The 111,137-nt window shown below is 66.7% G+C and carries 109 protein-coding genes (2 of these 109 only partly in view); 54 read left to right on the top strand and 55 right to left on the bottom strand.

The window, feature by feature from the left end:
• The 4 genes in view from VCS63_RS25760 to VCS63_RS25745 are tightly spaced (at most 2 nt apart) and all read left to right on the top strand, a layout consistent with a single transcriptional unit that may run on beyond the window.
• Window positions 1–385, top strand: partial view of an ABC transporter permease gene (locus tag VCS63_RS25760; protein ID WP_323881428.1) — the end only. The gene continues 533 nt to the left of window position 1, outside the view; 385 of the gene's 918 nt are visible here — the last part of the coding sequence; its start codon lies off the left edge, out of view; it ends in the stop codon at window positions 383–385.
• A gap of 2 nt (window positions 386–387) precedes the next feature.
• A complete protein-coding gene (locus VCS63_RS25755) occupies window positions 388–1,377 on the top strand; it encodes an ABC transporter ATP-binding protein (RefSeq protein WP_042793831.1) in 990 nt (329 codons plus the stop codon).
• The gene (locus tag VCS63_RS25750; protein ID WP_313379970.1) at window positions 1,374–2,345 is read left to right on the top strand and encodes an oligopeptide/dipeptide ABC transporter ATP-binding protein; all 972 of its coding nucleotides are present in this window, start codon (window positions 1,374–1,376) and stop codon (window positions 2,343–2,345) included. The genes VCS63_RS25755 and VCS63_RS25750 overlap by 4 nt, the downstream gene beginning before the upstream one ends.
• Entirely contained in the window at window positions 2,342–3,736 is a 1,395-nt protein-coding gene (locus tag VCS63_RS25745; RefSeq protein WP_104653541.1) for a M20 family metallopeptidase, read from the top strand. Before VCS63_RS25750 ends, VCS63_RS25745 begins: the two co-directional genes overlap by 4 nt.
• A 43-nt stretch (window positions 3,737–3,779) precedes the next feature.
• On the opposite strand, the gene VCS63_RS25740 is transcribed toward VCS63_RS25745, so the two are convergent.
• Window positions 3,780–4,400 (bottom strand): TetR/AcrR family transcriptional regulator, encoded by a 621-nt coding sequence (locus VCS63_RS25740; protein ID WP_063639847.1) that lies wholly within the window; start codon window positions 4,398–4,400, stop codon window positions 3,780–3,782.
• Window positions 4,401–4,477: 77 nt separating this feature from the next.
• Between VCS63_RS25740 and VCS63_RS25735 the strand changes: the two genes are divergently transcribed.
• The 3 genes from VCS63_RS25735 to VCS63_RS25725 all read left to right on the top strand — a co-directional run bounded on the left by VCS63_RS25735 (window position 4,478) and on the right by VCS63_RS25725 (window position 6,734).
• Complete coding sequence (locus VCS63_RS25735; protein WP_164794933.1) at window positions 4,478–4,915, top strand: carboxypeptidase regulatory-like domain-containing protein; 438 nt, start codon at window positions 4,478–4,480, stop codon at window positions 4,913–4,915.
• Between the two features lie 140 nt (window positions 4,916–5,055).
• On the top strand, window positions 5,056–5,631 hold the full coding sequence (locus VCS63_RS25730; RefSeq protein WP_082900715.1) for a hypothetical protein: 576 nt from the start codon (window positions 5,056–5,058) through the stop codon (window positions 5,629–5,631).
• A 125-nt stretch (window positions 5,632–5,756) separates the two neighbouring features.
• Entirely contained in the window at window positions 5,757–6,734 is a 978-nt protein-coding gene (locus VCS63_RS25725; RefSeq protein WP_063962384.1) for a Bug family tripartite tricarboxylate transporter substrate binding protein, read from the top strand.
• Between the two features lie 51 nt (window positions 6,735–6,785).
• Here the strand turns inward: VCS63_RS25725 and VCS63_RS25720 are convergent, their stop codons facing one another.
• The 3 genes from VCS63_RS25720 to VCS63_RS25710 all read right to left on the bottom strand — a co-directional run bounded on the left by VCS63_RS25720 (window position 6,786) and on the right by VCS63_RS25710 (window position 7,957).
• Window positions 6,786–7,103, bottom strand: a complete 318-nt coding sequence (locus VCS63_RS25720) for a hypothetical protein (RefSeq protein ID WP_323881426.1) — start codon at window positions 7,101–7,103, stop codon at window positions 6,786–6,788.
• Window positions 7,093–7,599 (bottom strand): DUF523 domain-containing protein, encoded by a 507-nt coding sequence (locus tag VCS63_RS25715; protein ID WP_323881424.1) that lies wholly within the window; start codon window positions 7,597–7,599, stop codon window positions 7,093–7,095. Before VCS63_RS25715 ends, VCS63_RS25720 begins: the two co-directional genes overlap by 11 nt.
• A gap of 91 nt (window positions 7,600–7,690) precedes the next feature.
• The gene (locus VCS63_RS25710; protein WP_042793837.1) at window positions 7,691–7,957 is read right to left on the bottom strand and encodes a hypothetical protein; all 267 of its coding nucleotides are present in this window, start codon (window positions 7,955–7,957) and stop codon (window positions 7,691–7,693) included.
• 94 nt (window positions 7,958–8,051) lie between these two features.
• Between VCS63_RS25710 and VCS63_RS25705 the strand changes: the two genes are divergently transcribed.
• Entirely contained in the window at window positions 8,052–8,846 is a 795-nt protein-coding gene (locus VCS63_RS25705; protein ID WP_323881422.1) for a helix-turn-helix transcriptional regulator, read from the top strand.
• Between the two features lie 32 nt (window positions 8,847–8,878).
• Here the strand turns inward: VCS63_RS25705 and VCS63_RS25700 are convergent, their stop codons facing one another.
• Complete coding sequence (locus tag VCS63_RS25700) at window positions 8,879–10,588, bottom strand: NYN domain-containing protein (protein WP_323881420.1); 1,710 nt, start codon at window positions 10,586–10,588, stop codon at window positions 8,879–8,881.
• 98 nt (window positions 10,589–10,686) lie between these two features.
• On the opposite strand from VCS63_RS25700, the gene VCS63_RS25695 reads away from it, so the two are divergent.
• From VCS63_RS25695 to VCS63_RS25685, 3 genes are all read left to right on the top strand, one after another.
• A complete protein-coding gene (locus VCS63_RS25695) occupies window positions 10,687–11,271 on the top strand; it encodes a GNAT family N-acetyltransferase (protein ID WP_112965669.1) in 585 nt (194 codons plus the stop codon).
• 204 nt (window positions 11,272–11,475) lie between these two features.
• The gene (locus tag VCS63_RS25690) at window positions 11,476–12,351 is read left to right on the top strand and encodes a motility protein A (protein ID WP_063639858.1); all 876 of its coding nucleotides are present in this window, start codon (window positions 11,476–11,478) and stop codon (window positions 12,349–12,351) included.
• Window positions 12,348–13,313: an OmpA/MotB family protein gene (locus VCS63_RS25685; RefSeq protein WP_323881419.1), complete on the top strand. Its 966-nt coding sequence runs from the start codon at window positions 12,348–12,350 to the stop codon at window positions 13,311–13,313. The genes VCS63_RS25690 and VCS63_RS25685 overlap by 4 nt, the downstream gene beginning before the upstream one ends.
• Window positions 13,314–13,355: 42 nt before the next feature.
• Here the strand turns inward: VCS63_RS25685 and VCS63_RS25680 are convergent, their stop codons facing one another.
• A complete protein-coding gene (locus VCS63_RS25680; protein ID WP_323881417.1) occupies window positions 13,356–13,808 on the bottom strand; it encodes an Lrp/AsnC family transcriptional regulator in 453 nt (150 codons plus the stop codon).
• Between the two features lie 100 nt (window positions 13,809–13,908).
• On the opposite strand from VCS63_RS25680, the gene VCS63_RS25675 reads away from it, so the two are divergent.
• Window positions 13,909–14,541: a LysE family translocator gene (locus VCS63_RS25675; RefSeq protein WP_082884527.1), complete on the top strand. Its 633-nt coding sequence runs from the start codon at window positions 13,909–13,911 to the stop codon at window positions 14,539–14,541.
• Window positions 14,542–14,556: 15 nt separating this feature from the next.
• On the opposite strand, the gene VCS63_RS25670 is transcribed toward VCS63_RS25675, so the two are convergent.
• On the bottom strand, window positions 14,557–16,293 hold the full coding sequence (locus tag VCS63_RS25670) for a SulP family inorganic anion transporter (protein WP_063962378.1): 1,737 nt from the start codon (window positions 16,291–16,293) through the stop codon (window positions 14,557–14,559).
• A 322-nt stretch (window positions 16,294–16,615) separates the two neighbouring features.
• Between VCS63_RS25670 and VCS63_RS25665 the strand changes: the two genes are divergently transcribed.
• The 6 genes from VCS63_RS25665 (at window position 16,616) to VCS63_RS25640 (ending at window position 21,488) form a co-directional block, all read left to right on the top strand.
• Window positions 16,616–16,969 (top strand): YciI family protein, encoded by a 354-nt coding sequence (locus VCS63_RS25665; RefSeq protein WP_063639859.1) that lies wholly within the window; start codon window positions 16,616–16,618, stop codon window positions 16,967–16,969.
• A 409-nt stretch (window positions 16,970–17,378) separates the two neighbouring features.
• Window positions 17,379–17,789, top strand: a complete 411-nt coding sequence (locus tag VCS63_RS25660) for a YciI family protein (protein WP_042793847.1) — start codon at window positions 17,379–17,381, stop codon at window positions 17,787–17,789.
• A gap of 82 nt (window positions 17,790–17,871) precedes the next feature.
• Entirely contained in the window at window positions 17,872–18,279 is a 408-nt protein-coding gene (locus tag VCS63_RS25655; protein ID WP_042793848.1) for a VOC family protein, read from the top strand.
• Complete coding sequence (locus VCS63_RS25650; RefSeq protein WP_042793849.1) at window positions 18,276–19,553, top strand: RNA polymerase sigma factor; 1,278 nt, start codon at window positions 18,276–18,278, stop codon at window positions 19,551–19,553. The genes VCS63_RS25655 and VCS63_RS25650 overlap by 4 nt, the downstream gene beginning before the upstream one ends.
• A 23-nt stretch (window positions 19,554–19,576) precedes the next feature.
• The gene (locus tag VCS63_RS25645; RefSeq protein ID WP_063639861.1) at window positions 19,577–20,446 is read left to right on the top strand and encodes an AraC family transcriptional regulator; all 870 of its coding nucleotides are present in this window, start codon (window positions 19,577–19,579) and stop codon (window positions 20,444–20,446) included.
• 82 nt (window positions 20,447–20,528) lie between these two features.
• The gene (locus VCS63_RS25640) at window positions 20,529–21,488 is read left to right on the top strand and encodes a DMT family transporter (protein ID WP_042793850.1); all 960 of its coding nucleotides are present in this window, start codon (window positions 20,529–20,531) and stop codon (window positions 21,486–21,488) included.
• Between the two features lie 23 nt (window positions 21,489–21,511).
• Here VCS63_RS25640 and VCS63_RS25635 read toward each other — a convergent pair whose 3' ends face one another.
• On the bottom strand, window positions 21,512–22,186 hold the full coding sequence (locus VCS63_RS25635; RefSeq protein WP_063962377.1) for an HAD family hydrolase: 675 nt from the start codon (window positions 22,184–22,186) through the stop codon (window positions 21,512–21,514).
• Window positions 22,187–22,255: 69 nt separating this feature from the next.
• Entirely contained in the window at window positions 22,256–23,434 is a 1,179-nt protein-coding gene (locus tag VCS63_RS25630) for an MFS transporter (protein WP_323881414.1), read from the bottom strand.
• Window positions 23,435–23,540: 106 nt separating this feature from the next.
• Between VCS63_RS25630 and VCS63_RS25625 the strand changes: the two genes are divergently transcribed.
• A complete protein-coding gene (locus tag VCS63_RS25625; RefSeq protein WP_042793852.1) occupies window positions 23,541–24,485 on the top strand; it encodes a LysR family transcriptional regulator in 945 nt (314 codons plus the stop codon).
• On the opposite strand, the gene VCS63_RS25620 is transcribed toward VCS63_RS25625, so the two are convergent.
• Window positions 24,446–25,243: a DUF169 domain-containing protein gene (locus tag VCS63_RS25620; RefSeq protein ID WP_042793853.1), complete on the bottom strand. Its 798-nt coding sequence runs from the start codon at window positions 25,241–25,243 to the stop codon at window positions 24,446–24,448. The two genes, VCS63_RS25625 and VCS63_RS25620, sit on opposite strands and share 40 nt — an antisense overlap.
• A gap of 175 nt (window positions 25,244–25,418) precedes the next feature.
• On the opposite strand from VCS63_RS25620, the gene VCS63_RS25615 reads away from it, so the two are divergent.
• Window positions 25,419–26,168: an SDR family oxidoreductase gene (locus VCS63_RS25615; protein WP_063962375.1), complete on the top strand. Its 750-nt coding sequence runs from the start codon at window positions 25,419–25,421 to the stop codon at window positions 26,166–26,168.
• Window position 26,169: 1 nt separating this feature from the next.
• Here the strand turns inward: VCS63_RS25615 and VCS63_RS25610 are convergent, their stop codons facing one another.
• Complete coding sequence (locus tag VCS63_RS25610; protein ID WP_323881412.1) at window positions 26,170–26,955, bottom strand: DNA alkylation repair protein; 786 nt, start codon at window positions 26,953–26,955, stop codon at window positions 26,170–26,172.
• Complete coding sequence (locus VCS63_RS25605; protein WP_323881410.1) at window positions 26,952–27,482, bottom strand: MarR family transcriptional regulator; 531 nt, start codon at window positions 27,480–27,482, stop codon at window positions 26,952–26,954. Before VCS63_RS25605 ends, VCS63_RS25610 begins: the two co-directional genes overlap by 4 nt.
• Before the next feature lie 126 nt (window positions 27,483–27,608).
• Here VCS63_RS25605 and VCS63_RS25600 point away from each other — a divergent pair, with 126 nt between their 5' ends.
• The gene (locus VCS63_RS25600) at window positions 27,609–28,151 is read left to right on the top strand and encodes a GNAT family N-acetyltransferase (protein ID WP_323881409.1); all 543 of its coding nucleotides are present in this window, start codon (window positions 27,609–27,611) and stop codon (window positions 28,149–28,151) included.
• Window positions 28,152–28,162: 11 nt separating this feature from the next.
• Window positions 28,163–28,621, top strand: a complete 459-nt coding sequence (locus VCS63_RS25595; RefSeq protein WP_063639881.1) for a bleomycin resistance protein — start codon at window positions 28,163–28,165, stop codon at window positions 28,619–28,621.
• A 48-nt stretch (window positions 28,622–28,669) separates the two neighbouring features.
• On the opposite strand, the gene VCS63_RS25590 is transcribed toward VCS63_RS25595, so the two are convergent.
• The 4 genes from VCS63_RS25590 to tetR all read right to left on the bottom strand — a co-directional run bounded on the left by VCS63_RS25590 (window position 28,670) and on the right by tetR (window position 33,390).
• Complete coding sequence (locus VCS63_RS25590) at window positions 28,670–30,616, bottom strand: TRAP transporter large permease (protein WP_063639883.1); 1,947 nt, start codon at window positions 30,614–30,616, stop codon at window positions 28,670–28,672.
• Entirely contained in the window at window positions 30,613–31,236 is a 624-nt protein-coding gene (locus VCS63_RS25585) for a TRAP transporter small permease subunit (RefSeq protein WP_042793856.1), read from the bottom strand. Before VCS63_RS25585 ends, VCS63_RS25590 begins: the two co-directional genes overlap by 4 nt.
• A gap of 182 nt (window positions 31,237–31,418) precedes the next feature.
• The gene (locus VCS63_RS25580; protein WP_063639885.1) at window positions 31,419–32,543 is read right to left on the bottom strand and encodes a TRAP transporter substrate-binding protein; all 1,125 of its coding nucleotides are present in this window, start codon (window positions 32,541–32,543) and stop codon (window positions 31,419–31,421) included.
• Window positions 32,544–32,754: 211 nt separating this feature from the next.
• The gene (tetR, locus tag VCS63_RS25575; protein WP_164794919.1) at window positions 32,755–33,390 is read right to left on the bottom strand and encodes a tetracycline resistance transcriptional repressor TetR; all 636 of its coding nucleotides are present in this window, start codon (window positions 33,388–33,390) and stop codon (window positions 32,755–32,757) included.
• Window positions 33,391–33,505: 115 nt separating this feature from the next.
• Here tetR and tet point away from each other — a divergent pair, with 115 nt between their 5' ends.
• Entirely contained in the window at window positions 33,506–34,741 is a 1,236-nt protein-coding gene (tet, locus tag VCS63_RS25570) for a Tet(A)/Tet(B)/Tet(C) family tetracycline efflux MFS transporter (RefSeq protein ID WP_164794918.1), read from the top strand.
• Window positions 34,738–35,475: a hypothetical protein gene (locus VCS63_RS25565; RefSeq protein ID WP_323881405.1), complete on the top strand. Its 738-nt coding sequence runs from the start codon at window positions 34,738–34,740 to the stop codon at window positions 35,473–35,475. The genes tet and VCS63_RS25565 overlap by 4 nt, the downstream gene beginning before the upstream one ends.
• Here VCS63_RS25565 and VCS63_RS25560 read toward each other — a convergent pair.
• The 4 genes from VCS63_RS25560 to VCS63_RS25545 form a co-directional block, all read right to left on the bottom strand.
• On the bottom strand, window positions 35,462–36,127 hold the full coding sequence (locus VCS63_RS25560) for a glutaminyl-peptide cyclotransferase (protein WP_063639887.1): 666 nt from the start codon (window positions 36,125–36,127) through the stop codon (window positions 35,462–35,464). The two genes, VCS63_RS25565 and VCS63_RS25560, sit on opposite strands and share 14 nt — an antisense overlap.
• A 35-nt stretch (window positions 36,128–36,162) precedes the next feature.
• Window positions 36,163–37,392, bottom strand: coding sequence for a helix-turn-helix domain-containing protein (locus VCS63_RS25555; protein ID WP_323881403.1), 1,230 nt, complete (start codon window positions 37,390–37,392; stop codon window positions 36,163–36,165).
• A gap of 126 nt (window positions 37,393–37,518) precedes the next feature.
• Window positions 37,519–38,889, bottom strand: coding sequence for an ATP-binding protein (locus tag VCS63_RS25550; protein WP_042793861.1), 1,371 nt, complete (start codon window positions 38,887–38,889; stop codon window positions 37,519–37,521).
• Window positions 38,886–39,548, bottom strand: a complete 663-nt coding sequence (locus VCS63_RS25545; RefSeq protein ID WP_042793862.1) for a response regulator transcription factor — start codon at window positions 39,546–39,548, stop codon at window positions 38,886–38,888. Before VCS63_RS25545 ends, VCS63_RS25550 begins: the two co-directional genes overlap by 4 nt.
• Window positions 39,549–40,054: 506 nt before the next feature.
• Between VCS63_RS25545 and VCS63_RS25540 the strand changes: the two genes are divergently transcribed.
• From VCS63_RS25540 to VCS63_RS25480, 13 genes are all read left to right on the top strand, one after another.
• Window positions 40,055–41,707 carry an HAL/PAL/TAL family ammonia-lyase gene (locus tag VCS63_RS25540; RefSeq protein ID WP_063639891.1) on the top strand — a complete coding sequence of 551 codons (1,653 nt, stop codon included), beginning with the start codon at window positions 40,055–40,057 and terminating at the stop codon, window positions 41,705–41,707.
• Window positions 41,708–41,746: 39 nt separating this feature from the next.
• Window positions 41,747–42,730 carry a Bug family tripartite tricarboxylate transporter substrate binding protein gene (locus VCS63_RS25535; RefSeq protein ID WP_063639893.1) on the top strand — a complete coding sequence of 328 codons (984 nt, stop codon included), beginning with the start codon at window positions 41,747–41,749 and terminating at the stop codon, window positions 42,728–42,730.
• 13 nt (window positions 42,731–42,743) lie between these two features.
• Window positions 42,744–43,748, top strand: coding sequence for an ornithine cyclodeaminase family protein (locus VCS63_RS25530; protein ID WP_149064430.1), 1,005 nt, complete (start codon window positions 42,744–42,746; stop codon window positions 43,746–43,748).
• Between the two features lie 10 nt (window positions 43,749–43,758).
• Window positions 43,759–44,577 carry a phosphate/phosphite/phosphonate ABC transporter substrate-binding protein gene (locus VCS63_RS25525; protein ID WP_323881401.1) on the top strand — a complete coding sequence of 273 codons (819 nt, stop codon included), beginning with the start codon at window positions 43,759–43,761 and terminating at the stop codon, window positions 44,575–44,577.
• Between the two features lie 186 nt (window positions 44,578–44,763).
• A complete protein-coding gene (locus VCS63_RS25520; protein ID WP_042793866.1) occupies window positions 44,764–45,693 on the top strand; it encodes a LysR family transcriptional regulator in 930 nt (309 codons plus the stop codon).
• Window positions 45,694–45,823: 130 nt separating this feature from the next.
• Window positions 45,824–46,633: a DUF3348 domain-containing protein gene (locus VCS63_RS25515; RefSeq protein ID WP_063639901.1), complete on the top strand. Its 810-nt coding sequence runs from the start codon at window positions 45,824–45,826 to the stop codon at window positions 46,631–46,633.
• Between the two features lie 10 nt (window positions 46,634–46,643).
• The gene (locus VCS63_RS25510; protein ID WP_323881398.1) at window positions 46,644–50,333 is read left to right on the top strand and encodes a DUF802 domain-containing protein; all 3,690 of its coding nucleotides are present in this window, start codon (window positions 46,644–46,646) and stop codon (window positions 50,331–50,333) included.
• Entirely contained in the window at window positions 50,330–50,980 is a 651-nt protein-coding gene (locus tag VCS63_RS25505; protein ID WP_063639905.1) for an OmpA family protein, read from the top strand. The genes VCS63_RS25510 and VCS63_RS25505 overlap by 4 nt, the downstream gene beginning before the upstream one ends.
• Window positions 50,970–51,617 carry a DUF2894 domain-containing protein gene (locus tag VCS63_RS25500; protein ID WP_063639907.1) on the top strand — a complete coding sequence of 216 codons (648 nt, stop codon included), beginning with the start codon at window positions 50,970–50,972 and terminating at the stop codon, window positions 51,615–51,617. Before VCS63_RS25505 ends, VCS63_RS25500 begins: the two co-directional genes overlap by 11 nt.
• Window positions 51,618–51,718: 101 nt before the next feature.
• Window positions 51,719–51,964, top strand: coding sequence for a ParD-like family protein (locus VCS63_RS25495; RefSeq protein ID WP_042793868.1), 246 nt, complete (start codon window positions 51,719–51,721; stop codon window positions 51,962–51,964).
• On the top strand, window positions 51,965–52,756 hold the full coding sequence (gene map, locus VCS63_RS25490; protein WP_063639909.1) for a type I methionyl aminopeptidase: 792 nt from the start codon (window positions 51,965–51,967) through the stop codon (window positions 52,754–52,756).
• A gap of 109 nt (window positions 52,757–52,865) precedes the next feature.
• Window positions 52,866–54,086: an MFS transporter gene (locus VCS63_RS25485; RefSeq protein WP_323881394.1), complete on the top strand. Its 1,221-nt coding sequence runs from the start codon at window positions 52,866–52,868 to the stop codon at window positions 54,084–54,086.
• Between the two features lie 94 nt (window positions 54,087–54,180).
• Complete coding sequence (locus VCS63_RS25480) at window positions 54,181–54,804, top strand: glutathione S-transferase family protein (protein WP_042793870.1); 624 nt, start codon at window positions 54,181–54,183, stop codon at window positions 54,802–54,804.
• A gap of 58 nt (window positions 54,805–54,862) precedes the next feature.
• Here VCS63_RS25480 and sodC read toward each other — a convergent pair whose 3' ends face one another.
• The 4 genes from sodC to VCS63_RS25460 form a co-directional block, all read right to left on the bottom strand.
• A complete protein-coding gene (gene sodC / locus VCS63_RS25475; RefSeq protein ID WP_063639914.1) occupies window positions 54,863–55,387 on the bottom strand; it encodes a superoxide dismutase family protein in 525 nt (174 codons plus the stop codon).
• Window positions 55,388–55,536: 149 nt separating this feature from the next.
• Window positions 55,537–56,856 (bottom strand): DUF445 domain-containing protein, encoded by a 1,320-nt coding sequence (locus VCS63_RS25470; RefSeq protein ID WP_076813925.1) that lies wholly within the window; start codon window positions 56,854–56,856, stop codon window positions 55,537–55,539.
• Window positions 56,857–56,917: 61 nt separating this feature from the next.
• A complete protein-coding gene (locus VCS63_RS25465; RefSeq protein ID WP_323881391.1) occupies window positions 56,918–58,306 on the bottom strand; it encodes a gluconate:H+ symporter in 1,389 nt (462 codons plus the stop codon).
• A gap of 124 nt (window positions 58,307–58,430) precedes the next feature.
• Entirely contained in the window at window positions 58,431–59,360 is a 930-nt protein-coding gene (locus VCS63_RS25460) for a LysR family transcriptional regulator (RefSeq protein WP_042793873.1), read from the bottom strand.
• A gap of 203 nt (window positions 59,361–59,563) precedes the next feature.
• Here VCS63_RS25460 and VCS63_RS25455 point away from each other — a divergent pair, with 203 nt between their 5' ends.
• From VCS63_RS25455 to VCS63_RS25430, 6 genes are read left to right on the top strand one after another with little or no spacing between them, the layout of a single operon-like run.
• Window positions 59,564–61,681, top strand: a complete 2,118-nt coding sequence (locus VCS63_RS25455) for a 3-hydroxyacyl-CoA dehydrogenase NAD-binding domain-containing protein (RefSeq protein ID WP_323881389.1) — start codon at window positions 59,564–59,566, stop codon at window positions 61,679–61,681.
• Between the two features lie 26 nt (window positions 61,682–61,707).
• Window positions 61,708–62,889, top strand: coding sequence for an acetyl-CoA C-acyltransferase (locus tag VCS63_RS25450; protein WP_042793874.1), 1,182 nt, complete (start codon window positions 61,708–61,710; stop codon window positions 62,887–62,889).
• A gap of 8 nt (window positions 62,890–62,897) precedes the next feature.
• Window positions 62,898–64,094: an acyl-CoA dehydrogenase family protein gene (locus VCS63_RS25445; RefSeq protein WP_323881386.1), complete on the top strand. Its 1,197-nt coding sequence runs from the start codon at window positions 62,898–62,900 to the stop codon at window positions 64,092–64,094.
• A gap of 9 nt (window positions 64,095–64,103) precedes the next feature.
• Window positions 64,104–65,237, top strand: coding sequence for an acyl-CoA dehydrogenase family protein (locus VCS63_RS25440; protein WP_238914317.1), 1,134 nt, complete (start codon window positions 64,104–64,106; stop codon window positions 65,235–65,237).
• Window positions 65,238–65,252: 15 nt separating this feature from the next.
• A complete protein-coding gene (locus VCS63_RS25435) occupies window positions 65,253–67,184 on the top strand; it encodes an acyl-CoA synthetase (RefSeq protein ID WP_323881384.1) in 1,932 nt (643 codons plus the stop codon).
• A 40-nt stretch (window positions 67,185–67,224) separates the two neighbouring features.
• Window positions 67,225–68,211, top strand: a complete 987-nt coding sequence (locus tag VCS63_RS25430) for a tripartite tricarboxylate transporter substrate binding protein (protein WP_042793878.1) — start codon at window positions 67,225–67,227, stop codon at window positions 68,209–68,211.
• Window positions 68,212–68,230: 19 nt separating this feature from the next.
• Here the strand turns inward: VCS63_RS25430 and VCS63_RS25425 are convergent, their stop codons facing one another.
• Both VCS63_RS25425 and VCS63_RS25420 read right to left on the bottom strand, forming a co-directional pair.
• Complete coding sequence (locus VCS63_RS25425; protein WP_042793879.1) at window positions 68,231–68,845, bottom strand: ABC transporter ATP-binding protein; 615 nt, start codon at window positions 68,843–68,845, stop codon at window positions 68,231–68,233.
• Window positions 68,846–68,915: 70 nt separating this feature from the next.
• Window positions 68,916–69,512: a short chain dehydrogenase gene (locus VCS63_RS25420; RefSeq protein WP_042793881.1), complete on the bottom strand. Its 597-nt coding sequence runs from the start codon at window positions 69,510–69,512 to the stop codon at window positions 68,916–68,918.
• A 133-nt stretch (window positions 69,513–69,645) separates the two neighbouring features.
• Here VCS63_RS25420 and VCS63_RS25415 point away from each other — a divergent pair, with 133 nt between their 5' ends.
• Both VCS63_RS25415 and VCS63_RS25410 read left to right on the top strand, forming a co-directional pair.
• On the top strand, window positions 69,646–70,557 hold the full coding sequence (locus tag VCS63_RS25415) for a LysR family transcriptional regulator (protein WP_280134053.1): 912 nt from the start codon (window positions 69,646–69,648) through the stop codon (window positions 70,555–70,557).
• A gap of 31 nt (window positions 70,558–70,588) precedes the next feature.
• Window positions 70,589–71,275 carry a GntR family transcriptional regulator gene (locus VCS63_RS25410; RefSeq protein ID WP_042793883.1) on the top strand — a complete coding sequence of 229 codons (687 nt, stop codon included), beginning with the start codon at window positions 70,589–70,591 and terminating at the stop codon, window positions 71,273–71,275.
• Window positions 71,276–71,327: 52 nt separating this feature from the next.
• Here VCS63_RS25410 and VCS63_RS25405 read toward each other — a convergent pair whose 3' ends face one another.
• Complete coding sequence (locus VCS63_RS25405) at window positions 71,328–72,200, bottom strand: LysR family transcriptional regulator (protein WP_063639930.1); 873 nt, start codon at window positions 72,198–72,200, stop codon at window positions 71,328–71,330.
• Between the two features lie 153 nt (window positions 72,201–72,353).
• Here VCS63_RS25405 and VCS63_RS25400 point away from each other — a divergent pair, with 153 nt between their 5' ends.
• Window positions 72,354–73,865 (top strand): MFS transporter, encoded by a 1,512-nt coding sequence (locus tag VCS63_RS25400; RefSeq protein WP_323881381.1) that lies wholly within the window; start codon window positions 72,354–72,356, stop codon window positions 73,863–73,865.
• A 26-nt stretch (window positions 73,866–73,891) separates the two neighbouring features.
• Here the strand turns inward: VCS63_RS25400 and VCS63_RS25395 are convergent, their stop codons facing one another.
• A complete protein-coding gene (locus VCS63_RS25395) occupies window positions 73,892–75,175 on the bottom strand; it encodes a cystathionine gamma-synthase family protein (RefSeq protein WP_063962351.1) in 1,284 nt (427 codons plus the stop codon).
• A 190-nt stretch (window positions 75,176–75,365) separates the two neighbouring features.
• Here VCS63_RS25395 and VCS63_RS25390 point away from each other — a divergent pair, with 190 nt between their 5' ends.
• The gene (locus tag VCS63_RS25390) at window positions 75,366–75,845 is read left to right on the top strand and encodes an Lrp/AsnC family transcriptional regulator (RefSeq protein ID WP_082884530.1); all 480 of its coding nucleotides are present in this window, start codon (window positions 75,366–75,368) and stop codon (window positions 75,843–75,845) included.
• Between the two features lie 33 nt (window positions 75,846–75,878).
• On the opposite strand, the gene VCS63_RS25385 is transcribed toward VCS63_RS25390, so the two are convergent.
• From VCS63_RS25385 to VCS63_RS25350, 8 genes are all read right to left on the bottom strand, one after another.
• Window positions 75,879–76,892 (bottom strand): response regulator, encoded by a 1,014-nt coding sequence (locus VCS63_RS25385; RefSeq protein WP_042793887.1) that lies wholly within the window; start codon window positions 76,890–76,892, stop codon window positions 75,879–75,881.
• A 34-nt stretch (window positions 76,893–76,926) separates the two neighbouring features.
• Entirely contained in the window at window positions 76,927–77,937 is a 1,011-nt protein-coding gene (locus VCS63_RS25380) for a chemotaxis response regulator protein-glutamate methylesterase (RefSeq protein WP_042793888.1), read from the bottom strand.
• Window positions 77,934–80,183: a hybrid sensor histidine kinase/response regulator gene (locus VCS63_RS25375; RefSeq protein WP_301884001.1), complete on the bottom strand. Its 2,250-nt coding sequence runs from the start codon at window positions 80,181–80,183 to the stop codon at window positions 77,934–77,936. Before VCS63_RS25375 ends, VCS63_RS25380 begins: the two co-directional genes overlap by 4 nt.
• Entirely contained in the window at window positions 80,180–80,842 is a 663-nt protein-coding gene (locus VCS63_RS25370) for a chemotaxis protein CheW (protein WP_323881378.1), read from the bottom strand. The genes VCS63_RS25375 and VCS63_RS25370 overlap by 4 nt, the downstream gene beginning before the upstream one ends.
• Window positions 80,835–82,112: a CheR family methyltransferase gene (locus VCS63_RS25365; protein ID WP_112965697.1), complete on the bottom strand. Its 1,278-nt coding sequence runs from the start codon at window positions 82,110–82,112 to the stop codon at window positions 80,835–80,837. Before VCS63_RS25365 ends, VCS63_RS25370 begins: the two co-directional genes overlap by 8 nt.
• On the bottom strand, window positions 82,109–82,639 hold the full coding sequence (locus VCS63_RS25360) for a chemotaxis protein CheW (protein WP_063962349.1): 531 nt from the start codon (window positions 82,637–82,639) through the stop codon (window positions 82,109–82,111). The genes VCS63_RS25365 and VCS63_RS25360 overlap by 4 nt, the downstream gene beginning before the upstream one ends.
• On the bottom strand, window positions 82,639–84,258 hold the full coding sequence (locus VCS63_RS25355) for a methyl-accepting chemotaxis protein (protein WP_323881375.1): 1,620 nt from the start codon (window positions 84,256–84,258) through the stop codon (window positions 82,639–82,641). Before VCS63_RS25355 ends, VCS63_RS25360 begins: the two co-directional genes overlap by 1 nt.
• 248 nt (window positions 84,259–84,506) lie before the next feature.
• Window positions 84,507–85,988: an amidase gene (locus VCS63_RS25350; RefSeq protein ID WP_323881373.1), complete on the bottom strand. Its 1,482-nt coding sequence runs from the start codon at window positions 85,986–85,988 to the stop codon at window positions 84,507–84,509.
• Between the two features lie 214 nt (window positions 85,989–86,202).
• Here VCS63_RS25350 and VCS63_RS25345 point away from each other — a divergent pair, with 214 nt between their 5' ends.
• Window positions 86,203–86,610, top strand: a complete 408-nt coding sequence (locus VCS63_RS25345; protein ID WP_042793891.1) for a group III truncated hemoglobin — start codon at window positions 86,203–86,205, stop codon at window positions 86,608–86,610.
• On the opposite strand, the gene VCS63_RS25340 is transcribed toward VCS63_RS25345, so the two are convergent.
• The 11 genes from VCS63_RS25340 to VCS63_RS25290 all read right to left on the bottom strand — a co-directional run bounded on the left by VCS63_RS25340 (window position 86,611) and on the right by VCS63_RS25290 (window position 97,958).
• Window positions 86,611–88,881, bottom strand: a complete 2,271-nt coding sequence (locus VCS63_RS25340) for an ATP-dependent DNA helicase (protein ID WP_175200070.1) — start codon at window positions 88,879–88,881, stop codon at window positions 86,611–86,613.
• On the bottom strand, window positions 88,878–90,521 hold the full coding sequence (locus tag VCS63_RS25335) for a VRR-NUC domain-containing protein (protein ID WP_063639946.1): 1,644 nt from the start codon (window positions 90,519–90,521) through the stop codon (window positions 88,878–88,880). Before VCS63_RS25335 ends, VCS63_RS25340 begins: the two co-directional genes overlap by 4 nt.
• A 67-nt stretch (window positions 90,522–90,588) precedes the next feature.
• Entirely contained in the window at window positions 90,589–91,101 is a 513-nt protein-coding gene (locus VCS63_RS25330) for an ATP-binding protein (RefSeq protein WP_323881436.1), read from the bottom strand.
• Window positions 91,102–91,290: 189 nt separating this feature from the next.
• The gene (locus tag VCS63_RS25325; RefSeq protein ID WP_042793894.1) at window positions 91,291–91,641 is read right to left on the bottom strand and encodes a phenolic acid decarboxylase; all 351 of its coding nucleotides are present in this window, start codon (window positions 91,639–91,641) and stop codon (window positions 91,291–91,293) included.
• Window positions 91,642–91,713: 72 nt separating this feature from the next.
• Entirely contained in the window at window positions 91,714–92,739 is a 1,026-nt protein-coding gene (locus tag VCS63_RS25320) for an aldo/keto reductase (protein ID WP_323881371.1), read from the bottom strand.
• A 3-nt stretch (window positions 92,740–92,742) separates the two neighbouring features.
• Complete coding sequence (locus tag VCS63_RS25315) at window positions 92,743–93,861, bottom strand: alkene reductase (protein WP_042793895.1); 1,119 nt, start codon at window positions 93,859–93,861, stop codon at window positions 92,743–92,745.
• Window positions 93,854–94,831, bottom strand: a complete 978-nt coding sequence (locus VCS63_RS25310; RefSeq protein WP_323881369.1) for a TIGR03571 family LLM class oxidoreductase — start codon at window positions 94,829–94,831, stop codon at window positions 93,854–93,856. Before VCS63_RS25310 ends, VCS63_RS25315 begins: the two co-directional genes overlap by 8 nt.
• Window positions 94,832–94,843: 12 nt before the next feature.
• Window positions 94,844–95,650: a 2,5-didehydrogluconate reductase DkgB gene (gene dkgB / locus VCS63_RS25305; RefSeq protein WP_063639950.1), complete on the bottom strand. Its 807-nt coding sequence runs from the start codon at window positions 95,648–95,650 to the stop codon at window positions 94,844–94,846.
• 169 nt (window positions 95,651–95,819) lie between these two features.
• Window positions 95,820–96,245, bottom strand: a complete 426-nt coding sequence (locus tag VCS63_RS25300; protein ID WP_063962341.1) for a PPC domain-containing DNA-binding protein — start codon at window positions 96,243–96,245, stop codon at window positions 95,820–95,822.
• Between the two features lie 18 nt (window positions 96,246–96,263).
• Window positions 96,264–96,671, bottom strand: a complete 408-nt coding sequence (locus VCS63_RS25295) for a GlcG/HbpS family heme-binding protein (RefSeq protein ID WP_042793899.1) — start codon at window positions 96,669–96,671, stop codon at window positions 96,264–96,266.
• 102 nt (window positions 96,672–96,773) lie between these two features.
• Entirely contained in the window at window positions 96,774–97,958 is a 1,185-nt protein-coding gene (locus VCS63_RS25290) for an MFS transporter (RefSeq protein WP_063962340.1), read from the bottom strand.
• Between the two features lie 102 nt (window positions 97,959–98,060).
• Between VCS63_RS25290 and VCS63_RS25285 the strand changes: the two genes are divergently transcribed.
• Complete coding sequence (locus VCS63_RS25285) at window positions 98,061–98,963, top strand: LysR family transcriptional regulator (protein ID WP_063639954.1); 903 nt, start codon at window positions 98,061–98,063, stop codon at window positions 98,961–98,963.
• A gap of 121 nt (window positions 98,964–99,084) precedes the next feature.
• On the opposite strand, the gene VCS63_RS25280 is transcribed toward VCS63_RS25285, so the two are convergent.
• The 6 genes from VCS63_RS25280 to VCS63_RS25255 all read right to left on the bottom strand — a co-directional run bounded on the left by VCS63_RS25280 (window position 99,085) and on the right by VCS63_RS25255 (window position 105,809).
• Entirely contained in the window at window positions 99,085–100,398 is a 1,314-nt protein-coding gene (locus VCS63_RS25280; RefSeq protein ID WP_323881367.1) for a cytochrome c, read from the bottom strand.
• Window positions 100,399–100,410: 12 nt separating this feature from the next.
• Complete coding sequence (locus VCS63_RS25275) at window positions 100,411–102,186, bottom strand: GMC family oxidoreductase (RefSeq protein WP_063639958.1); 1,776 nt, start codon at window positions 102,184–102,186, stop codon at window positions 100,411–100,413.
• 3 nt (window positions 102,187–102,189) lie between these two features.
• Window positions 102,190–102,903, bottom strand: a complete 714-nt coding sequence (locus VCS63_RS25270) for a gluconate 2-dehydrogenase subunit 3 family protein (RefSeq protein ID WP_323881365.1) — start codon at window positions 102,901–102,903, stop codon at window positions 102,190–102,192.
• A 323-nt stretch (window positions 102,904–103,226) separates the two neighbouring features.
• Window positions 103,227–103,949, bottom strand: a complete 723-nt coding sequence (locus VCS63_RS25265) for an aspartate/glutamate racemase family protein (protein ID WP_323881363.1) — start codon at window positions 103,947–103,949, stop codon at window positions 103,227–103,229.
• 32 nt (window positions 103,950–103,981) lie between these two features.
• Window positions 103,982–104,941 (bottom strand): Bug family tripartite tricarboxylate transporter substrate binding protein, encoded by a 960-nt coding sequence (locus VCS63_RS25260; protein ID WP_165611712.1) that lies wholly within the window; start codon window positions 104,939–104,941, stop codon window positions 103,982–103,984.
• Window positions 104,942–105,032: 91 nt separating this feature from the next.
• A complete protein-coding gene (locus tag VCS63_RS25255) occupies window positions 105,033–105,809 on the bottom strand; it encodes a GntR family transcriptional regulator (RefSeq protein ID WP_063962337.1) in 777 nt (258 codons plus the stop codon).
• 180 nt (window positions 105,810–105,989) lie between these two features.
• On the opposite strand from VCS63_RS25255, the gene VCS63_RS25250 reads away from it, so the two are divergent.
• The 4 genes from VCS63_RS25250 to VCS63_RS25235 all read left to right on the top strand — a co-directional run bounded on the left by VCS63_RS25250 (window position 105,990) and on the right by VCS63_RS25235 (window position 108,475).
• Window positions 105,990–106,571: a hypothetical protein gene (locus VCS63_RS25250; protein ID WP_323881361.1), complete on the top strand. Its 582-nt coding sequence runs from the start codon at window positions 105,990–105,992 to the stop codon at window positions 106,569–106,571.
• Between the two features lie 169 nt (window positions 106,572–106,740).
• Complete coding sequence (locus VCS63_RS25245) at window positions 106,741–107,337, top strand: hypothetical protein (protein WP_076813998.1); 597 nt, start codon at window positions 106,741–106,743, stop codon at window positions 107,335–107,337.
• Window positions 107,334–107,912 carry a hypothetical protein gene (locus VCS63_RS25240; protein ID WP_112965712.1) on the top strand — a complete coding sequence of 193 codons (579 nt, stop codon included), beginning with the start codon at window positions 107,334–107,336 and terminating at the stop codon, window positions 107,910–107,912. Before VCS63_RS25245 ends, VCS63_RS25240 begins: the two co-directional genes overlap by 4 nt.
• A complete protein-coding gene (locus tag VCS63_RS25235; RefSeq protein WP_042793907.1) occupies window positions 107,909–108,475 on the top strand; it encodes a hypothetical protein in 567 nt (188 codons plus the stop codon). Before VCS63_RS25240 ends, VCS63_RS25235 begins: the two co-directional genes overlap by 4 nt.
• Window position 108,476: 1 nt before the next feature.
• Here VCS63_RS25235 and VCS63_RS25230 read toward each other — a convergent pair whose 3' ends face one another.
• The gene (locus tag VCS63_RS25230; RefSeq protein ID WP_238914336.1) at window positions 108,477–109,751 is read right to left on the bottom strand and encodes a hypothetical protein; all 1,275 of its coding nucleotides are present in this window, start codon (window positions 109,749–109,751) and stop codon (window positions 108,477–108,479) included.
• A 107-nt stretch (window positions 109,752–109,858) separates the two neighbouring features.
• Between VCS63_RS25230 and VCS63_RS25225 the strand changes: the two genes are divergently transcribed.
• The gene (locus VCS63_RS25225; RefSeq protein WP_063639972.1) at window positions 109,859–110,314 is read left to right on the top strand and encodes a GNAT family N-acetyltransferase; all 456 of its coding nucleotides are present in this window, start codon (window positions 109,859–109,861) and stop codon (window positions 110,312–110,314) included.
• Here VCS63_RS25225 and VCS63_RS25220 read toward each other — a convergent pair.
• Window positions 110,307–111,137: the 3' portion of an ABC-F family ATP-binding cassette domain-containing protein gene (locus tag VCS63_RS25220; RefSeq protein ID WP_238914337.1), read on the bottom strand. The gene runs 783 nt beyond the window's last position; the window shows 831 of its 1,614 coding nt (coding positions 784–1,614); its start codon lies beyond the right edge, outside the window — the gene reads right to left on this strand; its stop codon occupies window positions 110,307–110,309. The genes VCS63_RS25225 and VCS63_RS25220 overlap by 8 nt on opposite strands.

Here is a 111,137-nt window from a genome sequence, read left to right as displayed (position 1 = left end):
GGACCGGTACGCGGTAGTCATGCGCAGCGCCACGCAACAGGTGCGCTCCCTGGAGTACGTGGCCGCGGCGCAAGCGGCGGGCGCGTCCACCTGGCGCATCGTCTGGGGCGAGGTGCTGCCCAACGTGGTGCCGCAGCTGATCGTGATCGCCACGCTGGAGGCTGCCAGCGCGATCCTGCTGGAAGCCTCTCTCTCTTTCCTGGGCCTGGGCGTGCAACCGCCGCTGCCCTCCTGGGGCCTGATGATCTCCGAGGCCAAGGCCTACATGTTCTTTTCATTCTGGTTGATCGCCATTCCCGGATCGGCGCTGGCCTTGTTGATCTTCGCGATCAACCTGGCCGGCGACGGGCTGCATCAGCTGCTGACGCCCGAGGAGAGAGCGTGACCATGATCGACAACGAAATCGTCCTGGACGTGGATGGACTCACCGTCGACATCGCCACGCCGCGCGGCACGCTGCACGCCGTGCGCGACGTCTCCTTCCAGGTCAGGCGCGGCGAAACGCTCTGCCTGGTGGGGGAATCGGGTTGCGGCAAGTCCATGACCTCGCTGGCCATCATGGACCTGTTGCCCAAAGCGGCGCGGCGCGCCACGCGCCGGCTCTCGGTGTTGGGCGAGGACCTGTCGTCCGCGCGCGGGCGGCGCGTCAATGCGTTGCGCGGCAGGAAGATGGCGATGATCTTCCAGGAACCCATGACGGCGCTCAATCCCGCCTACGCCATCGGCGAACAATTGACCGAGCACTATATCCATCACTGCAAGGCGAGCGCGCAACAGGCGCGCGACCGCGCGGTAGAGCTGCTGGAAAAGGTCGGCATTGCTTCGGCCGCGCAGCGGCTCTCGCAGTATCCGCACCAGCTGTCCGGCGGCCTGCGCCAACGGGTAATGATCGCCATGGCGCTGATGTGCGGCCCGGAACTGCTGATTGCCGATGAACCCAGCACCGCGCTGGACGTCACCATCCAGGCGCAGATCCTGCGGCTGCTGGCCGATCTGCAGGCCGAGCTCGGCATCGCCATGGTGCTGATCACACACGATCTGGGCGTGGTGGCGCGCATCGCGCGCCAGGTTGCCGTGATGTATGCCGGCCAGATCGTGGAGGAAGGGCCGGTCGCGGAGCTCTTCGCGTCGCCCCGCCATCCCTACACGCAGGGCTTGCTGGCCTGTATCCCCGTGCCAGGGCGCACGGCCCCCGGCGCAGCGCTGGGCACCATACCGGGCGTCGTGCCCGCGCTGGTCGGCCAACTGCAGGGCTGCGCCTTCTTCGACCGCTGCCCCCATGCGCAAGCGCAATGCCGCAACGAGGTGCCCGTGCATGACGCGGCCTCAGGACAGCGGTGGCGCTGCATCCTCCATCCAGAAGGAGTCCTGGCATGAACCCCTTGCTGCAAGCCGACGCCGTCAGCAGGCAGTTCTCGATCCGCTCGGGCATGTTCCGGCCTCGCAGCACGCTGCATGCCGTCAATGGCGTGGACCTGGCGGTGGAGCGTGGCTCGGTGCTGGGTATCGTGGGCGAATCAGGCTGCGGCAAGTCCACGCTGGCCCGCATGCTGCTGGGGCTGACGCCGCCAAGCGCAGGGGCGATCCGCCTGGACGGACAGGACATCCGCACCCTGGGCCGGCGAGCCCTGGCCCGCCGCGTGCAGCCGATCTTCCAGGATCCTTATTCGTCGCTGAATCCGCGACGCTCGATCGCCTCCATCGTGTCGCTGCCGCTGGAAGTGCACGGCATCGCCAATCCGAAGCAGCAGAAAGCCATCGAGATGCTGGAACGCGTCGGGCTGCCGCCGCGGCTGGCCCACAACACGCCGGGCCAGTTGTCCGGCGGGCAGCGCCAGCGCGTGGCCATCGCGCGGGCGTTGGTGATGCATCCGGAGATCGTCATCTGCGACGAGCCCACCTCGGCGCTGGACGTATCGGTGCAGGCCCAGATCATGAATCTGCTGATGGACCTGCGCCGCGACTTCAACCTGACCTATGTATTCATCAGCCACAACCTGGCCGTGGTCGAGCACATCGCCACCCACGTGGCAGTGATGTACCTGGGGCGCGTGGTCGAGTCCGCCGCCACCGCGCAACTGTTCCATGATCCGCGCCACCCGTACACCCAAGCCCTGCTGGCGTCGGTACTGACGCCCGAACCCGGCCTGGGCATTCCCGATATGGGCCTGGGCCTGTCTTTCCCCGACCCGCTGCGTCCGCCTTCGGGCTGCCCCTTCCATCCCCGTTGCCAGCAGGCCATGGCGCTATGCAAGACTGAACGCCCGGCGCTGACGCTGCGCGCGCAAGCCGTGGTGGCCTGCCACCTCTACCCCTCTTCCTCCGACGGAGCCCAGCCATCATGACCCGTGCACAAGCCATCGCCCAGGCCGAGCAGTGTTTCGATTCCGGCGCATTCCGCGCCCTGCTTGCGCGCCGCCTGGCGCAACCCACGGAAAGCCAGAATCCGGACCGCGCCCCTGAACTCGCCGCCTATCTGGAAGCCGATATCCGGCCCGCCTTCGAAGCCATGGGTTTCACCTGCCGCACGCTTACCCATCCCAAGGCGCTGGCGCCCTTTTTGTATGCGGAGCGCATCGAAGACCCTGCCTTGCCCACCGTGCTGGGCTATGGCCACGGAGACGTGATCCGCGGCCTGGAAAAGGAATGGAAGCAAGGGCTGTCACCCTGGACGCTCACCGAGTCGGAAGGCCGCTGGTACGGGCGCGGCATTGCCGACAACAAGGGCCAGCACACCGTCAACATGGAAGCGTTGAGGCTGGTGCTGGAAACACGCGGAAAGCTGGGGTTCAACACCAAATACTTGATCGAGATGGGCGAGGAAACGGGCTCCATGGGACTGCGCGAACTGTGCGAGGAACATCGCGCGCTGCTGGCGGCGGACCTCTTGATCGCCTCGGACGGGCCGCGGCTGAGCGCCGAGCGGCCCACCCTCTTCCTGGGCGCGCGCGGCAGCCTGAACTTCGACCTCAGCATCGAAGCCCGCGCAGGCGGCCACCATTCCGGCAACTGGGGCGGCCTGATCTCCAACCCCGGCATCCAGCTGGCCCACGCCATCGCCACCCTGGTCTCGCCCACCGGCCAGATCCGCATCCCGGAATGGGTGCCGCGCGAGCTGCCCGATGCGGTGCGGCGCGCCCTGGCCGACTGCCAGGTGGACGGCGGCGCCGATGGCCCCGACATCGAGCCGTGGTGGGGCGAGCCCGGCCTGTCGCCGGCCGAACGCGTATTCGGCTGGTGTTCGTTCGAGGTGCTGGCTTACAAAACCGGCAATCCGGACACCCCCGTCAATGCCATCCCACCCCGAGCCTGGGCGCGCTGCCAATTGCGCTTCGTGGTGGGTGTGGACCCCGACGATCTGGTGCCCGCCCTGCGCCGCCACCTGGACCGCCAGGGGTTTCCCATGGTGAAGATCGCGCTCACGCGTGAAAACATGTTCCGCGCCACGCGCATCGACCCCGACGACGCCTGGGTGCGCTGGGCGGTGGACTCGCTGGAGCGCACGTCCGGCGCCAAGACCGCCGTGCTGCCCAACCTGGGCGGCTCCCTGCCCAACGACATCTTCACCGACGTGCTGGGCCTGCGCACGATCTGGGTGCCGCACTCCTATCCCGGCTGCTCCCAGCACGCGCCAAACGAACACCTGCCGCCAGCGCTGCTGCGCCAGGGGCTGAGCCTGATGACCGGACTGTACTGGGACCTGGGCGCGGGCGGTACGCCGGCGCTGGAGCGTTAAGACCAGCGGCTGTAGCGGGCAACGGCCAAAAAAAAGCCTCCGGCTAGGAGGCTTGTCGTTGTCGTTTCCGTATCCCGTCCAAGAGCAGATCGGTGATGAATTCCGCCAGCACCAAGCGCCGGCCCGCATCCGGCGTTTGCCTTGTGAAGCGTTCGATGATGCCCATCAGCGATTGCGCGAACCAATCGGACGGAATGTCTTCGCGGAACAGGCCGGCCTGCTGTTCGGCGGCCACGTTGCCGGCGATCAACGCCACCAGCTCGTCCTTCAATGCCTCCGCCTCGGCGGCCTGGAAGAAGCCGATGCGGGTCAGGTTGGGATCTTCCTGCAGGATGGCGAGCAAGCCGCTCACGCCCTGGCGGATGCGCCCGGCCAGTTCAGCCCCCTGCAGGTCGTCCGGCAGGCGCGCCTGGCCGATGGCCTGGCGCAGGCGCTGGGCGAACATGCCCACCAGCTCGTCGTAGGCTGCCTGCTTGCTGGGGAAGTACTGATAGAAGACAGGTTGGGTCACGCCGGCCCGGGCGACGATGTCGCTGATCCGGGTATGCTGGAATCCGCGCTCCGCGAATTCCGCCGCCGCGACCTCCAGGAGCTGTAGCCGTGTGCGTTCACCCTTGGTGAGACGCTTGTCTTGCGGTAAAGAAGTGGGTCGTGCCGTAATCATCGCGAGAAAATACTACCCTTCGGCGCTTTTAGCCACTGCTTTCAATGACTGTTTCCAGCGCAGATACATCCATTGCAATGTCATCCCTATGGCGCTTGCCTACTGTGGCTGTCCTGATTCTTGGCAGCCTGATATCGGGCTGCGTGCCCTACCCCGTCTACAAGACCATGCAGCCGGACGCCCAGGCCACCGTGCTGGATGAACATTCCCAGCCCCTGGCGGATGCGCGGGTCGTTCTGATCAGCAGCACTTACCCGTACGGCCGGGAACAATTCCGCAATGAAACCCGCAGCGCTGCCGATGGCAGCGCCACGTTCAAGGCCCTGAAAGAGTGGCGCGCCGAATCGATGATGATCCACGGGGCGCAGGTGTATTTCTGGAACTGGTGCGTGGAAAAGGCGGGTTACGAAACCTACCAGACCCTGGACCGCGATGCCTCGCTCTTCAACGACAAACCGCAGATCCCATTGCGCCCAGGCGAGTCGCGTTCCTGCAACAACTGGCCAGACCGTTAGAACCTGCCCGCCCACGCTGAAATCAGTTGAAATCTCCGTAGCGCTTGAGACACTTTATGGAGGCGGCCAGGCGGTAAAGTAGGACTATCGGCCCGGACCTGGCGTTACGCCGGCTCCCGGGACGGATCAGGAGCAAGATCATGAAGCGGTTTTCTGGCCGTATGGCCATCGTCGCGGCGCTGGCGCTGGCCGTGGCAAGCGCGCCCGCCATGGCCGGCGGGCGTGGCGGCGGTTACTGGGGCGGCGGCCACGGCGGGTATCACGGCGGTGGCTATCACGGCGGATATCACAATTACCATGGCGGCAGCAGCAGTTCCGACGGCTGGTGGATAGGCGGCGCCTTCGCGCTGGCCACCATAGGCCTGCTGCTGGCGGCCGACTCCGGGCCCACTTATACCCAGGCCGGCGTCTACTCGTCGGGCGTGGGCTACACCAGCCCGCCAGTCTACACAGCCCCCGTATACAACGCCCCGGTATACGAGGCGGCTCCCGTTTACAGCGCGCCGCAGCCTCAGTACGAGCCGGTGCAATATGAGTCCACGGCGCCCGTCAACAGCGCCCAGGCCAGCGCCACCCTGGACTGCCAGCGCTGGGCCATGAACCAAAGCGGTTACGACCCGGCCACCATCACGCAATGGACCACCCAAGTCATGGTGGATTCCTATAACCGCGCGCTCGATTCCTGCATGACCAGCCGCGGCTACCGCGCCCACTGAAAGCGCATACCGGGTATTCCCGCTTGCCCTGCCGCGCCGGCCTGCACACACTGCATGCCGGCGCGCCTCATTGAAGGGCCGCCGCGTCCTGGCGGATCGGCCGCCGGGCATATAAAGGGGAAAGCATGTTGAATTTCAAGCGGATCGCGGGGGTGTGCGCCATCGGCGCAGCCTGCGCATTCTCTGCCGCCAGCTACGCGCAGTCCGACGCCAAGTCCCAGGCCATGACCATCGTCGTGCCCTACGGCGCGGGTGGCATCGTCGACAACACTGCGCGGGCCTTCGCGCAGAAGCTTGCGGCGGAACTGGGCCGGCCCGTGGTGGTGGAGAACCGCGGCGGCGCCGGCGGCATGATAGGCATGAACACGGTTGCCCGGGCGCATGACGAGAACACCCTGGCCTTTACGGCCGTCAGCCCGGTCACGCTGTCGCCGCACGTGATGAAGACACTGTACGACCCCTTGAAGGACCTGGCGCCCGTGGCCGCCGTCATGTATTCGCCAGTCTATCTGGTGGGTGGCCCGAAGTTCACCGGCAAGACATTCCAGGACATGCTCTCCCAGGCCAAGGCCGACCCCGGCGGCCTGTCGCTGGCGACCGCGGGCGTGGGTTCGCTGGGGCACCTGATGCTGGAGCAGATCAATGGGCAGGCCGACGTGCGCATTACCCACGTGCCGTACAAAGGCATGGCGCAGATGGTGCCCGATGCCCTGGGCGGCCAGTTCACCCTGATGCTGGTCAATGCGTCGGGCCCCATCAATGCGCTGATCGATGAAGGCAAGCTCACCCTGCTGGCCGTGGGCTCGCCGGCCCGCCTGCCAGCGAGACCAGGCACGCCCACGCTGGCCGAATTGGGCTATCCCATGGCCAACATGACCTCTACCTTTGGGTTTTTTGCGCCCGCGACCACCAGTCCGGACTTCCGCAAGCGCATGAACGGCCTGATCAACCGCATCGCCGCCATGCCGGACATCAGCAAACCGCTGACGGACGCGCTGAATATCATGTCGCCCGGCACCGTCGAGCAGTTCAGCGCCCAGGTGCAGAAGGAGTACGCGGACAACGGTCAGATCGTAAAGCGGGCCAATATCCGCAGTGAATAGACGGCGGTGAATCGGAGGCGCCCAGTCAAACGCGCCCAGGTGGCAGGCGGCTCAGCGCCGCCAGCCACGCCAGGCGCACAGCAGGCCAAAGACCAGCAAAGCGCCGGCCGGCAGCACCCAGACGAACCCCGAATCCGTGTAGACCACCTGATCTACCGGGTCGTAATAGCGGCCCAGTTCGTTGAAATCCCACTTCAGGTACTGCGCATGCCAGATATAGAAAAAAAAGGCCGACAACGCGAGGCTCATCCCGGCAGCCAAACGCAACAGGCCCGTGCTGCGTCCGGCGCGCGCCGCAATCTTCCATGTCAGGACTGCGCATCCCGCCACGCCCAGCAGCATGAGCAGGTCGCCGGCATCAAGGCCCATCGGCGGCCTCCAGGCGGGCCAGACAGTCCTGGGCTTCCTGCCATTGCTTTTCACTGAAGACGCGCAAGCCCGCCCGCGCCAGGAGCTCTGCCGTCACGCCGACTCCGGGCTGCCTGCGGCCAGCAAAATAGCCGTCGTATACATAGCCGCTGCCGCAGGATGGGCTGCCCTCCTTGAGGACCGCAATGCCGATCGCGTGCTTGCGGGCGGTTGCCAGCGCGGCTTGCGCGCCTTGCACAAAGGGTGCCGTCACGTCCTCGCCTGAAACCGCCACCACGCGGGCACGGCCGGCCAATACCGCCGCCGCGTCCTCGGCCGGCTCTATCTCCGCAGGTGGACGCGGGACGGGCATGCCGCCCGCCATTTCCGGGCAGACGACGACCACCCGGCCCTCTTCCCGCCACCGGGCAAGCACGGGATTGTCATGGGAAACGCCACGGCCGTCGTAGCGCACGGGGTTGCCCAACAGGCAGGAACTGACCAGAACATATTGCATGCGTCGTCCGACATGAGGGGCCGCAAGCCCCGGATCCAAGCACGCATGATAGAGCACCGGTGCCGCAATCCGGCTGCTCGCCAACCCTGCGTCAGCTGCCGGCGGCACCCATTTTTCGCATCCAGGCGCGCAGAGCGGGATCACGGACCTGCAGCACATCGAACAGGCCCAATGCGTTCAGGGCGGGCAATGCCGCCTGGATGTCCTGGCGCGCATCGGCCAAAGCCTGGGCCGATGCCTGCGGGTCGAGGCAGACGCGGGCATTTGCAAGAAATGCCCCAACGGTCCCCTTGCGTACGACCACTCCATTGAAGTCTCCTGCCTCCATGCCGTCCGGCAAGACATCGTGTGCTTTCATGCGCTGCTCCAGTTGAATCCATACAGGGTTACGATAGATCCGCCGGCCTGGCAAAACTGCGTTGTTATGGCCATTCAATACGGTGTTTCTGCCAATGCCACATCCTGCTTCCCCACCGCCCCTGCTGGATCCGGCGCTCGCCCGCTCCCGCAGCGGCCCCCGCTTGATCGCCGTGCGCCTCGAGGACGGCGCGCTGCGGCACACCGCCTTGCATCGGCACGCCAGGGGGCAATTGCTGGGCGCCCAGCATGGTTTGTTGACGGTTTACGCCGGCGACCAGCAATGGGTGGTGGCGTCAAGGCAAGCCGTCTGGATTCCGCCCAATCACCCGCATGGCCTGTACTCCCATGGGCCCTATGCCGGCTACAGTGCCTATCTGAGCCCGGCGGCGTGCGCGGGCCTGCCGGCAGCCCCCTGCGTGCTGCATGCCTCCGCCCTGCTGCTGGCCGCCGTCGACCGCGCCTCGTCCTGGCGCGACGACAAGACCAGTCCTGCGCGCAGCCGTCTCACAGAAGTGATCCGGGACGAGATCCGCACCTTGCCGCGTGCCGGCCAGGCCCTGCTGCTGCCCGGCGACCCGCGGCTGCAGCGGCTGGCGCTAACGCTGTCGGCCCAGCCTTCCGACCTGCGGACGCAGGACCAATGGGCTGCCTCGATCGGCATGTCGCCGCGCACGCTGGCTCGCCGCTTCCTGGCGGAAACCGGGCTGACCCTGGGTGCGTGGCGACAACGCGCCCGGCTGATGCGGGCGCAGGAATTGCTGGCTGAGGGCGCCGCCGTGACGACGGTGGCGCTGGAACTGGGTTACGACAACGTCAGCGCCTTCATTGCCATGTTCAAGCGCGAACTGGGCGCGACGCCAGGCCGCTACAGCGGCCCGGCCAACTAGGGCGTGTCAGCCCCTCGCACCCATTCGCGGACTCACGACTCTTCGGCCTTCTTGCTGGCGCGGCGCGCGCGCGGGGCTGCTTTGGCGGCAGCCTTGCCGGCAGTCTTCGAGGCAGGCTTGGCGGGAGCCGGCGTATCGGCTGCCGCCACCGGCTCAGCCGCAACCGGAGCAGCCGTCGCGGTCTTGGCGGCAGTCTTCTTCGCAGGAGCGCGGCTGCGGCTTGCGGCCCGCTTCGCAGCAGGCTTGTCCGCCGTGGACGAGTCAGCGGCCGGGCTGCTGGCCTCGTCCCGGGCGGCCGCCCGGGCCATGCTGCCCTCGAACGGATCGGATACCTTGGCAGGCGCCTTGCCGGAAGATTCGCGGCGGCTTTCTGCCGCCGGTTCGGCAAAGGTCCATTCGGCGATGTTCACCGCGGGCAAGGGCTGGCGCGCTTGCGGCAAGGGCTTGGGCATGGGCGGCAGCCGGGAAGGCTGGAAAGGCTTGGGCGCCTGCGCCCGCGCCAGCGCATCCGCCCGCATGGCGTCGACCCTGGCGGCGTCCGCTTGATCTTCCGTTTGCCTGGCAACGTCGGCGGCCGGCGCAGCGGGCGTCTGCACGGCCGCAGCCACCGCGGCCGGCGCTTCGGATGCCGCTTGGGAGGACGGACCCGGCGCAGCCGCTGCCCAAGCCTCGGCAGACGTGGCAGCGTTCTCGCCGCTTACGTCGCCAGAACCTTGCTCGGCAGCCTGGCGATTGGCCTTGGCCTCCCCGCCGGACTTGCGGCCGCCGCGCGATTTACGGCCAGACCGGGAGCCTGATTCTTCCTGGACCGCGGCGACTTGCGTATCGCCCGTGTCGGTCACGGCCGGCTGGCGAGCCGGCGCGGTACGGGCGCCACCGTTGACCGTGGCACGATCCGCCGCTGGCGCGCCACCCGCGCTGTCGCGGTACACATAGGTGCCGGCGTTTTCCTCGCGCCCCACTTCCAGAAGGCCGCGGGACTGCGCCTCGTCCAGCAGATTGCCGAAGGCGCGAAAGCCGTAGTAGGACTCGTTGAAATCGGGTCGGCGGCGCTTGAGCGCGTCCTTCAAGGCCGAAGCCCAGATCTTGCCGCTGTCGCCGCGTTCGGCCATGAGGTCTTCGAACGTTTCCGCGACCATCTCCACGGCCTGGGTCTTGCGGGCCTCGAGTTCTTCCTTGCGGCGGCGTTCTTCGTCGGGCGTACGGCGTTGCTGGTTGGCTGCGCCGCCGCGATTGTCGCGGCGCGCGTCCGCCGCGCGCTGGCCTTCGCGCGCCAGATCGTCATAGAAAATGAACTCGTCGCAGTTGGCGATGAGCAGGTCCGAGGTGGACTGCTTCACGCCCACGCCGATCACTTTCTTGTTGTTCTCGCGCAGCTTGGACACCAGGGGCGAAAAATCGGAATCGCCGCTGATGATCACGAAAGTATTGACGTGCGACTTGGTATAGCAGAAGTCCAGCGCGTCCACGACCAGCCGGATGTCGGCCGAATTCTTGCCGGACTGGCGCACATGTGGAATCTCGATCAGCTCGAAGTTGGCCTCGTGCATGGGGGCCTTGAATTCCTTGTAGCGCTCCCAGTCGCAATAGGCTTTCTTGACCACGATGCTGCCCTTGAGCAGCAGCCTTTCCAGCACCGGCCGGATATCGAACTTCTGGTATTTGGTGTCGCGCACGCCCAGCGCCACGTTCTCGAAATCACAGAAAAGCGCCATGCTGACGTTTTCGTTGGGGGTATTCATGGTTTGCTCCAATGCTGCGGCAGCCGGGCTGAAGCCGCCAGATGACGCCCATGATATACATATCTGCCTCCCGTCCACCGCGCGCCGGCCCGGCAACCATGCCCGACACCCCATTGTTCCCGCCTCTTTTTACCGACCGCCTTGTCCTGCAACCCCTGCAAATCCAGGACGCCGACGCCATCCAACGCGTCTTTCCCCAATGGGAAATCGTGCGATTCCTGGCCGACCAGGTGCCCTGGCCCTATCCGGCCGACGGGGCGCGCGTCTATCTGGAGCAGGTGGCGGTGCCCGCCATGCGCCGAGGCGAGCAATGGCATTGGTCGATCCGCACCCGCGCCCAGCCCGATGTGCTGATCGGTATCGTCAGCCTGATGGACGACGACACCGGAAACAACCGCGGCTTCTGGCTGGACCCCGTCCACCATGGCCGCGGCTACATGACCGAAGCCAGCGAGGCCGCCACCGCCTACTGGTTCGAAGTGCTGGGCAAGCCCGCGCTGCGCGCGCCCAAGGCCCTCGCCAACGTGGCCTCGCGCCGGATCTCCGCGCGCGGCGGCATGCGCCTGATCGCCACGGAAGAGCGCGGCTACGTCAGCGGACGCCTCCCCACCGAAATCTGGGAGATCACCCGGGAAGAATGGATCGCCCGGCACGGCCGCGGGCCGGGCGCAAGCCCGGCATGAGGCAGGTTCGGGGCGGCCGGGAATTCCAGGCCCAATCCGCCCCCATTTATTTCAGCAGGGCGCCCGCCCGCTAGATCGTCCAAGCCGTCGCTTACCGCCCTTTTCGCCCCTTTTTCCGGCCGATTGACCTGGGCCGGCGCTGGCTAGAATTCCCGAAAATCCGGCATTCCGCACACGGGATGCCCTCGTTATCGGGCAAGATCCATGAATCCGTCTACCGTCATCGGCGCCGCCGTCGGCCTGCTCACCCTGGTTATCGTCGTGGCCCTGGCCGCCACCGACCCCGGCATGTACATCAACCTGCCCGGACTGGCCATCGTATTGGGCGGCACCGCCGCCGCCGTATTCATCGCCTATCCGTTGTCCGAAGTGCTGCGCGTCTTCAAACTGGTGCGCACCGTGTTCCGCAATGACCAGCACGATCAGCAGCGCGACATCGAAGAACTGGTGTCCATGGCCCAGCTGTGGATGAACACGGATGTCCGCAAGGTCGAACAGGAACTCAAGAAGGTCAGCAACCCGTTCCTGCGCACCGGCGTGCAACTGATCATCGACAACACGCCCGAAGACCAGATCATCGAACTGCTGCAATGGCGCGTGGCGCGGCTGCGCGCCCGCGAGCAGGCCGAGGCCCAGATGTTCCGGGTCATGGCCACCTTCGCGCCCGCCTTCGGCATGCTGGGCACCCTGGTCGGCCTGATCAACCTGATGTCGGTGCTGGGAGAAGGCAGCATGCAGACCATCGGCCAGCAACTGGCCATCGGTCTCATGACCACTTTCTACGGGATCCTGCTGGCCAACCTGGTCTGCAAACCGATCGCCCTCAAGCTGGAACGCCGCACCGCAAGGCGCGTGGAATCCATGAACATGGTGCTCCAGGGCATCGCCATGATGTGCGAAAAACGCGGACCCGCCGTGGTGCGCGAAACCCTGAATTCGTTCGTGATGCACGTCGAAGACGAAATCTACGATGGCGGCGTGGATGCCAAGCCCCAGGCTGCGCCAACCAGGGCCGAGGCCCAGGCCAAGCCGGCCACCCAGCCTGTCTCGATCGCCCGCCCTGCCGCCGCGCGCCAATGAGCCTGATTTCTCCCTCCCTGGCGCAGCGGATCGAGCAGGCCCGCCAGGCCCAGTTGCGCGCCGAGAAAGCGGCGGCCAATAGCGGCTGGCGCCCCAGCGAAAGCGACCGCAAGGATCGCTACGCCCGCTGGCACGTTGAAGAAACCATCGAGCAAGACTCCGAAAACTGGCTGCTCAGCTACCTGGACCTGATCACCCTGCTCCTGGCCATGCTGGTCGTGTTGCTGGCGTTGACGCGCCTGCACGGCGGCGCCTTCGGCCAATCGGAACAGCCGGTGGAGCTGGTCGGCACGCTGGCTGCCAGCGGCCTGCCCACGTATGACGGCGAGTACTCCGAGTTCGACGCCGTCCACATTCCGGCAAGCTGGGCCCAAGCTGAAACGCCCCCGCCCGCGACCGCCGTTGCCGCCGTCCAGCCGGCGCATTCCCAGGAAGGTGAAGTCGTGGCCGAAGCAGCCCCGCCCCTGCGCGCTCCTTCCAAGGAATCGCTGGGCCTGGGCGACCTGGGCAAATCGGTCGATGTGATCATCAACGAACAGTCCGTCAGCTTCCGCATCAGCAATGAGTTGCTGTTCCCGTCCGGCCAGGCCACGCTCAGCCCCACCGGCCTGGACGTGATCAAGCGCCTGGCCGCCATCCTGAACAAAAATGAGTATCAGGTCTCGGTCGAAGGCCATAGCGACCCGGTGCCCATCCAGACCCGCCAGTTCGCATCCAACTGGGAACTGTCCAGCAGCCGCGCCACCAGCGTGCTGCGCGAATTGGTTCGCGACGGCGTGTCGGCGCAGCGCCTGCGCGCCGTCGGCTACGCCGAAACCCGTCCCATCGAGTCCAACGACACCCCGGCCGGCCGCGCCGCCAACCGGCGCGTCGAGCTGATCATGGACATCACGGCGCCGCAAAAAGCGGCACAGGGCGCCACCGCAACAGCGCCCGCGCCCGCCCCCGCCGCCAAGTCCTGAGGCGGACGGCCCGCCCGCGGGCCGCCTCGCGGAACCGCCGCCTCAGAGCGGCACCGGCCGATTCCGCAGCACGTTCTTCATTACCAGCGTGGAGCGCAGCCGCAGCACGCTGGGCAGCGCGGACAACACCCGGTCATAGAGCGCCTGGAATGCCGGTAAATCCTGGGTGACGACATGCAGCATGTAGTCTGGATCGCCGAACAGCCGCTGCGCCTGCACCACTTCCGGAATATTGCTCAAGGCCGCTTCGAATGCCGACACCCGGTCGCTGCTGCCTTCGCGCATCGTCACGAATACGATGGCCGAAAAGTTCAGGCCAACCGCGGCCAGATTGATGTTTGCCCCGTACCCGCTGATCACGCCAGCCTCTTCCAGCGCCCGCAGCCGCCGATGGCAGGGAGACAGGCTCAAGCCGACCCTTTCCGCCAGGTCCGTGATCGAAATCCGGCCGTCTTGCTGAAGCTCGGCAAGAATCTTTCTATCTACATCGTCCATGCGGAAGATTTTACCCAGGATGTCCAGGATTCCGGTAGATTGCGGGAGCACTTCCCCTTGCATCGCCGATAACATTCCCCGCCTGAGATTCATTTGGGGCATGCAGTTGGAAACCGGCAATCTGGTGGCGTTTTGGCTTCTTTCGCTTTCGTTGGTTGTCGTCCCTGGCGCGGACTGGGCGTATGCCATCTCCGCCGGTTTGCGGGACAAGGCGGTTCTTCCCGCCGTGCTGGGCATGTTGACCGGCTACTTGATGATCACGCTGGTGGTCGCTGCGGGGATAGGCGCTTTGGTCGCAAGCGAACCCGCCATCCTTACCGTCCTGACCCTGCTGGGCGCAGCCTATCTGCTGTGGCTCGGCGCCAACGTGCTGGCCCACCCTTCCGAACCCATTGCCGGCGAAGCGCAGGCCGCCGGACATTGGTTCGGCTGGGCGGCGAGGGGCTTCGCGGTCAGCGGCGTGAATCCCAAGGCCATCCTGCTGTTCCTGGCCTTGCTGCCGCAATTCACCAGCCGTGACGGGGCGTGGCCCATTTCCACGCAGATCACGGCACTGGGCATCCTGCAGATCATGAACTGCGCCGTGATCTACACCCTGGTGGGGCTGGGCTCGAAAGCGGTACTGCAGGCGCGCCCCCTCGCGGCGCGGCGGGTAAGCCAATTCTCAGGCCTGGCCATGGTCGTCATCGCGCTGATCCTGTTCGGTGAACAGCTTGCCGCCGTGATGGCTTGAACCTCGCAGCCTGCCTTAATCCCCCGGGTGGCCACCGCCAGCGCTCTCCAGATAGCTGTCCACCGCGCTACCCACCGTTGGATGGAAGCGGTCGTCGCCGAATATCTCGGTCAGTTCAAAACGCTTGAGCTTGTCGCGGACCGGATCCTTCATTTCCGCGAAATGGAGCGCCGCGCCCTGCTGGGCCAGGCTGCGGCTCAGTTCGCGCAACATGTCCGCCGACGTGACATCGACGCTGGTGACAGGCTCGGCCGCCACCACCACGCGGCGCACCGGCGTGGGCGAGGCCTCCACCGCTTCCATCAGGCGTTGCTGGAATAATTCGGCGTTGGCGAAGAACAGCGGCGCGTCCCAGCGGAACAGCACCAGCCCGTCGATCAGCGCAGCATTCGGATAGCGTTTCAGGTCGTGGTAACCGCGCAGGTTGGGCACGCGGCCCAGCACCGCGTAGTGCGGACGCCAGCCGTCCCACAGGAACTCGATGACAGCGATGACCACCGCCAGGCAGATGCCTGGAATGGCGCCGAACACGGCAACGCCCGCAAAGCATGCCATGGACAGCCAGAACTCCCACTGCTGGATGCGGTAGATGCGGCGCAGGTCTTTGAATTCGAACAGCCCGATGGCCGCCGCAATCACCACGGCGGCCAGCGCGCTGTTTGGCAGATAACGCAGCAGGTTGGGCGCGGCCACCAGCAACCCCGCGACGGCAATGGCGCCCACCACGCCGGTGAGTTGCGTGCGCGATCCCGCTGCCTCGGCCACCGGCGTGCGCGACGCGCTGCTGCTGATCGGAAAGCCCTGAAAAAAACCGGCCGCCAGGTTCGCCACCCCCAGGCCGACCATTTCCTGATTGGGATCCACGCGCGTGTTCGTGCGCGCAGCGTACGTGCGCGACAGCACGCTGGTGTCCGCGAAGGCAATAAGAGCCACCGCGCAACCGCCCAGCACGATTTTGACCAGGTCTGCGTGGCTGAGCCACGGCAACGCGAACTCGGGCAGCCCTTGCGGGATCTCGCCCAGCACTTTCACCCCTTGCCTGTCCAGATCGAACAGACTGACCGCCAGCGTGGCCAGGATGACAGCGATCAGGATACCGGGCACGCGTTCGAAGCGCTTGAGCAGCAGGATCACCGCCAGCGTTGCCGCCCCCACGGCGAAGCTGTACCAGTTGGTCTCGCCGTTGTAGACAGCCCGCCCCAACTGCGCCAGTTCCCGCAGCGGACCGGCATCGTCGATGGACACGGCGAACAGCTTTGGCAATTGGCTGACCAGCACCGTCAGCGCAATGCCGTTCATGTAGCCGTAGCGTATCGGCTTGGACAGCAGTTCGGTGATAAAGCCCAGCCGCAGCAAACCCATCACGATACAGAACAGGCCGGCGACGATGGCCATCAGACTGGCCGCGGCCACCGCGCGCATCGGATCGCCCTCCGACACGCTGAGCACCACCGCGAGGATGGGCGCGGCCAGCGCGGAGTCCGGCCCCAGCACCAGGATCCGGCTGGGGCCGAATAACGCATAGGCCAGTAGCGGGATGATGGTGGCATAAAGGCCGTAGACGCCCGGGACACCGGAAGCTTCCGCATAGGCGATGCCCACCGGCACCAACATGGTCGTCAGCACCAGGCCGGCCGCCAAGTCCCTGGGCAGCCAGCCGGCCTGGTACGACCGGAGCACCGCCAGTCCCGGCAGCCAGCGCAGCCAGCCGGGGGCAGGAACATCCTCGGAGGCGGGAGTATGGGTAGCCATGAAACCTTCGCAGTGTTAGCGGGCCTCCGGCCGCGCCGATTCCGTAGTCTGACGCATTATTCCTGCTTGCGGCCACACCCGCACGGGGCATGGTTGGGGCATCCCCTATTTATACAGATATTGGCAGGTCGCGGCATGCTCCAGATGAACAATCCCGAGGATGCGGCAAGCGCGGGCGGCAACTCCGCGCACGGACGTCCGATGCCGCCCCCCTCTACCTCTGCTTACAAAGCTCGCGTGCCAACCCAAGCCAAGATGGCGCGGGCGCAACAAATAGCGGTAATCTGGCGAACCTTGTCGGCAGTCCGCACTGGAAGATCCCATGTCCTATCTGCTTTTCATCGTCGAACCGGTGGGCCAGCGCGCCCAGCGCACGCCCGAAGAGGGCCGCGAAGCCTATGCGCAAATGCTGCGCTATGCGCAAGACCTGACATCGCGCGGCCTGCTGGCGCGAGCGGAATCCCTGAAGTCCGAATCCGAAGCCGTGCGCCTGCGGATCCGCGACGGAGAACGTTCGGTGCTGGACGGCCCGTATGCCGAGGCCAAGGAAATGATAGGCGGCTTCTTCCTGCTGAACTGCGATACCAGGGAAGAGGCGCTGGCCCTGGCGGCAGAGTGTCCTGCCGCCCAATGGGCCACGGTGGAGGTCCGCGAACTGGGCCCGTGCTTCATGTAGGCACGCTTGCAGGCGAAATAGCGGCCGGCCCCGCGGCCAGCCGCTTTCTTCAACAGTTTCCTTTCTTGGCCTGGCCTGGCGGACAGAAACCGCCGCGGCCACCGCCGTCGTGCGGATCAACAATCACCGCGCCGCTGGGGGTATAGACGGCACAGCCCGAAAGCAAGGACGCCAGCAAGGCAAGACTGCACAGGATTTTCATATCGGCATTCAAAGTTGTGGACGCTGCGAGTGTAGGGACGCTGCCTGCAACCAGGGCTGTGCCGTTGTAACCAGGTGCTGAATCCAACACCGCCTCCTGGTACTTACCCTAGGTTTACGATTTTCTTGTCGATCCCGCTTCCCGCCGTTCGTCGTGCCAGTACAAGCCCTGCCACGGGCTGTGTTTCAGAACCGAGGAGTCTCAGGAATGCGATACATGATCATCGTCCGGGCCACGCCGGACAGTGAAGCGGGCGTGATGCCGGAGGAAAGTCTGCTGAGCGCCATGGCGACCTATCACGAGGCGCTGGCCAAGGCCGGCGTGCTGCTGGACGCCAATGGCTTGCACCCCTCTTCCAAGGGGTGGCGCGTGCAGTACAACCAGGGCAAGCGCGAAGTGGTGGACGGCCCCTTCGCCGAAACCAAGGAGCTGATCGCCGGCTACACCATGATCCAGGCGCGGTCGCGCGAGGAAGCCATGCAGTGGGCGCTGCGCTTTCCAGAGCCTTTCCCGGGCCAGCCGTGCGCCGTCGAAGTGCGCCAGGTCTTCGAGCTGGACGAGTTCGGCCCCAGCGAAGGCGTCGAACGCTTCCGGCAGATACCGGGCAATGGCCAGTAGCCGGGCGCAACTCCGCGCGTAACCCTCATCAGCCCACTAGCATTGGCGCCAGGCCATACTTACCATCAGGAAACGGAACATCATGCACAACCAGATCTTCGTCAATCTCCCCATCGCCGACATGCAGAAATCGCAGGCCTTCTTCAAGAGCCTGGGCTTCAGCTTCAACCCGCAGTTCACCAACGACCAGGGCGCCTGCATGGTCGTGAGCGACAGCATCTACGTCATGCTGCTGGTGAAGGACTTCTTCCAGACCTTCACCGGCAAACCGGTGGCCGACGCCACCAAGACCACCGAAGTGCTGATCGCGCTGTCCTGCGACAGCCGCGCCGAAGTGGACGAACAGGTGGCGCGTGCCCTGGCCGCTGGCGGCACCGCGCCACGCCAGCCCCAGGACCACGGCTTCATGTACGCCCACGGCTTCGAGGACCTGGACGGCCATGTCTGGGAACTGGTGTACATGGCTCCCGGCGAGGTCCCCAACGCATGACGCGGGAGGCCGTGCATCGCGCCATCGAGGCAGTCTGGCGGATCGAAGCCGCCAGCGTCATCGCCGGCGTCGCGCGCCTGGTGCGCGACGTCGGGCTGGCTGAAGAGCTGGCGCAGGATGCCTTGGTCGCCGCCCTGGAACGCTGGCCCGAAACCGGCGTGCCGGACAACCCGGGAGCGTGGCTGATGACTACCGCCAAGAATCGCGCGCGCGACCGCCTGCGGCTGGATGCGCTGCACACGCGCAAGCACGAGCAGATCGGGCACGAGCTGGAGGCCCTGCAAGCCGACGTCGAGCCCGACTTCGTCGACGCGCTGGATGCCGCCCGCCAGGACGACATAGGCGACGACCTGCTGCGGCTGGTGTTCACCGCCTGCCACCCGCTGCTGTCCACCGAAGCGCGCGTGGCGCTCACCCTGCGCCTGCTGGGCGGTTTGACCACCGCCGAAATCGCGCGCGCCTTCCTGGCGTCCGAGTCCACCATCGCGCAACGCATCGTGCGCGCCAAGCGCAGCTTGTCCGCTGCGAACGTGCCCTTCGAGGTGCCGCGGGCCGAAGAGCGGGCGCCGCGCCTGGCGTCCGTGCTGGAAGTCATCTACCTGATCTTCAACGAGGGGTATTCGGCCACCTCGGGCGATGACTGGATGCGTCCCGCGCTATGCGATGAAGCCCTGCGCCTGGGCCGCATCCTGGCGCAATTGGCTCCCGATGAAAGCGAGGTCCATGGGCTGGCTGCGCTGATGGAGTTGCAGGCTTCGCGCCTGCATGCGCGCACCGATGCCCAGGGCCGCCCCGTCTTGCTGATGGACCAGGATCGCAGCCGCTGGGATCCTTTGCTGATCCGCCGCGGCCTGGCGGCGCTGGCGCTCTCGGACAGCCTGGGTGCGCCGCGCGGTCCCTATGCGCTGCAGGCGGAACTGGCCGCCTGCCATGCTCGCGCCCGCGCGCCCGAAGAAACCGACTGGCCGCGCATCGTGGCGCTGTACGACGCGCTGGCGCAGGCCATGCCGTCGCCAGTGGTGGAACTGAACCGCGCCGTCGCGGTGGGCATGGCCTTCGGCCCCCAGGCCGGACTGGACCTGGCCGACCATCTGGCGCAGGAACCCGCGCTGGCCAATTACCATTGGCTGCCCAGCGTGCGGGCAGACCTGCTGGCCAAGCTGGGGCGCCACGCCGAAGCCCGCGCCGAGTTCGAACGCGCCGCCGGCATGACGCGCAACGCGCGTGAACGGGAAATGCTGCTGGGACGGGCGCGGGAGATGCCCGTAGCCTGATGCCGGCATGCTTAAATCCAGGCATGCACCCCATCGCCCCCGCCTCGTCCGACCTCGCCGCGCCCGCCTTGCCGGGCGTGCCGGCGGCGTTCGAGCATCCCGGCGACCGGGCTGAATTCCGCCAGGCAGCGCATCTGCCCGGCGTGGAGCTGTACCGCGCGCACATCATCCGCTACGCCTTTGAGCCCCATACCCATGAAGCCTATGGCCTGGGCGCGATCGAAGCGGGCGTCGAACGCTTCCGCTACCGCGGCGCGGACCATCTGGCGCCCTCGGGATCGGTAGTACTGATGAACCCGGACGAATTGCACACGGGCCGCGCCGAAACCGAGGGAGGCTGGCGCTACCGCATGGTCTACCTGGATCCGGATGTAGTAGCCCGCGTCACGGGCGACTCCGGCTGGTGGTTCGATACGGCCGTCGGCCATGACGCCGCGGGCGCACAGCGCGTCACCGCGCTGCTGGATACCTTGTGGCAGGCGCGCGAGCCGCTCGCTTTCGATAGCGCGCTGTATGCGCTGCTGGGCGAGTTCCGCCGCCACGCGCGCATGGCACGGGCGGCGCCCAATGAAGGCGCGCCGCGCTTCGCTTCCGTCATCGACTACCTGCGCGCCCACCTGTCGCGCCGCCTGACACTGGACGAACTCGCTGCCGTTGCCGGCCTCAGCCCCTTTCATTTCCTGCGCAGCTTCCAGGCCCGATACCATGCCACGCCGCAGCAGATGCTGATGGCTTTGCGCCTGTTCGAAGCCAAACGCCGCCTGGCCGCGGGCGAATCGCCCGCACAGGTGGCGCTGGCTGCCGGCCTGACCGACCAGGCCCATCTGACCCGCGCCTTCTCCCGCCGCTACGGGGTCACGCCCGCCCGCTATCAGAAGCAAGTCCGCGCCTGAGCCGCACGCAGCAATCTGGTACAAGACGCGCCAGCAACGCGCTGGCTAGACTGCCCGCATTCTTGATCTGGAGCGACTTGCTATGTGGGCTGGAACCCTTTACGCCCTGGCCGCCGGCCTGATGTGGGGGCTGGTGTTCGTGGGCCCCCTGTTGCTGCCGGAATACCCGGCGGCGCTGCAATCCGTGGCGCGCTACCTGGCGTTCGGCCTGATTGCACTGCCGCTGGCCTGGATGGATCGCCGCGCGCTGCGCCGGCTGGGCCGCGCCGACTGGGTCGAGGCGCTGAAGCTGGCCGCCATCGGCAACCTGCTTTACTACCTGTGCCTGGCCAGCGCCATCCAGCGCGCCGGCGGCCCCCTGCCCACCATGATCATCGGCACGCTGCCCGTCGTCATCGCCATCAGCGCCAACCTGCGTAACGCCAGGCGCGACGGCAGGCTGCCCTGGAAACGCCTGGCCCCTGCCCTGGCCTTGATCGCCCTGGGCATCGCCTGCGTCAATCAGGTGGAGTTGCAGGCACTGCGCCAGGAGGCGGACGCCGACATGTCGCGCTACACCGTGGGCGCGTTGCTGGCGCTGGGCGCGGTGGCCTGCTGGACCTGGTATCCGTTGCGCAATGCGGATTGGCTGCGCGCGCATCCGGACCGCAGCCCGCGCACCTGGGCCACGGCCCAGGGTGTGGCGACCCTGCCATTGGCGCTGGCGGGTTACGCCGCGTTGTGGGCCGGCATGGCAGCCGCCGGCAGCAGCTTTCCCATGCCCGCCGGTCCCCGGCCCGAGGTCTTCCTGGCCTTGATGGCCATCATCGGCCTGTTCGCGTCCTGGTTGGGCACCCTGTGCTGGAACGAAGCCAGCCAGCGCCTGCCCACCGCGCTGGCCGGACAGTTGATCGTGTTCGAAACGCTGGCGGCGCTGGCCTATGCCTACATCCTGCGCGGGCAGATGCCCCAACCGCTGACCCTGATCGGCATCGCCTGCCTGATCGTGGGCGTGCTGCGCGCGGTCCGGGTCAAGCCCGAAACCGTGCCGGCCCCCGCCTAAAGACGCGCGTGTTTCGCCGCACGCTAGGCCAGCAGCAATTCGGGCAAGCGGCGCAGATCGTCGATGACGTCCGAAGCGCCCTCGTCGAGCAGCCGCTGGCGCTGGTCAGGTCCGTTGTGCGAGGCGCCCACATAGCCCACCGCGCGCATGCGCGCGGCGCGGGCGGCCCGCACGCCGGGCACGCTGTCTTCCACCACCACGCAATCGAGGATTGCGACGCGCATCTGCCGGGCCGCGAACAGGAACACGTCCGGCGCTGGTTTGCCGTGCGCCACCTGCGCCGTGCTGAACACGTGCGGCGCGAACTCGTCCCATAGGCCAACCAGCTTCAGGGCCGCCTCCAGCTTGGGCGGCGTGCTGCTCGATGCCACGCAGACCTGCAGCCCGCGCTCGCGCAGCGCCCGGACTGTCTCGAGCGCGCCCGGCAGCGCGCGCAGTTCCTGGCGGAAGGTGGCAGCCAATCCATCCGCGTATTCGCGCGCGAATCCTTCCGGCAGGCTGCAAGCGCTTTCCTGCTGCAAGGTCTGCCACATATCCGCGTCGGGTATGCCTGCGAAGCGGCGCGCAGCTTCCTCGGGCGTGATGGCGATGCCATGCGCGGCCAGCGCCCGGGATTGGGCGCGCGCCGCGATGATCTCGCTATCGATCAAAACGCCGTCGCAGTCGAAGATGACCAGGCTGGGGGCAGGCGTAGGCATGATGGCTCCATGAGGGACGAAGTGCCATGATATGCCGGTCCCGTGACAACCGCGCGCATTGCACGCCGCTTACAGCCCAGGCCCATTCAGGCGCCGCAGGCGCCATGCCAGCCATACGCCTCCCAGCCCCGCCGCCGCCACGATCAACGAGGCCGCCGACCAGCCGTAATGGTCGATCGCGCCGCCCACCGCCACCGGCCCTATCACCTGGCCCAGGCCGCTGCCCTGCATCACCAGCCCCACCGACGCCGGCGTCAACGCGGGCTTGGGAGCCAGCAGCGGCGCGGTGCCCAGCAACGTGGCCGGTATCAGGCCCCCGACCGCGGAGAACAGCACGCAGAGCAGAAAGGTGGGCATGGCCGGCAGCACCGAGCGGAATATCAGGAGCGCCACTGCGCCCATGATCAGGCTGGCGCAGGCGATCAGCGTGGAACGCCGCCAGCCGCGCGCCAGCAGCACACCCGCGCCCAGATTGCCAACCACGTTGGCGGCGCTGGCGATGGCGCTGTACAGGCCGGCGGTCGCCAGGGGCAGACCCAGTTGTTCGGTCAGCAAGACCGGCAGGAAGGTGAACAATGCGAAAAACATGAGGCTGTAGAGCGTGAACGACAGCGCCAGCAATCGGGGGCCGGGCGCGCCCATTGTGTCCACCGTATCCTGGCGCAAGCCGTCCCATGACAGCCTTGCGCCGCCCGGCGTGGCCGGCGCCAAGGCGGCCACGCCGGCCAGCGCCACCAGCACCGCTGCGCCCGCGCACCACCAATAAGCCTGCCAGCCGTTGAAAGCCTGCGAGGCCAGCATTGCGATGGCCATGCCGGCCGGCATGTAGCAACTCCAGAGCGCAAACGCAAAGTCGCGGGTGGACGCCGATACCATGCGCTGCAGGGCCGCGGGTCCAGCCACCGTGATCATCAGGAAGCCCAGTCCTTCCACGATACGCGAAGCCAGCAGCACGCTGTAGACCGGGGCCATCGCCCCGGTCACCGTGCCCACGGCAGTCGCGGCCAGCCCCGCCAGCAGCATCCGCCGGGCGCCATAGCGGTTGATGACACCGCCGGCGGCAATTCCGCCGACCAGGCCCAGGATCGAAAACACCGCGGCGAGCGCGCCGATGGAGGCCAGATCCAGGCCCATGTCCTTGCGCAGCAGCGGCGCCGCGATGATGACCTTGCCCACCTGCAGCGCCGACACCACCCCCGCCCCCACGATGGCCAGCACCGCCGACCAACGCGTTCCTTCCTTGCCCATCCCCGTCTCCCCTTGCTTCAACCCACGCAGGATGCCAGCGCCGGCCGATCCTGGTAAGTGATAATCTTTTGATGGAATCGATCGATTAAATAGATCAACTTGCCGGATGATAGACGCCCTGACCCTGGACCAGTTGCGCGTATTCGCCGCCGTGGCCGATGCCGGCAGCTTCCGCGCGGCCGCGCGGCGCCTGTCGCGCGTGCAATCGGCTGTCAGCCACGCCATCGCCAACATGGAAGCGGAGCTCGGCGTGACGCTGTTCGACCGCAGCGGACACCGGCCGGTCATGACGCCGCAGGGTGAAGCCCTGCTGGCCAACGCCCGGGACATCCTGCTCCGCGTGGACGCCATGCGAGCCCGCGCCCAGGGCCTGGGTGAAGGCGTTGAACTGGAACTGTCGCTGGCCGTGGACACGCTGTATCCCATCGCCGAAGTGGGCGCCGCGCTGAACGCGCTGCGCGCGGCCTACCCCTCGGTCGCCGTCCGGGTGTCCGTGCTGCCTTTGGGCGGCCCGGTCGAAGCCCTGCTGACGCGCAGCCACACGCTGGCCATCACCGCTGGCGACCATTTCCGTCATCCACGCATCGTCATGCAGGCACTGTCGTCCGTGCAGATGGTGGCGGTGGTTGGCGCAGGACATGCCTTGGCGCGGCGCGTGGCCGCCGATGCGCCACTGGGCCCGCCCGAGCTTGCCGACCACGTGCAGATCGTGCAAATGGACCCGTCTTCGTTGACTCCGGGACGCGATTTCGCGGTGCTGTCGCCGCAAACCTGCCGCGTCAGCGGCCAGGACACCAAACACGCGCTGATCCTGGCGGGCGTGGGCTGGGGTCGGCTGCCCTACTGGCAGGTGGCGCGCGACCTGGCCGAGGGCCGGCTGCTGCGCCTGCCGACGGACAGCCTGGGGCGCGGCAGCCAGGTGGCCAGCGAAACCTACCTGGCGCATCGCATCGACCAGCCCCTGGGACCCGCCGCCCGCGTCCTGGCGGCCGCCCTGCGCGCAGCCGCCCATCAGGATTGCGGCGCGGATGCCGCCGGCGGGCGGGCGTAACTGACGCCCATGCCTGCCCGCACGTCGTTCTGGATGCCGTAGGGCGGAATCGGATAGCGCAGGCCGTTGGCGGACAAGGCCTTCATGCCCGCGATGGCAATGGGCAGGTAATGCGGCGGCAAAGCCATCAGCATTTCCTCATCGGGCACGCCGCCGTAACGGCGCTCGGCGTAACAGGGCAAGGACAGGCTGGGTTCCCCCGTGGCCAGCGCGCGGCCCCAGGAGTCCGCACAGGCCGTCTCGCCCACCACGCTCCAGTCGAAGCGCCGATAGTTCTTCCATTGCAGGCCATTGATAAGAATGATCATCTGGCCCGGTGTGGCGTATATGAGGCAGATGTCCGGCGGATCCAGCCGGCCGGACGCCAGCGGCGACACCACCAACCCGCGGTACTTGCCCGCCGGCACACAGGACAGCGCCTCCTGGCGCGCCTGCGCATCTTCCTGGGTGGCGTGCCAGACGCCCACATAATCCTTGCCGCTTTTCCAGGCGTCGTCCTGCGGCCCCAGGCCGATCACGGCGCGGCATTGCGCGCCGACCAGATCGTCGCCCGTAATGCCCACCGTCCATCCCAGGCGTGCGGCCATGCCGACGATCTGATCGGTGGTGTGCGTGGCCTGCGGCCGGCGCAAACCCTTTACGGCCGCCATGTCCGCTTCGCGCTCGTAGAGCTTCATGCCGATGACCGTCGTCTTCAGGCGCAGCAGTTTGTTCAAGTCATCGACCAGCGATGCCCAATTCGGTGTCGTCTCTTCCATGCCCGTCCCTTGGACTGTTGTGCGCGGACTTTGCCGCATTGCCGCAGATTCGGACCGCGGTCCGCAATGACTATAACGAATCGCCCGCAAGGCTTCCGATTGATCTATCGTGGAATGCGGCGATCCCGCCCGCCGCAAGCGCGCAGGACACTTCCCGGCTTCCAAGGAGCCCACCATGAACCGTTTTGAACAAAAGACCGTCCTGGTCACCGGAGGCACGAGCGGCATCGGACTCGCCGCCGCCCAGGCCTTCGCCGCCGAAGGCGCCCGCGTGGTCGTCACCGGCCGCGACGCCGCCGTGCTGAAGCAGGTCCGCGCCAGCCTGGGCTCCCATGCCCTGGCCCTGCGCAACGATGCCGGCGCTCCCGGCGCCGCCACGGCGCTGGCCGCCGAACTGCGCCAGGCCGGCATCCGACTGGACGCCGTATTCATCAACGCGGGCGTGGCGCGCTTCGCTCCCCTGGCCGAAGCCACGGAAGCGCTCTGGGACCAGACGTTTTCCACCAACGTCAAGGGTGCCTTCTTCCAGCTGCAGGCGCTGGATCCGCTGCTCAATCCGGGGGCATCCATCGTGCTCAATGGGTCGATCAATGCCCGCATCGGCATGCCGGCCTCATCCATCTATGCCGCCAGCAAGGCCGCGCTGATCTCGCTGGCCAAGACCTTGTCGGCGGAATTGCTGCCGCGAGGCATCCGCGTCAACGTCATCAGCCCCGGACCCGTGGCCACGCCGATCTATGACAAGCTGGGGCTGGACGCCGCCACGTTGGAGAAGACCGCTGCCAGCATCCGCGCCCAGGTTCCGCTGGGCCGCTTCGGCACCCCGCAGGAAATCGCTTCCACCGTATTGCACCTGGCCTCGCCCGAGTCCGCCTTCATCGTGGGCACGGAAATCATCGCCGACGGCGGCATGAGCCAGTTGTAGGCTAGGCGCCGATGGAACGCAGCGCGCGCTTGCAGATGCGTGCCGTCGCCTCGGCCGGCTTGCCCGCCGACCAGCGCGCGCAAACGTCCCGTACCCAGGCGGGCTGGTCCTTGCTTGCGTCGTTCAGCCAGTTCGCCACCGAGTCCTGTACGTAGGCAGACGGATCGGCCCGCAGCGGTTCCAGCAAAGGCAGCGCCCGCCCGGGGTCTGCCTTCAACACGGCTATGTGCGCGCACCAGACCCCGCGCGGCCGCAAGGACTCGCTGGCGTAGCGCCGCAGCCGCTCGGAAGCTTCCGCGGTCCAGGGCTGCAGCAGTTCTACGGCCGCGTCCAGTTCAGCCGCCAATTGCGGGCGCACCGCCAACCAGGCCCATTCCCTCACACCAAAATGCGCGTCATCGGCCAGGGGTCGGATCAACCCCAGGCGCTGCTTCAGCGTCAAGTCCGGCATCGCGCCAACCATGAAGCAAGCCCAGCCCCGCACGGTGTCGGAACGATGATCGCGCAGTTGTCTGAAAGCATCCGGGCCCAGTCCTTCCAGCAGGATCCGCGCCGCCAAGGCCATGCGTTTGGAAATGCCCGCTCCCGCCTGCGCGCGCAGGGCCGCGATGGACCGGGGACCCAACCCAGGCGCGGCAGCCCGCAGCAGTTCGGCGAAGTCCACCGCCAGGCATTCGGTCAGGTTGCGGGCGGGTTCACCCGCGTTCAGCTGTGCCAGGCGTTCGGCGCTGATGTCCTTCACGCCCCGGCCCGACGGCGCGGCGGCAAGGGGGGATTTCCTGCTCATTGCAGATCCTCCTGGCTCGCGGCCCGGCCCGCGTCCGTTGCCTGCCAAATCTTGCCCAGCAGGTCGCGCAGGCTTGCGCGCTCCGTGTGGCTCAGGCCCGTGAACAAAGCGCCTATCCAGTCCGTGTGCGTCTTGAAGAGCAAGCCCACTTCGGCCCGACCCTTGGCGCTCAGCTTCACGAGCATCTTGCGCCGGTCTTCCTTGGCCGCGCGCCGCGAAACAAACCCGTCGCGCTCCAGCCCGTCCAACAAGCCCGTGACCGTGGCACGCGTGACTCCGGCGCCCTCGGCCAATTCATGGGGCGACATGCCGCCGGCCTGCTCGTGCAGCAGGAACAACAGCACGAACTTTCCCTCCGACAATTGGCGCGGCGCGAGCCGGGCAGCGCAGTCGCGGTCGATGGCGCTGGCCAGCGACAGCAGCTGAAAACACAGGCCGATTCCCTCGGCCGATGGCAGGCCGCGCCTTGCCGCCACGTCGAGCAATGCCCGGTGCTTGGGTTCCAGCATGGCTTGGATGTCTTGCATGGGCGGATCGGCTCCATCGATAATTTGACCGGGCATATAGTAAGGCGCCTAATTATTTTTCACAAACCACATATCGCGGCGGGGCCAGGTATCATTCCCGAAGTTTTCACCTTGGCTGCCGAATCCATGCCTGCCCCAACCAGCGTGACCCTGCGCCGCATGCAGGAAACTGATATCCCCATGTTGCTGGCGATGGAGTCCGATCCCGAAGTCATGCGCTACAGCACGGGGATCAAGCCTGCCGACGACGCGCGGCGCCAGGAACTCCTGGCATGGCTGCGCGAACCACTGACCCAGCTCGGCCATTGGGCAATCACGGTCGATGACGCCGCGGTCGGCTGGGTCAGCCTGGTTCCGCTGCTGGGCACCGCCAGCATCCAGCTGGCCTATCGATTGCAGCGCGCAGCCTGGGGCCGGGGTTATGCCAGCCAGGCTGCCGGGCAACTGTGCGAGTATGCGTGGCGCGAACTCGACCTGGCTGAAATCGTTGCGGTGGTCTGGCCCGGCAACCAGGCATCGATACGCGTGCTGGAAAAGTTGGGTTTCGCGTTCAGAGCATACGAACGGCACTACGGCCACGACACCGCCGTTTATGTTCTTGCGCGCCCCACCGCTGATTCCGGCCTGTCATTGCGCGCCTCATCCGCGCCTGCCGGCGCTTCCCTCTGACGATATCCGCCATGACCTATCCCGTGCTTCCCGCTTCCGAGTTTTCCGCGGCCCGCGTCGTGCCCGAGCTGCTGGTCTCGGACATCGACAAGAGCCTGCGCTTCTGGTGCGGGTTGTGCGGGTTCTCGATAGCCTACGACCGTCCGGAGGATCGCTTTGCCTACCTGGACCACGACGGCTCGCAGGTGATGCTGGAAGAATACGGTCATGGCAGGAACTGGATTACCGGCCCGTTGGAGCCGCCGCTGGGGCGCGGGATCAATCTGCAGATCGAGGTTCCCGCGATTACACCGATAGTCGACGCCCTGCGCGGCGCCGGCTGGCCGCTGTATATGCAGGCTGAAGAAAAGTGGTACCGCGCGGGGACGACCGAAGTCGGCGTGCATCAGTTCCTGGTACAGGATCCGGACGGCTATCTGATCCGGTTCTCGGCCGGCCTGGGGCGCCGCGCCATACCGGGCACCGCTTGAGCCGCGGCAGGACGGAAGGCAAGCCGCAGGCCGCCTCCCTGAAATCCTTTACCGGTACAACACCGTCGGCAACCACATGCCGATGCCGGGGAACACATACAGCAGGAAAATCGCGACCACCTGGATGCCCATGAAAGGCATCATGCCCAGGAAGATCTGGTTCAGGGTCACATGCGGCGGCGAAACGCCCTTCAAATAGAAGGCCGACATCGCGACCGGCGGCGACAGGAACGCCGTCTGCAGGTTCAGCGCGACCAGAAGGCCGAAGAACAATGGGTCAATGCCGAACGTATTGAGCAGCGGCACGAAGATGGGCATGAAGATCACGATGATCTCGGTCCACTCCAGGGGCCAACCCAGCAGAAAGATGATGACCTGCGCCAACAGCAGGAACTGCAGTTGCGACAGGCCTAGCGACAGCACCCATTCCTCGATGATGCGCTGCCCGCCCAGCAAGGCAAACGCCGCAGAGAAGATCGACGAACCGACAAACAGCCAGCACACCATGGCGCTGGTCTTGGCGGTCAGGAACACCGATTCGCGCAGCACCGGCAGGTTCAGCCTCCGGTACGCGAGCGCCAGCAGCGCTCCGCCCATGGCGCCCATGGCGGCGGCCTCGCTGGGCGTGGCCAGCCCGAAGGCAATGGAGCCGAGCACCGCCGCGATCATCACCGCCAGCGGAAAGAACGAGGCCATCAGCATCTTGAAGATTTCCATGCGCGCCCAGGTCAGCATCGCATAGAACACCACCAGGATCGCCGCGCATATGCCCGCGAAGATCCAGAACCCCTTCGGCGCGGCGATGCCGGCGTCAGCGGCTGGCGGCGCCTGCCCGGCGGCGGGCGCCGGGGCGGCAGCCTGCGCGCCCGGCGGCTCGGCCAGGCCGGTCGGCGCGGCCGGTTCATTGGAAGGAGGTTCCGCCAGTTCATTCGATGGCGGTTCCGCCAAGCCGTCGGCAGGCGGTTCGCTCAAGCCTGAATCGAAGCCTCCCGAGCCGAGCTGCAGTTCGGCTGGAATCTCGTAAACGACTTCCGGGCGCGTCGACGCCTGGTAGACCACCGCCACCAGCAGCACCGTCACCGCCAACGGCGCCAGCGCCAGCGCCATGTTGCGCATCAGGAAGCCGAGCGGCACATTCTGGTTGCGGCGTCCCTTGAACAAGGCCGCCAGCATGCCGGAGACCGCGCGCGTGTAACCGCCGGACGCCAGCGCCGCGGACTCCTGGGACAAGGGCACGCCGCGCTCTTCCTTGGGCAGGGGCGGCGCCATGTCGGGACGCAGCTTCGCGACGATGATCACGTAGATCATGTACAGCACCGCCAGCATGATGCCCGGGAACAGCGCGCCCGCGTATAGCTGCACGACCGATACGCCGGTGGTCGCGCCATACACGATCAGCATCACGGAGGGAGGCAGCAGAATGCCCAGGCAGCCGCCCGCCGTGATGGAGCCGGCGGTCAGGCGGACGCTGTAGCCCGCCTTGAGCATGGCCGGCATGGCCAAGAGGCCCATCAGCGTGACCACCGCTCCGACTATGCCGGTCGCGGTCGCGAAGATCGCGCAGGTCGCCAGCGTGGCCACCGCCAGCGCGCCCGGCAAACGCGCCAGGGCCAGGTGCATGGAACGGAACAGCTTTTCGATCAGATTGGCGCGCTCGACCAGATAGCCCATGAACACGAACAAGGGAATCGAGATCAGCGAGTCGTTCGTCATCGTGGCGTACGTGCGCTGCACCATCAGGTCCAGTGTCTGCCCGACCGAACGGCCTGCATCGGAACTCTGCATGTAGTAGGCCAGGAAGGTGAACAGCACCCCCATGCCCATCAGCGTGAATGCGGTCGGAAAGCCCAGCATGATCGCCACCACGATCAGCGCCAGCATCAAAAGGCCTATATGCCCCGTAGTGAGGTGGTCCCAGGGCGTCAGGAACGCGATCATCAGCAGCACCAGCCCGATGCATGATAGGCCGAACCACAGCGCCTTGTGGATCTTCATGAGCGCGGCTCCCCGGAAGTGACGTAGCGATCCAGCTTGGCGATGTCTTCGTCCTTCACATGCACCATCTGCTTGAGCTTGTCGACGTCCACTTCCTCGACGTCCTCGGCGCGGGAGGGCCAGGCGCCGCGTCGCAGGCACAGCACGCAGCGCAGCACCTCCGCCACGCCTTGCACCAGCAATACCGCGCCCGCTATCGGGATAAAAGCCTTGAAGGGATAGATCGGTGGCCCGTTGGCCATTAACGATGAGTGTTCGCGGATGGCGATCGAATAGCCGGCGTAATACCAGCCTGCCCACACCAGCGCGATCACGCCCGGAAAGAAAAACACGATGTACAAGATCAGGTCCAGCCCCGCCTGCACGCGAGGTGGCAGGAAGCCATACAGGATGTCGCCGCGCACATGGCCATTCTTGGCCAGGGTATACGCGCCGGCCATCATGAAAAGGATGCCGTAATACATCATCTGCAGATCGAACGCCCAGGCGCTGGGCTGGTTCAACAGGTAGCGCGCGGCCACCTCCCAACAGACATGCAATGTCAGGACTACGATCAACCAGGCAAAGGCCTGCCCGACAAAAGTGGAGATACGGTCTATGAAACGTATGATTCGGATCATCTCACTTCCAGGTCAAGACGCGTGGCGTCCCGCCGCACCCCGGTAAAGGCGCGCGGCATGCGGCAGATATGCTCTGCACAATCAAGATGCTCTACCCAATCCAGGGCGCCACGGATCCGGCTTGGCCGGTCCGCAGGCGCCCCCCCTGGAGGGGGCCCGCGTCAGCAGGTACGGGCTGGGTCTCAGGCGGTCTTGGTACCGCGCGAGAAGTAGTGGTTGTAGGCCATGCGGAAGTTGACCGAGGTATCCCCGTGCCAGCGCCCCACCCGCTCGGCGAAGGCGCGCTGGGAATCCAGCACCTTCTTGAACAGCGGGTTTTCAGCCGAGCGCTTGGCGATCATTTCGTCCCAGATCTTCAACTGCTGCTGCAGGATGGCGTCAGGCGTCTTGTAGAACTTGACGTTGTGATCCTTCTGCAGCTTGATGTAGTCCTGTGAATAGCGGTTGGACGCCTTCCAGGACATGTCCGCGCTGGAAGCCTGCGCTGCGTAGCTGAGGATGTGCTTCAGGTGTTCGGGCAGCGCGTCGTACTTGGCCTTGTTGAACAGCACTTCGAACTGTTCGGCGCTCTGGTGGAAGCTCTGCAGCATGCAGATCTTGGACACATCCTGGAAGCCCAGGGCCAGGTCCGACGAGGCATTGTTGAATTCCGCCCCGTCCAGCAGCCCGCGGTCCAGTGCCGGCACGATTTCCCCGCCGGGCAACGCGTTCACGGCTGCACCCATGGCGGTGTACATATCGATGGCCAGGCCCACGGTACGGAACTTCAGGCCCTTGACCTCTTCCATCTTTGTGATCGGCCGTTTGAACCATCCAAAAGGTTGAGTCGGCATCGGCCCGTACATCAGCGACACCACGTTTACGCCCATGGCCTTCTGGATTTCGACCAGCAACTCCTTGCCGCCGCCATATTCGTGCCAGGCAAGCAGCATGTTGGCGTCCATGCCGAAAGACGGGCCGGACCCCCACAGCGCCACCGCCGTATTCTTGCCGTACCAGTAGGCGACCACGCCATGTCCGCCGTCCAGCGTGCCCGCTGACACCGCGTCCAGCAGATCAAATGCCTTGACCACGGCGCCAGCCGGCAACACCTCGATCTTCAACTGGCCTCCGGCCATGTCATTGACCTTCTGCGCGTAGTCGCGGGCGAACTCGTGGAAGATGTCGTTGGCGGGCCAGGTACTCTGGAAACGCAGGGAAATCGGGGCATTCTGCGCCCGGGTGACAGCCGGAAATCCGAGGGCCGCGGCGCCGGCGGCGGCAGCGCCCGAGATGAACTTGCGGCGGGGCTTTGTAACGTGTTGCATGGCTTGTTGTCTCCTGAAAGGACTACATGGACCAGCTTGTAGTTACTTCTCCTGCGTGGACGCGGGATGGCGACGCCTGCTGCGGTATCCCGCCGAGGCGATTGCGGACAAGGCGCAACCGTGTGCTGATTAAACCTTTCTGACTAATCGCTGACAATCAGCTTCTCGTCAGGAATTACCCTAGACGGGATGACTACGACTTTTGGATGAGTCAATCGGGCTTGAGCGACGGGCTGCGCTTCTGCTTCAGACCATCGAGCAACATCGCAAGCCCATACTCGAACATGGCATCGGGCCCGCCATCGTCCAAAGTCCGCAACGCTGCGGCGAGTAAAGGCGCCTTGGGCGCCAGGCTTTCCGGTTGGCCGGTTCGGCGGTCCTGGCCATCGTTCTCCGCGGCCTGCTGCTCAAGAACCGCTCCGACCGTGAAGCAGCTGATCGCCACCAAGGCATAAGCCGCGTCAGCCGGCGCGAACCCCTCGCCGCACAGAAAGCCCAGTTGTGCTTGCACCGCATCGAACTGCGGTTCGCTCGGTCGGGTGCCGGCGTGTATGCGGGCGCCGTCGCGATAGGCCAGCAGCGCCCGCCGGAAGCTGCGCGCGTTGCCCTTCAGAAACGTCCGCCAGCTGTCGCCGGGCTTGGGCATGGCGTACGTGTGGCGCTCCGACAGCATCGCTTCGGCCAGGCTATCCAGCAATGCGCGCTTGTTCTTGAAATGCCAGTAAAGCGCGGGCTGCTGGACGCCCAGGCGCTCGGCCAGCTTGCGTGTCGTCAAACCGTCCACCCCGACCTCGTCAAGCAGGTCCAGCCCCGCGCGGATCACGGTATCCCGCTGCAATTTCGTCATGCTTCTTCCTCGAACGGCTTGAAAATTTATCAATGATAAATTACTGTGCTGAAAAATTTATCAACGATAAATAATACACATCCATGCATGCCGTAAAACTCCCCGGAAACCGACCATGAAGGCCGGCAACGTCCTCGTCATCCTGAGCACCGTTGCATTGGACGCGGTAGGCGTCGGCCTGGTCATGCCGGTCCTGCCCGGTTTATTGCGCGACCTGGTCCGGTCGGAGGACATCGCCGGCCACTATGGCGCCTTGCTCGCGGCCTATGCGCTGATGCAGTTCCTCTGCGCCCCGGCGCTGGGCGCGCTTTCCGATCGCTACGGGCGGCGGCCCATTCTGCTGCTCTCGCTCGCAGGGGCCGCCATTGACTATCTGGTCATGGCAACGGCCCCGACCCTGCTCGTCCTGTATCTGGGACGGCTCGTCGCGGGTATCACCGGCGCGACGGGCGCCGTGGCGGGCGCCTGCATCGCCGACCACGCCGACGGCCGCGAACGAGCCCGCTATTTCGGGCTGATGAGCGCCTGCTTCGGACTCGGCATGATTGCCGGTCCCGTCATCGGCGGACTGATGGGCGGTATCTCGCCGCGCATGCCCTTCCTGGGCGCCGCATTCTTGAATGGGCTGAATTTCCTGATGGCTTGTTTCCTGCTGCCGGAATCACGTAGCGGCGAGCGGCGCCCGCTGTCGTTGAAGGCTCTCATGCCCGCGTCTTCCTTCCTGTGGGCGCGCGGCAAACCGGTGGTCATCGCATTGATGTCCGTTTTTTTCGTCATGCAGTTCGCGGGGCAAGTGCCCGGCACGCTGTGGGTCATCTTCGGCGAAGACCGTTTCCGCTGGGATGCCGCCACCGTCGGCATTTCGCTGGCCGCGTTCGGCGCGCTGCACGCGCTGGTGCAGGCGCTGGCCACAGGCGCCCTCACAGCGCGGCTGGGCGAAGCGCGGACGCTGTTGCTGGGCATGGCGGCGGATGCCCTGGGCTATGTCTTGCTGGCATTCGCGACGCGTGGATGGATGGCCTTTCCTATCATGATCCTGCTGGCCTCGGGCGGCGTAGGCATGCCCGCGCTGCAAGCCATGCTGTCGGCGCAAGTGGACCCGCAGCGCCAGGGTCGGCTGCAAGGCGCGCTGGCCGGGCTGTCGAACCTGAGTTCAATAGTCGGGCCCGTGGCCATCACCGCGCTCTATGCGTCACCACCTGGTTGGAACGGATGGCCGTGGATCGCGGGCGCCGTCCTGTATGGTCTTTGCTTACCCGCCTTGCGCCGCGGGACCGCCGACGAGGCTTGCCGGGCCCCGGGCCGGCCCGCGTTACTATCGCGGGACCACAAGCCGCAAGGAAGGGAATGAACCAGAAGCAGCGCACGACCGAACGCCGCCGGATTCCACGCAAGGCCTGGGCCTTGGGCCTGATCATCGCTGGCGCCGCGGGTTTTTATGCATGGTGGGAATCGCCACTGGGCCCGGGCCTGAACGAAGGCAAGATACGCAAGATCCTGCTCGAGGCGACGGCGCAGCCGGCGTACGCGCCGGTCGGCGCCTGCGTCAGCGTCGTGGGCGTGCGGCCCTTGCCCACCAATGCCTACACCTCGATCCTGGAAAGCCAGGACAGGATCGTGCAGGGACTGATCAAGCACGAGCTGATCACGGTCAAGCGCGTCAGCGCCAGCGGCGACGGCGGGCCGCCTCGAGCGGACGAGGATCCCGATGACGCGACCAGCCGCGTGGAGCTGACCGACAAGGGCCGCCCGTACTACACGGACGGCGAGGCGCGCATCAGTTCCAAGCTGGTCTACACCGCGAAGTTCTGCGCCCCCGGCCTGCAGATCGGCAAGATTCTCACCTATACCAAGCCGCTCAAGAATCCGTTCGACGACAACCCCAACCTGGTCTCGGCAGTGAAGTTCGAATGGCGATTGGACCGCGCCGCCGCGGATTGGGCGGTGGATCCCGCCTTCCGTCCGTACATATCCGGCTTCGCCTCGCAGGAGCAGCCGGACGAATGGCAGACGGAGCACATCATGCTGGAACGCAAGAGCGGCGTGTGGGAGCTGGGAGACAGGCCCTACATCATCCGCTGGTGACCACCGTATCGTCGGACTGGGCTGACGGACGGCGCACCGCCCTCAGTTTGCCGCTTTCGCCGCCGCCGCAGAAAAAGCAACCGGCGCCATCCGACTCCAATCCGGATACGCCGGTACCCGCCGGCATTTCAACACTTTGCAGCACTTCGCCGGTGCGCGCATCCACCTGCCGGAGATCGCTGGCGCCATCCTCCCAGGTGCCGTGCCAGAGCTGTCCGTCCACCCAGGTCACCCCCGTGACGTAGCGGTTGGATTCAATGGTGCGCAGCACCCGGCCGGATTCCGGATCCACCTGGTAGATCTTGCGCTGGCGGTACTCGGCGACCCAAAGGCTGCCCTCGGCCCAGGCCATGCCCGAGGCGCCGCCGCCGCCCGGCGCCGGAATCCGGGCCAGCACCCGGCCGCTTTGCGGTTCGAGCTTCACGATGCTGCCGTCGGAGATCTGGTAGAGATGCTTGCCGTCAAAGGCCGTGCCCGCGTTGGCGACCATGTCGATGGAAGCCTGGGTGCTGCCGCTGTCGGGATCCATGGCGACCAGTTTCTCACCGGTGGCAAACCATACCTGGCGGCCATCATAGGTAACGCCATGCACGGCCTGCACGCCGGGAAAGGGACCGTACTCGCGAATGATCTGGGCTTGCGTGCGCTTCATGTCGATGTCCTTTAACTGGGGTTCGAGCATCCATGCTAGTTGTCGGCGAGCGCGGCCGGGAGTAACAAGGTTGTCGTGAATCCCGGCACAGGCGGCGTCATCCAGCGGCGGGCCCGGCCTTGCCCGCAAGCCCGCACCTTGCCCGCCGCGGCCAGTGCGTCCAGCGTGCGCTGCACGGTGCGCTGGCTTGCGCCCAGCGCCAGCGCCAGGGCCGAACTGGACCAGGCCTCGCCATCGGCCAGGCAGGCCAGGACGGCTCCCTGGTCCCTGCCACCTTCGCCTGCGGGCCGCGCCAGCAACGCCACCTGCCTGCCCTCTCTTGGCTTCAGGACAAAGCCGCCGCGCGCCGCGCTGATCCCGGCCACCCCTCCCAAGGCCGCGCGCAGGCGCCCGATTTCGACACGCAGGCGCGCGCGGTGCGTCTCGTCGAAGTAAGCGGTTCGAAAGGCCTGCGCTATGAGTGTTTCCCTGGGCGCGGGCTGCGGCCAGGCTTCGGCCAGGACGCGGGCCAGCGCGAACAGCACCGGACGGCTGGCCAGCGGGATCTCCAGCCCCTCTCCACGCACCGCATGGCGGCATCCGTCCACCACCAGCATGTCGGACGCCAGCAGCGCTTCCACTTCATCCAGCAGGATGGGCCGCTGGCCCCCCTGCCCGACCAGCCGCGCGGCGGGCGTGTTCAGGACCAGCGTAGCGTGTTCGACTTCGGCCATCAGGGCCGGAATGCCGGCAACGCGAGCCGCCAGCTCGGCCTGCGTCAACGCCGCGCGCGCCGGGCCCGTGCGCAGCCGCCGCAAGGCAATGCCGGCTGCGATCAGTTCGTGGATGGCGCGGGACGCCGGCGCCAGGGTGCCCGGATCCAGCATGGCCAGGGCGTCCTCGGCGCGATCGAGCCGACCGATCAGCAATTCGCGCCTGGCCTGCAAATGCCGCGCGTGCGCGGCATTTGCGGGATCGCCGTAGGCGTCCAACGCGGCTCGCGCGGCCTCCAGCGCCTTCTCCGGCCAGGACAGGTCGCGCGAAACCAGGGCAATCTCCGCCTCGGCCACGACGCACCGGGCCCGGGCCAGCGCATTCTTGGGATCGAAGTTCCTGGCCGCGGTGCGCAGCAAGGTGCGGGCGCGGCGAAAATCTCCCAGCTGCGCCATGGCGATACCGCGCAAGGCCAGCGCGGGCGCGTCGTCGCGCAAGGCCACGAGGTTCAGCGCGCCCAGCGGGTTGCCGGCTGCCAGCGCGCGCGCAGCCGTAGTGATCAGAACATCCATTGAAATCCCGCCACTGCCGCCGCTCCCGCAGTCCGCTGACCGGAAACTAATCTACCATCTGGCAGGCGTGCGCAGCGCAGCCCTGATGCCCGGCCATCTGGCAGGCTGATCTTCGACGACCGGAATTCAGGCGGCCGACGTACCGGCCACGGGCGGGAACGTCACCGTCAACCCCACGCCCCTGCCGCGCAGGCCCACGTCCAGATCCACTCTTGCGCCATGCTGTTGCGCGATCTGCGCCACCAACGACAGGCCGATGCCACTGCCGCCGGCGGCGCTGCCCGGGGCGCGGTAAAAGCGGTCGAACACACGCGACCGTTCCTGCGGCGCAATGCCGGGACCATCGTCAGCCACGCGCAGGCAGGCCCCGCCAACGGGCGACGGCCCGCAAGACACGGCAATCTGGCCGCCGCTTTGCGTATAACGCACGGCATTGTCCAGCAGGTTGCGCACCAGCACTCCCAAGGCGTCCAGCCGCCCGCGGGCGACGCAAGCCTGCACGTCCAACTGGATGCGCAGTTGCTTGCGGGTTGCGTCCGTTTCCCAATCGCGCACCAGCATGACGAGCAGCTTGTCCAGCTCGATCAATTCTGGCTCGTCGGCGCTTGCAATAAGCGCGTCCATGCGGGCCTGGTCCAGCAGCTGCTCCGACAGGCGCGAGGTGCGCTGGGCCACCAGGCGCAATTTCTCGATGGCCGCCGGCGCGTCGCCGGAGCCGGCGCTGCGGGCCACGAGTTCCGCGTGCGCGCTCAAGGCAGCCAGCGGGGTGCGCAGTTCGTGCGCGGCATCCTCCAGAAAGCGGCGCTCGCGATCCATGCCGCCCTTGACACGCAGCAGCAGCTGATTGATCGAGCGGATAAAGGGGCGCAGTTCGCCGGGCATCCCGGCCATGGGCAGCGGCGCCAGGTCGAACGGACCGCGCCGCGAAACCGCCACGCCGACGCGGTCCACTTTCCTGAATGCGCGGCCGACCACTACCCAGCTCACCACCGCCAGCAACACAAAAAGAACGGACACGATGATCAGCCCGCGCTTCAGGCTTTGCAAAGACTGCGCCCGCAACTCGCTCTGCGGCCGGGCCACTTGCACCTGCACGCGACCTTGCGCGTCGGAGATCGCATACACGCGCCAATCCATGCCGTCGGCGGTCACGTCGGAATAGCCGTCCCGGAAACCGCCGCTCAAGGGCTGCTCGGGCGACTCCGGCGAACGCAGGAGCAGCCGGCGGTCAGCCAGCGACCACAAATGGAAGCGCACTTTGTCGCGGTCGACGCGGCTGGGCGTAGGCGGCGTGAAACGTTCGGACGGAGCCTCGTTGCCCAGCAGGCTGACCGGCAGGGAAGCCAGCATCTGGCTGGCCGCGTCGTGCAGCCACTGGTCGCGCGCGCCGGTCTGCGAACGGGTCGCTTCATATTGCTGGAACCCAAACACGGCGATCCAGGACAGGGTCATCGTCAACAGCAGCGTCAGGGTCAGCTGCTTGCGCAGCGTCTTCATTCCGGCGCCTCGATGCGATAACCCAGGCCATGGACCGTGACGATGAGCTTGTCGCCGAGTTTGCGCCGCAATTGGTGGATGTAGACCGCCACCGTGTTGCTTTCGATGGCGCCGCTGTCCCCATAGACGGCGGCCTCCAGCTGTTCGCGGCTGACCGTGTGGCCGACGCGCTCCATGAGCGCCAGCAGCGTCCGGTACTCGTGCGCGCTGAGATTGACTTCGACGCCGTCGCGGGTCACCGCCCGTCGGGCGGGCTCCAGCACCACGTCGCGGCAGCGCAGCGCCGAAACCACGGCATTGCTGCTGCGCCGGACCACGGCGCGCAAGCGAGCCAGCAGTTCATCGAGCTGGAACGGCTTGACGATGTAGTCGTCGGCGCCCGCGTCCAGGCCCTGCACCCGCTCGCTCAGCCGGTCGCGGGCGGTCAGGATCAGGACCGGGGTGGCGTCGTAGCGCGCGCGCAAATGCTTCAGGACCGCCAGGCCGCTGCCGTCGGGCAGGCCCAGGTCCAGCAGCACGGCGTTAAAGCCGTGCTCCACCAAAGCCAGGCGCGCCTGGGCGACATCGCGCGCCCATTGCACGTCGGCGCCCGATTGCACCAGGCTGGTATGCACGGCGTCGCCCAACATGGCGTCGTCTTCTACTAGCAGGACACGCAAGAAAGCTCCAGGGGGGTAAATGATGCCGCAGCATGCCGGCTGCGTTTTAAGAACTGATTAAAAGCCGTTGCCCCTGCCACGCGGCTGTAACGGACATGGGCAGGAGCGGGGAAAAGCCCTGCCAGGCAAAGCACTTGAGCGCCGCATTTTAACAAGCGCCCCCGTCAATCCGGCCAGAGAAACAGGGTCGTATTCTTCGCTTGACTGTACTTGTATATACGAGTTAAATAAATCTCGCCGATACCGCATCCCGGAACGCGCCATGAGCGCCATCCGCCGCACCGCACCTGGGCAACACCCCTTAGCCATCGTGTGCGCGCAAGCCGTCGGCCTGGCTTTGTCCATGCTCAAGGTGCAGTTCCCCCTCCTTTCCCCCTTCCTCCGTTCGAGGAGCTGTGATGCGTCGTCTTCCCGTTGTTGAAGTTCGCGTTCAGACAGGCTTTTCCCGCAGGTTTGCTGGTCCGTTGTTGCTGGCCCTCGCCGCCGCTCTCCCTGCCGCTCCGGCCATGTCCGCCACTGCCGCCGCGCTGGCCGCATCCGCGCAGACGCGCGAAGCAGCCCGCCAAGCCCCCCTGGCACTGGACGGGCGTTCGCTCACTGCGGCGGACGTGGTCGCCGTGGCGCGCGGCGGCCAGCCCGTAGCGCCCACCGAGGCCGCGTGGCAGCGCGTGGCCCGTTCGCACGACCTGCTGCTGGAGTACGGCCGCCTGGGACAACCCGTGTACGGCCTGAATCGCGGCGTCGGCCAGAACAAGGACCAGACCATCTTCTCCGGCGACACGTTGTCGGACGAGGCCCGGGCGCTGTCCGCCGCTTTCAACCACCGCATGTTGCTGTCGCACACCGTGGCCTATGGCGAACCGGCATCGGCGGACACAGTGCGCGCCGCCATGCTGATTCGGCTCAACACCGCGCTGGCCGGCGGCACGGGCATGAGCCCGCCCCTGATCCGCCAGTACGCTGAATTCCTTAATAAGGGCCTGACGCCGGTGGTGCTCGGGCAAGGTTCGGTCGGCCAGGCCGACATCACCATCCTGCCGCAGATCGGCCTGGCCATGATGGGTGAAGGGATGGTGGAAGCCGGCGGCAAGCGCCTGCCGGCAGCCGAAGCCATGCGCCAGGCGGGCCTGTCGCCGGTCAAGCCTTACGCCAAGGATTCCCTTTCCCTGCTGAGCTCCAATGCCTACGGCGCGGCGCTGGCCATCCTGGCCGCGCACGACGCCAGCCGGGTGCTGGACCGCGCGGACGAGGTTGCCGCCCTGTCGCTTGAAGGCCTGAACGGCAACGTCGCTCCCCTGCTGCCCGCCACTCAGGCCCAACGTCCGTATCCGGCCCAGCAGCAGGTGGCGCGGCGGATTCTGTCGCTGCTTGAAGGCAGCGCGCTGTGGCAGGTGGATGCGCAGCGTCCCCTGCAGGACCCCTTGAGCTTCCGTACCGTGAGCCAGGTGCATGGCGCCGCCCGCGAAGCCTTGCGGCAGTTGGACACACAGTTGATGGTGCAGATCAATACGTCGGACGACAACCCGACCGTGGCGCTGGACGTCTCTCCGCCGGCTGGCGCGACGCCGCAGGAGGCCCGCTATTACGTCACCGAAGGCAAGCTGCGCGGCGCCGTGCTGCCCAGCGCCGGGTTCGACCCCACGGCCTGGGTGGTGCCGTTGCAGTCGGTGGGGGTGGCGCTGTCGCAGGTGGCCCAATCTTCGGCGCAGCGGGTGCTGCGCATGGGCGACCCGGCCTTCACCAAGCTGCCGCGCTTTCTGTCGCCCAACGAAACCACGCTGGCCTACACCACCATCCAGAAGCCCGTTTCGCTGCTTGCCACGGAGATCCGGGCCTTGTCCCAGCCCGTATCGTCGGACGCCCTGGCCGTTGCGGGGAACATCGAGGATGTGGCCACGAACGGCCCGCTGGCCGCGCAACGCGTCGCGCAACAGGCCGCGCGCCTGCGCACTTTGCTCGGCATCGAACTGATCCACGCGGCGCAGGCTGTGGACCTGCGCACCCGCGCCGACCCGCAGCGCGCCGTGGGCAAGGGAACCGGCGCGGTGCTCGCGGCTTTCCGGCAGGAAGTGCCATTTCTTTCGCAAGACAGAAGGCTCGCCGACGACATTGCGCGCGCCGATCAGTTTCTTGACACGGAGCGCGGCACCGCGCGATAGGCGCCGCGCCGCAGTCCGACCGACAACAAGGGGAATTCCATGAATAAGTATCTTGCGCTGTACCTGGGTGGCAGCTTGCTGGCCGCCTCACTGTCCGGGCCCGCGGCGGCGGCCGAAGGCAAGTATCCCGCCAGACCCGTGACCATCGTCGTGCCGTTCGGGGCCGGCGGCATCGCCGATGCCCTGCCCCGCATCGTCGGCCAGGAACTCAACGGCAAATGGGGGGTGCCAGTCATCATTGAGAACAAGGTCGGCGCCTCCGGCAACATCGGCATGGACTACGTCGCGCGCGCCAATCCCGACGGCTACACGCTGGCCCTGGCGCCCGCCGGCAATCTGACCGTCAACCCGCTGCTCTATACCAAGCTTTCTTTCAATACGGCCAGGGACTTCGCGCCGGTGACCATGCTGGCCACCTCGCCCAACGTGCTGGTGGTCAACGACCGCGTGCCCGCCAAGACATTCACCGAACTGGTGGCCTATGCGCGCCAGCATCCGGACAAGCTCAATTACTCCTCGCCGGGCCCCGGCAGCGGCGCCCACCTGGCGGGCGAACTGCTGAACCAGTCGGCCGGCATCGTCACGCGCCACATCCCGTACAACGCCATGGCTGCCGCCGTGAACGATGTGGTGGCGGGCAATGTGGACATGATGTTCGCCGGCGTCTCCACCGTGTTGCCGCATATCCAGTCCGGCAAGCTGCGCGCCTTGGCGGTCGCGGGCCCGCAGCGCCTGCCGCAATTGAAGGACGTGCCCACGGTGGCCGAAAGCGGTTATCCCGGCTTCGACGTGACCTCCTGGTACGGCATCGTCGCGCCGGCCAAGGTGCCCGCCGCGATCCTCGACCAGCTGCAGGCCGACATCGCGCAGGCCCTCCAGAAAGAATCCGTGCGCCAGAAGTTCGCCGGCCTGGGCGTCGACCCCGCCGGCTCAAGCCGCGCGGATTTCACCCGGGCGATTCAGCAGGAAACCGACAAATGGGCGGCCATCGTCAAGCAGGCCGGCATACAACCGATCCAATAACAGAGGAGACATCATGCAATCCATAGACATTACCTACCTGAATGGCCCCGACGTCCGCGCGCTGGCCCTGACCGACGCGGAAATCCTGGCGGCAGTGCAAAGCGCGCTCGACGCCCAGGGACGAGGCAAGACCGTCATCGAACCGCGCATGCACCTGGTGCCCGAGTCTTCCGCCAAAGGGCACTTCAATGTGCTGCGCGGCTACATCGAGCCGCTGCACGTGGCCGGCGTGAAGGTGGTCAGCGACTTCGTCGACAACTACAAGGTCGGCCTGCCTTCGGAAATGGCCTTGCTCAATCTGTTCGATCCGGTCAATGGCAAGCCGCTGGCCGTGGTCGACGCCACCGCCATCACCGACATGCGTACCGGCGCGGTGACGGCGCTGGGCGCCAAGTATCTGGCGCGCAAGAACAGCAAGGTGCTGGGCCATATCGGGTCGCGCGGGACTTCATACTGGAACGTGCGCCTGCTCGACAGCCTCTACGACTTCGACGAGATCCGCGTGCATTCGCGCCGCCCGGAAAGCCAGCAGGCCTTTGGCGAGCGCCTGTCGCGCGATCTGGGCAAACCGGTGAAGGTCGTCAACGATTGGGAGTCCTGCGTGCGGGGCGCCGACATCGTGGTCGAGGCCTCGCGCCTGCCCGAGCCCACGCCGCTGCTCAAGACCGAATGGATCAAGCCCGGCGCCCTCGTCATGCCCTATGGCACCATGAGCGCCGTGGAACTGAGCCTGACCGACATCATGAGCAAGGTGGTGGTCGATGACTGGGGCCAATGCCGCAAAGGCTTGCCCTACGGCGCCTTGCGCGCCCACGTCGACAGCGACCGCATCACCGAGGAAAATCTTCACGCCGAACTGGGCCAGATCGTGGCCGGCCTGAGACCAGGCCGAGAGCGCGACGACGAGACCATCCTGTTCTGGCACCGCGGCCTGTCCACCACCGACATCGCGCTGGGCCATGCCATGCTTGAAAAGGCCCGCGGAATGGGTCTGGGCCAGACCTTGAAATTCGCGTAGGCGCCGCGCCATGGAGCTCATCACTTCGACCCGGATGTACGACGTGGCGCCGGGAGCGCGGGATGCCTGGCATGCGCTGCTGGAGACTGCCCATGCGCGCGCCGGGCTGCGCGTGCGCTTCGTCGAGCACGGCTGGCCCACGCCCATCGGCGAGCTATGGGAACGCCCCGGCCTGTGCGGCGCCTTCATGTGCGGCTGGCCCTACATCGCGGCCCTGCAGGCGGGCCGGACCTTTGCCGCCGTGGCCGCGGTGGTGCCAGACTGGCCCGCCTATGAAAACCTGCCGCGCTACCGCAGCGAATTCCTGGTGCGCGCCGACTGCAGGTGGTCGTCGCTGGCCGATGCGGCCGGCAGCCGCTATGGCTGGATGGTGCTTGACTCGCAATCGGGCTGGAACGCGCCGCGCGCGGCCCTGGCTGGCCTGGCGCCCGCCGGCGGTTCCTTGTTCGCGGCATCCAAGGGGCCCTACGGCAATCCGCGGGGCCTGCTTCGCGCCCTGGCCGAAGGCGAAATCGATCTGACCGCGGCCGACGGCTGGTACCTGGATCTGCTGCGCGAGCACGATCCGGGCGCGCTGGCTGGAGTGCGCACCCTGGCATACACGCCATGGACGCCCAATCCGCTGCTGGTCGCCGGACCCGATGTGGCCGAGGCCGCCGTGCGGGCCCTGTCGGAAGCGCTGGTGGCGATGCATGAAGATCCCGCTTGCGCGCCATTGCTGCGCGCCGCCCATGTAGCGCGTTTCACGCCCGCCGATCCGGCCTCTTACGCGGCCTTGAACGACATGGCGCGCGCCGCGGAGGCGGCAGGCTATCCCGCGATACGCTGAGAACGGGGCAGTCCTTTCCACGGGACGGACTGCCCCGTTCGGCCTGTCGGCAACGCTTTAAAGAATTATTAATACCCCGTGCCGACAATGCGCTCCTGTGAAGGCGGGTCTACCGGCCCGCTCGATACACGCATAGCAATGAAAGTTGGCGCAGGTCCGTCTGGACCGCGCGCGGGAGATGCATACATGAAACGCCTGCATGGCATGGAATTGTTCGCCGAAGTGGCGAAGGCGCATAGCTTCAGCCGGGCTGCCGCCGCGCTCGGCATGCCCACCTCCACGGTGTCGCGGCAGGTGGCCGAGCTGGAGCGCTCGGTCGGCCTGCGCCTGCTCAGCCGCAACACGCGCCGGGTGGAGCTGACCGACGCGGGACGGCTGTACTTCGAGCGCTGCCGCCGCATCGTGGCCGAGGCGGAGATTGCCCACGAGGAACTGCGCGACCAGCTGGAAATTCCCAGCGGCCCGCTGCACGTCCAACTGCCGGCCGCCTATGCCCTGGACGCCCTGATACCCGCGCTGGTGGCGTTCGGCGGCCGCTACCCGGAAATCCGCCTCCAGATGAGCGTGGCCGGACCGGAGTTCGCCGAGCACCCGCCCGAAATCGGCGACGTGTCGATCCGTCTGGGCGAACAGCCCGATTCCTCACTGGTGGCGCGCCGCCTGGGCGAGGTCCACGCCCACCTGTACGCCTCGCCCGCCTACCTGGCCGCCCGAGGCACGCCCGCCAGCCCCGCCGACCTGCAACACCACGACTGCATCGGCCTGCGCACGGGAGGCGGCCAGCCCGCGCCCTGGCCGCTGCAACGCGGCCGCGACCAGTTGCTGGTGCCGGTCGAGCACCGCTACGGCGCCAACGACGCCAGCATGGCCAGGCAGCTCGCCGTGCTGGGCGCGGGCATCGCCGCGCTTGGCGGCGATGAAAGCGGCCGCCTGCGCTCGGGCGAACTGGCGCGCGTGCTGCCGGCTTGGAGCCTGGCGCCCGTCGAGGTCCACGCCGTGACCGAAACGCGTTTGCTGCCGGCGCGGACCCGGCGGTTCATCGATTTCCTGGCCGACTATCTGGACAACCCGGCGCGCGCCCGGGCGCCCGATCTGCAGATCCGCCGCGCGGCCTGACGGCCGTCACAATATTGCATCCCGAGACGATGCGGCCCCCTTTTTCCGGGCATGCCGCCGTTTCCAGCCGCCTCTTGCCCCTGACCCAGCCGTCCACCGTGTAAACTCCCCCCTTTTTGACTCTGGTGGTATGTTGCAGGCCCCACAGCGCACAGGTTTAAGCGGCCCGACGCTCATTCGCTTGCTGACTCGCCTGACGGATGCCGACGTCCCGCAATCCAGGCAATCGCTTTCGGACCATCTGAGCCAGTGGCTTGGCTGGACGGATGCGATCGCGCTTTCGGCGGCGCTGAACACCAGCCCGCCGGTGATCGCCCCCGGCGCGCGCATGTTCAGCAGCGCCGAGGAACGCGAATGCGCCCGCGTGCGGACCACCCTGGCCGACGCCATCGCCAGCGACACCGCGGCGACGGCCGCCAAGCGGCCCGTGCCAGGACAAGCGCCCGCGCCCGCCAAGCAGCTGGCGGCGCTGGCCGAAGCCGACGCCGACTACGCGAATTTTCGCCAACGCTATCTATCGTTGCAGCACACGATGGAAACGGCCGTGGGTAATCTGCGCAGCCGGCTGCGGGGCATGGTCGCGGCCAAGAATGGCGAAATGACGCGCCTGGCGGTGGTCGACGCCATTATGGACCGCGCCCTGTTGCCCAAGGAGCGCGCGCTGTTCGGCGCGATTCCGAGATTGCTCCAAGGCCATTTCGACCGCCTGCGCGAGGCCGAGGCCGCCGCGCTGGCTGCGGCGCAAGCCGAAGCCGAGGCCCAGGCCGAATCGGAAGCCGCGCCCGATGGCGAGGCGGACGAAACGCCGGCGCCGACGGCTGTCACGCCAGGCGCATGGCTGGATACGTTCCGCAATGACATGCGCAGCGTCCTGCTTGCCGAATTGGATGTTCGTTTACAACCGGTCGAAGGGCTGCTTGCCACCCTTCGCGCCAGCTAACCGGGACACTATGTCCAAATATCTGACTAATCTCGTTGTTTTCTTGGCGGGTCTGGCCGTCGTGGGCTGGATCGGCATGGGCTATGCGGGCAGCAACCCGCTGGCGCTGGCCGTAACCTTGCTGATTGCCGTCTGCTACCTGACGGGCGCGCTCGAATTGCTGCGCTATCAGCAGGCAACCTCTGCGCTGACGCGCGCCTTGTCGGACCTGACCGATGCGCCGGGCAACCTGGGATCCTGGCTGGACAAGCTGCCGCCCGCCCTGCGCAACGCGACGCGCCTGCGCATCGAAGGCGAGCGCGCCGGCCTGCCTGGCCCCGCCCTGACGCCGTATCTGGTCGGCCTGCTGGTGCTGCTGGGCATGCTGGGCACGTTCCTGGGCATGGTCGTGACGCTGCGCGGCACCGGTCTGGCACTGGAAAGCGCAACCGACCTCGCCGCCATACGCGCCTCGCTCGCCGCGCCGGTCAAGGGTCTGGGCTTCGCGTTCGGCACCTCGATCGCCGGCGTGGCCAGCTCCGCGATGCTGGGCTTGCTGGCGGCGCTGTGCCGCCGCGAACGGGTGCGCGCGGCCCAACTGCTGGACAGCAAGGCCGCGACCACCCTGCGCGTGTACTCGCAGGGCTATCAGCGTGAAGAGTCCTTCAAGCTCCTGCAGCGCCAGGCCGAAGTGATGCAGCGCCAGGCCGAGTCCATGCCCACCCTGGTCGAACAATTGCAAACCATGATGAACGGCATGGCGCAGCAGAACCAGGCCCTGAGCGACCGCCACATGGCCAGCCAGGATGCGTTCCAGAGCAAGGCCGAAGCGGCCTACTCGCGCCTGGCCGCCGTCATGGAGCAATCCATGAAAGAAACCGTGGCGCAGAGCGCGCGCTCGGCCGGCGCCGCGCTGCAACCGGTGGTTGAAGCGACGATGGCCGGGCTGTCGCGCGAAACCGCGTCCTTGCAGGACACGGTGGCCGAGGCCGTGCAGCGCCAACTGGAAGGCCTGACGGCGAACCTGCAGGCCACCACCAGCAATGTCGCCGATATCTGGAACCAGGCTTTGGCCGGACAGCAACGCGCCAGCGAGGCAATGTCCCAGAACCTGCGCGCCTCGCTCGAGCAGTTTGCCCAAACCTTCGAACAGCGCTCGGCCGCCTTGCTGGACAGCGTTTCCTCCCGCCTGGAAGAATCCTCCGGCAGCATGTCCCAAGCCTGGACCCAGGCGCTGTCGCGCCAGGAACAGGCCAGCGAAAAGCTGGCTGGCGACAATCTGCAGGCCTTGACGGCGGCGGCCGCCAGCTTCGAACAGCACTCGGCCTCGCTGCTGCGCACCCTGAACCAATCGCATACCCTCCTGCAATCCGAACTGGCTTCGCGCGACCAGCAGCGCCTTGCCGCCTGGACCGAAACCCTGGGCGCCATGGGCGCCACGCTGCGCCAGGAGTGGGAACAGTCCGGCGCGCAGGCCGCCCAACGCCAGGAGGCCATCAGTGCCACGCTGGCGCAGGCCGTGCGCGACATCACCGCGCAGGCGGAAGTCCAGGCTCAGCTGCTGGAAGGCGTGTCGGCCCGCATGGAAGCGGCAGCCAACGGCGTCTCGCAACAATGGGCCAGCGCCCTGGCCCGCCAGGAACAGGCCGGCGAAAAACTGGCCGACGACAATCGCCAGGCACTGGCCGCCGCGGCCGCCACCTTCGAGCAGCATTCCGCTGCCCTGCTGCAGACGCTGGACCAGTCCCACGCGCAATTGCAGGCCGCGCTGGCCTCGCGCGATCAGGAGCGCCTGGCCGCCTGGACCGGTACGCTGACCGCCATGGCCACGACGCTGGGCCAGCAATGGCAGCAGGCCGGCGCCGACACGGTGGCACGCCAACAAGCCGTCAGCGACACGCTGGCCCAGACCGCCCGCGACATCACTGCCCAGACCCAGGCCCAGGCCGGCTTGCTGGAAAACGTGTCGGCACGCCTGGAAGCGGCGGCCGGCAGTGTTACGCAGTCCTGGACCGAAGCGCAGACACGCCAGGAACACCTCAACGCCAAGCTGGCCGGCGACAACCAGCAGGCGCTGGAAACCGCCGCAGCGGCCTTCGAACAGCATGCCGCCGCCCTGCTGCAGACGCTGAACCAATCGCACGCCGAACTGCAGGCCGCGCTGGCTTCTCGCGACCAGGAACGCCTGGCCGCCTGGACCGGCACGCTGACCGCCATGGCCGCCAAGCTCGGCCAGGAATGGGAACAGGCCGGCACCCAGGCCGCCCTGCGCCAGTTGGAAGTCAACGACACACTGGCCCAGACCGCGCGCGACATCACCGCCCAGACCAAGGCCCAGGCCGATCTGCTGGAAAACGCCTCGGCCCGCCTGGAAACGGCGGCCCACGGCGTCACCCAGGCCTGGACCGATGCGCAAGCGCGGCAGGAGCAGGCCAACGCCAAGCTGGCTGGCGACAACCAGCAAGCGCTGGAAGCGGCCGCCGCCGCGTTCGAACAGCACTCGGCGGCCTTGCTGCAAACGCTGGAGCAGTCCCACGCCGGGTTGCAGGACACCCTGGCCTCGCGCGACCAGGAACGCCTGGCCGCCTGGACCGGCACCCTGACCGCCATGGCCGCCAAGCTCGGCCAGGAATGGGAACAGGCCGGCACCCAGGCCGCCCTGCGCCAGCTGGAAGTCAACGACACACTGGCCCAGACCGCGCGCGACATCACCGCCCAGACCCAGGCCCAGGCCGACCTGCTGGAAAACGCCTCGGCGCGCCTCGAAACGGCGGCCAACGGCGTCACCCAGGCCTGGACCGAAGCGCAGGCACGCCAGGAACAGGTCAACGCCAAGCTGGCGGGCGACAACCAGCAGGCGCTGGAAGCCGCGGCTGCGGCCTTCGAACAGCATTCGGCCGCGCTGCTGCAGACGCTGGAACAGTCGCAAGCGGATCTGCAAACCGCGCTGGCGGCCAAGGACGAAGCGCGGCTGGACGCCTGGACCGGCAAGCTCGGCACGATCGCCGACACGCTGCGCACCGAATGGGAACACACCAGCGAATACACGGCCAACCAGCAGCAGCAGATCTGCGACACCCTGGCCGTGACCGCGCAGGACATCAGTGCCCAGGCCCAGGCGTCCGCCAACGACACCATCGCCGAAATCGGCCGCCTGGTGCAGGCGGCCTCGGAGGCGCCGCGCGCCGCCGCCGAGGTCATCGGCGAACTGCGCCAGAAACTCTCCGACAGCATGGAGCGCGACAACGACATGCTGGAAGAACGCAACCGCCTGCTGGAAACACTGGGCACCCTGCTGGAGGCCGTAAACCATACCGCCGCCGAACAGCGCACGGCGGTGGACGCGCTGGTGTCCTCGTCCGCGGATCTGCTGGACCGCGTCGGCACGCAGTTCACCGATCAGGTCCAGGCCGAAACCGGCAGGCTGGCGGAAGTGGCCGCGCAGGTCGCGAGCGGCGCGGTCGAAGTGGCCAGCCTGGGCGAATCGTTCGGCGCCGCCGTGCAGCTCTTTGGCGAGTCCAACGACAAGCTGGTCGCGCATCTGCAACGTATCGAAGCGGCGCTGGACAAGTCCATCGCGCGCGGTGACGAACAGCTCGCCTATTACGTGGCGCAGGCCCGCGAAGTCGTGGACCTGAGCATGGTGTCGCAGAAGCAGATCATCGAGAACCTGCAGCAACTGGCCAGCCAACGCGCCACGGCCGGAGCGGAAACGGCATGAGCGAGGACATCGACGGCGGCGTGGAGCCGACAGTCCCGGCCTGGGCCGTCTTCGGCGACCTGATGTCGGTGCTGCTGGGCGCCTTCGTGCTCATCCTGGTCAGCGTCGTCGCCGTGCAGCTGCAGCTATCCACCCAGCTCGAGGAAGAGGTCAAGCAGCGCCAGGAAGAAACCCAACGCCGCGAGACACTGGAACAGGCGCTGGCGGGCCCCTTGGCCGCCGGCCGCGTGACCCTGATCGACGGCCGCATCGGCATCAGCGGCAGCGTGCTGTTCGCGCTGAACTCCGACCAGTTGCAGCCCGAAGGCCGGGAAGTCCTGAAGACCCTGATCGAGCCGCTGTCGGCCTATCTGAAGTCGCACAACGAAATCCTGATGGTCAGCGGCTACACCGATGACCAGCAGGTGCGCGAAGGCAACCGCCGCTTCGCCGACAACTGGGACCTTTCGGCGCAACGCGCCCTGACCGTGACCCGCGCGCTGATCGACGAGGGCGTCCCGTCGTCCGCGGTGTTTGCCGCGGCCTTCGGTTCCGAGCAGCCGGTGGCCTCGAACAATGACGAGGAAGGCCGCGCCAAGAACCGCCGGGTGGAAATCGCCCCGATCCCCAAGCCCTCCAGCGACGCCGGGACATCGCATGGCCAGTGACGGCACCCGCGGCGAGCTCGTCGACGCCCGAGCCATGCTGGACGCCTGGCGCGAAGCTGGCGCGGACCGCGTCGCGCCCGTCCGCTTCCAGTTCATGGACGCCCTGGAGCGCCGTGCCGCGGCGCACGGCGGCGAAGCCCGCAGGCTGCTGGACGGCAAGCTGGCGGCGCTGATCCAGGCCTATGAGTCCGAGCTGGATAGCGCCCGGGACCCAGACTCGACGCCGAACCGGCCTGCCGCCGCGACGCCAGAACCCGGCCCGCTGGCCGCGCTGACCGCCTACATGGCCGATCCCGGACCTGATGCGCGCGGGACCACAAACCTGCGCGCCTCCTACCCCGAACTGGAGTCGCTCGAGTACTTCCGCAGCGTCTGGTCGCGGGTCAGCGCCGATCGCCAGGTCCGGCAGTCGCAGGAACAGGTGCACAAGAACGCCGGCCCGCTCAACTCCAATCAGCTGGTGCACCGCGCGCTGTCCCTGATGCGCGAGGTGTCGCCAGGCTATCTGCAGCAGTTCCTGTCCTATACCGATGCGCTGATGTGGCTAGAGCAGGTGCACGCGGCTCTCGCGCCCCCTCCCAGGGAGGCCGCCCCCCGCGCGGGCGCCAAGAAAACGGCGCGCGGCAAAGGGCGCTGACGCGGGTCGCCACCGCCTCGCGGCCCGCTCGATTTGCGCCTGCCCGGCCATCGGCAGTAAGATACGTTCCATATACAAACCATATATGGATCATTCACTCCATGGGCATCGTCAAGATTTCCGAGCAGATGCATGAGAACCTTCGCGTCGCCAGCGGCGCGCTCAGCCGCTCCATCAACTCTCAGGCCGAACACTGGATGCGCATCGGCATGCTGTCCGAGCTCTATCCCGAACTGCGCCACGCCGATATCTGCCAATTGCTGATCCGCATCGAACAGGCAGAAGGCTTTGCCATCGCCTCGCTGTCCCAAGGGCTGCCGCAATCCGCCCAGCAGGAGGCCGCATAAATGGCAAAGAAGGTTTCCATCAAATCCGCCGCCGACATCGAAATGGCCCGCAAGGCCGGCGCCATGGCGGCGGAAGTGCTGCACATGATTGCCGAGCATGTCCGTCCGGGCGTCACCACCGATGAGCTGGACCGCATTTGCCACGACTACATCGTCAACGTGCAAAAGGCCACTCCCGCCAACGTCGGCTACCACGGCTTTCCCAAGACCATCTGCGCCTCGGCCAACCACGTGATCTGTCACGGCATCCCGTCGGCCAAGGTGCTGAAAAACGGCGACATCCTCAATATCGACGTCGCCGTCATCAAGGACGGCTGGTTCGGCGACACCAGCCGCATGTACTACGTCGGCCAGCCCAGCCCGCTGGCGCGGCGCCTGGTCAACACCACTTATGAAGCCATGCGCGCGGGCATCATGGCGGTCAAGCCGGGCGCCACGCTGGGCGACGTGGGCCATGCCATCCAGACGGTGGCCCACCGCGAGCACTTCAGCATCGTGCGCGAGTACTGCGGCCACGGCATTGGCCAGATCTACCACGACGATCCGCAAGTGCTGCACTACGGCCGTCCCGGAGAAGGCCTCGTGCTGCAACCCGGCATGATGTTCACCATCGAGCCGATGATCAACGCCGGCAAGCCCCAGACCAAGCAGTTGCCCGACGGCTGGACCGTGGTCACCAAGGACCGCTCGCTGTCGGCGCAATGGGAACACATGGTGGTCGTGACCGAGACCGGCTACGAGGTCCTGACGCCCTGGCCGGACGGCTTCGGCGACTATCCTCCCATTCCCTGATCCCGTGGCGTGACGCCCCACTGAGCCTTGCCCGTGGCAAGGAACGGAGTGCGGACAGGCAAGGGCACGATCATGATCGTGCCCTTGCCGTTTCCGCCATACGCGCTCCATGTCCGCCCTGCCCTCCGCATTCCGCCGCCTCGCCGCCTCTAACCTGGCCGCGCAATTCTCCGAACAGATGGCGCTGGCGGCCGCTCCCCTGGTGGCGGTACTGGCGCTAGGCGCCAGCGCCGCCGAGACGGGCTATCTGCAAACCGCCCAAACCCTGCCGTTCCTGCTGCTGTCCCTGCCCGTCGGCGTGCTGGCGGACCGGATGTCGCGGCGCACGTTGATGACCGCCGCCGAATGCGTGCGCGCCGCCAGCCTGCTGGGCTTGCTGGCGTTGCTGGCCACGGGCGGGCTCAGCCTGGGCTGGCTGGCGGCGCTGGGATTTCTTGGCGCGGTCGGCACGGTCGCCTACAACGTCGCGGCCCCCGCGCTGGTGCCGCGGCTGGTCGCGCCCGCCGAACTCGCCAGCGCCAACCGCTGGCTCGAACTGGCGCGCAGCACCGCCTTCTCCGCCGGCCCGGCGGCCGGCGGGGCGCTGGTCGGCTGGATGGGCGCGCCGTCGGCCTACGTGCTGGCCACCGTGCTGTCGCTGCTGGCGGCGGTGCTGCTGGCGGGACTGCGCCACGACACGCCGGGACCGGCGCAGCGCAGGCACCTGCTGGCGGAACTGTGCGAAGGCGCGGCCTTCGTCCTCACGCACCCGCTGCTGCGCCCGGTACTGGTGACCGCCGTGTTCTTCAACACGGCCTGGTTCGTGTTGCAGGCGATCTACGTGGCCTACGCCATCGAACGGCTGGGCCTGTCGGCCGCGGCCGTCGGCGTCACGCTGGGCGTATACGGCGGCGGCATGGTAGCGGGCGCCCTGCTGGCACCCTGGCTGGCCCAGCGCCTGAGTTTTGGCGGCATGATCGCCGTCGGCCCGCTGGCAGCCTTGATCGCAAGCGGCATCCTGTTGTCCACCCTGGCGTATCCGTCCGGCGCCTGGGCGGCGGCGGGCTTCTTCCTGTTCGGCGCCGGCCCCATCCTTTGGACCATCACCACCACCACGCTGCGCCAGGCGATCACGCCCAACGTCCTGCTGGGGCGTGTGTCCGCCGTGATCCTGACCGCCACGTTTGGCGCGCGGCCCGTGGGCGCGCTGATCGGCGCCACGCTTGCCGCCCGGGTCGGCGTCGAGGCCTGCCTGTGGGTATCGACCGCCGGCTTTGCCGTGCAGTTCGTGGTGCTGTATACCTCGCCGGTGCTGCGGTTGCGCAGCCAGCCCGAACCCGGCGCCTGCTGAACGCTGTTGCGCACGGAAAAGCGAAAATCTGTATCTGTCGGCGGCAGCGGCGGGCCGCTAGACTGCACCGGTCAGTCAACACGGTGCCGGCACGATGCTGAAAATCCTGGGTAAAGCCTCATCCATCAATGTGCGCAAGGTGCTCTGGACCTGCGCCGAACTAGGCCTGCCTTTTGAACGCGAAGACTGGGGTTCCGGCTTCCAGTCGACCGACGATCCCGCATTCCTCGCCTTGAACCCGAACGCCATGGTTCCCGTCATCCAGGACGGCGACTTTGTGCTTTGGGAGTCCAACAGCATCATCCGCTATCTGGCTGCGCAATACGGCGGCCAGCACCTGTACCCCGCCGAGCCCCGCCTGCGCGCCCGCGTCGACCAGTGGATGGATTGGCAAGCGACCGACCTGAACCGCTCCTGGAGCTACGCCTTCATGGCCCTGGCGCGCCTGTCCCCCGCGCACCGCGACGGCGACGCGTTGGCGGCATCCTGCCGCGACTGGACGCACACGATGGAAATACTGGACCGGCGCCTGGAGCAGGCCGGCGGCCATGTCGCCGGCCCCGCGTTCTCGCTGGCCGATATCCCGGTGGGCCTGTCGGTCAATCGATGGTTCCACACCCCATTCGACAAGCCCCGGCTGCCGGCTGTGGCCGCCTACTACGACCGGCTCGCCGAACGCGAAGGCTACCGGCTGTACGGCCGCAACGGCACGGCCTGACGCGGCCCGGCCTAGCGCGGCCCGGCCTAGCGCGGCCCGGCCTGACACGGTCTGCCTGCTACTTCACCACGCCGCAAACCAGACGGCCGCCCCCGCCGCCCAGGGGGGCGGGCGTATCGCTGTAGTTGTCGCCGCCCACGTGCACCATCAGCGCATGGCCCTTCACGTCGGCCAGCTTCAGATGCGGCGCCACCACCGCCTTCTTGGCCGAGCCGTCCGCGGCAACCACGATGAACGGCAGATCGCCCTGATGGCCATCGGTGGCCATCGGCCCCTTGTGCGCCTTGGTGCCCTTGGGATCCAGGTGCCCGCCCGCAGCGCCGCCCGGCGCCATCTGGTTGTTCACCATGCCCGGCCCGCAGGAACCCTTTTCATGCACATGGAAACCATGCTCGCCCGGTGGCAGGCCCTTCAGGTTCGGCGTGAACTGCAGTCCGCCCTTGGTGTCCTTGAGGGAGATCGTGCCAGCGCTCTTGCCCACGCCGTCCACGCTCAGGAACGACATCGACACATTTTCCGCCAGCGCCGCGCCAGACGCGCCAGCCAACGCAAGCGCCGTGACCAGCATCGAGATTTTCTTCATGGAGTGCCTCCAAGATACGCGCCCGCGAGCCGCGGACGCCCGGTGGTGCATGACCGGCCCGTTGCCGCCCACGCCGAAAAAAACAATAGCATTCGCCTCGCGCGGTCCGCCAGCAATCTTCGTTCCTGATACAAACGCCACCCCGGGCATCACCCCCGCATCAGCAACACCACCGCATGCAAGCCCACCCCAATCAACCCGCCCACCAACGTCCCGTTGAACCGGATGTACTGCAAATCCCGCCCCACGCTCAGTTCCAACTCGTCGACCAGATGCCGTTCATCCCAATTCTTCACCGTGCGGGAAATATGCTCCGTAACCCCGCTGCGTAACCTTCCGGTCAGGCGCCGCGCCCCGCCCAGCACATGGTTGTTGATCGCTTCCCGCAATCCGGGGTCTTCGCCCAGCTTGCGCCCCAAGGCCAGCAAGGCGTTTTCCAGATGCCGCGCCAGCGCCGAATCCTCGGCCGACAGATCACGCCGCAGCGCCGCGTGAATGTCATCCCATAGACCCTGCACGTACTCTTGCACCTTCGGATGATCGATCGCCCGCTGCTTCAGCGCCTCCACCTGCGCCGACAAGGCCGGATCATCCTTCAGCCGCCGGATGTAGTCCTGCACCCAGGCTTCGTAGTCCCGCCGCACCGGATGCCCGGGCTCGGACAGCACCTCGCGCAGTTCCTCCACCAATGCCCGCGCCAGCCGGTCCGCCAGATTGTCCGCGATGCCGTCCACCGACTTGACCACGTCCACCGCCGCAATGATGCGCGGCCATTCCTTCTTCGCAAACTTCACCAGCAGGCTCGACGCCCGCGCCTTCACGTCCTCGTCACCCAGGTAGCCCCCCAGCCGCTCCAGCGCGGCATCCAGCAGCTCCTGATGCCGCCCGTCACGGGTCAGCAGGCCCAGCACCTCGCCCGCAGTATCGGCCGCGTCCCAGCGCCGCAGATTCTTCACGACGAATTCCTGGATCACGCCGCGCACCGCCCGGTCATCCAACAGATCCAGGGTCTGCAGCGCCACATTGCGCGCGCCCTCGCTCAGGGCCCGCGCCTGACGCGGACGCGCCAGCCAGCGGGAAAGGCGCGCCGCCGGATCAAACACCCGCAGCTTCTCCATCAGCGTGTCCGGATCCAGGAAATGATCGCGCACGAAGACCGCCAGGTTGTCTCCAATGCGGTCCTTGTTGCTGGGAATGATGGCAGTGTGCGGAATGGGCAGGCCCATCGGCCGGCGGAACAGCGCCACCACCGCGAACCAGTCGGCCAGCGCCCCGACCGTGGCTGCCTCGCAGAACGCCCGCACCCAAGCCCAGGCGCCCTGCCCGCCCATCACATGGCTGGTAATGAAGCCGCTGACCATCGCCACCAGCAGAGCCAGCGCGGCGATCTTCATGCGCCGCAGCTGTGCGCGGCGCGCATCGGAAGCCAGCTCGGAATGCGTGGCGGCGAAATGGGGCGTGTCTGTCATGGGCTCTCCGGCGAGGACAGCCCCAGCATAACAATAGAGGCCGGCCGCCGGCCGGGCTGGATCAGCCCAGGGGCGGCAGCAGGTTGAACAGCAGGACCATGATGAGGCCCACCACGGAGACGATGGACTGCACTACCGAGATCGTCTTGGTAGCTTCACCCATGGTCATGCCGAAGGACTCCTTCACCATCCAGAAGCCCGCGTGATTGGCATAGTTGAAGAACAGCGAACCGCAGCCGATCGACAGGGCGAGCAGCGGCAGGTTCAGGCTGGGATCCGCACCCGCCAGCGGTGCCAGCAGACCCGCCGCACCCACAATGCCGACCGTGGCCGACCCCGTGGACACCGACAGCAGCATGGCGATCAGCCAGCCCAGCGCCAGCGGCGGCAACGAGAACTGATGCGTCAGCTGCACGATGGCGTCGCCCACCTTGGCGCTGGTAAGCACCTGCTGGAATGCGCCGCCGCCCGCGATGATCAGCATGATGCCGGCAATGGGTTTGAGACTCTTGCCCATCGCGTCGCGCAGTTTTTCGGCATCCCCGCCCCGCATCAACACCAGCGTGAACGCGGCAAACAGCACGCCCAGCAGCATGGCGACCATCGGATCCCCAAGGAATGCCGCCACGCGCATGGCGCTGGAGCCCTTGGGCAGCAACATCTCGGCGCCCGCGTGTACCAGCATCAACAACGCCGGCAACAAGGCCGCGAGCACTCCCAGGCCGACGCTGGGCGGGTTACGGCTGGCTGCTTCCTGCCGGGTGGTGGTGAACTGCTCGAGCAGCGCCTCGTCCGGACGCGTCGTCATGCGCGGCGAGATGAACGCGCCATACAAGGGGCCGCCGAAAATCATGGCCGGCAGCGCGGCGATAAAGCCGTAAATCATGGTCGGCCCCACCGTCGTTTTCAACGTGGCGATTGCCGTCAGCGGGCCGGGGTGCGGGGGCACCATGCCGTGCATCGCAGCCAGGGCCGAGATCACCGGCACGCCCACGTACACGTAGGCCGAGCCCTTGAAGCGTTCCTGGCTTTCCAGCTTGCGCGCCACGCTGAAGATCAACGGCAGCATCACCACCAGGCCCACCTCAAAGAACATTGGTATGCCGATAACGAAAGCCACCAGGGTCATGGCCCAGGGAATCATGCGGGCAGACGTATGGCTGAGAATGGCATTGGCCAGGCGTTCGGTCGTGCCGGAATCCGCCAGGATCTTGCCCAGCATCGCACCCAGCGCAATCACCACACCCACCGCGCCCAGAGTCTTGCCCGCGCCGTTGCTCAGGTTCTTGACGATGGCAACGGGCTCCATCCCGGTGGCGAACCCCACGCCGATGGAAACGATCAATAGCGCCAGCAACGGATGCATGCGGATGCGCGAGACGATAAGCGCAACCAGCACCAGCACGCTGGCCAGGGCGGTAAGAAGCAGTTGGATGTCGGAGGAGGACATGGACGGGCCTGGAAAAAGATGGGCGCGGCCCTGCGGCCGTTTGCCGTGAGGAAACGGGATTTTATTCCCGCCAAGCTGAACGCCCAGTCAGGAAACCCGCTCGACCGCGGCATGTTCACAGGCTTTAGCCCGCCGCGCCCAGCAATCCCGGCCGGCCCTCGTGCGCAGCTTGGGCCCGTTCCAGGATGAATTCGATGATCATCGCGATCGCCCGCGGGTGATGCCGGTTGGGCATGTACAGCATGTACATGCCGCGTCCGAAAATGCTCAGCCGCCACTGCGGCAGCGCGGCCACCAGATCGCCGCGCGCGATGTCGTCGTGGACCACGTAGTCCGGCACCACGCCCACGCCCAGCCCTGCCAGCGTCGCGTCGCGCAGGAACGCGTAGTTGCGCGAAATGACGGTCGGCTCCAACACCACGTGCTGCCGCGGCTGGCCGCCGTAGTAGGCGGAAAGCCGCAAGGGACGGCCGATGACCGCCGCGCTGATGATCGGCGTGCGTGTCAGGTCCTCCGGACGCTGCGGCAGGCCGCGGGCGGCCATGTAGCCCTGCGAGGCGCAGGCCACGTAGCGGACCTGGCCCAGTTCACGCGCAACGAGATTCTGGGGCGGCTCGGACATGATGCGCACGGCGATATCGACCTCGTCGCGCAACAGGTCATCAACGCTGTTCTCGAACAGCACGTCCAGCACGATATCGGGATAGGTGCGCTTGAATTCCAGCAGCCACGGCGTCATCACAAACTGCCCGTAGCCGCTGGGCACGCTCAAGCGCACTTTGCCCTGCGGCGTCTTGCCCAGGGTCTCGACGGACTCCCGGGCCGCCGCGAGTTCGTCCTGGATGCTGCGGCCATGCTGATACAGCTTTAGTCCTATTTCCGTGGGCTCCACATGCCTGGTGGTGCGGCGCACCAGCTGCATGCCGACCGACCGCTCCAGCTGGTTCAGGTGATAGCTGACATTGGCGCGCGTCATCTTCAAGCGCCGCGCGGCCTCGCTGAGATTGCCCGCATCCAGTATTTCCACCAGCAATGTCAGGGATTTGGTGTCCATCGTGAGCCTCCGCGCCGATCCTGTGCACGGCGTGATTGTCAAATTTCTTTGACCTCAATGTCAATTATCGATGTCATTGTCAAGACTTCTTTACTGAGAAAGAATGGGCCAATAACAAGCGGGCCGCTCCTGGCCCATCAGCCCTGGCCTTTGCGGCAGTCGACTGCGGCGCGCTGAGGCAGGCCACAACGGAGACACTGTCCATGACAGACAGCGCAAGCACCGGCGCGGCCAGCACGCGCCGCTACGACGACATCCTCGTCGTTACCATCGACCACCCTCCCGTCAACGCCCTGAGCGCCGCCGTGCGCGGCGACCTGGCGCGTGTCATCCGCGAGGCGCAAGCCGATCCGCAGGTGCGTGCCGTTCTGCTCATGGGCGCGGGCAAGAACTTCATCGCGGGCGCCGACATCCGCGAATTCGGCAAGCCGCCGCAAGCGCCCATCCTGCCCGAGGTCTGCAACCAGATCGAAGCCAGCGCCAAGCCCGTGGTGGCCGTGCTGCATGGCGCGGCACTGGGCGGCGGGCTGGAGATCGCCATGGCCGCGCACTATCGGGTCGCCCTGGAGGGCGCCAAATTAGGTCTGCCGGAAGTGAACCTGGGCCTGCTGCCCGGCGCGGGCGGCACGCAACGCGCACCCCGCCTCATGGGCGCGCAGGCCTCCCTGGATCTCATGCTGACCGGTAAGCATTTGTCCGCGCGAGCCGCGCTCGAGGCCGGACTGGTGGACACGCTGTCCAGCGATGCCGATCCCCTGGACGCGGGGCTGGCCTACACCCGCCAGTTGCTGGCCGTGGGCGCGGGCCCGCGCCGCAGCCGCGACGCCGGCGCGCTCGCTGACAAGACGGTGGCGCTCGCACAGGTGGAGGCCGCCGCCGAACGCATCGCCGCAACCACCCGCGGACTGTATTCGCCCGCCAAGATCGTGGAGGCCGTGCGCGCCGCCATCGAGCAGCCTTTCGACGAGGGCTTGAGCACCGAACGCGCCCTGTTCCTGCAATGCCTGGACAGCCCCCAGCGCGCGGGTCTGATACACGCCTTCTTCGCCGAACGCGATACCGCCAAGATGCCGGGACAACCTGCCCGGCCGCGCCGGCTGGAACGCCTCGGCATCGTTGGCGGCGGCACCATGGGCGCCGGCATCGCCGTGGCGGCGCTGGACGCCGGCTTTCCCGTCACCATGGTCGAACAGGATGACGCCGCGCTGGAACGCGGCCGCGCCCGCGTCGCGCAGGTCTACGACCTGCTGCTCAAGAAGGGCCGCCTCACGCCGCAAGAGCGCGAAAGCCGGCTGGCGCGTTTCACCGGCGCAACGGATTACGGTGCGCTGGACGATGCCGATCTCATCATCGAGGCCGTGTTCGAAGACATGGCGGTGAAGCAGGCCGTGTTCGCGCAGCTGGACCGCGTCGCCAAGCCTGGGGCAGTGCTGGCCACGAATACCTCCTATCTAGACGTAGACCGCATCGCGGCTGCCACGCGCGGCCCCGCCGACGTGCTGGGCCTGCATTTCTTTTCGCCCGCCAACATCATGAAGCTGCTGGAAGTCGTGGTGGGCGAACACACCGCCGCCGATACGGTAGCCACCGGCTTTGAACTGGCGCGGCGCCTGCGCAAGATTCCGGTGCGCGCCGGCGTTTGCGACGGCTTTATCGGCAACCGCATCCTGGCCGTGCATCGCCAGGCGGCCGACATGATGATGGAGGACGGCGCTTCGCCCTATGAGATCGACGCTGCGGTGCGCGCCTTCGGCTACCCCATGGGTCCTTACCAGATGGCGGACCTGGCCGGCGGCGACATAGGCTGGGCCACCCGCAAGCGCCGCGCGCCCACCCGCGATCCGGCCCAGCGCTATGTGCAGATTCCGGACCGGCTCTGCGAACGCGGGTGGTTCGGGCAGAAGACCGGCCGCGGCTTCTACCTTTACCCGGACGGCGCGCGCCAGGGCGAGCAGGACCCCGAGGTCCTCGCCATCATCGCGGCGGAGCGCGCCCGCGCCCGCGTCACGCCGCGTTCCTTTACGCCAGAGGACATCCAGCGCCGCTACCTGGCCGCCATGATCAACGAAGCCGCCAATGTGCTGCTGCAGGGCATCGCGCAGCGTCCGTCCGACATCGACGTGGTGTTCCTGGCCGGTTACGGCTTTCCGCGGCATCGCGGAGGTCCCATGCACTACGCCGACAGCGTGGGGCTGGACCGCGTGCTGGCCGACATCCGCGGCTACGCGCAAGAAGACCCCGCCTTCTGGAAACCGTCTCCCCTGCTCGTGCAATTGGCCGAATCCGGCCGCAATTTCGCCAGCCTGAACCAGACCGCCTGAACCCCGCTACCAGACAGGAAACCGCCATGCGCGAAGCCGTCATCGTCTCCACTGCCCGCACGCCCATCACCAAGGCCGGACGGGGCGAATTCAACCTGATCGCCGGCCCCACATTGGCCGCGCATGCGGTGCGCGCCGCCGTCGACCGCGCCGGCATCGACCCCGCCCTGATCGAGGACGCCTTCATCGGCTGCGGCTACCCGGAAGGCGCGACCGGCCGCAACGTCGGTCGCCAGGCCGTCATCCGCGCGGGCCTGCCCGTCACCGTGGGCGGCGCCACCATCAACCGCTATTGCGCCTCGGGCCTGCAGGCCATTGCCTCGGCAGCAAGCCGCATCGTCATGGATGGCGCGCCCGCCATGATTGCCGGCGGCGTGGAACTGGTGTCGCAGATCCGCACCCGCGACGACGGCGTCAGCGGCATGGACCCATGGATCGTGGCCAACAAGCCCGAACTCTATCTGCCCATGATCGAAACCGCGGACATCGTGGCGGCCCGCTACGGCATCTCCCGCGAAGCCCAGGACCGCTACGCCGCGCAAAGCCAGGCACGCACCGAAGCCGCGCAAGCCGCCGGCCGCTACCAGGAAGAGATCATTCCCGTCACCACCACCATGTCCGTCACCGACCGCGCCACGGGCGCCGTCAGCGAGCGCGAGGTCACGGTGGATCGCGACACCTGCAACCGGCCCGGCACCACCTACGAGGCCCTGGCCTCGCTTGCGCCCGTGCGCGGCGCCGGCCAGTTCGTCACGGCGGGCAACGCCTCGCAATTGTCCGATGGCGCCGCTGCCTGCGTGCTGATGGAGGCCTCGGAAGCCCAGCGCGCCGGCATCCGGCCGCTGGGCGCGTTCCGCGGACTGGCGATCGCGGGCTGCGAACCCGACGAAATGGGCATCGGCCCGGTCTACGCCGTGCCCAAGCTGCTGGCGCGCCACGGCCTCAAGGTGCAGGACATCGACCTCTGGGAACTGAACGAGGCCTTTGCCTCGCAAGCCCTGTACTGCCAGGAAAAGCTAGGCATCCCGATGGACCGCCTGAACGTGGACGGCGGCGCCATCGCGCTGGGCCATCCATTTGGCGTCACGGGCGCCCGCCTGGCCGGCCACGTACTCATTGAAGGCCGCCGCCGAGGCGCCCGCTATGCCGTCGTCACCATGTGCGTGGGCGGCGGCATGGGCGCGGCCGGCCTGTTCGAAATCTACTGAGGATCCCCATGGACCTGGAATTCACCCCCGAAGAAAACGCCTTCCGCGACGACGTGCGCGCCTTTCTCGCCGACCGCCTGCCCCAACGCCTGTCTGCCAAGGTCGAGCAAGGCAAGCTGCTGACCCGCGCCGACATGGCCGAATGGCATGCCATCCTGAACCAACAGGGCTGGCTGGCCAGCCACTGGCCCGTCGAATACGGTGGCACGGGCTGGAGCACGGTGCAGAAATACATCTTCGAAAACGAATGCGCGCTGGCGGGAGCGCCGCGCATCGTGCCATTCGGCCTGAGCATGCTGGGCCCGGTGCTGATCAAATACGGCACCGAGGCACAGCGGCGCCACTGGCTGCCCCGCATCCTGGACGGATCCGACTGGTGGTGCCAAGGCTATTCCGAACCCGGCGCGGGCTCGGATCTGGCCTCGGTCAAGACCACGGCAGTACGCGACGGCGACAACTACATCGTCAACGGCCAGAAGACCTGGACCACGCTGGGCCAATACGCCAACATGATCTTCTGCCTGGTGCGCACGTCGCAGGAGGGCCGCCGCCAGGAAGGCATCAGCTTCCTGCTCATCGACATGACGAGCCCCGGCGTGGAGGTCCGCCCGATCATCACGCTGGACGGCGAGCACGAAGTCAACGAAGTGTTCTTCTCCGACGTGCGCGTCCCCGCCGCCAACCTGGTGGGCGAGGAAAACCGGGGCTGGACCTGCGCCAAGTATCTGCTTACCTACGAACGCACCAACATCGCCGGCGTCGGGCAGTCCACCGCGGCGCTCGCCCGCCTGAAAGCCGTCGCCCAGCGCCAGCGCAAGAACGGCCGTCCGCTATCCAAGGACCCGGACTTCGCCGCCCGCCTGGCGCGCGTGGAGATCGAGCTGGCCAATATGCGCACCACCAACCTGCGCGTGGTGGCGGCCGTGGCGGGCGGCGGCGCGCCCGGCGCTGAAAGCTCGATGCTGAAGATACGCGGCACCCAGATCCGCCAGGAGATCAGCGCGCTGAACCGACGCGCCATGGGCCCTTACGCCCGCCCCTTTGTGCCCGAAGCACTGCACGACGGCTACGACGCGCCGCCCGTCGGGCCCGAGGGCGCGGAAAGCGCCGCGGCGCAGTACTTCAACAACCGCAAGCTGTCGATATTCGGCGGCTCCAATGAAATCCAGAAGAACATCATCTCCAAGATGATCCTGGGACTGTAAAGGCCGGCCATGAACTTTGAACACACCGAAGACCGGCGCATGCTCTCCGACATGCTGCGCCGTTTTGTCGCCGAACAGAGCGACTTCGCCACGCGCGACCGCAACGCCCGTTCGCCGCGCGGCTACAGCCTGGAACTGTGGCGGCGCTATGCCGAACTGGGCGCCATCGGCGCGTTGTTCGCCGAGGCGGACGGCGGTCTGGGCGGCACCGGATTCGATATTTCCGTCGTGTTCGAGGCGCTGGGCCGCGGCCTGGCGGTCGAACCGCTGCTGGACGCGCTCATGGTCGGCAGCGCCATCGCCGCCGCGGGCACGCCGGCGCAACGTGAAGCACTCGAAGGATTGATCTCGGGCGTCCTGACAGCCTCCCTCGCCCACGTGGAACCTGGCTCCGGCTACGAACTTGCGCACATTGAAACCCGTGCCGAGCGCGGCCCCGACGGCTGGGTGCTCAATGGCGTCAAGGGGCTGGTCACGGCAGGCGAACATGCCGACCTGTTCCTGGTTGCGGCCCGCAGCGCGGGCGGCCCGGACGACGAAGCCGGCATCAGCCTGTTCCTGGTCAGCGCGGGCACGCCCGGCCTGACGGCCCGCGGCTACGGCCTGATCGATGGCGGCCGCGCCGCGGAACTGGTATTCGACGGGGTGCGGCTTTCGCCAGAAGCCCTGCTGGGCGAGGCCGGCGCCGGCTATCCGCTGCTGGAACGCGCTGCCGGCCGCGGCATCCTGGCCTTGTGCGCCGAAGCCGTGGGCGCGATGGACTGCGCGCGCGATGCCACGCTGGAGTACCTGCGCACGCGCCGCCAGTTCGGCGCGCCCCTGGGCAGCTTCCAGGCGCTGCAACACCGCATGGCCGACGTACTGCTGGAGATCGAGCAGGCGCGCTCGGCCGTGATCAATGCCGCTGCGGCTCTGGACCACCCCGACCGCGTCAACCGCGAACGCGCGCTGTCCGCGGCCAAATACACCATCGGCCGCATCGGCACCCTGGTGGCCGAGGAAAGCATCCAGCTGCACGGCGGCATCGGCATGACCTGGGAGCTGCCGCTGGCGCACTACGCCAAGCGCCTGGTCATGATCGACCACCAGCTCGGCGACGAAGACCACCACCTGCGGCGCTACATTGCGCTGGGGCAGGCTTGAACGGAGGCCCGCGCAATGACCCAGGCTCTCGCTGCCCCGCCCCTGTCGCCCCCTTTTGCCGCGCCGTTTGCCGTGCGCAGCGCGGCGGACGTGCAACGGCTGCAGGCCCGGCCGTTGGCCGAAACGCTCACGGTGCACAGTACCTATGAGATCTTCCGCAACTCGGCTGCCGCCTTCGGCGACAAGACCGCGCTGACTTTTCTGCGCAGCGCCGACCCGGGCGACGCGCCGGTGCGCTGGAGCTACCGTGAACTGCTCGCCGGCATCCACCAGACCGCCAACCTGCTGCGCGAACTGGGCATCGGCCCGGAGGACGCGGTCGGCATCCTGCTGCCTGGCTGCCTGGAATACCACCTGGCCCTGTGGGGCGGCGAAGCCGCGGGCATCGTCCAGCCGCTGAACCCCTTGCTGGCGGAAGACAAGCTCGCCTCCCTCATGACCACGGCGCGCGCCAAGGTGCTGATCGCCTATGGATCCGACGTGGAGTGCGGTTCCTGGTCCAAGGCGCTGCGCCTGCGCGAACGCGTGCCCACGCTGCGCACGCTGCTGCGCGTGGCGCCGCTGGATGAGCCGCCCTCGGCCCGCCCGGCGCTGCCCGACCAGGCGCTGGACTTCAACGCCGCGCGCGCGGTGCAACCGGCGGATCACCTGGTCAGCGGCCGCGAGATCCGGGGTGGCGACGTAGCCGCGTATTTCCATACCGGGGGGACCACCGGCGCGCCCAAGCTGGCCATCCACACGCATGCCAACCAGGTCTTCAGCGCCTGGGCCGCGGTGCAATTGCAGAACGCCGGGCCCGATGACGTGGTCATCAACGGCTATCCGCTGTTCCATGTGGCCGGTGTGCTGCCAGCCTCCCTGGCCGCGCTGTCGGCGGGCGTGGAAACCGTCATCCCCACTACCCTGCTGCTGCGCAACCGCGATGTACTGCGCAACTACTGGCGCCTGGTCGAACATCACCGCGCCACGTCGCTGCAAGGCGTGCCCACCATCCTCGCGGCGCTGGCGGAAATCCCTCTGGCGGGCGCCGACATTTCGTCGCTGCGCTACTGCCGCACCGGCGCCGCGCCTCTGCCCGCCGAACTGGCGGCCCGCTTCAAGCGCCTGTTCGGACTGCACGTCAATGAAAGCCTGGGCATGACCGAAATGGCCGGCATATCGACCATCTCGCCGCCGGGCTGCGAGTTCCCGGTAGGCTGCGTCGGCTTTCCCCTGCCCTATGTGCAAGTCCGGATCGTCGGCCTGGACATGCCTGCTGGCACGCCGGCGCGCGACCTCCCCGCAGGCGAGCCCGGCATGGTGCTGTTCAAGGCTCCCAACGTCATACCCGGCTTTCTCGATCCCGAGGACACCGCGCGCGCCTTCACCGCGGATGGCTGGTTGATCAGCGGCGACGTGGGCTACCTGGACGAGGCCGGCCGCCTGCACCTGCAAGGCCGCGCCAAGGACCTGATCATCCGCAGCGGCCACAACATCGATCCCAAGACCATCGAAGACGCGCTCGCCACGCACCCCGCGGTGCAGCTATGCGCCGCGGTCGGCGCGCCCGACGCCTACGCGGGCGAATTGCCGATCGCCTTCGTCACGCTGGCGGAAGGCGCCCAGGTCGAGGAAGCCGACCTCCTGGCCCATGCCGCCACGCACGTGGACGAAAGCCCCGCCCGGCCCAAGCGCGTCATCGTGCTGGAAAGCATGCCCATGACCAATGTGGGCAAGATCTACAAGCCCGACCTGCGCCGGCTGGCCACCGCCATCTCGGCCCAGGCCGTGATCGCGCGCGCGCTGCAAGATGCCGGCCTGGCCGACGACAGCGACCTGTTCCGCATCGATACCCAGGCGCAGCCCGAGGTCGCGGTCCTGGCCAGCGCCCGCGCAACCGAACCGTTGAAGGCCGCCCTGCGCGATGCGCTGGCGCGGCTGCCGGTCAAAGTCGTCCTGCGCGACTGAGCAGTCCCCCACACACAACAACAACCCAGGAGACAACCCCATGACCCACCAGCCTCCGCGGCGCGCCTGCCTCGCCGCCGTCCTGCTCTCGATGGCCGGCGCCGCCCTGCCGTTCGCCGCCATCGCACAAGCCACGTTTCCCTCCAAGCCGATCACACTGATCGTGCCGTTCCCGGCCGGAGGCTCCACCGACCGGCACCTGCGCATCGTGGCGCAGGACGCCTCCAAGTACCTGGGCCAGCCCGTGATCGTCGAGAACCGGCCCGGCGCCGGCGGCACCCTGGGCCCGGCCACCATGGCCAAGACCGCCAAGCCCGACGGCTACACGATCAGCCTGTATACCCTGGCCATGCTGCGCATGCCCTACATGCAGAAAAGCAGTTGGGACCCGATCAACGACTTCAGCTTCATCCTGGGCCTGTCGGGCTACACCTTCGGTTTCACCGTCCGCGCCGACTCGCCCTACAAGACCTTCAATGAATACATCGAAGCCGCGCGCAAGGCGCCCGGCACCATAGATTACGGTTCCACCGGCGTCGGTTCCTCGCCCCACCTTCTTATCGAGGAAGTCGCCATCAACGCCAAGGTCAAGCTGAACCACGTGCCGTTCAAGGGCAATGCCGACATGCAGCAGGCGCTGTTGGGCGGCCACGTCATGGCCCAAAGCGACGCCACCGGCTGGGATCAGTTCGTCGACTCCGGCAAGATGCGCCTGCTCGTCACCTTTGGTGAAAAACGCACCACGCGTTGGCCCGACGTGCCCACCGCCCAGGAGCTGGGCTACAAGGTCGTGTCCACCTCGCCCTATGGCCTGGCCGGGCCCAAGGGCATGGATCCTGCCGTCGTGAAGACGCTGCACGACGCGTTCAAGAAGGCGTTGTTCGACCCCGCCAGCATGGACGTCATGAAGCAGTTGAACCAGGAGCCCGCGTACCGCAACAGCCAGGACTACAAAGAATGGGCGCAGGCCACTTACGTCAAGGAAAAAGGCCTGATCGAATACCTGGGTTTGATGGCGAAGGACTGAGCTGGCTCGCGGACCGCGCCTAGCGCAGGTCCGCGACCTTGACCGACCGGGCCTCGCAGGCCTGGACCAGTTCGGGATCGTGGCTCGCGAACAGCACGACCCTATCCCGCCCCCAGGTCTTGAATTGCTCGGCCAGCACGGCGCGCGCCTGCGCATCCAGCCCGTTGCTGGCGCCGTCCGCGATGATGACGGCCGGGTCGCCCAATGCGGCGGCCGTCAGATAGACCTTGCGACGCGTGCCTGTCGACATCTGTTCGAAGCGCTTGTCCAGATGCGGTTCCAATCCCAGCCGGTACGCCAGGTCGAGCACGTCCGCGCTCAGCGGCACGTTCTTTTCAGCCGCGACCCGTTCCAGCAATCCGCGCCCCGTCTGCGCGGGCTCCGCCATGCAATTGTCGGGCACATAGGCCAGACGCGCCCGGGCTTGCGCGGGTTCCTGCGCCAGGGAATGCCCGTCGATCCAGACGTCTCCTTCATCCGGCGAGACAACGCCCGCGATGATGCCCAACAGAGTGGACTTTCCGGTGCTGTCTTCTTCGCACAGCGCCACGCAACCGGGCGTGAACGCGTGGGTCAGCCCCTGGAAGACGAGATGGTCGCCGTAGCGCTTGCTGAGATGGTCGATGCGTAGCATGGCAGGGAGTGTCGCAGGAATCCGTCGCTCCGCCAACTCCCGGCTGCTGTCTCCAGTGGTATGCCCGCAATCACCACACGCGGAACACACGCCCCGTCTGGGCGCCTTCGACGCTGCGGCTGTAGGCCAGCGCCACACGGCTCGCGGGCGCGGATTCGAAGCCCTGGAAGTACGGGCCGTAGCTGTCCAGCGATTCCGTCAGCACCGTGGGACTGACGGAATTGATGCGGATGCCGCCCAGTTCCACGGCCGCGCCTCGCACGAAGCCGTCGATGGCCATGTTCACCGCGGAAGCGTTGGCGCCGTAGCGGATGGGTTCATCGCTCACGATGCCGCTCGTCAGGGTGATGGAGCCACCCGCATTGAGGTAGTGCTGGCCGATAAGCGCCAGGTCCACCTGGCCCAGCAGTTTGTCGTGCAGGCCTATCTTGAACTGCTCGGCCGTCATTTCCGCAAGCGGGCCGAAGTGCAGGCCGCCTGTGGTGGAGACGATGGCATCGACCTTGCCCACTCGTTCGAACAGCGCGCGAATGCTGTCGCTGCGGGTCACGTCCACCTGATGCTCGCCGCGGGACTTGCCCACGGCGATGATGTGGTGGCGCTGGCCCAGCTCTTGGGCGACCGCGCGGCCGATGGTGCCGGTGGCGCCGATCAGGATGATTTTCATGGGGAACTCCGGTTCAGGTAGGTTGTGTGCCGCACCGGCGGTGCCGCCAGCGCTTGCTCGCATTCTGGCCAAGGGGCTCCCGGCGAAAAATCCTAAAATGGTCGGATCACTTCACACTCAGGGTGCGTAATTCATGGACCGATTGCTCAGCATGGAAGTCTTTGTGGCGGTCGTTGAACTGGGCAGCCTGACTGCGGCGGCCGCCCGCCATGAAATGTCACCCGCCATGGCGGCCAAGCACATCAAGGGGCTGGAGGCGCGGCTTGGCCTGCGGCTGATGAATCGCACCACCCGCCGCCAAAGCCTGACCGAAGCCGGCCAGGCCTATTTCGCGCGCTGCAAGCTGATCCTGTCGGACATCCGCGATGCGGAACAAGGCGCCGAAGCGATGCGTTCGGCTCCGCGCGGCCATCTGCGCATCACGTCCACGGTGACCTTCGGGTCGTTCGCACTGGCGCCCGCGATCGCCGACTATCTGTCCGAGTATCCCGACGTAAGCGTGGACCTCGCGCTCAGCGACGCCGTCGAAGACGTCGTGGCCTCGCGCTACGACCTGGCGGTGCGCATCGGCGAACCGGCAGACTCTGGCCTGGTTGCGCGCAAGATCGGGCGCTACCAGATGATCATCTGCGCGGCCCCCGCCTATCTGGAACGCCATGGCACCCCCGAAACCGCGAGCGACCTGGCGCGACATCAATGCCTGGACTTTTCCTACTGGAACCGCCGAACCGGCTGGCGCCTGAACTCGCAGGAAGGCGACGGCGCGGCCTATCCCGCCGGCCGCTTCGTGTCGAACAATGGCCAGGCACTGCGGCAGGCGGCCCTGGCCGGCTTCGGCATCGTGCTTCAGCCCGAGCTGCTGCTGGCCGAGGATGTGCGCGCAGGCCGGCTGGTGCCCATCCTGCAGTCCGCCTGGCCAGTCGCCCGGCCGATCACGCTGCTGTACCCCAAGGACCGCAAGGCCTTGCCCAAGCTCACGACCTTTGTGGAGTTCATGGTCCGGCGGTTCACAGCCCCCGCCAAGCAGCAGCCGAGTTTTTGCTAGACTGACCGCCCCAACTCCCCTGCTCCGCCCCATGTCCCAGGAAGACCGCCCCGATCCCAGCGCCGACGATATCGCCAAGGAAATCGCGGCGGCCATCGTCGCGCACAAACTGCCTCCGGGAACGCGGCTGCGCGAGGAGGCGCTGGCGGGGGTGTATCAAGTCAGCAGGACCAAGATCCGCGCCGCGCTCCTGATGCTGTCCAAGGACAAGCTGATCCATATCGTGCCGGACAAGGGTGCGTTCGTGAGCAAGCCCGATGCGAACGAGGCGCGCGAAGTCTATGCCGTGCGGCGCATCCTGGAAGCGGCCCTGGCCCGCGAGTTCGTGGCGCGCGCCACCGCGGCGGACTATCGCCGCATCGAGGCGCACCTGGCCGAGGAACGCAAGGCGCTCGACAGCAGCGACGTGCAGGAACGCAACCGCCTGCTCGGCCATTTCCATATCCTGCTGGCCGAGGCCGTGGGCAATAGCGTGCTGACCGGCATGCTGCGCGAGCTGTCCGCCCGCAGCGCCGTCATCACCATGCTGTATCAGAGCTCCCACGACGCCAGTTGCTCGTCGCAGGAGCACCACGCCTTCATCGAGGCCGCCCGCGCCGGCGATGCCGACCGCGCCTGCATGTTGATGGACCAGCACCTGGAACACGTGCAGACCGCGCTGAACTTCAAGGATGGCGGCCGCAGCGGCAGCGACCTGGTCAGCGCGCTGCTCAGCTGAAGCCGCGCCCGCCGGCGCCCGGGCCCTGCGCGCCAGCCACTGCCCGCGCCGGCTACCCCGCGCGCAGCAGTTGGCCCATGCGCTGCTGCAGCCATTGCTCGGTCTCGCTCAGGGTGCCGCCCTGCAGCCAAAGGGTGCGCACGGACAGCATGGGCAGGAACAGATCCGTGCAGCGGACGCTGACGAGCGCGCTGCTGAACCCTTCGTATTCGCCGATGTTCAGCGGCAGGATCGCCCAACCCACCCCATTGGCGGCCATGGCGGCGATGTTGTAGCTGCTGTCCGCCCGCCACACGGTGGGGCTCAGCACCACCTGGTCCACGCCGTCCATCTGCATCAGCAGTTGGCGATGCCGCGCCAGGTCGTTGCGTCCGACCTCGGGCAGCGCGGCCAGCGGGTGGGCCTGGGCCACGAAAATGCCCTGGGCCACGTTGCCCAGATGGCGGTGTGCAAAAACGCTGCCAGGGTCGCCCCGGTCGAAATGGAACGCCAGGCTGGCACGGCCCTGCTCCACGTAGTCCGCCACCTCCGTCGCGGTCCCGTTGAGCTGGGTCAGTTCCAGCGCCGGGTAACGTTCGGCGAGTTCTTTGAGCAGTTGGTCCGCCACCAGATAAGGCAGCCCCTCGTCCAGCGCGATGGACAACTGCGCCTCGCGCCCGGCGGCGAAGGACAGCGCGCGCTGCTCCAGGGAGCCCGCCTGGCGCAGCAGTTCGCGCGCCTCTTGCAGCATGACCGCGCCGGCCGCGGTCAGGGTGGCGTTGCGACGCGATCGGTCGAACAACTCCACCCCCAAGTCCGCTTCCAGCAAGCCTACCGAGGTGCTGACTGCCGACTGTGCGCGGCCCAGGCGTCGCGCCGCCGCGGAGAACGACCCGGCCTCTGCCGCGGCGACGAATTGGCGGAGCTGCTCCAGCGTCCATTGCATGGCTGATTTCTCTATTACCCATCTGATTTATAGATGGATTCTAACTTTTTCTTGCTGATTGCAAGATGGATAATGGCGATCTCTGAAACCCGGCCATCCCGGCCCCGCCCGCGCACGCGGCGCGGCAGGCGTTTCAGCTTCTGGAGTAGAACCATGCAGCGGACTGAACCGAACGCTGTCGCCACGGCCGCGCCCGGCCGCTGGCTGGTGCTGGCCATCGTGTCCAGCGCCTTGTTGTTGATCGTAGTGGACATGACCGTCCTCTACACCGCGCTGCCCCGGCTTACGCATGAGTTGCACGTCAACGCGTCGGAAAAGCTGTGGATCGTGAACATATACGCGCTGGTCGTGTCCGGCCTGCTGCTGGGCATGGGCACGCTGGGCGACCGTCTGGGTCACAAGCGCCTGTTCATGGCGGGGCTGGCCGTGTTCGGCGCGGCCTCGCTGGCGGCAGCCTATTCGCCGGGCGCCGCCGCGTTGATCGCGGCGCGCGCGCTGCTGGCGGTGGGTGCCGCCATGATGATGCCCGCCACCCTGTCAATCCTGCGCCTGACCTTCGCCGATGAGCGCGAACGCGCCATCGCCATTGGGGTCTGGGCCTCGGTGGCTTCGGGCGGAGCCGCGGTAGGTCCGGTCGTGGGCGGCGTGCTGCTCGAGCATTTCTGGTGGGGTTCCGTGTTCCTCATCAATGTGCCCATCGTGCTGCTGGCGCTGCCGCTGGCCTGGCGCTACATCCCGGCCAGCCGCCCGGACGCCTCGCGGCCCTGGGATCTGCCGGGTTCACTGCAGGTCATGGCCGGCCTGATCCTGTGCGCCTACGCGCTGAAGGAACTGGGCAAGACCGAGCCTTCCTGGCGCGATGCCGGCCTGGCCTGCGCAGCGGGCGCGGCCATGCTCGCGGTGTTTGTACGGCGCCAGCGCGCGAGCCCCTATCCCATGATCGACTTCGCCATCTTCCGCAACCTCAGCTTCAGCTCGGCCGTGGCAGCCGCCTTGTTCGCCGCGGCCGCGCTGTTGGGCATGGAACTGGTGTTCAGCCAGCGGTTGCAGCTGGTCATGGGCATGTCGCCCCTGGAAGCCGCCCTCTTCATCCTGCCCCTGTCGCTTGCCGCCTTTATCGCCGGCCCGTTGGCCGGCTGGCTGCTGGGGCATGTCAACAGCGCCACCATGCTGTTCCTGTCGCTGCTGGTATCGGGCCTGGGCATGACCGGCTACCTGCTCAGTTACGACGGCGCGCTGCTGCCGCAAATGGCCAGCCTGTGCGTGCTGGGCGCGGGCATCGGCGCCACCATGACCGCGGCGTCCAGCACCATCATGCAAAGCGCCACCCCGGAGCGCGCCGGCATGGCGGCATCCATCGAGGAAGTGTCGTACGAACTCGGCGGCGCCGTGGGCGTCACGCTGATGGGTTCCATCCTGTCCGGCGTCTACGCGCACACGCTCGCCGTGCCGCCCGGCCTGGCCCAGTCCGACATGGCCCGCGACAGCCTGGACCAGGCGCTGATCGTCGCCGACGGCCTATCGTCGGACCTGGGCATGGTGTTGACCCGCCTGGCCAAGACGGCCTTCGACACCGGCTATGCCGCCGTCATCGCCACCGCGGCGGCAATGCTGTTGGTCACGGCCGGATTCGTGCTCTTCAACCGCAGGCGCATGGCGACCTGAGACAGGCCAGCCATGCCAGCCGCAGCTCAGCAGTTGCGGAAAGCGTGATCCATGTCTGCGATCAGGTCCTCCTCGTGCTCCAGGCCGATCGACACGCGGACCAGCCCTTCGGACACGCCAGCCGCATCGCGCTCGGCGGCCGGCACGCCGGAATGCGTAGTCGAGGCCGGATGGCAGATCAGCGATTCGGTGCCGCCCAGGCTGACGGCCGACTTGAACAGGTGCAAGGCGTTGATGAAGCGGAACGCCTTGGCGCGCCCGCCATCCAGCACGAAAGCGAAGGTCGAGCCCGGCCCCGTGCATTGGCGCTTGTACACCTCCTGGTAGGCCCGGTCACTGATCAATTCGGGATGGAATATGCGCACTTTTTCAAGCGGATTGCCTGATAGCCACTGAGCCACCTTGGTCGCCGTGCGCGCCGCCTGTTTCATCCGCAATACCACCGTCTCCATTGAACGCGTGATCATCCAGCACGAATGCGGGTCCAGCTGCGAGCCAAACGCGCTGCGGATGGCGCGCACCTTCTTGATGAGGGCCTTGCTGCCGGTGACGGCGCCCGCCACCAGGTCGCTATGGCCGCCCACGTACTTGGTCAGCGAATACACGCATAGATCCACGCCGTGCTCCGCCGGCTTCTGGAAGATCGGTCCCAGCAGCGTGTTGTCGCACACCGACACCGGACGGTAGCCATGCCGCGCTTCAAACGCGTCGAGCTCGTTCTTCATGGCCTCGAAGTCGATGAGTGCATTGGTCGGGTTGGCCGGCGTTTCCACATAGAAGAGACGCACCGGTCCCTGGGCCGCCGCGGCCTCCAGCGCCGCCCGCATGCTCTTGGCCGACAGGCCGTCCTCGATGGCGTGCGAGCCTATGCCCCATTCCGGAAAGATCTTGGAAATCAAGGTCTCCGTGCCGCCATACAAGGGCACCGACTGCACCAGCTGGTCGCCCGGCCGCAAAAAGGCCATGAACACCGCGCTGATCGCCGACATGCCGCTGGAAGTGACCGCAGCGTCTTCCGATCCGTCCAGCAAGGCCAGGCGGTCTTCGACGATCTCCAGGTTGGGATGATTGAACCGGCTGTACACCAGCCCCGCTGATTCGCCCTGGGGCAAGGGCTTGCGGCCCGAAACCAGGTCGAAAAACGCCGCACCGTCCTCGGCCGAACGGAATGCGAAAGTCGATGTCAGGAACACAGGCGGCTTGACCGCGCCCTCCGACAGAAAGGGGTCGAAGCCGTAGGACATCATCTGCGTTTCCGCGTGCAGCGGGCGGCCGAAGATGTCTTTCTTGTGATAGCTGGAATAACTCATGGTGTGCCTCTCTGTCTGGATTCCGGGCGCCCGGACGGGCCGCCGGGCAGGCGCGTCACGCATGCAGAGACGATAGCGCCGGCCGCCTCGGGCTGCATGGAAGTATGGCGACAGGGCGGGGCAAGTTTCTTTCCATTTCGCTCACCAGACCGCCATAATGCGAAATGACCTTTCCTATTGACGGCCACCCATGAAAGACTCTGCCTTGTTACATCAACTTGACGCGATCGATTGGAAAATCATGAAAATCCTTCAAGAAGATGGCCGGCTCAGCAATGCCGAATTGGCCGAACGCGTTTCGCTATCGGCCTCGCCTTGCTGGAAACGTTTGAAGCGGCTGGAGTCCGCCGGTGTGATCCGGGGTTACCAGGCCGTACTGGACCGCCGCGCGCTGGGCATCGGCGTCGTGGCCTTCGTCAGCATCTCGCTGGAGAACCACACGGAAAAGACCTGCCAGGCCTTCGAAGCCAGCGTGCAGGCCATGCCCGAGGTCCTGGCCTGCCACAACACCACCGGGCAGCATGACTATCTGCTGCACATCGTGGCGCGCGATTTCGACGCCTACTCGGAGTTCGTGCGCAGCCGCCTGCGCACCTTGCCCGGGGTCAAGGAGCTGCTGAGCACGCTATCCATGCACGAGGTGAAGTCCTCGACGAGGCTGCACCTCTAGGGGCCATTGAGACCCCGCGCCCCTGTCCGCACGCTACATCACGCCGGGCACGACGCGGTTGCGCCCCTGCCGCTTCGCCTGATACAGGCCACGGTCAGCCACCTGAATCAGGTCGGTGCAAGCCTGCTCGCCCTGGGGCACGGCCGTGGCCGTGCCAATGCTGACGGTCAGCCAAGGGCCGTCGCCCGTGTCCTTTTGCGGAATCTGCAAAGCCTCCACCGCGCGGCGCAGCTTTTCGGCGGCGAGCCGCGCGCTGCCGGCCGGCGTGCCGGGCAATACCAGGGCAAACTCCTCGCCGCCAAAGCGGGCCGCCAGGTCGGTCGAGCGGTCGCAGCTGGCAAAGATGGTATTGGCAACCCGCTTGAGCGCTTCGTCGCCCGCGATGTGGCCGTATGTGTCGTTGTAGGCCTTGAAGTGGTCCACGTCGATCATGAGCATGCTGATCTCGCGGCCGTCGCGTCGCGCGCGCTGCCATTCGGCGTTGAGGTATTCGTCGAAATAGCGGCGGTTGCCCAGGCCGGTCAAGCCATCGGAATTGGTCAGGCGGCGCAGTTCCATATTGCTTTCCAGCAGCTGTTGCTGGCTCTGGCGCAAGGCCTGGTAGGCCTCGTCGCGCTGCACCAGCGCCAGATAGGAGCGCGAGTGGTAACGGATGCGCGCCACCAGCTCGATGGAATCGGGCAGCTTCACCAGATAGTCGTTGGCGCCGGCGGCAAAGGCCGCGCTCTTGATCGCCGGATCTTCCTTGGTGGACAAGACGATGATGGGGATGTCGCGCGTCACGGGATGACCGCGGTACTCCTGTACCAGGCTCAAGCCGTCCACTCCCGGCAGCACCAAGTCCTGCAGGATGACCGTGGGCCGGGTCTGGATCGCCACCGTCAGGGCTTTTTCGGGATCCGAGCAATAGTGGAAGTCGATATTGCCCTCCGTGGCCAACGCCCGCCTGATGGCCTCGCCGACCATCACCTGGTCGTCGACGAGCAACACCATGGCCGCATGCGAATGCAGGTTCGCCGAGGCCGAGCTGTCAATGGGAGGTTGCATAGTAAGTCCTTGAATTCTCTCGAGGTCCGTCCGCTCAGGCAAAAGCCTGGATCAAGCGGGGAGCGATTTGGTCCAATGGGCTGATTTCCACTGCGGCCTGCATGGCCGCCGCGGCCTTGGGCATGCCGTAGACGGCGCTGGAGGCCTGATCCTGCGCAATCGTCAGGTAGCCGCGCTCGCGCAGCGCCTTCAGCCCGCGCGCGCCGTCCTGGCCCATGCCCGTCAGCAGCACGCCGACTGCCATGCCGCGCCAGTGCTGCGCCACGCTATGGAAAAAAACATCGATGGAAGGCCGGTACAGGCTTTCCTTGGGGTTCTCGGTGTAACGCAGCGTGCCGTCCGCCAGCATATGCAGATGGTCGCCGGTGCCGGCCAGCAGGATCTGGCCGGGCTCTGGCCATTCGCCCTCGCGCACCAACCTGACAGGCAGCGGCGCCTGTTCGTTGAGCCAGTCCGCCATGCCCGCGGCGAACGAGGCGTCCACGTGCTGCACCAGCACGATGCCGGCGGGAAACGCCGGCGGAATGCCCTTGAGCAGCTGCGCCAGGGCCGGCGGACCGCCCGCCGAGGCGCCGATGACCAGCAAGCGCTTGGCGTCCGCCTGCGGCATGGGCCGCGCCACGGGAGTCAAGGCGGGACGCTTGCCGTAGCGGCCGATGAGCCAGCCCACGTTCCGTATCTTGCGCAGCAGCGGCGCCGCAGCCGTGCGCATGTCCGCGCCGCCAACCACCGGCGTATCGGCCGCGTCGAGCGCGCCGTGGCCCATGGCGTCGAACACGCGCGAGGTATGGCGCGCCACGTCGGCGGTGACCACCACGATGGCGCACGGCGTTTCCGCCATGATGCGGCGCGTGGCCTCCACGCCGTCCATGATGGGCATGATGAGATCCATCAGCACCACGTCCGGACGGTCACGCGCACACAGGTCCACGGCCTCCTGGCCGTTGACAGCGACCCAGGCGACATCCAGCCCGGGTTCCAGCGCAATGGCGCGCCGCAGCACTTCGACTGCCATCGGCATGTCGTTGACGATTCCGACTCTCACGTGTGAGCCTTTCCGATCAAGTCTTCCACGGCCTCGAGCAGCGCATCATCATGGAAGCTGCCCTTGGCCAGATAGTAGTCGGCGCCAGCGTCCAGCCCGCGCCTCCTGTCCTCTTCCCGGTCCTTGTACGACACCACCATCACGGGCAGCCCCTGCAACTTGGGGTCGGCCTTGATGCGCGACACGAGCTCGATGCCGTCCATGCGCGGCATGTCGACATCGGTCACGACCAGGTCGAAAGCCTCACCGCGCAACATGTTCCAGCCGTCCATGCCGTCCACCGCCACGGCAACGTCGTAGCCGCGGTTCACCAACAGCTTGCGCTCCAGTTCGCGCACCGTGAGGGAATCGTCAACCACCAGCACGCGCTTGCGCCTGCGTGTCTGCTCGGCCGCGCCCGCGCCATCCACCCGCGTCAGCTGTCCGCCCTCCACGAGCTTCTGCACCGACACCAGCATGTCTTCCACGTCGAGGATCAGCAACGGCGTGCCGTCATCCATCAAGGCGCCCGCCATCACGTCCTGCACCTTGCCCAGGCGCGGGTCCAGCGGCTGCACCACCAGCGTGCGCTCGCCCACGTAGCGGTCCACGGCGATGCCGTAAAGCCTGTCATGGTCGCCGATCAACACCACGCACACCGTCTCGGATGCCGGCGCGGACCCGCTCTTGCGCAGGATCTGGCGCGCGGACACCAATCCGATCTGGCGGTCCATGAAACGGAAATGCTGATGCCCCTCCAGCTGTTCGATGTCCTGCGCGCGCACCTGCAGCGCATGGTTCACGTAGGCCAGCGGAAAAGCGTAGATCTCGTCCTGCACCTCGACCAGCAGGCTGCGCACCACCGACAGGGACAGGGGCATTTCCAGCATGAAGCGCGTGCCCTGGCCCGTATGCTGCTGGATGCGCACCGCGCCGCGCAGCTGGCGCACCATGGTCTGCACCACGTCCAGGCCCACGCCGCGCCCCGAAATCTCGGTGACCTCGCCGCGCGTGCTGAATCCCGACAGGAACAGGAACTCCAGCAGCTCGGCCTCGGTAAGCCGCGCCGCGGTTTCCGCGCTGGCCAGCTTGCGCTGCGCCACTTCCGTGCGCAGGCGGTCCAGCGATATGCCGGCGCCGTCGTCGCTCAGTTCGATCAGCAACATGCCGGCCGCGTGGCGCGCCGACAAGCGGATCAGGCCTTCGGCCGGCTTGCCCGCCGCCAGGCGTTCCTGCGGCATTTCGATGCCGTGGTCCACCGCGTTGCGCAGCAGATGCATCAGCGGCGCATCCAGCTTTTCCAGGATGTCACGATCCACCTGGGTGGACTCGCCTTCGATTTCCAGCCGCACCTGCTTGCCCAGCGCGCGGCCTATGTCTCGCACCATGCGCGCCATGCCGCCCACCCCGTCGCCAAACGGCCGCATGCGGCAAGCCAGCGCGGTGTCGTACAAGCGCTGGGCAAGATGGCCCATGCGCCAGCCGAATTCGTCGACCTCGCTGGTGCGCTGCGAGAGCTCCTGCTGGCATTGTTCGACGATGCGCAGCGCATCGTCCAACGCCGCCTGCGCTTGCGCGTCCAGGACCTGTCCGGCCAGCGCGGCCCGCACGCCATCCAACGCCTGCACTGCCCCTGCCTGCATGCGCTTCAAGCGCAGCATCGAGGAGCCGAAGGGTCCGATCCAATGCGACTCCACCAGCGTCTCGCTGGACAGTCCCAGCAATTTATTGAGCGTGTCGGCCGTCACGCGCAACACCCGCTCGCCCTCGCCCAGCCCCAGATCGGAACTGCGCCGTTGCAACACGGCGGCGGGCGGTTCGTCCATGGCCGGAATCGGCGGCAGGAAATCCGACGGCTTGGGTACCGAGGCCGCGGCCGGCGGCGTGTGCGGCGCGTTGCTCAGGCGCTCCACCAGCTCGTCGATCTCGCTGCCCAACTCCGCGCCCGGCGTCGCCACCCGCTGCAGCAGGTCCGCGCCCAGCAACAAGGCGTCGATATCAGCCGCTTGCAAACGCAGGCGGCCCTCACGCGCTTCGACCAGGCAGTCCTCCATGGCGTGCGCGATGCGCACCGCCGGATGCAGGTCGACAATGCGGGCGGCGCCCTTGAGCGAATGCGCCGCCCGCATGCAGGCTTCCAGCTGCGGCGCCGAGGTCGGATCGTGCTCCAGCGCCAGCAAACCGTTGTTCAGCACCTGCACCTGGGTGCGGGTTTCGAGCTGGAACAGCTCCAGGAGCGAGGCATCGCGCATCTGTTCCGGATTCACGCCAGACTCCGTTCCAACGCTTGCATCAGCAAGGTTTCATCCAATACGCCTACCGCGCGGCTGCCGCAGCGGACCATGCCGCGCGAATACTTCAAGCTTGCGCCCTCCACGGTCGCCGGCAGGGGTTCCAGTTGTTCCAGATCGACGGCGTGGATGCCCTCGACCTCGTCCACCGGCGCCACCACCGCCCGGCCTGCCCCGCCCAGGATCAGCATGCGCGCGGTAACCGGCCGCTCGCGCGATGTATCCGCCGCGGCTTCCAGGCCCAGCAGGCGCGCCAGCGACACGCATACCGTCAGCGAGCCGCGCACGTTGGTCACGCCCAGCATGGCCGGATCGCGGCGATGCGGCAGGCTCAGGATGCGGCGGGTGCCGGCCACTTCGTCCAGGGCCCGCGTCGGCAACCCCAGCCATTCACGATGCACGCGAAACACCAGCAGCGAAGACAGATTGGCGCCAACGACCTCGGCCGCGCCCCCGTCCACCTCGTCCATCTGCGGCGGCAGGCGGTCGAGGATGCGCTTGGCCGCCGCGGCATACACCGGACAGTTGCGGCAATGCACGTGTTCCGGCAACTGTCCGCAGCTCTTGTCGCCGCGGATACCGATACGGTTCCAGCAATCGTCCACGTCGGACAGCGCGCTTATCGTCTCAGCCACGTCGCGCCTCCCCGCGCGCCGCGCGCGCCTGCAGGCGGCGGGCCGCTTCGTGGTCGCCATCCGAGGCTACCAGTGCGGCGAGGTGCAAAAGAGCCTCGCGATGCGTCGGGTCCAGATAAAGCGCCTTGCGGTACGCCGCCTGCGCCTGCCGCACGTCGCCCGTCGCGTCCTGCAGCAGGCCCTGCAGGTACAGGGCCTGCGCGCTGGCGCCATGACTCTGGATATGCGCCCGGCACTGCGCCATGGCGTCCTGTACCCGCCCCTGGTCGGCCAGCGTTGCGATGTGGCGCAAGGACGCCTGCGCGCCGTCTGGCGCGGCCGACGACGCGGCAGGCGCAGCGGGAATGGGGGCATGGGGCACCGGCAGGCCGGGCGCCGGCGCCTGGGCCAGCGGCCGCCTGGGCGGAGTCCAGCTGTGCACGATGGGCCGTGCCGCGGCCGGCGCGGCGACAGGCGCTGCGGGCGGCGGCAGCGGCTTGGCCAGAAATGCGAACGAGCGCGCCATCGCCACCGCGGGCAACCGGCGACTGGTCAGCAGCGTGGTTTCGGCCGGCCCCACAAAAAGCACGCCGTCGTCGCGCGTGAACCCGCGCAGCAGCTGCACGGCGCGTTCCTGGGTGGCCGAGTCGAAATAGATGAGCAGGTTGCGGCAGAACACGAAGTCATAGGGCGCAACCCCGGCCAGCAGATCGGGATCGAACAGATTGCCCGGGCGGAAACGCACCTGCCCGACCACCTGGGCTGCCAATTGATGGCCGTCAGCCGTTTCGGAAAAATAGCGGTCGCGGTAGCCGAGCTCTTCCCCTCGGAACGAATTGCGGCCGTACAGGGCGCGCTGCGCGAATTCGACCATGCGCACGCTGATGTCGACCGCGTCGATCTGGAAACGTTCGGCCGCGACACCCGCGTCCAGCAGCGCCATGGCGATGGAGTACGGTTCCTCGCCGCTGGAACACGGCACGCTCAGCACGCGCAGCACGCGGCCCTCCGCGCCAGGGGCATACAGGCGCGCGCGCGCCAGCGCGGCCATGGCCGCCTGCGATTCCGGATAGCGGAAGAACCAGGTCTCCGGCACGATGACCGCTTCGATCAGCTGCTGCATTTCAACCGGGGAAGCCTGCACCTGCCACAGATAGTCCTGCTCATCGGCGATGCCGGCAATGCCCATTCTGCGGCGCACCGCCCGCTCAACCGCGGCCTTGCCGATGGAACCGCTGTCCAGGCCCATGCGCCGCTTGAGCAAGGCGCTGAAATCGTCGATGAGCATCATGGCCGCGCCCCGCGCGCCACGCCGCCGGCATCATCGGGAAACAAGCGCGCGCGCACAGGCGCCGGCAGCAGGTCGTCCACATTGACCGCCTGCACCATGCCGCCGGCATCGCTGAGTACCGGCCCCAGATAGCGGGCGTCCGGATTGTCCAGGCCGCCGGACTGAAAGGCAGCGGGATCGTAATGCACGGTTTCGGTCGCCTGCTCCAGGATCAGCCCCAGCAAATGCTCCGCTGCTGCGGGGCTCGTCTGGTAGCGCACCAGCGCCAGGCGGGTGCTGGTAACGGCCGCGGCGGCATGGCCACCCGCCAGCGCGCTCATGTCGATGACCGGCACGGGTACCCCGCGGCGGTCCAGCACGCCCGCTACCCAGGCCGGCGCGCCCGGCACCTGCTTCAGCTCTCGCAGGCCCAGCACCTCGACGATGCCGCTCGCGTCCAGCGCGTAGCGGTCGCCGCCGATGCGGAACAGCAGGTACAGCCGGCGTCCGGCCGCGGCGGAGGGAGCGCGCTGCGCCATGGCTGCCATCACACCTTGAAACGCGAAACGCCGCTGCGCAAATCGTTGGCCACCAGGTTCAGCTCTTCGATCGCCAGCGTGGACTGGCGCAGAGATTCCACGGTCTGCTGGGCGGCGTCGCTCAGCTGCTGCAGCGCCTGGTTGATCTGTTCGGCGCCGGTGGCCTGCGCCTGCATGCCCTCGTTGACCATCTGCACGCGCGGCGCCAGCGTCTGCACCTGCTGAATGATCTGCGACAGCTGATCGCCCACCTGCTGCATGTCGGCCATGCCGCGCCGGACCTCTTCCGAGAACTTGTCCATGCCCATGACGCCCGCCGACACGGACGACTGGATTTCGCGCACCATCTGCTCGATGTCGTAGGTAGCGACGGCGGTCTGGTCCGCCAGACGGCGGATCTCGGTCGCCACCACCACGAAGCCGCGGCCATACTCGCCGGCCTTCTCGGCCTCGATCGCGGCGTTCAGCGAAAGCAGATTCGTCTGGTCCGCCACCTTCGTGATTGTGGTTACTACTTGTGTGATATTTCCGGCTTTCTCGTTCAGGATCGCCAGCTTGGCATTGACCGAACCCGCCGCGCCCACGACGTTGCGCATGGTGTCTTCCATGCGCGCCAGCCCCACCTGGCCGCTACCCGCCAGCGCCGCGGTCTGCTCGGCAGCGCCCGACACTTCGGCCATGGTGCGGACCAGCTCGCGCGAGGTCGCGGAAATTTCCCGCGAGGTGACGCCGATCTCGGTCGTGGTCGCAGCCACTTCAGAGGCGGTGGCTTGCTGTTGCTTGGAAGTCGCCGCGATCTCGGTAACCGAGGTGGCCACTTGCACCGCCGAGCGCTGGGTCTTGCCGACCAGGCCGGTCAGTTCATCCACCATGCCGTTGAAACCCGATTCGATGGCATTGAACTCATCCTTGCGCGCCAGCGTCAGGCGCCGAGTGAGGTCGCCGCCTCCCGTGGCCTCAAGGGTCTTGACGATGGCGCGCATGGGGTTGGCGATGGCGCGCATCAGCAGAATGCCGCAAATGATGGCGGCCACGATGGCCAGCGCCAGGGACACCAGCATGCGCACTTCAGCACTGTCCACGGATTGCTTGATGGCGACGGCGGCTTCGTCCGCCTGCTTTTTGTTCTCCGACACCATCTTGGCCAGGATATCGCGGCCCTTGTAGAAGGCGGGCCGCAGTTCGGCCTTGATCAGGGCTTGCGCCCGAGCCGGGTCGGCCAGTGTGGCGGGCGCCAGGATCAATGCGCGGATGCGCTTGTAATCCTGCAGTTCCTTTTCGAAATCCTGGAACATCCGGCTGTCGTCCTCGCGCGCAATGGTGCGACGGTACTGCGCGATATGGTCCTCGAGCAGCTGATCGTTCTGCGGCAGCGCATCCAGGACGTTGCGCCGCTCCTGCTCGGTCTCCATATTGAAGGCGTCCTGCACCACCACGAAGCCGGCGAACCACGAGGCGCGGATCGAGGTGCTGTAGTAGATGCCGGGGACGGCGTCGTTATTGATCAGGTCGACTTCCGACTCGATGACCAGCAGCCGCCGGTAATCCATCACCACCATCAACGCCATGATGGCCAGGATCGCCAGGAAGCTGGCCAGGATGCGCTGGCGTAGTGTCAGATTCTTCATGCCGGAAAACCTCTATGCAAATTCAACTCGTCGATTGGACCGAAATATTCTGGAACCAAACCAGGGACACAAGGCTGTCCATTTATTACGGGATGTTGTGAGTTGGTTGACAATTATTGCAAAGGCGAGGCCCGCCAGCCACGGGAAAGGCCGAAATTGCACCAAATATGACGGTTGTCGTCGGAAAAAAGCAAAGCCCTCTTACAAGGGCTTGTCTTTTCCCGCAACAATGCGTACCGAACCCTTTTTCAGGGGGTTTTACCCCAGAGTGCCGCCGGTGGACGGGATTCAACCCAATCGCGGGCCTGGCCGTAGGCGTGCGCCAGTTGCAGCACGGCCAGGTCGGCCTGCGGCGGCCCGATCAATTGCATGCCCATGGGCAGCCCCGCAGCGTTGAATCCCACGGGCACGCTGATCACCGGGCAGCCCGCCAGCGTCCAGGGCGTGACCGTTTCCATCCAGCGGTGATAGGTGTCCATCGGACGCCCGCCGATTTCCTTGGGCCAGTCCAGCGCCGCATCGAAGGGGAATACCTGCGCCGAAGGCACCGCCAGGTAGTCCACGTCCTCAAACATGCGCAGCACCGTCTGGTACCAGGCGCTGCGCTCTTCGGTCGCCTGGTAGACCTGCCGGGCCGTCATGCCTTCCAGCCCTTCCACCTCCCAGACCACGGCCGGCTTGACCAGCTTGCGCGTCTCCGGGTTGTGGACCAGCGGGTGGAGCTGCCCCCCAACCATGAGGTGGCGATGCGCCAGCCAGATCCGCCAAAGGCGTTCGCCAGCGAACGGCACCTGGTAATCGACCGTCTCGCAACCTGCCAGCGTCAAGTCCGCGAGGGCCAGCTCGCACAGTTCCAGGACGCCCGCCTCCATCGGCAGATAACCCTCCCAGTCCCCCAACCAGCCGACGCGTTTGCCGCGCAAGTCGGCATCCAGAGCTTGGGCGAACTGCGCCGGATCGCCGGTCAGGGACAACGGCACGCGGCGGTCGGGGCCCGCCATCACGGACAGCAGCAGGGCCACGTCCCGCGGCGAACGCCCCATGGGTCCTTCATACGCGAGCTGCTTGAGGAACACCTCGGTCGACGGCCCGTAAGGCACGCGGCCGGCCGACGGCCGCATGCCATAGACGTTGCAGAACGCCGCGGGATTGCGCAGCGAACCGCCGAAATCGCTGCCGTCCGCCACCGGCAGCATGCGGGCGGCCAGCGCCGCGGCCGCCCCGCCGCTGCTACCGCCCGCGGTCCTGGACGGATCGTAAGGGTTGCCCGTGGTGCCGTACACCTGGTTATAGGTATGCGAACCCAGGCCGAACTCCGGCACATTGCTGCGGCCGATAAAGATGGCGCCGGCCGCGCGCATCCGCTCGATGATGATGGAGTCGTGCGCCGTGACCTGATCCTTGTAGACGAGCGAGCCCATGGACGTGACCATGCCGCGCACCGCCGTCAGGTCCTTGGGCGCCTGCGGCATGCCATGCAGCCAGCCCAGCCATTGGCCGGCCGCCAGTTGGGCGTCGCGCTCGTCGGCTTCGCGCAGCAGTTCGTCGCTGTCGCGCCGGGCGACAATGGCGTTCAGCTTGGGATTGATCCGGTCGATGTGCGACAGATAGGCGGTCATGACCTCCCGGCAGGAAACCTGCCGCTGCCGGATCGCCTCGGACAGCGCGTGGGCGGGCATGGCCACGATGTCGTTCAATGCATCGGCGGCGGCCGGGGCTGCGAGGGTCATGCGGGTCTCCTTGTGGCGCCGCGAGTTCCGGGCGCGCTGTCTTATCGGGTGACGCGAGCCGAACGCCGGCCGCGCAGGCAGACAATATTACGCAAACGGAAGGCGCCGCGCTCGCGGCGTTCGCGCGCGACGCGCGCCTGAAAACTTGCGCCAGATCAAACCGCGGGCTGGCAGACTCGACCTAAGATCGCCTTCCGCCCCACAGGAGACGACCTTGACCCCAGCCGAAGACATTTGCACAGAAGCCGAAATCCGCGACCTGGTGCACACCTTCTATGGCAAGGCGCGCGCCGACGCGCAGCTGGGCCCGGTCTTCAATAGCCAGGTGCATGATTGGGACGAGCACCTGGCGACGCTGTCGGATTTCTGGTCCGCGGTGTTGCTGGGCACCCGTCGGTTTACCGGCATGCCCATGCCCAAGCACGCCGCCATGCCGAACCTGAGCGCCGAATTGTTCGAGCGCTGGCTGGCGCTGTGGCGGGCAACCACGGACGCCCTGCCCAACCGCGCGCTGGCCGACGCGGCCCAGGAAATGGCCAAGCGCATGGCGCGCAGCCTGTGGTACGGCTACCAGCTCAGCCGCGACCCCAGCCAGCCGCTGACGGAACTGCGCCCGGCCTGATCAATCCACGCGCCACCAGCCGGGCAGCAGGCCGCGCACCTTGGCGCGCCGGTAGCGGTCATCGATCAGGTGCACCGTGCCCACGTCGTGCTCGGTACGGATGACACGGCCCGCCGCCTGCACCACTTTCTGCATGCCCGGGTAGAGATAGGTGTAGTCGTAGCCCTTGTCTACCCCATACCGCTGGTCCATGGCGCGCTTCATGTTTTCGTTCACGGGGTTCACCTGAGGCAGCCCCAGCGTGGCGATGAAAGCGCCGATCAGCCGCTTGCCTGGCAGATCCACGCCTTCGGAGAAAGCTCCGCCCAGCACCGCGAAGCCCACGCCCTGCCCCGTCTCGGTGAAACGCGCCAGGAACGCGGCGCGGCCGGCCTCGTCCATGCCGGGGGTCTGCAGCCAGATCGGCACCGAGGGATGGCGTTCGCGCATCAGGTCGGCCACCTGCCGCAGGTAATCGAAGCTGCTGAGAAAGCCCAGGTAGTTCCCGGGCCTTTCCTCGTACTGGCGCGCAATCAGCTCGACGATGGGCGCCAGTGAACGCTCGCGATCCCGATAGCGCGTAGAGACATTGCCCACCACCCGCACCGCCAGTTGCTCGGCCTGGAACGGCGCGGCCACGTCCAGCCAGGGCGTGGCCGCTGGCAGACCCAGCGTGTCACGGTAGAACTGCTGCGGACTGAGCGTGCCGGAGAACAGCACCGTGGCGTGTGCCGCCGCATAACGCGCCGCCAGATACGGCGCAGGAATCACATTGCGCACGCACAGCACGGACGGCCGCGTCTTGGCGCCGGCGGCGCTTGCGTCCGAAAGGGTCACGTCGAACAGCGCATGCGAACCGAACTGCTCGGCCAGCCGCATGAATTGCAGGGCCTCGAAGTAGAACGCCAGCACCGGATCATCCTGCGGCAGCGGCGATTCCGCCATGTGATCCATGATTGCGCCCACCGCCTTCTGCACCGCGGCCAGCACGCCGGCTGCGACGTCGTCATAGGCCTGATAGCGCTCCGCCTGTTTTTTGTTCAGCGCGTTCCAGGAACGCTGCAAGCCGTCCAGGGACTTCTTCAGGGCCTTGGGCGCGGCATAGCGCGCCGCCGCCAGCGAGGCCTGGTCCAGTTCGCCGGTGTACATGCGGCGGGCCCGGTCGACCAGATTGTGCGCCTCGTCCACGAGCACAGCCACCTTCCACTGATACGCCTGCGTCATGGCGTACAGCATCGCCGTGGCATCGTAGTAGTAGTTGTAGTCGCCCACCACGACGTCGCTCCAGCGGATCAGCTCCTGCGACAGGTAATACGGGCAGACCTGATGCTCACGCGCGGCCGCCGCCACCGTGGCAGCATCCAGCCGCGCGTGCGCGAGCGCCGCCTCGCGCGCCTGCGGCAGACGGTCGTAGAAGCCCTGGGCCAGCGGGCAGGACTCCCCATGGCAGGCCAGGTCCGGGTGTACGCAGGTCTTGTCGCGCGCCTGCAGGTCCAGCACGCGCAGTCCGGGCGCCGCGGGCTGCGCGTTGACGGTTTCCAGCGCTTCCAGCGCCAGGCCGCGGCCCGGGCTCTTGGCCGCCAGGAAGAAAATCTTGTCCAGGCCCGCGCCCGGGCTGGCCTTGAGCAACGGAAATATCGTGCCCAGCGTCTTGCCTATGCCGGTGGGCGCCTGCGCCATCAGGCAGCCGCCGTCCCGCGCCGTGCGGTAGGCGGCCACGGCCAGGTCGCGCTGCCCGGCGCGGAATTCGCCATGCGGAAACGCCAGTTGCTCCAGTGCCGCGTCGCGCGCCTGCCGGTGTTCCAGTTCTGCGGCGGCCCAGGCCAGGAAACGCGCGCATTGTTCGCGGAAGAACGCAGCGAGCGCCGGAGCCTCGTGCGTTTCCACCAGCACGGTCTCTTCCTCGGTGACCACATTGAAATACACCAGCGCCACGCGCAGGCTATCCAGCCCGCGCGCCTGGCACAGCAGATGCCCATACACCCGCGCCTGCGCCCAATGCACGGCGCGGTGGTTGTCCCGCACGCTGTCCAGCCGGCCGCGATAGGTCTTGATTTCTTCGAGCTGGTTGGCCACCGGGTCATAGCCGTCGGCGCGGCCGCGGACCAGCAGGCCTTCATGCTGGCCTGACAACGCCACTTCGGTCTCGTACGCCGGCCCGCGGCGGGCGGTCACGGCCGCGTGGCCCGCCATGCCCTCCAGGCCCGTGGGCGCGGGGGTGAAGCGCAGATCCAGGTCACCGGCGCGCGCCGTGAACTCGCATAACGCCCGCACCGCCACGGCATAGCTCATGCGGCGTCCTCACGCCAACTGACGTGGCATACCCGCACGGGCATGCCGTGCGACACGCAATATTGCAGCCAGCGGATCTGGTTGTCCTGCAGCTTGTCGCCCGGCCCTTTTACCTCAATCAGCTCATAGCGGCGTTCCGACGGCCAGAAGCGGACCAGGTCAGGCAGGCCGGACCGGTTGGCCTTGACGTCGCGCAAGAGGCGTTCGAAATAGAGCTTGAGATGTGCGGCAGGCAGGCAGTCCAGCGCCTGGTTCAGCAAGTCTTCGGACAAGGAACCCCAGAACACGAAGGGCGATTGCAGCCCCGACTTGTCCGCATAGCGCCGCAGGATCAAGTCGCGATAGTGAGGCGTATCCAGTTGCGCCAGGCATTGCGCGAACAACGCCGCGCGGCGCTGATGGAAATCCGGCGCGTCCAGGTCCGCCGGGCCGCGCTGGAAAGGATGGAAGAAAGCCCCCGGCAAGGGCGCGAACACCGCGGGCCAGCACAGCAGCCCGAACAGCGAATTGATCAGCGCATTTTCCACGTAATGCACGGGCGCGTCGTCCCGGTGCAGGTGATCGCGCGTGACGAATTCCACCGAGGCGGGCTCCGCCGGCCGCGCCAGTGTCAGGTCGGTGCGCAGCAAAGCCGGCGCCGCCGCGCGCGCCGGCGCGCTCTGCCCGACGCCACGGTGCAGGCGAGGCAACATGCGCACCAGGCGCTGGGCCTCTTCTTCGCTTTCGGGCGCAGTCTGCGCCTGCAAGGCCAAGGCCAGGGCATCGCCGTATCGCGCCATGCGCTCATAGACGCGAATACGGCGATGCCGCGCGCCCGGGTAGGCACTGCTTTCATAAGCGCGTTGCGCAGTGTCCCAGTCCTGCGCCCGCTCGCAAGCCTGCCCAATACGCAAAAGAACCTTGGCGCGGCGCTTTTCCAGCCAGGGATTGCCGCTGGCGCAGGCCTGCACCGCCTGCATCAGCGTGTCAGGGTCGGCGCCCTCGTCCAGCGCCACGCGGCAGGCGTGCAAGGCCAGATAACAGTCCACATCGTCCCGCGTCTGGAATGCTCGGGATGTGGCGTCGAACGGCACCGTCTCATACTGGAACACGCCCAGGTCTGCCAGCACGAACTCCGACCAGTCCTGGTGCAGGTTGCCAAAGAACATCAGGCGAAAGCGTTCGCAGATGTCTGTGACGGTCACGCGCCAGACCGGCTCTTGCGCGCCAGGGTTCCAGTCCGTGCATGGCCGCGGGGCTGCGCCTGCCGTCCGGGCGGCCTCCAGCAGGTCGGCCTTGCGGGATCCGGATTTGACGCAGACCCCGGCAAACATGCGGTTGAGCTCCGGCTTGGTGTAAAGGCCGAACAACTCGTCCAGCGTCATCGGCGCGTGCGCATCCAACCACCCCAGCGCCAGCAGCGGCTCGGCGGCAACTTCCGCCGCGCCGATTTCCTCGTAGACCAGCCGGCTGGCGCGGAACCAGGGGCCTCGCCGCATCAGCATGCGCACCATCAGGGCCTGGGACGCCTGCGGCAGGGCTGGAAACTCGGCCATGAAGCGGCGTTCGCCGTCGTCCAGCAGGTCGGCGTAGCGGTCACCGACCCACGCCAGCGCGCGCTGGAAGTTGTGCAGATAGTAGTAACGGTAGGCGGGAAACATCGGCCGGGCCGGAAGACTGGATATTTATCCAGCAATCATAGCAGGCGCCCGCCCCGCGCGCGCCCGTTCAGTCTTGCCCATGGCGCAGCAGATTGAACCCTTCGTCCGGGCGCGGCTCGGCAAAGTACGCCGTGATGGCATCGTATTGCTCGTCCGTGGTGGTGTAGGGGTGCGTGCCCGAGGCGTTGCGCGCGCGCAGCCTGGCCTTGCACACCTCATCGGGCAGGTCCAGGTAATGCAGCTGATGCGTGCAGCCTGCCGCTTGCGCCACTTGCCGCAGCCATTCCCGGCTGCGCCGCGTGTTGGCCGGAAAATCCAGCACCACCGATAGCCCTGCCTTCACCAGCGCGGCGACGTGGCTGCCCATCGCATTGCGCAGGCGGCTGGCGCAACGGCCGTAGTCGGCAAGGTCCAGGATCTCACCTGGATACAGCGCGGCCAGCCAGCTGTCCTCGTTGAGCAGGATGGTGCCTGGCCGCGCGGCCAGTTTCCGCGCCAGGGTGGACTTGCCCGCCCCGATCTTGCCGCATAGAAAGTGCAGCGTGGGCGCGGCCGAAGGGGAAGCATCAGTGTTGGACATCATGGGGGGCTCTCCTGGAGGAAACTGCATGCAGGAGACGGGCCAACAAAAAACCCGCCTCTGGCGGGTTTGTGTAGCGATGTACCGACGAGCGCTAACCCACCATGGTCCTAATGGTGGTAATAATCAGGGCGAACGGGGTCAGGGATCGGCGCATGACATGAAGCTTGCGCCCACCGTCCATGCCTGTCAAATGTCTTGGGCGTTTTGAATAGCGAGCTCGGTCAGCGGTCCCTGCATGCGGTAAAAGCCCAGATCGGCGGCCGTGAAATAGGCCTGCGAACGGCCGCCGATGAAATCGTCGATATGCACGACCGTGGCGCCGTCTGCTTCCTGCCAGGAGATCGCGTAAACGCCGTCGCTGACCTCCTGCCACTGGCATTGCGCCTCGCCGCTGGCGCCGGCATAGGCGCCGGAGACGATGGCGTAGCGGATCGTCTTGCCGTCTTCCGAATAGATGTTGTGTGCCGACAGACCGTCATAGTCGACACGGAAGCTGCGGCCGGCAAACAACGGACGGGAGGTGTTGGGGGTGCTCATGGTCAATCCCGAAAAAAGTTGGCTGAGAGCGCTGCCGACCCTGTCCTGGATCGACCGCGCTCATGGCTTCAATCAGAGCGGCAGGGGCGCGTCCGCCGACACCAAGCCTTGCTCGCGCAGCGCATTCCAGAATGCGGCGGGAATCGGCGCCTTGGCCAAGGCCAGATTCTCGGCAATGCGTTCGGGCCGGCTGGCGCCCGGAATGGCAGCGATCACCGCCGCATGGGCCAGCGAAAACTGCAGCGCCGCCGCGCGGATGTCGACCTGATGATCGGCAGCCAGCCGGCGCAGCCGCTCCACGCGCGCCAGCACCTCCGGCGTGGCCTTCTGGTATTCGTAGTGCGCGCCGCCTGCCAGCACGCCGGAGTTGTACGGACCTCCCACCACGATGCCCACGCCGCGCTCCAGGCTGGCCGGCATCAGCTTGCGCAGTGCCTCGGCGTGGTCGAGCAGCGTGTAGCGGCCCGCCAGCAGGAAGCCGTCGGGATCGGACTGCTCCAGCGCCATTTCGCAGGGTTCGACACGGTTCACGCCCAGGCCCCAACCCTTGATCACGCCCTGCTCGCGCAGGCGGGTCAAGGCCTTGGCGGCGCCGTCCATGGCCACCTGGAACACGTCCTTCCAGCTGTCGCCATGAAAGTCCACCGCCGGGTCATGGATGAAGACATGGTCGATGTGGTCGGTCTTCAGACGCTTGAGGCTGCTCTCGATGGCGCGCATGGTGCCGTCGGCCGTGTAGTCGTAGGCGATCTTGTTGGACAGACCGTGCTCGAACAGGCCGCCCTTCTCGCCCAGGTCGCGCCTGGAAGTATCCTCCACCTCGTCCAGGATCAGGCGCCCCACCTTGGTGGTCAGCACGTATTCGCTGCGCGGATGGCGCTGCAGTGCCTCGCCCAGGCGAAGCTCGGCCAGGCCCGCGCCGTACAGCGGGGCGGCGTCGAAGTAGCGTATGCCTTGCTGCCAGGCAGACTCCACCGTGGCCAGCGCTTCCTGCTCGGGAATGTTGCGGTACATGTTGCCCAAGGGCGCCGTGCCGAAGCCGATTACGGTCGGCGCGGACATGCGCTTGGGCGCGGTCCTGCCGGTTTTCATGTTCATGGCTCAGGCCTCTTCCGTTTCCAGTACGGGGTAGTCGGTCAGGCCGCGCTCGCCGCCGCCGAACAGCGTTGCGCGGTCATGCAGGTTCAGCGGCGCGCCGGTGCGCAGCCGTTCGGGCAGGTCGGGATTGGCGACAAAGGGCCGGCCAAAGCCGATCAGGTCGGCCCAGCCCTGCTCCAGTGCCTCGCGGGCGCGCTCTGCCGTGTAGGCGCCGGCATAAATCATGGTGCCGGGGAAAGCCTGGCGCAGGCGCTGCTTGAAGTCCACGGGCATGTGCGGCGCATCTTCCCAATCCGCCTCGGCGATGTGGATATAGCCCACGCCCATGCCCGCCAGCAGCCTGGCTGCGCCCAGGTAGGTGGTTTGGGGGTCGGCGTCCTCGCAGCCGTTGAGCGTGGTCAGCGGCGCGAGGCGTATGCCCACGCGGGCGGCGTCGCCCGTGCCCTCGACCAGCGCCTGCGCCACTTCGCCCAGGAAGCGCAGGCGATTTTCCAGCGCGCCGCCGTACTCGTCCTTGCGGTTGTTGGCGTTCGAATCTATGAACTGGTTGACTAGGTAGCCATTGGCCGCGTGCAGTTCCACGCCGTCGAAACCCGCAGCCATGGCGTTGCGCGCGGCCTGGCGGTATTCACCGACGATGGCATGGATCTCGGCAACGCTCAGGGCGCGCGGCTCGGAGGCCTGGACAAAACCGGGCTTGCCCTCGGCGTCGGCCACGAAGACATTCACGCCCTTGGCCTGGATGGCCGAGGAAGACACGGGCGATGCACCGTTGAGCAGGCTGGTGTGGCTCAAGCGGCCCACATGCCAGAGCTGGGCGAAGATGCGGCCGCCCGCCGCGTGCACCGCATCGGTTACCTTGCGCCATCCCGCCAATTGCTCGGCAGTATGGATGCCGGGCGTCCAGGCGTATCCCTTGCCCAGGGGCGAGATCCAGGTGCCTTCGCTGACGATGAGGCCGGCGCTGGCGCGCTGCGCGTAATACTCGGCCATGAGCTCATTGGGCACGTCGCCGGGCTGGCTGGCGCGCGAACGCGTCATCGGCGGCATGACGATGCGGTTGGGTAGTGTCAACCCACCCATGGAATACGGTTTGAACAGGAAATCTTGGGTATCAGACATTGCAAATCTCCACGGCCGGTGCAGCCACCTTGGCCGATGAACGATGAAAAATTGGCAGCACGTACTCGGCGATCTCGTGAAAGGTCTCGTCCAGCGGGCGCTGGTTGCGGCGAAAATGCAGCCCAATGTGATCGACGCCTGCGGCGCGCAGCGCGTGCAGTTCGGCAATCAGCGCCTTGCGGCCGCCGCGCAGGCCGAAGCGCCAGCGTTGCAACGGCTCATCGGCGTTTTCCGCCAAATCCAGATGGATAAAGCTGGCATAGGGTTTGGTATGAGGCGTGTCGCCCGCCACGTCGCGCCAGGCAGCCACGCGGCGTGCGTGGTCCTCTGGCGTGCCCGGATAGGCCAGGCAGCCGTCCATGTGCCCCCCCACCCAGGAGGGGGTCTGCTGGGCCAGGCCTGCCACCAGCAGCGGCAGGGGCGACTCCACGCGTGGCAGCACATCCAGTCCGTCCGGCAGGCGGGCCTGCGGCCCTTCCCGCAGAAGCGCCACCTGTTCCCGGAAGTTAGCGCCACGCGCCTCGAAGTCTCGGCCGAACAGCGGATACTCCACGGGTCGATCGCCGCTGGCCACGCCCAGCAGCAGGCGGTTGCCGCTCAGGCGCTGCACCGTTGCGGCCGACTTCAGCGTAAGCAACGGCTCGCGTATGGGCAGCACCACGGCTGCGGTGCCCAGCAGGATGTTCTGCGTGACGCCAGCCAGATAGCCAAGATAGGAAAACACCTCGAACACCTGGGCTGCGTCGCCGAAGGATGGGTCGTACAGTGGCACGTCCCGCACCCACAGGGCGCGAAAACCAAGCCGGTCGGCCAGCCGGGCCAGTTCGGCATGGCGGCGCAGATCCGGCTCGCCCGGCAGGCGGCCAGTCTGGCGCCGCGCCTGTTCGCCCGCAAGCGTCCAGTCATTGTCCAGAGGGGCTTCGATGCCTATGCTGAAGCCGCCTTCAGTCAAACGAGCCAGAGCAGTCATTTCAGGCGCTCCTTAATCCCACGCCGGGGCCAGGCCTTCGGGACTGACTTCGCGGCCATTGCGCTCCAGGGAGGCGATCAGGGCCATGTCCTCCGCGTCCAGCTTGAGGTCGCGGGCCAGCAGGTTGCTTGCCAGGTTCTCGCGCTTGGTGGATGACGGAATCACCGCGTAGCCCAGTTGCAGCGCCCATGCCAGAGCCACCTGCGCCACGGTGGCCTGGTGCTTGGCGGCGATCTTGGCCAACACCGGATCCTTGAGCACCTTGCCGTAGGCCAGAGTCATGTAAGAGGTCACCTGGATGCCCTGCTCCTTCAGGAAGGCAGTCAGTTTGTTGCCTTGCAGGTAGGGGCTGAGTTCGATCTGGTTGGTGGCGATCTCGCCCTTGCCCACCGCGGCGATGGCCTGACGGGTCAGCTCGATGTTGAAGTTGGAAATGCCGATCTGGCGGGTCAGGCCCAGGGCCTTGGCTTCAGCCAGCGCTTCCATGAATTCGGGCAGTTCCACGCCGTTGCCCGGGGCGGGCCAGTGGATCAGGGTCAGGTCCACATACTCGGTGCGCAGCTTCTTCAGGCTGTCGCGCAGGCTGGGCACCAGCTTGGTCCTGGCGTAGTTGTCGGTCCAGATCTTGGTGGTCACGAAGAGCGCTTCGCGCGCCACGCCGCTCTCGGCGATGGCCTGGCCCACTTCAGCCTCGTTGCCATAGATCTGCGCCGTATCGACAGCGCGGTAGCCCACGCCAAGTGCGTTGCGCACCGAGTCGATCACGACTTGGCCGTTCAAGCGGAAGGTACCGACGCCGAAGGAAGGAATATTGCTCATGGAAGGACTCCTGGAATGATGTGAAAAGCGGAAGTTGTTTCCCGATGGACAGAAGTTTGCGCTTTCCATATTTGCAAATTAAGCCCCATATCAAACAAACTCTTTTGAAATTAAGTCAAATATAGGGGCGCGACTGATCATGGGTTCGCGGCGCGGGCAAGCATCGGGCTCAGAGCCCCAATACATTGGCGCCTATGCAGGCGTCGACGGCGCGCTCCAGCTTTTTGTCGTGGACGACGAGCGTGATCTCCATCGATCCCGTACCGACCTCCAGGTCCAGCAGATGGCCGGCATAGGCATTGAAGTTGCTGTCGCCGGCCACGCCATGCAGGTGGATGGACGGGGCGCCGTCCTTCCACGCCACGGAGCCGACGATGCTGCCCATCTCCACATTGGAGAAAGTCTTGGCATCGAACTCCTTGCGGTCCGCATTCCAGTAGCCAAAAGTGGCATGGGCGAAGCCAAGCGCGCTCACGCTGGCAGCCGGAACGTTCTCGGCCTTGGCCAGCTTTGTCAGTTCCGCAAAGGCGTTGTCACCCATGCGCAAAACCATCAGATAGCCCGCGGGTGTCTTGATATAGCGAGGGACTCTCATATCTGCCTCTGCCCGGGCTCAGTCCAGAGCCCCGGCATCGGCCGCGGCGCGGGCGACCTCGGCGTCCTGGTCGGGCGAACCGCCCGAGACACCGACGGCGCCGATGAGCCGGCCGCCGGTCCCGCGTACCGGCACGCCGCCGCCAAAGACAATCAGGCCGCCATTGGTGCGCTCCAGCCCATGGGCCGGGCTTGCGGGCTTGCACCATTCACCCACCACCTCGGTGGCCTCGCCAAACAGGACCGAGGTCCTGGCCTTGTTCAGTGCCACATCGATGGAGCCCAGAAAAGCGCCGTCCATGCGGGCAAAAGCCGTCAGCTGCGTGCCGCTGTCCAGCACGGCGATGTTCACGGCAATGCCGAGCTGATCAGCCGTCTTGCGGGCTGCGGCAATTGCCGCTTGCGCCTGCGTCAGCGTGATGTTCATGAAATTCCTTGAAGCAAGAGTTGCGGCATGACGCGACCGCGCCACGCCTGCGTAGAAGAGAGGCTGCGTTCCGTAAAAGAGTCACGCCAGCCGAGGTTGGCTTCAGGCGCGGGCCAGTTGCCGGGCGGCGGCACGGCTGTCCAATCGGCCGGACAGCACCGTCAGGCCCAAGGCGGCCAGCGTCACCAGCGCGGCGACCCAGGGGGTGTGGGCCAGGCCCAGCTGGCTGACGACCTGGGCGCCAGCCCACGAACCGCCGGCCACGCCCAGATTGAAGGCAGAGATATTGAAGCCCGTGGCGACATCGGTGGCGTCAGGCGCGACTTGCTCCGCCAGGCGCACCACATAGACCTGCAGGCCGGGCACGTTGCCAAAGGCCACGGCCCCCCAGGCCAGCACAGTCAGCAACATCAGCGGCTTGCTGGGAGCGGTGAAGGTCAGCGCCAACAGCACGGCGGCCAGCAGCGCAAAGATGAGCTTGAGCGCCACCACCGGCCCCTTGCGATCGGCCAGACGGCCGCCCCAGAAATTACCGATAGCCACCGAAACACCGTAGGCCAGCAGCACCAGACTCACCACATCGGGGCTGAAGCCTGTGATGTCTTCCAGAATCGGCGCCAGGAAGGTGAAGGCAATCAACGAGCCGCCATAGCCCACGGCCGTCATGGCATAGACCAGCAGCAGGCGCGGTTGCAGCAACACGCGCAGTTGGCGGCGCAGCGGCGCCGGTTCGGTATGCGCAATATTGCGCGGAACCAAGGTCAGCGCGCCGATCATCGCTACCAGGCCAAAAGCCGCGACAACCAGGAAAGTAGTGCGCCAGCCAAAGTGCTGGCCAATGAAAGTGCCCAGCGGAATGCCGGTGACAAAGGCCACGGTCATGCCGCTGAACATCGTCGCGATCGCGCTGGCGCCTTTCTCGCGTGGCACCAGGCTGGTGGCAACGATGGTGCCCACCGAGAAGAACACCCCATGGGCCAGGCCGGTCAGCAGGCGTGCCACGATCAGCGTGCCGTAGCCCGGCGCCAGCCAGGCCACCAGGTTGCCTGCGGTGAATAAGCCCATCAGGCCGACCAGCAATAGCTTGCGGGGCACACGGCCGGTCAGCGCCGTCAGAATGGGCGCGCCCACGGCCACGCCCAGCGCATACAGGCTGACCAGCAGGCCAGCTGAAGGCAAGGAAACGCTCAGGTCGTTGGCAATGGTCGGAATCAATCCGACGATAACGAATTCAGTGGTCCCTATGGCAAAAGCCGCCAGGGTCAGGGCAAGCAGGGCGAGAGGCATGGCTGCAATCCGGTGAAATTTTTCGATGGAGTGCAGTCTCCTCCGTTTATATTTGCGGATTAAGCCCCGTATTAAATAAATTCTCTTGAATTAAATTCAATAATGAAGACCACCCTCGATGAATTGCAGGCCTTTGTGGCAGTCGTGGATACGGGCTCCATCACAGCCGCTTCCGAACTGCTGGGCCTCACGATCTCAGCCACCAGCCGCACACTGGGGCGGCTGGAAGAAAAGCTGCAGACCACGCTGCTGCGCCGCACCACGCGCAGGCTGGAGTTGACCGAGGAAGGCGCCACCTTTTTGCAAAGCGCCCGCGCCATCATCGCCTCGGTCGACGAAGCCGAGGAGCAGATGGCCGCGCGGCGCATGCGGCCTGCCGGGCGGCTGCGCGTCGATGCGGCCACGCCCTTCATGCTGCATGTGCTGGTGCCGCTGATCGCGGGCTTTCGCGAACGGTACCCCGAGGTGGAGCTGGAGCTGAACTCCAACGAAGGCATCATCGACTTGATCGAAAAACGCACCGACGTGGCGTTTCGCATCGGCGTTCTCAAGGATTCCACCCTGCACGCGCGCCCGGTGGGCAGCAGCCAGGTTCGTGTTCTGGCCAGCCCCGCGTACCTCAAGCGCCGCGGCACGCCAATCGACACGGAGCAACTGGCCAAGCATGCGCTGCTGGGCTTCACCCAGCCCGAAACGCTCAACGACTGGCCATTGCGCGACGCGACGGGCAACATCCTGCGCATTCAGCCGACCATCGCCTCCTCCAGCGGCGAAACCCTGCGCCACATGGCCCTGGCAGGCCTGGGCATCGTCTGCCTGTCGGACTTCATGACGCGCGAAGACCGCAAGGGCGGCAAGCTCGTGCAGCTGTTTACCACCCAGACACTGGACGTGCGCCAATCCATCAACGCGGTCTACTACCGCAATACCGCGCTGGCGGCGCGCATTACCTGTTTTGTGGACTACGTCATCGAGACCCTGGGCGGACGGCCATTTGCGGCCTGACGTCCACGAGACGACCGACTCCGCCCCCCGAAGGCTGGACCAGGGTCCAATCTCGGGGGGCGGTCCGGGGCAAGGCTTGCCGGCTCCGCGCGTCCTCAGCCGGCGCGCGGGCGGAGGAAGGTCAACGCGCGGGCTGCGGCGCCGCCCCTACGTCCTTGCGCACCTTGGCAACGTCGGCGGCGGTGACGGCCGCCCCCTTGTTGCCCCAGCTGGACCGCACGAACGTCACCACGTCGGCGACCTCCTTGTCGGTCATGCGCCAGTCGAAGCCCGGCATCGCGTAGGCGGTGGGCGCCGCCGCCGTGGCCGGCATCTGCGCGCCCTTGAGCACGATGTGGATCAAGGACGCGGGATCCGCCGAGTTCACCGTGGAGCTGAGCGCCAGTTGCGGGAAGGTCTCCGCATAGCCCTTGCCGGTGCTGCGATGGCAGGCCGCGCAGTTATTGAGGAAGGCCATGGCGCCATCGCCCTTGTCGCTGCCCGTGCGCAGCGCCTGCGCCACGGACGCGTCGTAGGCCAGCGGTTGGGGGGCGTCCTTGTTCACCGGCGGCAAGCTCTTAAGATAGGCCGCGATGGCGTTCAAGTCCGCGTCCGACAGGTGCTGGGTGCTGTCTCCCACCACCTGCGCCATACCGCCAAACGCCGCGGAATGGCCATTGCGGCCGGACTTCAGGAAGGCCACGATGTCCGCCTGGCTCCAGCTGCCCAGGCCGTCGGTGGCATCGCCCCGCAAGTTCTTCGCCAACCAGCCTTCGACCACCCCGCCCGACAGGAACGCCGAGCCGTCCGCCTCGGTCAGTGCCTTTTCCTGCAAGGCCACGCCACGCGGCGTGTGGCAAGTGCTGCAATGGCCCAGGCCTTCGACCAGGTACTGGCCGCGCAGTAACGCGGCGCGATCGGCGCCCTGGGTATCGGCGGTGACGGGCGCGGTAGCCACGTCCGGCGCGAACATCCAGCGCCATACGCCCAGAGGCCAACGCATCGACAAAGGCCAGATGATGTCGGTGTCCTTGTTCTCCTGCTTCACGGGCTCCACGCCGTGCATGAAGTAGGCGTACAAGGCTTTCACATCATCGGGCGTGACCTTGGCGTAAGCGGTGTACGGCATCGCCGGGTAGAGCGAGTGCCCGTCCTTGGCCACGCCGTGGCGCACGGCACGGTCGAAGTCCTCGTACGAATAGCCGCCGATGCCGGTTTCCTTGTCGGGTGTGATATTGGTCGAATAGATCATGCCCAGCGGCGAATCGATGCCCAGGCCGCCCGCGAACGGCTTGCCGTCCTTGGCGGTGTGGCAGGCGATACAGTCGCCGGCGCGCGACAGGTACTCGCCTTGCTTGATCAGTTGCGCGTCGGCGGCGGCCGGCGTGCCGTCCGCGGCAAGCGCGGCGCTGGCGGCCAAGGCGGAAAAGGCCGCAACAATGGTCTGCTTAATCATTGTGCCGTCTCCTTAAGCCTGGACCAGCGGGCCGGGGTTCTTCAAGTACTGGTCGCGGATAGCCTGCGCAGACCAGTAGGCCAGCGCCCCGACCAGGCCCGTGGGGTTGTAGCCCATGTTCTGCGGGAACACGCAGGCCCCCATCACAAACAGGTTGGGCACGTCCCAGCTTTGCAGGTACTTGTTGACCACGCTTTCCTTGGGGTTGGTGCCCATGATGGCGCCGCCCGTGTTGTGCGTGCTCTGGTAGACCCGCGTGTCGTAGCGGGCGCCCTTCTTGCGCACTGCCACCGCGTACTTTTCAGGCTTCATGGCGCGGGCCACGTCTTCCATGCGCTTGCCCATGTAGCCCAGCATGTCGAACTCGTTGTCATGCCAGTCGAAGGTCATGCGCAAGAGCGGCTGGCCGAAGCTGTCCTTGTAGGTCGGATCCAGCGACAGGTAGGCGTCGCGGTACGACATCACCGACCCGGAAATGCCGATGGTCATGTGGCGTTGGTAGGCATCCTGCACCCCTGCCTTCCATCCCGTGCCCCACGTAGGCGTGCCCGGCATGGTAGGCGTCTGCTTGATCGGACGGCCGCCATAGCGCACGTGGCGGATACTGGCGCCGCCCAGGAAGCCCAGCGGACCGTGGTCGAACTGGTCGCCGTTCAGGTCGTCCATGCCCACGCCGCCTGCGCCCGTGCCCACGAAAGGATTGAGCTGCGTGCCCTTGGGCAGCAGCACGTTGACGCCGCCGTTCATCTGGTAGGCGTAGTTTTTGCCGACCACGCCTTCGTTGGTCTTCGGGTCGTAAGGTTTACCGATGCCCGACAGCAGCAGCAGGCGCACGTTGTGCATCTGATAGGCTGACAGGATCACCAGATCGGCCGGTTGCTCCACTTCGCGGCCCTCCGCGTCGATGTAGGTAACGCCCACGGCCTTCTTGCCCGTCGAGTCCAGGTTGACCTTGATCACGTGGGACTGCGTGCGCAGCTCGAAGTTCGGCTTCTTCAGCAACACCGGCAGAATGGTCGTCTGCGGCGAGGCCTTCGAATACATGTAGCAACCGTAGTTCTCGCAGAAACCGCAGAAATTGCAGGGTCCCAGCCGCACGCCGTAAGGATTGGTATACGGACCCGAGGCATTGGCCGCGGGTGCCGGATACGGATGGAAGCCGACTTCGCGGGCTGCCTTGTCGAACAGCTGCGCGCCATAGGTGGTGGTCAAGGGCGGCAAGGGAAATTCCTTGCTGCGCTTGCCCTCCAGCGGATTGCCGCCTTCCACGATCTTGCCGTTCAGGTTGCCCGCCTTGCCCGAGGTGCCGCAGACATACTCGAACTTGGAGAAATACGGTTCCAGTTCGTCGTAGGTAACGCCGAAGTCCTGGATGGTCATGCCTTCCGGGATGAAATTCTTGCCGTAGCGCGTTTCGTAGCGGGTGCGCAGTTCCAGTTCCTCAGGCAGCACGCGGTAGTGCATGCCGTTCCAGTGGAAGCCCGCGCCGCCCACGCCCGTGCCCAACAGGAAGGAACCGTTCTGGCGATACGGTACGGCCACGTCGTCCACGCCATGGCGGATGGTCACGGTTTCCTTGGACAGGTCCTGGAACAGCTTGCCGCGCACGGAATACGCGAGTTCGTCGATCACCTTGGGGTATTCGGCGTCCTTGGGCGTGTCCTGCATGACGCCACGCTCCAGCGCCAGCACGTGCAGCCCTGCCTCGGTCAGCTCCTGGCCAAGAATCGCGCCGGTCCAGCCGAACCCGACCAGCACCGCATCGACTTTGTCTTTTTTGATCGCCATGGCTTAACCCTTCTCCCCAGAGATCGACACGGGGCCGTAGGGATACTTCGCGTTGGGCTGGTCTGCCCAGTCCATGAAGTCCGCGCGCGCGCCCGGGAAACCCACCATCTTCCAACCCACCATGTTCTTGTTGCCGCCGTACATCGGATCGGCAAAGAACCCTTCCTTGGTGTTGGAAAGCAGGAAGCTGAAAAACGTCCTGGAGGGCACGGTTTCGAATTCGATCTTGCCGGCCTGCAGATCCTTCAGGATCTGTTCCTGCAACGGCTTGTCCAGTTCGGCATACGTCTTGCCATGCGTCTTCACGCACCACGCGTCACAGGCCTGGATTCCGTGGCGGTAGACCTGCCGCGGATTCTGGTCCAACTGGTAGCCCAGTTCCGGCACCTGATCGGTATGGAACGGACCTTGCATGTACCAAAGCTTGCCGTGGCCAAACGGCGTTTCCATCTGGCGGTCGATGAATTCCGGCACGCCGGCTTCGATCGCGCCCGGGCCGTACTGGTCCGCGGGAATCAGATGGTCCACCGCGGCCACGATGAAGGCCCATTCGGCTTTGGTGAAATAAGTGGGTTCGTAGGGCTTGGCCGCGCGCGCAGCGCTCGCGTCCGATTCGTTGGTACAGCCGGTGGTCATTCCGCCCACCGCCAGCGTCGACGCCGGCACGATGGCCAACGCCTGAAGGAACCGCCTGCGCGGCTTTGCGTCTTCTGTCATAGACATCTCCGTGAATACTCCAAGTTGTCCTAGCTACCGAACATGAACCTGGGAACACGAACTGCCGAGCTAGCGACAACACGCTCTTCGCTTACAGAAAATCGACCCGATCCCTACAACGTTGAGCTTGGGAATGGGTGCGCACATTATGCGCTCTTTGAGCCATCTGATACGCTCATATGACCGTATCAGATCGATTTTCTTGACATGAAAATGTCTTTTGCATTAAGGACAAAGTAAGAAACCCGCCAACGCGGGTTTCCAGGCAGGATGAATGCGCGTTTGACGCGCCTTTGCGGTGTCGCGGATTGCGATGCAGATCCTCAATGGACCCCGGACAGACGGCCATATCCCGGCGCCGCCTGGACTTCGCACCCCGCAAGCCGCACGGCATCCCAGAAACCGGCAGGCGAGCTCGACACCACAGGCATGCCCAGGCGGCGCTCGACCTCGGGTATGGCGTCCAGCGTCAACAGGCCCCCGCAGGACAGCAGGATTCCGTCGCTATCCGGCGCCGCCTCGGCGGCGCGCACGCAAAGATCGATCAGTGTGTCCGTATCCACCCGGGCCATCGCGTCCACGCCCGTGATGCCCAGGCTGCGGCACCCGGCAGGAGCCAGGCCCTCTTCAGCAAGAAACGCGGCCAAGCGCTCGTTGACATCATCGATATAGGCCGTCGCCAACGCGACGCGCCGCACACCCAGCGCGCGCAATCCCTTCAGCACCGCGGTGCTCATCGTCGTGCACGGCAGGCCGGTGGACTCGCGCATTGCCTCCGTCAACGCCGTATTGAAAGCCGCGCCCCGGTAGAAGCTGAGCGACGTACCCATCAACGAAACCACTGCGGCGCCCTGCTCCTTCAGCCGGCGCGCATGGTCCACCACCGATTCGATCACCGCGTCATAACCCTCGGGCGTGACCGACCCCAGGCCCAGTCCGCTGGCAATGAAAGGCAGGCCGGGATACAGGCGCGCCCCATCCGCTGGCACCAGACCTGCGGCGGGCGGCACGATCATGCCGATGACGGGCGTACTTGTTTGCTGCATGACAGCGTCTCCTTCTATGAATACCGAAAAGCTCAAGGGGCGAACGTCAGCTTGGCGCGCGCGATCAGGTCGACCCAGCGCTGTTCCTGCGCGGGCAGCCAGGCGGCAAGCGCATCGGCGGGCTGGTATCGCACCAGCGAACCCTGCGCGATGAACGCCTCTTGCAGCTTGGGCTCGGCCAAGACCTTGGGCAGCGCCTGCGTGATCTTTTCCATGGCGGCGGCCGGCGTCTTGGCGGGCGCCAGCAGGAAAATCGCCGGTGTGGCGTCAAAGCCGGGCAGCGTCTGCGCCACCGTGGGCACGTCCGGCAGGCCCGGGAATCGTTCCGCGCCCAATACCGCCAGGATGCGTATGCGTCCGGCGCTCGCTTGCGGGATCACTGCCGGCAGGCTGGAAATGGCGGACGAAACCTGATCCGATGCGACCGCCTGGACAGCCGGACTGCCGCCTTTGTATGGCACATGCACGAGGTCCACGCTCGCCATGGACTTGATCAGTTCGCCACCCAGATGATGCATGGATCCCACGCCCACCGAGGCATACGTATAGCGGCCGGGTTCCTTGCGCGCCATGGCCAGGAAATCAGGCAGCGTGCGCGCCGGGCTGCTGGCCGGGACCGCCAGCGCCAGCCCCGCATCGCCCACCATGGCAACGGGTGTGAAGCTCGTGCCAATCCGGTAATTGACCTTGGGGTAAATGTGCGGCGCCAGCAGCAGCGACGTGTCCGCCAACAGCAAGGTGGCGCCATCCGGTTCGGCGCGTGCCACCACATCGGCGGCGATGGTGCCGCCCGCCCCCGCGCGATTCTCGACCACCACGGGCCGGTCGATCGCCTGCGCCAGTCCCTGGGCCAATAAACGCGCCAGCGTGTCGACACCACCGCCCGGCGAAAACCCGACGACGATCTTGACCGGCGTGGTCTGTGCCTGCACGGCGGGAGCCACGGCGGTAAAGAACAAGGCGGCCGCAAGGCCTGCAATTCGATGGATCACGGCTGGTCTCCTGCTTCTGTTTTGAATCGGTGGCACAAATGCGCCGGGCAGCACAACGCCCCGGCCGACGCCGGTAAACACATGAAAGGCTTCAGTTGACGGGGTTGGTATGCCTGACCGCCGTGCGCGGGCCATACAGCCAGGCGAGCGTGGCCGCGGCCGGCGCGGCCTGTTCCGACGAGCGCATGCTGCCTACCGATGCGTACAGCCCCTGGGGAAATCGTTCGGCAAACTCGCGGAATTGCTGACCGCCTTCGACGATGTGGCGCGTGGCCGCCTGCGAGGCCGCGCGCTCGTCTCCGTCCAGCACGGCATCCAGGACGCTGGAATGTTCGCGCCAGGAGCATGCGAGGCGGCCGGGCTGATCGAAGTGCCGCAAGCGGTAGGGATGAGTGCGTTTGCGGATCGCCATGATCTGCTGGACCAGGTAGTCGTTGCCGCTCGCACGATAAAGCACGTCATGAAACGCGAGATTCGCCGCGGCATAGCCGCCAGGCCGTGCCGAGGCGCGGTCAGGCTCGGCATCGCGATGCGCCGCCAACAAGTCGCGGCGGGCGGCCTTGGTAATACGTTGGCTCGCCAGCCCCGCGCACAGCCCTTCCAGGTAGGCCAGGGTCTCGAACATATTGGCCAATTCGCCGGGTTCAAGCGCGGCAACGAATATGCCGACGCGCGGCTTGATGTGCACGAAACCCTGGGCCGAGAGCTGCAGCAAGGCGTCGCGCACCGGCGTGCGTGAAACGCCGCAGCGTTGCGCCAGCAGCGCTTCGTCCAGCGCCAGACCCGGGGGCAGCTCGGCATTGACGATCTGATCCTCCAGCGTCTGCCGTATCCGATCAGCCGCCGTGGCGGGGTAAGGCTTCTGCATCACGATTCCCTTGCTGGCAACAGTGGAAGAATTATCGTCACGCGGATCTGATATATCAACGCATTCGCCCGCCGCGGCAAGCAGTGCACCCTCCCGATTTTCTTGACATGGAAATGCCTTTTGCATTAATGACAGCACCAGGGACGCGGCCTGCCGCGCTTGCACACCAACGGACGACCCATGAACGAAAAGACCAAGACCTGGCGCAGCACCACGACCACACACAGCTGGAGCTCCACGAAGGGCCTGTCTTCGGAACAACGCGCGAACATCGAAGCGCTGCTGGACGGCGGGACCGATGGCGCCACGGTCAGCGAAACCTGGAGCTATGCGGGCACCGAGAACGGCGAGTCCTTCAAGGTCGAGATCAAGAACGGCGCAGTCACGGTCAATGGCCGCAAGTACGACAGCCTGGACGAAGTTCCCCGCCCGGAACGCGAGCGCATCCAGGCGTTGCGAGCCGGTCACGGCGACGACAGCCTCTGGGAAATGCTGCGCAATGCAGGCGTCGACGTGGACCACCTCGCCCAGGGCATGACGCCGCGCGACGGCAAACCCGAGTTCGTTATCGAGACGGACGACCCCACGACAACGCAGGCGCGCGCCACAACGCAGCCTGTTCAATCTGACCAGGCTGCCGCTCGCGCCGGCCTTGCTCCGGGGGCCGTGCCGCCCAGCGGCGGCGGCCTGCGCAGAATGCTGCTGATCGGCATCGCGATCGGCCTGGGCTGGTGGGTAGCGCGCGCGCTGAACCTGCTCTGACGCAGCAGAACGCGCCAAGCCTCGCCCGTTGAATTGTTTCAAACTTGGCGCAAGCCCGGCCCCATACGCGGTCCGACATGCCTGGAAACATAAGGACAACGCCCCACCGGCGCAGCGCGCCTACGATCTGGAATTCTCGATGCGCGCCGCCCGCGCGCCAGGAGTCCGGATGCGCGTACTGCACTCGCTCAGGGCCCGTGTCGCCGCCAGCCTGGCGGGCATAGGTTCTCTGGTTGCCGCCGCCAGCGTCGCGTTGTATGGCGCCTACGGGAAATTGAACCGGACGTCCGAACCCGTATACAGCGCCGGCGCCTCGATCCAGACCGGGCAATGGAAGGTAGTGCCGCAGCGGGCCTGGACCTCGTCCACCGCCAAGGTCTACGGCGTGCCGGTCAAGCCCGGCGGCCGCGCGCTGGTCCTCGAAGCCGACCTTACCAACCGCACCGCCGAATCCAGCGCCGATTACCTGGGACTGCTGCGCTGGGCCCCGCCCTCCGCGACGACCGCCGGCAAGCCCGTGGTGGTCGGTCTGCGGGATACACAGCAAATGCCCTACCTGCAGCCCGGCCTGCCCGAGCGCATGGCCTTTGTCTGGGTACTGCCGCCATCCGCACCCGTGCCGGAAAAGACCGCGCTTGCCGTGCAAAGCAAGAGGTATAAGCCCGTCGACAATCTGTATGGCGCGCCTGGCTGGTTCAACCCCGTGAGCGTAGGCCGGATCGAATTGCCGGTGGCGCCCGACGGTGCGCCAGGAGCCGCCCCATGAGCGCGCGATGGGGCACGCTGCTGCTGGTGCTGGGCGCGGCCCTGGCCCTGTACGCCATGCAACACAGCACGCCGCGCTACATGGCTTTGACCGGTCCCATTACCGTGCGCGGCGCCATGGGCCAGACCCTGGGCGCCAGGCAGTTCGACGTCACCGTGCAGCGCGTGCAGTTCGCAAAGCAATTGAGCTACCAACGCCTGGGCGGACCGCAAACGCGCGAAACCGGCGGCATCTGGGCCATAGTCTGGTTGCGCCTTGCGGCAAAGGACACCTCCGCCACGGTGGGTGAAGCAGCTTGGCTGGGACCCGACGGCTTGGCATACCGCCACACGGATCGCCTCGTACTGGCGCGCAATCAGCCCCCCCATGTCTTGGAACCCGGCCTGCCGCGCACCGTACGGCTGGTCTTCGAGATCCGGCCCGACCAAGCTCGCGGCGCCACGTTGCTGCTGTCCGCCCGCTATGACCCGCGCCTGGATTCGCAGGTACGCATCGCGCTGGACGACGTTCCGGTGGATGGCGCCGGCCAGCCCGTGGCCGTGGCCCGATACGATCTGGAGGAGGCTGCCCCGTGAATGACGCGGCTCCGGACGAACGCGCTTGGCGTCGGCGCTGCCTCTGGTTGCTGCCGCCCTTGCTCGCGCTGACCCTGTACTGGAGCGGCCGCGAAAGCGTGGCGCGCTGGCTCGAAGGCCGCGAGTTGCAGCCGCGCGAGGTTGCCGCCGGCACGCAGGCGCCGCTGGGAGGCGCGCAGTGGCAACTGCGGCAATTCGCCGTGCTGGAGCCGCCCGCCGGCCGCGGCTGGCAGCCTGGCTCCCGCGCCGCGCTGGCGGCCTTTTCCATTCAGGTCCAAGCCACCGATCTGCCCACGCGCTGGCGCGGTTGCCGCATCGCCCTGCACGACGCCTCGGGACGCACCTGGCTGCCCGCCGCCGGACCCGCGCTGCGCTTGCCCGCCGGCACGGCGCGCGGCTGCGTTGCAGCGGCCCACCGCGGCACCGCGCCCGGTTCCAGCATGGATGTCATGGAAGCCTTTATGGTGCCGGCCGACGCGGTCGCGCCCTGGACCATCACCGTATCGATCGACGCGGAACGGCCCGGCTTTCTGCGTTTCACAACGCCGAAGCCAGCCGGCTGAATCAGGTCGCCGCCGCGGGTGCCGGCCGCCGCGCCTTCCAGGGCGCGTACGCGCATTCGAGTACCGCCGCGAGAAAGCATATGCGCAAGGGCTCGATCAGCAAGCCCGTGGACGAATCGCGAAACGGGCTGCCGAACAGCAGCGATACGCCATGCGCCAGCACCTGCCAGGTATCGAGATCGTACGGACCGATCAAGCGCGCGGCGCCATACCACAGCCACGCAGCGCCCCAGTCGATCAGGCGGTAGCCCACGATAAGCGTCACGAGCAGCAGCGCGCTGCTATGAAAGGCCAGCCGCACGCCGCTTGCCAGCGGCAGATAGCGCTTGCGGTAGCCAGCCACGAAATGCTCCACGAAATCGCGCAGAAACCGCGGCACCGCTTGGTAGCGCTCCCCGTAGCGTTCCAATCTTTCGTAGCGCCGGAGGTCGGCGTCGTCTCGCACGTCGTAGCCGTAGACCAGCGCGGCCATCACCAGCCATATCACCGGTAGCAAGGCATAGAAGAATAGACTGAGCAGGGTCGTGCCCAAGCCAGGCCCCTGCGCCTCTACCGGCGTCATACCCGCCGCCCAGGCGCTCGACACGGGCGTCAGCATATTCATCAGGCCCTGAAGCAGCGCCTCCAGTCCACGCGGGTCGGCCAGCCATTGCCAGGCCTGGTCCTTCCAGCGGCTGATGACGTACAGGCCTATCAGTACCCAGTTGGTTTCACACAGCACCACCAGCCATTGCCAGCGGCCCTTGCCCGTGCGGTCGCGCGCCGCCACCGCCGCCTTGCGCACCAGCCACGAAATCGCCACCGAGACAAGCAGCCAGCGCGAATCCAGGGCGTCCAGCACATTGCCGTGTTCACCCAGCGGGTCAAGCCCATAGGCCAGACGCGAATATTGCCGGACGATGTCGCCCAGAAATCCCCAGGCGGCGTAATAGGCGAAGAACGGCAGCAAAGCCACCGTGAGCGCCTGCCCCAGCCTCCCTTTGCTCCCCGCGGCCGCGGTATTGCCAGCGTGCGCCGCCTCCTGCGCGCCGCGCAATGCCGGCAACCCCGGCAGCAGCACGAGAAACATCGCGACCGTGGTGACCAGTTGCGCCAACGCCACCAGCGTGAGCACGGCCAGGCCGGCCAGATGGTTGGCAAAGCCGGTGTGGGCCGCCATCCACAGCAGCACATCGCGCGCCAGCGTGCCGGCCAGAACCAGCGCCATCAACTGCGGCCAGAACCGCAGCCACAGCCGCCCAGTGAGCGCCCATGGCGCGAGTACGGACTCGAGCATGTCTACACCCTGCAGTGCGCGGATCGAAGCCGACGATCTTAATGCCGCGCGGGCGCGCCGGATGTTACCGCTCGCCACGATAGCGCACAGGGTGTCAATATACGGGCATGAGCACACTGACATTCCGCCCTGCCACCGCCGATGACGTCGCCGCCTGCATCGAGATCCGGGGGCAGACGCGAGAGAACGCATTTTCCGTGGAAGAGCTGCGCGCGCTGGGCATCACCCAGGAGTCCTGGGCCGCCGGCGTCCGCTCGGGCGAGGTTCCTGGCTTCGTCGCCTGCGACGCAGGCCGCGTGACCGGCTACTGCTTCGGCGACCGGGATTCCGGCGAGATCGTCGTCCTGGCGCTGCTGCCGCAAAGCGAAAACCAGGGCGCCGGCAAGACGCTGCTGGGCCTTACGATCCAGGTTTTGAAAAACCTGGGCCACAAGCGCCTGTTCCTCGCATGCGCAAGCGATCCGGCCGTGCGTTCCTACGGCTTCTATCGGCACCTGGGCTGGAAACCCACCGGAGAGCGTGACGAGGCCGGAGACGACATTCTGGAACTGTCGCTCAAATAATTTCCAGCCGCCACCCCTCGCCCGTCGCGACGAGACGATGCGTCAAGGCCAGTCCGTCCAGGAACGCGTCATCATGGGACACCACGACCAAGGCGCCCCGGTAGCCGCGCAGCATGGTCTCCAACGCTTGCATCGACGGCAGGTCCAGGTGGTTGCTGGGCTCATCCAGTAACAGCAACTCCGCGGGCTGATCCGCATACAGCGCGCAGGCCAGCGCGGCCTTCAGGCGTTCTCCCCCGCTGAGCGCGCCGCCAGGCGCCGTGACCTTGCGCGCGTCCAGGCCGAGCTGGGCGAGACGCGTGCGCAGATCGCCTTCCATCGCCTTGCCATTCGCGGCCCGCAGTTGATCCAGCACCGAGTACCGCGGCGACAGCAAGGACAGCCCCTGGTCCAGATACACGGTCTTGGCCGCGATCCGGCATGTGCCGTTCATTGGCTGAAGCTGCCCGGACAGCAATTTGAGCAAGGTCGACTTGCCGCAACCGTTCGGGCCGACCACGCCCACCCGTTGCTGTCCGGACAAGGTGAGATCGATGCGACGCGTAGCGGCGCGCACGAAGGGCAGCTCTGCCGATTCCAGTTCCACGACGCGTCGCTGCGCAGGCGCTGCCGCTGCCGGCGCGTGCAGCACGATGGCGCACTCGTCCTCGACCTGCTCGGCGGCCTCGCGCACCCGCTGGTCCAATAGCGCGCCGGCCGCGGCATGTTGTTGACGCAGTTTGCCCGCCGAACTTTCGCTGCGCTGTTTCTGCCGGTCCAGCAGGATCCTGGCCTGATTGGCATCGCGTCCCTGGCGGTTACCGCGCGCCTGCCGTCGCTCAAG

This window comes from Achromobacter sp. D10 (assembly GCF_035282245.1).
Classification (GTDB): domain Bacteria; phylum Pseudomonadota; class Gammaproteobacteria; order Burkholderiales; family Burkholderiaceae_B; genus Achromobacter; species Achromobacter insolitus.
This window is presented reverse-complemented; position numbering and strand designations above follow the sequence as displayed.

What these genes read in the sequence shown, in the direction of transcription:
- VCS63_RS25755 (WP_042793831.1), top strand. Translation starts at nt 388, where the DNA reads ATGATCGACAACGAAATCGTCCTGGACGTGGATGGACTCACCGTCGAC.
- VCS63_RS25750 (WP_313379970.1), top strand. Translation starts at nt 1,374, where the DNA reads ATGAACCCCTTGCTGCAAGCCGACGCCGTCAGCAGGCAGTTCTCGATC.
- VCS63_RS25745 (WP_104653541.1), top strand. Translation starts at nt 2,342, where the DNA reads ATGACCCGTGCACAAGCCATCGCCCAGGCCGAGCAGTGTTTCGATTCC.
- VCS63_RS25740 (WP_063639847.1), bottom strand. Translation starts at nt 4,400, where the DNA reads ATGATTACGGCACGACCCACTTCTTTACCGCAAGACAAGCGTCTCACC.
- VCS63_RS25735 (WP_164794933.1), top strand. Translation starts at nt 4,478, where the DNA reads ATGTCATCCCTATGGCGCTTGCCTACTGTGGCTGTCCTGATTCTTGGC.
- VCS63_RS25730 (WP_082900715.1), top strand. Translation starts at nt 5,056, where the DNA reads ATGAAGCGGTTTTCTGGCCGTATGGCCATCGTCGCGGCGCTGGCGCTG.
- VCS63_RS25725 (WP_063962384.1), top strand. Translation starts at nt 5,757, where the DNA reads ATGTTGAATTTCAAGCGGATCGCGGGGGTGTGCGCCATCGGCGCAGCC.
- VCS63_RS25720 (WP_323881426.1), bottom strand. Translation starts at nt 7,103, where the DNA reads ATGGGCCTTGATGCCGGCGACCTGCTCATGCTGCTGGGCGTGGCGGGA.
- VCS63_RS25715 (WP_323881424.1), bottom strand. Translation starts at nt 7,599, where the DNA reads ATGCAATATGTTCTGGTCAGTTCCTGCCTGTTGGGCAACCCCGTGCGC.
- VCS63_RS25710 (WP_042793837.1), bottom strand. Translation starts at nt 7,957, where the DNA reads ATGAAAGCACACGATGTCTTGCCGGACGGCATGGAGGCAGGAGACTTC.
- VCS63_RS25705 (WP_323881422.1), top strand. Translation starts at nt 8,052, where the DNA reads ATGCCACATCCTGCTTCCCCACCGCCCCTGCTGGATCCGGCGCTCGCC.
- VCS63_RS25700 (WP_323881420.1), bottom strand. Translation starts at nt 10,588, where the DNA reads ATGAATACCCCCAACGAAAACGTCAGCATGGCGCTTTTCTGTGATTTC.
- VCS63_RS25695 (WP_112965669.1), top strand. Translation starts at nt 10,687, where the DNA reads ATGCCCGACACCCCATTGTTCCCGCCTCTTTTTACCGACCGCCTTGTC.
- VCS63_RS25690 (WP_063639858.1), top strand. Translation starts at nt 11,476, where the DNA reads ATGAATCCGTCTACCGTCATCGGCGCCGCCGTCGGCCTGCTCACCCTG.
- VCS63_RS25685 (WP_323881419.1), top strand. Translation starts at nt 12,348, where the DNA reads ATGAGCCTGATTTCTCCCTCCCTGGCGCAGCGGATCGAGCAGGCCCGC.
- VCS63_RS25680 (WP_323881417.1), bottom strand. Translation starts at nt 13,808, where the DNA reads ATGGACGATGTAGATAGAAAGATTCTTGCCGAGCTTCAGCAAGACGGC.
- VCS63_RS25675 (WP_082884527.1), top strand. Translation starts at nt 13,909, where the DNA reads ATGCAGTTGGAAACCGGCAATCTGGTGGCGTTTTGGCTTCTTTCGCTT.
- VCS63_RS25670 (WP_063962378.1), bottom strand. Translation starts at nt 16,293, where the DNA reads ATGGCTACCCATACTCCCGCCTCCGAGGATGTTCCTGCCCCCGGCTGG.
- VCS63_RS25665 (WP_063639859.1), top strand. Translation starts at nt 16,616, where the DNA reads ATGTCCTATCTGCTTTTCATCGTCGAACCGGTGGGCCAGCGCGCCCAG.
- VCS63_RS25660 (WP_042793847.1), top strand. Translation starts at nt 17,379, where the DNA reads ATGCGATACATGATCATCGTCCGGGCCACGCCGGACAGTGAAGCGGGC.
- VCS63_RS25655 (WP_042793848.1), top strand. Translation starts at nt 17,872, where the DNA reads ATGCACAACCAGATCTTCGTCAATCTCCCCATCGCCGACATGCAGAAA.
- VCS63_RS25650 (WP_042793849.1), top strand. Translation starts at nt 18,276, where the DNA reads ATGACGCGGGAGGCCGTGCATCGCGCCATCGAGGCAGTCTGGCGGATC.
- VCS63_RS25645 (WP_063639861.1), top strand. Translation starts at nt 19,577, where the DNA reads ATGCACCCCATCGCCCCCGCCTCGTCCGACCTCGCCGCGCCCGCCTTG.
- VCS63_RS25640 (WP_042793850.1), top strand. Translation starts at nt 20,529, where the DNA reads ATGTGGGCTGGAACCCTTTACGCCCTGGCCGCCGGCCTGATGTGGGGG.
- VCS63_RS25635 (WP_063962377.1), bottom strand. Translation starts at nt 22,186, where the DNA reads ATGCCTACGCCTGCCCCCAGCCTGGTCATCTTCGACTGCGACGGCGTT.
- VCS63_RS25630 (WP_323881414.1), bottom strand. Translation starts at nt 23,434, where the DNA reads ATGGGCAAGGAAGGAACGCGTTGGTCGGCGGTGCTGGCCATCGTGGGG.
- VCS63_RS25625 (WP_042793852.1), top strand. Translation starts at nt 23,541, where the DNA reads ATGATAGACGCCCTGACCCTGGACCAGTTGCGCGTATTCGCCGCCGTG.
- VCS63_RS25620 (WP_042793853.1), bottom strand. Translation starts at nt 25,243, where the DNA reads ATGGAAGAGACGACACCGAATTGGGCATCGCTGGTCGATGACTTGAAC.
- VCS63_RS25615 (WP_063962375.1), top strand. Translation starts at nt 25,419, where the DNA reads ATGAACCGTTTTGAACAAAAGACCGTCCTGGTCACCGGAGGCACGAGC.
- VCS63_RS25610 (WP_323881412.1), bottom strand. Translation starts at nt 26,955, where the DNA reads ATGAGCAGGAAATCCCCCCTTGCCGCCGCGCCGTCGGGCCGGGGCGTG.
- VCS63_RS25605 (WP_323881410.1), bottom strand. Translation starts at nt 27,482, where the DNA reads ATGCAAGACATCCAAGCCATGCTGGAACCCAAGCACCGGGCATTGCTC.
- VCS63_RS25600 (WP_323881409.1), top strand. Translation starts at nt 27,609, where the DNA reads ATGCCTGCCCCAACCAGCGTGACCCTGCGCCGCATGCAGGAAACTGAT.
- VCS63_RS25595 (WP_063639881.1), top strand. Translation starts at nt 28,163, where the DNA reads ATGACCTATCCCGTGCTTCCCGCTTCCGAGTTTTCCGCGGCCCGCGTC.
- VCS63_RS25590 (WP_063639883.1), bottom strand. Translation starts at nt 30,616, where the DNA reads ATGAAGATCCACAAGGCGCTGTGGTTCGGCCTATCATGCATCGGGCTG.
- VCS63_RS25585 (WP_042793856.1), bottom strand. Translation starts at nt 31,236, where the DNA reads ATGATCCGAATCATACGTTTCATAGACCGTATCTCCACTTTTGTCGGG.
- VCS63_RS25580 (WP_063639885.1), bottom strand. Translation starts at nt 32,543, where the DNA reads ATGCAACACGTTACAAAGCCCCGCCGCAAGTTCATCTCGGGCGCTGCC.
- tetR (WP_164794919.1), bottom strand. Translation starts at nt 33,390, where the DNA reads ATGACGAAATTGCAGCGGGATACCGTGATCCGCGCGGGGCTGGACCTG.
- tet (WP_164794918.1), top strand. Translation starts at nt 33,506, where the DNA reads ATGAAGGCCGGCAACGTCCTCGTCATCCTGAGCACCGTTGCATTGGAC.
- VCS63_RS25565 (WP_323881405.1), top strand. Translation starts at nt 34,738, where the DNA reads ATGAACCAGAAGCAGCGCACGACCGAACGCCGCCGGATTCCACGCAAG.
- VCS63_RS25560 (WP_063639887.1), bottom strand. Translation starts at nt 36,127, where the DNA reads ATGAAGCGCACGCAAGCCCAGATCATTCGCGAGTACGGTCCCTTTCCC.
- VCS63_RS25555 (WP_323881403.1), bottom strand. Translation starts at nt 37,392, where the DNA reads ATGGATGTTCTGATCACTACGGCTGCGCGCGCGCTGGCAGCCGGCAAC.
- VCS63_RS25550 (WP_042793861.1), bottom strand. Translation starts at nt 38,889, where the DNA reads ATGAAGACGCTGCGCAAGCAGCTGACCCTGACGCTGCTGTTGACGATG.
- VCS63_RS25540 (WP_063639891.1), top strand. Translation starts at nt 40,055, where the DNA reads ATGTCCGCCACTGCCGCCGCGCTGGCCGCATCCGCGCAGACGCGCGAA.
- VCS63_RS25535 (WP_063639893.1), top strand. Translation starts at nt 41,747, where the DNA reads ATGAATAAGTATCTTGCGCTGTACCTGGGTGGCAGCTTGCTGGCCGCC.
- VCS63_RS25530 (WP_149064430.1), top strand. Translation starts at nt 42,744, where the DNA reads ATGCAATCCATAGACATTACCTACCTGAATGGCCCCGACGTCCGCGCG.
- VCS63_RS25525 (WP_323881401.1), top strand. Translation starts at nt 43,759, where the DNA reads ATGGAGCTCATCACTTCGACCCGGATGTACGACGTGGCGCCGGGAGCG.
- VCS63_RS25520 (WP_042793866.1), top strand. Translation starts at nt 44,764, where the DNA reads ATGAAACGCCTGCATGGCATGGAATTGTTCGCCGAAGTGGCGAAGGCG.
- VCS63_RS25515 (WP_063639901.1), top strand. Translation starts at nt 45,824, where the DNA reads ATGTTGCAGGCCCCACAGCGCACAGGTTTAAGCGGCCCGACGCTCATT.
- VCS63_RS25510 (WP_323881398.1), top strand. Translation starts at nt 46,644, where the DNA reads ATGTCCAAATATCTGACTAATCTCGTTGTTTTCTTGGCGGGTCTGGCC.
- VCS63_RS25505 (WP_063639905.1), top strand. Translation starts at nt 50,330, where the DNA reads ATGAGCGAGGACATCGACGGCGGCGTGGAGCCGACAGTCCCGGCCTGG.
- VCS63_RS25500 (WP_063639907.1), top strand. Translation starts at nt 50,970, where the DNA reads ATGGCCAGTGACGGCACCCGCGGCGAGCTCGTCGACGCCCGAGCCATG.
- VCS63_RS25495 (WP_042793868.1), top strand. Translation starts at nt 51,719, where the DNA reads ATGGGCATCGTCAAGATTTCCGAGCAGATGCATGAGAACCTTCGCGTC.
- map (WP_063639909.1), top strand. Translation starts at nt 51,965, where the DNA reads ATGGCAAAGAAGGTTTCCATCAAATCCGCCGCCGACATCGAAATGGCC.
- VCS63_RS25485 (WP_323881394.1), top strand. Translation starts at nt 52,866, where the DNA reads ATGTCCGCCCTGCCCTCCGCATTCCGCCGCCTCGCCGCCTCTAACCTG.
- VCS63_RS25480 (WP_042793870.1), top strand. Translation starts at nt 54,181, where the DNA reads ATGCTGAAAATCCTGGGTAAAGCCTCATCCATCAATGTGCGCAAGGTG.
- sodC (WP_063639914.1), bottom strand. Translation starts at nt 55,387, where the DNA reads ATGAAGAAAATCTCGATGCTGGTCACGGCGCTTGCGTTGGCTGGCGCG.
- VCS63_RS25470 (WP_076813925.1), bottom strand. Translation starts at nt 56,856, where the DNA reads ATGACAGACACGCCCCATTTCGCCGCCACGCATTCCGAGCTGGCTTCC.
- VCS63_RS25465 (WP_323881391.1), bottom strand. Translation starts at nt 58,306, where the DNA reads ATGTCCTCCTCCGACATCCAACTGCTTCTTACCGCCCTGGCCAGCGTG.
- VCS63_RS25460 (WP_042793873.1), bottom strand. Translation starts at nt 59,360, where the DNA reads ATGGACACCAAATCCCTGACATTGCTGGTGGAAATACTGGATGCGGGC.
- VCS63_RS25455 (WP_323881389.1), top strand. Translation starts at nt 59,564, where the DNA reads ATGACAGACAGCGCAAGCACCGGCGCGGCCAGCACGCGCCGCTACGAC.
- VCS63_RS25450 (WP_042793874.1), top strand. Translation starts at nt 61,708, where the DNA reads ATGCGCGAAGCCGTCATCGTCTCCACTGCCCGCACGCCCATCACCAAG.
- VCS63_RS25445 (WP_323881386.1), top strand. Translation starts at nt 62,898, where the DNA reads ATGGACCTGGAATTCACCCCCGAAGAAAACGCCTTCCGCGACGACGTG.
- VCS63_RS25440 (WP_238914317.1), top strand. Translation starts at nt 64,104, where the DNA reads ATGAACTTTGAACACACCGAAGACCGGCGCATGCTCTCCGACATGCTG.
- VCS63_RS25435 (WP_323881384.1), top strand. Translation starts at nt 65,253, where the DNA reads ATGACCCAGGCTCTCGCTGCCCCGCCCCTGTCGCCCCCTTTTGCCGCG.
- VCS63_RS25430 (WP_042793878.1), top strand. Translation starts at nt 67,225, where the DNA reads ATGACCCACCAGCCTCCGCGGCGCGCCTGCCTCGCCGCCGTCCTGCTC.
- VCS63_RS25425 (WP_042793879.1), bottom strand. Translation starts at nt 68,845, where the DNA reads ATGCTACGCATCGACCATCTCAGCAAGCGCTACGGCGACCATCTCGTC.
- VCS63_RS25420 (WP_042793881.1), bottom strand. Translation starts at nt 69,512, where the DNA reads ATGAAAATCATCCTGATCGGCGCCACCGGCACCATCGGCCGCGCGGTC.
- VCS63_RS25415 (WP_280134053.1), top strand. Translation starts at nt 69,646, where the DNA reads ATGGACCGATTGCTCAGCATGGAAGTCTTTGTGGCGGTCGTTGAACTG.
- VCS63_RS25410 (WP_042793883.1), top strand. Translation starts at nt 70,589, where the DNA reads ATGTCCCAGGAAGACCGCCCCGATCCCAGCGCCGACGATATCGCCAAG.
- VCS63_RS25405 (WP_063639930.1), bottom strand. Translation starts at nt 72,200, where the DNA reads ATGCAATGGACGCTGGAGCAGCTCCGCCAATTCGTCGCCGCGGCAGAG.
- VCS63_RS25400 (WP_323881381.1), top strand. Translation starts at nt 72,354, where the DNA reads ATGCAGCGGACTGAACCGAACGCTGTCGCCACGGCCGCGCCCGGCCGC.
- VCS63_RS25395 (WP_063962351.1), bottom strand. Translation starts at nt 75,175, where the DNA reads ATGAGTTATTCCAGCTATCACAAGAAAGACATCTTCGGCCGCCCGCTG.
- VCS63_RS25390 (WP_082884530.1), top strand. Translation starts at nt 75,366, where the DNA reads ATGAAAGACTCTGCCTTGTTACATCAACTTGACGCGATCGATTGGAAA.
- VCS63_RS25385 (WP_042793887.1), bottom strand. Translation starts at nt 76,892, where the DNA reads ATGCAACCTCCCATTGACAGCTCGGCCTCGGCGAACCTGCATTCGCAT.
- VCS63_RS25365 (WP_112965697.1), bottom strand. Translation starts at nt 82,112, where the DNA reads ATGATGCTCATCGACGATTTCAGCGCCTTGCTCAAGCGGCGCATGGGC.
- VCS63_RS25360 (WP_063962349.1), bottom strand. Translation starts at nt 82,639, where the DNA reads ATGGCAGCCATGGCGCAGCGCGCTCCCTCCGCCGCGGCCGGACGCCGG.
- VCS63_RS25355 (WP_323881375.1), bottom strand. Translation starts at nt 84,258, where the DNA reads ATGAAGAATCTGACACTACGCCAGCGCATCCTGGCCAGCTTCCTGGCG.
- VCS63_RS25350 (WP_323881373.1), bottom strand. Translation starts at nt 85,988, where the DNA reads ATGACCCTCGCAGCCCCGGCCGCCGCCGATGCATTGAACGACATCGTG.
- VCS63_RS25340 (WP_175200070.1), bottom strand. Translation starts at nt 88,881, where the DNA reads ATGAGCTATGCCGTGGCGGTGCGGGCGTTATGCGAGTTCACGGCGCGC.
- VCS63_RS25335 (WP_063639946.1), bottom strand. Translation starts at nt 90,521, where the DNA reads ATGTTTCCCGCCTACCGTTACTACTATCTGCACAACTTCCAGCGCGCG.
- VCS63_RS25330 (WP_323881436.1), bottom strand. Translation starts at nt 91,101, where the DNA reads ATGTCCAACACTGATGCTTCCCCTTCGGCCGCGCCCACGCTGCACTTT.
- VCS63_RS25325 (WP_042793894.1), bottom strand. Translation starts at nt 91,641, where the DNA reads ATGAGCACCCCCAACACCTCCCGTCCGTTGTTTGCCGGCCGCAGCTTC.
- VCS63_RS25320 (WP_323881371.1), bottom strand. Translation starts at nt 92,739, where the DNA reads ATGAACATGAAAACCGGCAGGACCGCGCCCAAGCGCATGTCCGCGCCG.
- VCS63_RS25315 (WP_042793895.1), bottom strand. Translation starts at nt 93,861, where the DNA reads ATGTCTGATACCCAAGATTTCCTGTTCAAACCGTATTCCATGGGTGGG.
- VCS63_RS25310 (WP_323881369.1), bottom strand. Translation starts at nt 94,831, where the DNA reads ATGACTGCTCTGGCTCGTTTGACTGAAGGCGGCTTCAGCATAGGCATC.
- dkgB (WP_063639950.1), bottom strand. Translation starts at nt 95,650, where the DNA reads ATGAGCAATATTCCTTCCTTCGGCGTCGGTACCTTCCGCTTGAACGGC.
- VCS63_RS25300 (WP_063962341.1), bottom strand. Translation starts at nt 96,245, where the DNA reads ATGAGAGTCCCTCGCTATATCAAGACACCCGCGGGCTATCTGATGGTT.
- VCS63_RS25295 (WP_042793899.1), bottom strand. Translation starts at nt 96,671, where the DNA reads ATGAACATCACGCTGACGCAGGCGCAAGCGGCAATTGCCGCAGCCCGC.
- VCS63_RS25290 (WP_063962340.1), bottom strand. Translation starts at nt 97,958, where the DNA reads ATGCCTCTCGCCCTGCTTGCCCTGACCCTGGCGGCTTTTGCCATAGGG.
- VCS63_RS25285 (WP_063639954.1), top strand. Translation starts at nt 98,061, where the DNA reads ATGAAGACCACCCTCGATGAATTGCAGGCCTTTGTGGCAGTCGTGGAT.
- VCS63_RS25280 (WP_323881367.1), bottom strand. Translation starts at nt 100,398, where the DNA reads ATGATTAAGCAGACCATTGTTGCGGCCTTTTCCGCCTTGGCCGCCAGC.
- VCS63_RS25275 (WP_063639958.1), bottom strand. Translation starts at nt 102,186, where the DNA reads ATGGCGATCAAAAAAGACAAAGTCGATGCGGTGCTGGTCGGGTTCGGC.
- VCS63_RS25270 (WP_323881365.1), bottom strand. Translation starts at nt 102,903, where the DNA reads ATGACAGAAGACGCAAAGCCGCGCAGGCGGTTCCTTCAGGCGTTGGCC.
- VCS63_RS25265 (WP_323881363.1), bottom strand. Translation starts at nt 103,949, where the DNA reads ATGCAGCAAACAAGTACGCCCGTCATCGGCATGATCGTGCCGCCCGCC.
- VCS63_RS25255 (WP_063962337.1), bottom strand. Translation starts at nt 105,809, where the DNA reads ATGCAGAAGCCTTACCCCGCCACGGCGGCTGATCGGATACGGCAGACG.
- VCS63_RS25250 (WP_323881361.1), top strand. Translation starts at nt 105,990, where the DNA reads ATGAACGAAAAGACCAAGACCTGGCGCAGCACCACGACCACACACAGC.
- VCS63_RS25245 (WP_076813998.1), top strand. Translation starts at nt 106,741, where the DNA reads ATGCGCGTACTGCACTCGCTCAGGGCCCGTGTCGCCGCCAGCCTGGCG.
- VCS63_RS25240 (WP_112965712.1), top strand. Translation starts at nt 107,334, where the DNA reads ATGAGCGCGCGATGGGGCACGCTGCTGCTGGTGCTGGGCGCGGCCCTG.
- VCS63_RS25230 (WP_238914336.1), bottom strand. Translation starts at nt 109,751, where the DNA reads ATGCTCGAGTCCGTACTCGCGCCATGGGCGCTCACTGGGCGGCTGTGG.
- VCS63_RS25225 (WP_063639972.1), top strand. Translation starts at nt 109,859, where the DNA reads ATGAGCACACTGACATTCCGCCCTGCCACCGCCGATGACGTCGCCGCC.